Here is a 115,343-nt window from a genome sequence, read left to right as displayed (position 1 = left end):
CGCCTCGTGGCTCGCCACCTTCGACTGCGGCTCTCCGCCCCCCGACCACCAGACGTTCTCGATCATCCGCGACCCGGCCGACCGCAACCGCGTGCTGCTCCAGCTGCACCACTCGGGCAACTTCGTCGCCGTCTCCGCTCCCGGGGAGCGGGACGCCGTGGTGGCCCAGTACTCCTACCGCGCCACGCAGTTCACCCTGGAGTGGCTGGGCTAGGCCGTCTTCTGGAAGGCGTCGGACGCGCGTCTGGTCCGGCCGGCCGGGGAAGTCTCAGGCGGCCGGCCGGAGGAAGCTCTAGGGTGGCGGCCATGGCCCGCTTCGTCCTGATCCGCCGTACGCCGCTGCCGCCCGCCGAGTGCTGGGAGCGGCTGACGGCCTGGTCCCGGCACGGGGAGCGGGTGCCGTTCACCCGGGTCTCCGTGGTCCGGGGCAGCGGCCGGGAGGTGGGTGACGTCGTCCTGGCCCGGACGGCGCTCGGGCCGCTGCGCTTCGACGATCCGATGGAGATCGCCGAGCTGGTCGTCCCCGGCCCCGGATCCGCACCCGGATCCGGCCCGGTCGCCGGTCGGGACGGGCTGTGCCGGCTGGTGAAGCACGGCCGACCGGTGCGCGGCTGGGCCGAGCTGCGGGTGCGGGCGGTGGGCGGCGGCAGTGCGGCGGTCTGGACGGAGGAGCTGACGGTCGCCGGCCTGCCCGGGCTGCTCGACCCCTTCCTCGCCCGGGCGGGGCGGCTGGTCTTCGGCCGGGTGCTGGACCACCTGCTGGAGCCGTAGGGGCACTGGCGGGTGCCGGGACCACGCACGGGCCGAGTCACAGGGCCGAGTGTCAGGGCCGCGCCTCAGGGCCGAGGGCGGATGGTCATCCCCGGGCGCCGGCGGTGCACCGTCAGGTAGACGACACCCGCGGGCCCGGCGGCCACGCCCCGGGCGGCGCCGTGCGGCAGCATCCGCAGGTCACCCGGGCGCAGGTCGTATGCGACGCCCTCGCAGCGCAGCGTGCCCTCCCCCTCGATGCCCAGCACCAGGACGTCCAGGTCGGGTTCCACGTGGTCGGCCACGGAGGCGCCCGGCCGCAGCCGCACCACGTTGGCGTCGAGCTGGCGCTCGGCGCCCGTCAACCGCCACAGTGCTCCGGTGCCGGTGGCGTCCCGCAGCAGGTCGTCCAGGTGCACACCGTCACCCTGGGTGTCCGAGTCCGTCATGCGCACCATCATCGCACCGACCGGTGGGGGCCCTGTCGTCCGCACGCGCGAGTGCCTTCCGGCAGGGCTGACAAAGGCCGTACCGGCCTTGTCCTCCCCGCACGGAAGGCACATTCGCTTTCCTGTCACGATGCGGCACTGCCGCCGGTGAATCGCCCGGGCTGCGTCACGTACGGTTCCGTGAAATCCCGTGACCGAATTCCCCGGGCGCCCCGGCCACTACGCCATTTCGAGGTAGAACTTCTCGTGCCCGCCGCCGTTGGCGTTGATTTGACAGTTCACCGTTCCGCCGGGGCCGGTGGCGGTGGTCACCCCGCTGTCGGTCACCATGCGCAGGAAGATACCGGGGAAGGCCGCCGACTCGAAGGAGAACGAACCGTCCGCCTGGGCCCGGGCGTTGAACTTCTCCCAGGGGCCGATGTAGCTCTGGCAGTTGACCGTCCCGCCGCCCGCCATGGTGGTGGGGACCCCGTTGCCGTCCATGCGCAGGAACACGCTCGGGAAGGCCGCCGACTCGAAGGCGTACGAGCCGTCGGCCTGCGGCCGGACCTTGTACGCCGTCCAGGGGCCGGTGCCGTACTGACAGTTGACCTTCCCGCTTCCGTGGTCGGTGGGGGTCGTCACCCCGGTCCCGTCCATGCGCAGGTAGATGTTCGGGAAGAACGTCGACTGGATCGTGATCGGTGAGTCCCCGAGCTTTGCGAGGTCAGCTGCCGACAGGTGCATGATGGCCTTTCCTTTCGCCTGGACGGGTAGCGAACGAATCGAATTCGGCGCCACTGGAATCCTTTTGCAGCGCCGATCATCGGGCCCGGAGGGCGATATCGGGTTCAGCGCCCGCGGCATCTCAAGGCTGGAGCATTTCGGACCGGACTCCGCGCCCTCGTCAGCTCCATGTATGACTTCCCGTGCACAAGGGAAGCCCCACCGAATTGCCAGACCAGGCGGCATCGAAGCCGCCGTTTCGCGCTTTCCGCCCCCTCGGTTTTCCTGCAGTAGCAGGCCCGAAACTCACTGTATTTCGATGGGCACAGCATGTCCAGACTGCGTGCGGAAAGCGCCTTCCGGTCAGTCGCCGCCCCGGCCGCCGTAGCGCCGCCGCCACTCCCGGGCGCGGGCGTTGTGCCACTCCACGCCCTCCATGGCCTGGCGCTCGGAGAGGCCGCTCAGGCGGGCGACCACGCTCAGTGGCAGGGGTTCGTCGCACTCGGCGAGGGTGCGGCAGACCTTGGCGGCCCACTGCTCCTCGGGGACGAAGGGGCGGTGGCGGTAGTCCGCGATCAGGGTGGTCAGGTGCTCCGCGGAACAGGCCAGGACGACCCGCTTGCCGTCCAGTTCGGGTTCGGTGGAGTGCAGGGCGGAGGAGTCCGGCACCAGGGCGCCGAGCAGCTCGGTGCGGGCGACGGCGCGTCCGCACTGGTCGCACAGGTCGAGGGAGTCCGCGTCGGCGGCGGCGGGGTCCTCAGGCGGGGGTCCGATGTCCTCCATGCCGCGCGCCTACCCCGTGAGGCCGGGGCCAACCGAGCCCCCGACCGGCGGGGCCACCACTCGCGCGCGACGCCCAGGGGTCGCGGCGCCCCGTCCGGAAAGCCGCTCCGGCACAGGCCGACCGACGAACCGAGGCCGCCATGACCGCGTTCGGCTGCTTCCTGTCCTGCGAGGAGTTCTCCCCCGCCCAGCTGGTCGATCAGGCCCGGCTGGCGGAGCGGGCCGGTTTCACCCGGCTGGCGATCTCCGACCACTCCCCCCGTGGAACGACGCCCAGGGCAACGCCCCGTTCGTCTGGGGCGTGATCGGCGCGCTGTCACAGGTGGTCCGGCTGCCGGTGACCACCCTGGTCACCTGCCCCACGGTGTGGCTGCACCCAGCCGTGACGGCGCAGGCCGCGGCCACCGCGGACGTGCAGCTCGCGGGCGGGCTGCGGCTCGGCGTCGGCACCGGCGAGGCACTCAACAAGCACGTCCTGGGCGCCGCCGGCCGCCGTTCGCGGTGCGTGCGGAGATGCTGGAGGAGGCCGTCGAGGTGACGCGGGAGCTGTTCACCGGCGGCATGGTGTCCCACCGCGGCACGCACTACACGATGGAGAACGCCTGGCTCTACACTCCCCCGACCGCGGAACGGCTGCCGGTGTACGTCCCGGCCTTCGGCCCTCGCCACCGGGGGCGACCGGCTGGTGCTGGTCGCCCGGGGCCTGGCCGGACTGCGCGCCGCCTCGGCCGAGGCCCAGGCCGCCGGCTCGCCGGTGCGCACCGTACTGGCCGACGTGGCCGACCCGCAGGCCTGCGAGGCCGTCGCCGCCCGCGCCGTGCGGTTCGCCGCCGACCACCCCGGGCGGCGGGAGTACTGGGTGGGCGGCAGCACCGTCGGCACCCTGGTCGCCAACGCGCTCGCCCCCGGCCTGCTCGACCGCTACCTCGCCCGCACCGGCATCGGCGCCCAGCAGGAGGACGGCCCCCGACAGGCGGACGGCCTCGCCAACCTCCGGACGCCGTCGGACACTTCCGACGACCACGGCGCGCACGGCCGCTTCGACGACGAGGCCCGGGAGCGCAGCACCCGGCTGTGGGCCTCCCAGCACCACGGCCTGCTCGCCGTCGGCGGCGCCGCACTGCTCGGTGCGGCGGCGAGAGGGCTCGCACGCGGGTCACGGTCCGGGCCGCCGGGGCCGGGCTGACCATCGGCCCTCGGCTCGTCAGCGGCTCCGCCCTCGACCCGCCGGCGACTCAGCCCTCGGCCCGTCAGCGAGCCGTCCCCCGGCCCCGCCGCGGCTCGGCGGCGGTCCGGCGCCAGTCCAGGTACTGCTGGCGGACGTACCCGCGCGCACCGTCGCCTTCGGCGGTGACGCGGTCGTGTTCGGTCAGCTCCCCGGCCGCTATCCGCGCCCGCACCACCTGGTGCGGGTCGGCGTCGCCGCCCGCCAGGGCGATGCGGTCGGCCCGGGCGGCGGCGCGCAGCAGGTACTCGCGACGCTTGCGGGGCGGGCTCTTGACGGTGCTCCGGTGGGCGGCCAGGTCCTTCTCCTCCTCCGCGACGTCCGGGGCGTACTCGTACGCCTCCCCCGCCGTGGGCACGGGCCCGGCCGGCACCTGCCGCACCGGTTGGGGCGGCAGTGGCGGCAGGCCGTAGACGTGGAGCACGGCGTTCGCGAACTCCGGCTGGTCGACGGGTACTCCGTGCCGGCCGAAGACCGCGAACAGCTCGGCCAGGGCGCGCGGTTCGACGCCGCGTGGCCGGTCGTCCTCGGTGACGTCGATCCGGCCGAGCTGCGGGCCCCAGAACCGGCCCGGCGGGTCCACCAGGCGCAGGCGCAGGGTCACGTGGTGGCCGCTGGTCTCGATCTCCTCGCCGAACTCCATGGCCAGGCCGCTGATCTCCGACCAGGCGTAGCGGCGCGCGACCAGCAGCCGGACCAGGGTGAGGCCCTGCTCGTCCTCCCGTAGCCGGAAGGTGTGCGGCACCCCGACGGCCGCCGCGCCCCCGATCAGCACGCCGATCAGGGTGGCCGTCCCCGCGCCGGTGGCACCGGACAGGCCGAGCGCGAGCATCGTCGCCACCGCCAGGGCGCAGCCGATCCCGATGTTGCTTCCCCACTGCCGCATGACCGACAGCCGTACCGTCCGCATCCCGCCCCCTGATCGACCGTGCGTGTTCCTCCACGGTCCCGGGGATCACCGGGCCCGGGCAAGCGCCGACGGGGAGCTGTGACGGCCCCGTGACGAACCCGCCACACGGCGGCCGTCGAGCGCGCTACCGCCCGCGCAGCCGCCGCACGAGGTCGCGGGCGGCCTCCGGCCAGCTCGGGTGGTCGAAGGCGAAGCCCGCGTCGAGCAGGCGGGTCGGGACGACGCGGCGGCTCTTCAGCAGCAGCTCGGTGTCGGAGCGCAGCGCGAAGGCGCCCAGTTCGGCCATCCAGCGGGTGGCGGGCAGGGCCAGCGGCATGCCCCAGGCGGTGCGCAGCTCGCGCATGAACTCGCGCTGGGGCAGCGGGTTCGGGGCGGCGAGGTTGACCGGCCCGGTGAGGTCCTCGCGGGCGATCAGGAACTCGACGGCGCGGGCGAAGTCCCGCTCGTGGAGCCAGGAGACGTACTGGGCGCCGCCCGCGACCGGCCCGCCGACACCGAGCCGGGCCAGCCAGGAGAGCGCGTCGAGCGAGCCGCCGCGCTCGGGGCCGAGGACGGCGGCGGTGCGCAGCGCGACCCGGCGGGTGTGCGGGGTGTCGGCCTCGGCCAGGGTGCGCTCCCAGGCCTGGGCGACGTCGATGCTGTACCGCCAGGCGGGCGGGGCGTCGGGCTCGCTGCCGCCGATCAGGCCGTCCCGCTCGTCGTTGGGGGCGTCGTGGCGGTGGGCGTAGACGGTGGCGGTGCTCATCTGGAGCCAGCACGAGGGCGGGCGGCGGGCGGCTGCTACGGCCTCGCCGACGACCCGGGTGGACTGCACCCGGGAGTCCATCATCTCCTGCCGGTTCGCCTCGGTGTAGCGGCAGTTGACGCTGCGCCCGGCGAGGTTGAGCACGACGTCGGCGCCGTCGATCTCGGCTGCCCAGGCGCCGAGGGTCCGTCCGTCCCAGCCGACCTGCCGGGATCCGGCGGGCCTGCGGCTGAGCACGACGACCTGGTGCCCGGCGGCGGTCAGGCGCCGGTCGAGCAGCGTCCCGAGCTCACCGGATCCACCGGGAATGACGACCTTCATGGGTTCCCCCTCTTGCCTCGGTTCCTCGGAACCCAGCGTAGCCCAGACTTCTGAACGCGTTCAATTCTATGCCCCGATCCCCTCCGAATGTCGGCCGTGATCGTCGGTCAGCAGAAGTGGACCTTGTGTCGAAGCACTCCGGTACCTATCGTCTCGATGTATCGGTTCGATACATCGAGCCGGAATCAGACCGTCGATCAGCGGGGGCTTCAGTGACGGGAATCAACGACGACACCCGGCAGCACCAGGACGACGCGCGTGGCCGGGCGGCCGCCGGCCAGGAGTCGGCGCAGGCCGAACGGCGGCTGCACAGCTCGTCGTTCGGCCGCGCGGCGGGCGCCTACGCCGAGCACCGCCCGGACTACGCGCAGGCCGCCGTGCGCTGGGCCCTCGAGGCCGCGCCCGGCCAGCGGGTGCTCGACCTCGGCGCCGGGACGGGCAAGCTCACCGCCACCCTGGTCGCCCTGGGCCACGACGTCGTCTCGGTCGAACCCGACCCGGCGATGCTGGCCGAACTGCGCGCCGCACTGCCGACCGTCCGCGCGCTGGCGGGACGAGCGGAGGCGATCCCGCTGCCGGACGACTCCGTCGACGCCGTGGTGTCCGGCAACGCCATGCACTGGTTCGACATGGACCTCGCGGGGCCGGAGATCGCCAGGGTCCTCGCCCCCGGCGGCGTGCTGGCCGGCCTGTGGAACGTCTTCGACGACCGGGTCGACTGGGTGGCCGGCCTCGCCCGCGTCACCGGCCCCGCCGCCATCGGCCCGCGCGACGTGCCCACCAGTTGGCGCGTCGAGACGGCGCGGATGCACCTTCCCCGGTCCGGCGGGGACGCCCGGTTCGACTCGCCCGAGCAGGCGGAGTTCCCGCACGGGCAGCGGCGGACCGCCGACTCCCTCGTCGCCACCCTCTCGACGAAGGCGGGCGTCCTGGTCATGCCGGAGCAGGAACGGAAGGCCCTGCTGGACGCCACCCACGCCTACCTCACCGACCGGCCGGAGACCGGCGCCGGCACCGGCACCGGCACCGGCGAGTTCACCCTCCCGATGCTCACCAGCGTGCTGCGGGTCCGCCGGATGTGAGGCCCGCCGGCCCGTCCTTCCGGTGACCAGCGGCCCCCGCTCCCCGCTCACCCGGGGAACGAGGACCGCAGTCACTCACCGAGCCGGCGTCACTTGTCGGCCCGGAAGGCCCCGTGGACTCGCAGGTTGCCGTTGATCGCCACCAGGTCGTCGTTGGTGTGCAGGATCCAGGCACTCCCGGTGCGGACCGAGAGGTGCCTGTTGGCGTTCACCTTCCCGAAGAACGCCGACTCCCCGCCGACCCGCAGGTCGCCGGTGGCGTTCACCTTCCCGGCAAACACCGACTCCCCGCCGACCGACAGGTCGCCGTTGGCGTTCACCTTCTGCCGGAACTCCGACTCCCCGTGGACGACCAGCCGCGGCGGACCGTCCAGCGTCTCCAGCACGTTGTCGACGGTCAACCCGCCGTGCAGGGTGAGGCGTTGCTTGACCTGGGCCCGGTCGGTGACCAGGTCGTTCAGGTCCGCCTTGTCGGCGGCGACGGTCCCCCACGTACGGTTCCCCGCGCCCTGGAACACGTTCAGCCCGGACGCCGGGAACTCGATCCACCCGTCACCGGACGTACGCCCCTGCACCCAGCTGGTGTTGACGCCGTTCAGGTCCGCCTTGTCCGCGGCGACCGTCCCCCACTCGCGGTGCCCGGAGCCCTGGAACACGTTCAGCCCGGACGCCGGGAACTCGATCCAGCCGTCACTGGACGTACGCCCCTGCACCCACTTGGTGTTGACGCCGTTCAGGTCCGCCTTGTCGGCGGCGACCGTCCCCCACGTCTCCTGTCCGTCCTTGCGGACGTTCACTCCGGACTGCGGGAAGTCGAGCCAGCCCTTGCCGGAGTCGCGGTCCCCGACCCACTTGGTGTTGATGCCGTTCACGCTGATCTTCTCGGCGTGAACGGTGCCCAGGTCGTTCCCCTGGCCGTGACCGACCGTGATCCCGTCCGACGGGAACTGGATCCACCCGGAACCGCTGTCGCGGCCCCGCACCCACGCGGCGGTCACGGTGTCGACGTCCGCCTTGGCGGCGGCAACCGTACCCGGCGCGTTCGACGCGTCCCGCACCTGCACACCCTGCGCCGTGAGGGTGACCCGACCCTTCTCCGTCGTCCCCTCCACCCACGGCGTCGACACCCCGACCGACGCCGTCACACTCTCCACATCCGCCTTGCCGGCCGCAACCGTACCCGGCGCGTTCGACGCGTCCCGCACCTGCGCACCCTGCTCGGTGAAGACGATCCGGCCGCGCGGCGCCGTGCCTTCCACCCACGGGGTGTACACGCCCTTGGTCGCCGTCACACTGTCGAACTCGGGGCTGCGCAGGTGGACGGTGGTGGTCAGCAGGTAGCTCGGCTGCTGCCCGTTCGGGGAGCTGGCGATCAGGGTGTAGGTGGCGTCCCGCTTCGGCTCCTGGCCGGGCTTCGGCGACCACTGCCAGCCGGCCGCCGCCCCGCTCCTCGGCGGGACGGCCTCCGGCGGGCCGTCCGGGCCCTGGATCTGGTACGTGAGGGTGTCCGGGCCGTCCCACTGCAGGACGACGTCCTTGCCCGCGGCCACCAGGGAGTCCTTCGCACGGAAGTTCCGCGGCACCTTGGCTTCCTGCTTGATCAGGCTCAGGGTCACGAGGCTCGGGTGCACGAAGCCGCCGATGTTCGCCGCCCGCTCCGTCACCCGCAGCAGGACCAGCCCCGGCTTGCTGGAGACCGGGAAGCCCTCCATCGCCACGACCATGGAGCCGCCGCCCTTGATGAGGGTGGGGTAGCGGGGGTCCTGGGAGGAGATCTTGTAGACGGCGGTCGAGGTGTTCCAGTCGGTCGCCGGCTTGTTCGCCGGGTCCGTCGCGGTGTTCTGCGTGATCTGCGGGGTGAACGCTTTCGGATCGGTCGTCAGGTCGCCGTCCTTGTCCCCGACGGGCACCTGGATCTCGGTGGAGTACCAGAGCGCGTCGTCGCTGTTCGGGTTGGAGATGATGACGTAGACCGTCCCCCGGGACTCCTCGCCCGCGTTGGGCACCTGGAGCGGAGCCGGGTCGGTGAGGATTTCGTAGTTCAGAGTTGCCACCGTTGTAGACCCCCTGATTCTGCTGCACGGGCGCTCGCCTCCACGGGCACCGCCCCCTTGTCACAGCACTGTCCTGCCAGCGGAAATCCCGGGAGCCCGGATTCCGCACAACCGGCGCGAACCAGTCCCGCACTGGCCGAAAGATGGATGACGGAATTCCGGCTCCATCTTTTTCCTCACACGGCACTTCAGGCCCGGGAAAAGCGAATTCACCCTGCGACACCACCGGTTTTGCCGCCGATTCGATAGCGCTGACCGGCCTGCGGCAGCGGCGATCCACGTCGCCGGCGATCCACGGAAGCTTCCGGTTTCCCGGGGCGGGTCCGCTCGGCCCACGCGGCCACCGGCGGCCCTGCCGCGCCGACGACCGCGAAGAGGGCGCCGAGGAGCAGCCACCCGGTATGGCCGAGCGCGAGAACCGCCCCGGTGAGGATCACCGGGGCGAGGGCCTGGCCCGCTCCGAAGCCGATGCCGGCCAGGCCCTGGTACTGCCCCTGGGCGTGGTCGGGTGCGAGGCCGAAACCGAACGCGAAGCCGGCCTTCGCACGACCGGCAGTCGTGGATGTAGCCCATTCCGTACCGCCCAACGGAACGCGCACTGCGGGCATGCACCGGTTCTCACCCGATCGTTCCGGGCGGTGCCGGGCGGGCGATGGCCACCCACGTCCGTCGCGATCTCCGGATCGCGCTTTCGGTGTCCCGGATCTCGTCCTGGCGCATGCCCGGACGAGATCCGGGACACCGTCGATCGCGGGGGCATTGCGGTGTTGTCCGTCGAATGTTCGGCTGATTCGGCTGTCCGCTCAGCCGGTCTCGGCCACGCAGGCGAGATCCGGCACCGGTCGCTCCCCAGTGGTCAGGAACGTGGTCACCGCGTTGTCGCCGCACTTGTTCTTGGCGAACCCAGATCAGCGCCGCGTCCCAGCCCGCGATCGTCGCCCTGATGCTCGAACAGCTCGGCGCCCGGCCCGGCCAGCGCGTCTTCGAGGCCGGAGCCGGGACCGGAGTCAACGCCGCCTACCTGGTCACCATCGTCGGCTTGGCGGTCGCCCTGGCCGACGCTGCCGCCGTGTTCGAGGAGTCCGCGTTCGACCTGGGTACGTCCGGAGGCGACCGCTTGAGTCCCATACTCGAACAGCGCCGCCATCGGACGCCGGCAACCTCATCGCCGGCCCCAACTGGACTTTCCAGGCGAACACTTGGGAAGGCGACTGTCTTCGAGGTCGAGCAGCGCGGCCGGTGGGGTACGCGCGAGGCGGGTCAGAACTCGCGGCCGATCAGCGGGACCTGCTGGCGGCGAGCTGGTGGCCGCGCGGGCGGCGGCCGCCTCCAAGCCCCGGGTGCCGAGGGCCCACCGCTTCCAGCAGGGCCCGAGCGCCCGGGGCTTTCGCCGCACGGGGCGCCCGCGTCCCGCCCCGCACGGGACGCCACCGGCGAGGCTGAGTAGCGCTCCGCGACCACCGCGGGGACGGAGGACCGGCACGCCTTCCGCTACGCCCACGCGGGCTGAGTTCAGGGGTCGTGGCGATCGCAGTGGTCATGACCCCCGTCGTGCCCGTCGCCGTCGTGCCCGTCACCGTGGTGCTCGTGGTGCTCGTAGTGCTTGATCGTGGTGAGGTCGTTGGCGGTGTGGATGGTGGCGTCACCGCCTCCGGTGACGGTAGCGGTGTTGGTGACCTGCGCAGGGGCGTCGCAGGAGACGTCGACCTTCAGGGTGATGGGCGGGTAGCTCTGCCCGGCAGGCAGGACGTCGCTGCGGGTACAGGTGAGGGTGGCCAGAATGCAGTGCCATCCCTTCCCGGTGATCCGGTCGGCCCGAAGACCTGCGGGGAGGGTGTCGTGAACGGTGACCGTGGTGCCATCGGTCGGGCCGACCGCTGTGGCGTTACCCACAGTAATGGTGTAAACGCCGTCCTCGCCCCGGACGAAGTGGTCCGCGTGACTCTTGGCGATGGTCAGGGAGGGGCCGAGTACCGTGAATGTGAGGCCGGTACTGCCGGTGCCGGCAGCGCTCTCGGTGCCGCCGCGGTCAGTGGTGGCGCTGCCACTGGATTCGGTGAGGCCGGTGGCGGCGGTGTCGATCACCGGCACCGTGCGGCCGTTGACCTGGGCGACGGAGGCGCGCTGAGCCGTGGCCGTCCAGACTGTGGCCAGGACGATCGCCAGGACGGCCAACCCGGCCATCATGACCGCCGCCGGCTTGCGGACCCGTACCCTCAGCCACCGTCGAAACATGCCGCCCATTCCTCCCGGGCCGCGGCTTGCTTCAGCCCGCCCTCTCCCATGCCTGAACACCGACATCTCCGCTTCCAAATCGCCGACAACAAGCCGTTACTGTTCGTGACCCGAATATCACTTTGCGCTTCGGTGAGTGCGCTCGCACATACAACACGGTGGTGATCGCGGCGAGCACACGAGACCCGACGGACAACCCGCCGAACACAGCGGGTGGGCCAGTGGTGCGCCGCAGAGCGCCGGCGAGGATGACGCCGGCGCGAAAGGAGCGGTGGCGCGCTCGATGACGACCCTCATGCGTCACCCACGGAGCGGATCAGCCGGACGCGGGGGCGGGGCTCGGTCGGAGTGGTCACCGGCGGCGCCGGAGGAACTTGAAGAGCAGAAGGCACAGGGCAGCGACGAGGGCCGAAAGCCCGGCGACCACAGGGGACGGGAAGTGCCCTTGCTGGGCGACCGACGCGGCGACCGCTCCAGTGCTACCGGGAGTCGTCGGGAAGGTGACGGTGGCGCGCGCGGTGTGCTCGACCAGGCCGCTCTTGAGCGTGAGCTCCACCGTCGACGAGCCGTCCGACAGCTGTGCGTCCAACGGGACGACCATCTCCGCAGCGTCACCCGGAGCCAGTGTGGTGCCCGTCCTGGCCGGGAACGGTCCGGCGCGCAGTCCGCCCGACCCGTCGAAGACGGAGAGTGCCCCGCCGATGTCCAGGGCGCGGCCCCCCGTGTTGTGGATCCGGGCGCGAACCTCCCCCCGCCCGTCGCGGGCTCGGGCCGGATGGAGCCGCTCGATCTCGAAGTCCGAGGGTGGCTCACCACCGGGACCGACGTCGATGTACATGCGGACGCCCACCCGGCCCTGGAACGTCACATTGTGCGAGCGGTCCGTGGGGGTGTCCGTCTGTGCCCAGATGACGCCGTATCGCTCCCCGGCGGCGGCGTCCCCGGGCACCCGGATGGTGGCGCGTACTCGCACCGTTTCGGAGGCCGCCAGCTCAAGGTCCGCCGTGTCGAGTGACGTCCAGCCGGTCAGCTCGTTGGGGGTGCGCTCCGGCGCGAAGGTGAACTCACCCTTCGCGATGGTGGCCGCCGCGGCGTAGACGTTGACGTGCATCGGCGTGGACGACTCGTTGGTGACCTCCACCCGCCGCTCGATGGTCGAGCCGGGCGCGACGTGGTCGACGATGTAGGCGTGCGCCCTGGGATCCGCACGGCGGCTTTCCGGAGCGTCGAGCAGCTTGATACCGATGGTCTTCCCCGCGGCCGGGTCCCGGGGGGAGGACAACCCGGGTGCCGCATGCCCCGCTGCCGGCATCACCCCGGCCGCCTGTACGAGGGCCAGCGCCAGCAGCAGAACCCCGCACCGGCGCGCGCCCTTCATTCCATCAGGCAACGGACTGGGTCAGCGTTCCGGTGTAGATCCCGCCGACGGCGCTGGGGGGCACGTTGACGGAGATTGTCGGGTTCCAGGACGCGGTGTTGTCTCCGACACCAGCGCTCCCGGTGAGCACCGTCTGCGCGCTGTTGCTCAGCGTCACGTTCGTTGGAGTGGCGGTAATGGTACCGGTCGTCGTCACCGTCCCGACCGTGTAGGTGGCGTCGGTGGCGGCGATCGTCGTCACACCGTTTGTGAAGTCCGTCTCCGCTGCGGTCACCGTCCAGGAGGCCGAGACGAGGGCGCGATCGTCGGTGACGGTACAGGGCCCGATCGGCGCGCTGATGACGGTGCCGGGCGCTCCCGAGCCGAGGTTGGCACTGGCCGGTACCGTCAGCGTCAACGCGCCGGACGTGACGGCGAACGTGACTGTGGTGCTGGGGTCGGCCGCCGCGACGGCGAGGCCCGGCTGGACCGCGACGAGAGTCACGGCTGCGGCCGCGATGGACATGATTCGTGCAAGCACAATTGCTCCCGAAGTAGCTGCCCGCCAACGGACACTGGCAGACGTGGCGTCAGGGAATCGGGCGCGGCCCTGTTCACGCAAGCCGACGCGCGCCACACTCCGCCACACGAATGACCCCGTTTCAGCCGGATCGAAGCCCAGCCCGCGACACGCGGGGTGCGGTGCGGGCCGTTCCGTACGGTCTCCTTCGACGGCCGCGGCTCGGCACGCCGGGACCGCCGCGCCCTCACCCCCCACCAAAGCCGGGAGCGCACGGCCGGCCGGGCCCGCTCGGTGGCGCAGGATCGGCGGGCCTCAGGGCGGGCACAACGCGCAGACGGCGCCCTCTGGACTTACTAGGACGTCCAACTATATGGTCGACGGCAGGTCCGCGGTGTCAGGGAAGCCGGTGTGAGTCCGGCACGGTCCCGCCACTGTGACCGGGGAGTTCGTCCTCGTGAGGGACGGCCACTGGCAGCCAGCCGGGAAGGCCTGAGGGCGTGCGGTGATCCGGGAGTCAGGATACCGGCCGCGGGTGATCCGTGTTTTCCACGAGGATGGAGACGACACGCATGACTCCGGGCTGCTCCCGTTCCACTGCTCCTGGCTGTCCTGTGCCGACGACTGCCGGGGCCCAACCGCTCTGACGGTTCGTCATGCCACCGCCACCGTGACGTCGCGCGGCCGCATCACCGTGCGCCCGCCCGTCGGCGGCGGCCTCCATTCCTCCTCTCCCCGACCCTGTCGAGAGTAGGAACCGATGGTCCGTGAACTGACCCACTTCGTCGGCGGCAAGCGCGTCGCCGGGACGTCCGGCCGCTTCGGCGACGTGTACGACCCCAACACCGGCCGGGTGCAGGCCCGGGTGCCGCTGGCCGACCGCGCCGAGGTCGAGGCGGTGATCGCCGACGCCGCGCAGGCCCAGCCCGCGTGGGCGGCCTGGAACCCGCAGCGGCGGGCGCGGGTGCTGCTGCGCTTCCTGCAACTGGTCGAGCAGGAGAAGGAGGAACTGGCCCGGCTGCTGTCCGCCGAGCACGGCAAGACCGTGGCCGACGCCCACGGCGACATCCAACGCGGCCTGGAGGTCGTGGAGTTCGCCGCCGGGATCCCGCACCTGCTGAAGGGCGAGTTCAGCGACAACGCCGGCACCGGCATCGACGTCTACTCGATGCGCCAGCCGCTCGGCGTCGTCGCCGGCATCACGCCGTTCAACTTCCCCGCGATGATCCCACTCTGGAAGGCCGCACCCGCGCTGGCCTGCGGCAACGCCTTCGTCCTCAAGCCCTCCGAGCGCGACCCCTCGGTGCCGCTGCGGCTGGCCGAGCTGTTCCTGGAGGCCGGGCTGCCGCCGGGCGTGCTCAACGTGGTCAACGGCGGCAAGGAGGCCGTGGACACCCTGCTGGAGGACCCGCGGGTCGAGGCGCTCGGTTTCGTCGGCTCCACGCCGATCGCCCAGTACGTGTACGCGACCGCCGCTGCGCACGGGAAGCGGGCGCAGTGCTTCGGCGGCGCCAAGAACCACATGATCGTGATGCCGGACGCCGACCTCGACCAGGCCGCCGACGCGCTGGTCGGCGCCGGCTACGGCTCGGCCGGGGAACGCTGCATGGCGATCTCGGTCGCCGTACCGGTGGGCGAGGAGACCGCGGACGCCCTGGTGGCGAAGCTGGTCGAGCGGATCGCCGGGCTCAAGATCGGCCGCTCGGACGACCCGGCGGCGGACTTCGGCCCGCTGGTGGGCCGCGACGCGCTGGACCGCGTCCGCGACCACCTGGACCTCGGCGTCCGGGAGGGCGCCGAACTCGTCGTGGACGGAAGGGACTTCCGCCTCCCCGGCCACGAGGACGGCTACTTCCTCGGCGCCTCCCTGTTCGACCGGGTCACCCCGGACATGCGGATCTACCAGGAGGAGATCTTCGGCCCGGTGCTCACCGTCGTCCGCGCCGCCGACTACGAGGAGGCGCTGCGGCTGCCCAGCGAGCACCAGTACGGCAACGGCGTGGCCATCTACACCCGGGACGGCGACACCGCCCGTGACTTCACCCGCCGGGTGAACACCGGCATGGTCGGCGTCAACGTGCCCATCCCGGTCCCGATCGCCTACCACACCTTCGGCGGCTGGAAGCGCTCCGCCTTCGGCGACCTCAACCAGCACGGGCCGGACTCGATCCGCTTCTACACCCGCACCCGCACCGTCACCTCGCGCTGGCCCTCCGGGGTCAAGGAGGGCGCGAGCTTCACCATGCCGACGATGGGCTGAGGCGGGCCGTGCACACGCAACTGACCGACGATCAACTCGCCATCGTCGAGACGACCCGGACCTTCGCCCGCGAGCACCTCGCACCGAACGCCGTCGAGTGGGACCAGGCCAAGCACTTCCCGGTGGACGTGCTGCGCAAGGCGGCGGAGGTCGGCCTGGCCGGCGTCTACGTCGGCGAGGAGTCCGGCGGATCCGGGCTCACCCGCGCCGACGGCGTGCTCGTCTTCGAGGCGCTGGCGACCGGCTGCCCCTCGATCGCCGCCTACCTGTCCATCCACAACATGGTCGCCTGGATGATCGACCGCTACGGCGACGACGCCCAGCGCGCCCGGTGGCTGGCTGGTCTCTGCACGATGGAGACCCCCGCCAGCTACTGCCTCACCGAGCCGGGCGCCGGCTCGGACGCCGCCGCGCTCACCACCCGGGCCCGCCGGGACGGGGACGCCTGGGTGCTCGACGGCGTCAAGCAGTTCATCTCCGGCGCCGGCGCCTCCGAGGTCTACCTGGTGATGGCCCGCACCGGCGGCCCGGGGGCCGACGGGGTGTCCGCCTTCGTCGTCCAACGGGACGACCCCGGCGTCTCGTTCGGGCCGAACGAGCGGAAGATGGGCTGGAACGCCCAGCCCACCCGGCAGGTGCTCCTCGACGGGGTGCGCCTGCCCGCCGACCGCCTGCTCGGCGCGGAGGGCGAGGGCTTCCGGATCGCCATGAGCGGGCTGAACGGGGGCCGGCTCGGCATCGCCGCCTGCTCGCTCGGCGGCGCGCAGGACGCCCTGGAGCGCGCCACCGGCTACCTGGCGGACCGCGAGGCGTTCGGCGCCCGGCTCCTGCACTCCCAGGCCCTGCAGTTCCGACTCGCCGACATGGCGACGGAGTTGGAGGCGGCCAGGGCGCTGGTATGGCGGGCGGCGGCCGCCCTGGACCGGGGCGATCCCCGGGCGCCCCAGCTGTGCGCGATGGCCAAGCGCTACGCCACCGACACCGGCTTCGAGGTCGCCAACCAGGCCCTCCAACTGCACGGCGGCTACGGCTACCTGGCCGAGTACGGCATCGAGAAGATCGTCCGCGACCTGCGGGTGCACCAGATCCTGGAAGGGACCAACGAGATCATGCGCGTCATCGTCGCCCGCGGCCTGACCGGAGCCGCGTGATGACCCCGAACGACACCGCGGAGGTCCTCGTCCAGCGGGAGGGCCGGGCCGGGCTGATCGTCCTCAACCGGCCGGCGGCCCTGAACGCCCTCACCCACGGCATGGTGCGGCGGATCGCGCAGGCCCTGGACACCTGGGAGGAGGACGACCGGGTCGACACCGTCGTCGTCACCGGCGCCGGTGAACGGGCCTTCTGCGCGGGCGGCGACATCGTCGCCATCCACCGCGCCGCCACCGGCGGGGACCGGGGCGCCGTCGAGGAGTTCTGGCGCGACGAGTACCGCCTCAACGCCCGGATCGCCCGCTACCCCAAGCCCTACGTGGCGCTCATGAGCGGCATCGTGATGGGCGGCGGCGTCGGCGTCTCCGCCCACGGCAGCGTCCGCATCGTCACCGGGACGACCCGCGTGGCCATGCCGGAGGCGGGCATCGGCTTCGTCCCCGATGTCGGCGGCACGTACCTGCTCGCCCTCGCTCCGGGCGAGTTGGGCACCCACCTGGCCCTGACCGCCGGTTCCGTCGGTGCCGCGGACGCGCTGCTCTGTGGGCTCGCCGACCACTTCGTTCCCACGGAGAAGGTCCCGGCGCTGCTCGACGACCTCGCCGAGCTGCCCGTGCACGACGCCCTCGAACGGCACGTCGGACCGGCGCCGGCCGGTGTGCTGGACGGACAGCGCGGATGGATCGACCGGTGCTACGCGGCCGGCACCGTCGAGGAGATCCTCGACCGGCTGCGGGACAGCGGTGAACCGGAGGCGAAGAAGGCCGTCGACCGGATCACCGCCAACTCGCCCACCGCCGTGAAGGCCACGCTGGCCGCGTTGCGACGGGCCCGCGCCCTCGGCCCGCTGGAGGCCGTCCTGGACCAGGAGTACCGCACCTCCTGCGCGGCCCTGGCCACCGGCGACCTCGCCGAGGGCATCCGGGCCCAGGTGATCGACAAGGACCGTTCGCCGCGGTGGAGCCCGGCGGCGCTGGGCGCCGTCGAACCCGCCGCTGTGGCCCGCTACTTCGCCCCGCTCGGCGAGCGCGAACTCGGCCTCGCCGCCACCACACCCCTGGAGCGCTGGTGACCCTCGACATCGGATTCATCGGACTGGGCAACATGGGCGGCCCGATGGCCGCCAACCTCGTCAAGGCCGGCCACCGGGTGACCGGCTACGACCTCGCGGCGGACGCCCGTGAGCGGGCGGCGGGCCACGGGATCGCCGTCGCCGAGTCGGCGGAGCGGGCGGTGGCCGGGGCCGAGGTGGTCATCACCATGCTGCCGACCGGCCGGCACGTGCTGGAGGCCTACGAGGGCCTGACCGCCGCCGCGCGCGAGGCGCTGTTCGTGGACTGCTCCACCATCGCCGTCGGGGACGCCCGGATCGCCGCCGACCTGGCCCGCACGACCGGGCACCGGGCCGTCGACGCGCCGGTGTCCGGTGGTGTGCCCGGCGCCGAGGCCGCGAGCCTGACCTTCATGGTCGGCGCGGAGGACGCCGACTTCGGCGAGGCCGAACCGTTGCTGGCCGCGATGGGCCGCCGGGTCGTGCACTGCGGCGCCTCCGGGGCGGGGCAGGCCGCGAAGATCTGCAACAACATGATCCTCGGCGTCTCGATGATCGCGGTCAGCGAGGCCTTCGTCCTCGGGGAGAGCCTCGGGCTCAGCCACGAGGCGCTGTTCGACGTGGCCTCCGCCGCCTCCGGGCAGTGCTGGGCGCTCACGTCCAACTGCCCCGTCCCCGGGCCCGTCCCCACCAGCCCGGCGAACCGCGACTACGCGGCCGGGTTCGCCGCCGCCCTGATGGCCAAGGACCTCGGACTGGCCGCCGGGGCGGCCGATTCCGCCGGCCTGCCCACCGAACTCGGGCGCAGGGCAGCGCAGTTGTACGCCGACTTCGCGGCGGCCGACGGCGCCGGGCTGGACTTCTCCGCCATCATCACCACCCTCGGGAAGGGCACCGCATGACCTACGAGACGATCCTGGTCGAGCGCAAGGGCCGGGTCGGGCTGATCACCCTCGACCGCCCGAAGGCGCTCAACGCGCTCAACACCCTCCTGATGAACGAAGTCGTCGCCGCGGCAACGGACTTCGACCGTGACCCGGACATCGGCTGTCTGGTGGTCACCGGTTCGGAGAAGGCGTTCGCGGCCGGCGCCGACATCAAGGAGATGCAGTCCCTGGAGTTCGTCGACGCCTACCTCGGCGACTGGTTCGCGGCCTGGGACCGGTTCGCCGCGCTGCGCAAGCCCGTCGTGGCGGCCGTCGCCGGCTACGCGCTGGGCGGCGGCTGCGAGCTGGCGATGCTGTGCGACGTCCTGCTCGCGGCGGACACCGCGAAGTTCGGGCAGCCGGAGATCAAGCTCGGCGTCATCCCCGGCATCGGCGGCTCGCAGCGACTGACCCGCGCGGTCGGCAAGGCCAAGGCCATGGAACTGTGCCTGACCGGCCGGGTGATGGGCGCCGAGGAGGCCGAGCGGGCCGGCCTGGTCTCCCGGATCGTCCCGGCCGACCAGCTGCTCACCGAGGCGCTGGCCACCGCCGAAACCATCGCGGCGATGTCCGCCCCGGCGGCGATCATGCTCAAGGAAAGCGTCAACCGCTCGTACGAGACCACCCTCGCCGAAGGCGTCCGCTTCGAGCGCCGGCTCTTCCACGCCACCTTCGCCACGGCGGACCAGAAGGAGGGCATGGCCGCCTTCACCGAGAAGCGCCCGCCGGAGTTCCGCAACCGCTGACGGCCCGCGCGGTGCGCCCCCTCGACGGGGTGGCGCACCGCCCGTCGGCTCAGGACCTACCGGAGCAGCGTCACGGGAGGCTTCGAACACCGTGCTGTGACGCACGATCCCTTGACCGGATCTTTCCCGTTTCGCCATGATGAGCCGTCATGTTCTGACTCCGCCGATGGGGGAAGTCCGGTCCGAATCCGGCGCTGACCCGCAACGGTAGGCCGTCGACGCCATGTCGGCGGCGAGCCCGATTACCCGTCGGCGGAGGTGTGTCGTCCCCTCCTCCCGTCGTGGTCTGCGGGCCGGAGCTCCGAGGGCTGCCCCGGCACCGTGCCGCTGTCCTCCGGGCCCCTGCGTCCAGGCCCGGAAAGGCACCCATGCCCACGCTCCGCCGCACTCTCGGTCTGCTCGCGATACCCGCCCTGGCGCTCGCCACCGCGCTCCCCGCCACCGCCACCGCTGCCACCGCCGCCCACGCCGACACGGCCTCGTCCAGGACCGTCCTTCCCGACGCCGCGGCGGCCGGCTGGCTGGCCCGCCAGCTCGTCGACGGGGACCACTTCGAGTCCGTCTTCAACGGCACCGCCTACCCCGACCAGGGCCTGACCATCGACGCCGTGCTGGCCTTCGCGGCCTCGCGCAGCTCCGACGAGGCCGCCGCCAAGGCGACCGCCTGGCTGGCGAAGCCCGAGATCCTCTCCGGCTACCTCGGCGACGGCACGACCGAGGCGTACGCGGGCGCGACCGCCAAGCTGCTGCTCGCCGTCGAGGTGCGCGGCGCGAACCCCGCGAGCTTCGGCGGCGTCGACCTGCCCTCGCGGCTGCGCTCCCTCCAGACCACGGAGGGGCGCTTCTCCGACCGCTCCCAGTGGGGCGACTACAGCAACGCCTTCGGCCAGTCACTGGCCCTGATCGCCCTGCACCGCACCCCCGGTGACGCCCCGACGGCGGCCGTGGACTTCCTCGCGAACAGCCAGTGCGCGGACGGCGGCTTCCCCCTCTCCTTCGGCCAACCCACCTGCGCCGGTGACCCGGACGCCACCGCCCTCGCCGTGCAGGCCCTCGCCGCCACCGGCCGCACCGCCAAGGCGAACACCGGCCTCGACTGGCTGGCCGCCCACCAGAACGCCGACGGCGGCTTCGCGGCCGCGGGGGCCACCACCTCCAACGCCAACACCACCGGCCTGGCCACCCAGGCGCTGCTCTCCGGCGGGCGCTTCGGCACCGGCCTCAAGGGCTGGAGCCGGCTGGTCAAGTTCCAGCAGGGCTGCTCCGCCGATCCGGCGGTGCGGGGCGCGGTCGCCTACGACGCGACCGGTTTCAACGCGGCCAGCGGCACCCGGGCCACCGCGCAGGCCGTCCTCGGCCTCGCCGGCACCCCGCTGTCGACGCTCTCCGCCGCCGGCGCGCGTCCCGACTCCCCCACCCTGGCCTGCCCGGCACCGGCCACCCGCTGAACGAGCCCGAGACTGCGAGGAGTTCACCGATGACCGACACCGTAACCGCATCCCGCCCCGCCCGCCGCACGCTCGGCTCGATCGCCGCCGCCGCGGCCCTCACCGCCGGCCTGCTCGGCGTCTCCGCCGCCCAGGCCCCGCAGGCCCGGGCCGCCGCCTGCAGCGGCACCACCGGCGTCACCGTCGTGGTCGACTTCACCGCCGTCGGCGGCGGCATCCAGACCGGCTGCGCGCCGGGGGACCCCGCCAGCGGCCTGGCCGCGCTGACCGGCGCCGGGTTCTCGTACGCCTTCCACCCGCGCTACCCGGGCTTCGTCTGCACGATCAACGCGCTGCCGACGACCTGCACCAACCCGACCGGCAGCGCCTACTGGTCGTACTGGCACGCCCAGCACGGCGGCCCCTGGTCGTACAGCAGCCTGGGCGCGGGCAGCTACAACCCGGCGCCGGGTGACGTCGAGGGCTGGTCCTTCGGCGCCGGCGCCCAGCCGGGCATCACGGCGCCCTGACGTCCGACGCGACGCCGGTGCCCCGGCCCCTGCCACGTGGGGGCCGGGGCACCGCGTGCCCGGGTTCACCTGCCGTGCGCCACCCTCCGGCGGCGGACGAAGCGCTCGACCAGCAACACGGTGGCGACGGCCGCCACGGTGAACAGCAGCGTGTTGGCCACGATGCCGGCCGTGGTCAGCCAGCCGGGTTCCTCGCCGTTCGGCAGTGTGGTCTCGGTGAACAGTCCGCCGATGCCGGTCAGCACCCCTCGTGCGAGGTAGACGGCGGCCAGCGCGACGAGGCCGACGGGAAGGGTGAGGACGATCGACGCGAGGTAGTAGCGCCCGTTCTCCGTCAGCCCGCCCAGGACGGCCAGCCCGCCGACCAAGGCCACGTAGCCGCCTGCCACCCATCCGGAAACACCCGTCGGCATCCGTTCCCCCTGTCCTGTGGTCCGGCGGCGGATCCGTCGGGCCGTCGTGGTTCTGCCCCGCCGGAGGGGAGGCGACCCGTGGTCGGCTCCCCTCCGGCGCCGTGCGGTCAGCTGCCGTAGCGCAGCGAGACGGTGTCGCCGAGGTGGACCGTGGTGGCCCGGGTGGCGCCGGTCACGGCGCCGCCGTCCAGGCTGACCTGCCAGGTGGACGAGCCGCTGTTGGCCGTGCCGTTGAGCGCGGTGACGGTGCCGCCGCCGGTGGACGGCGTGACGGAGGTGACGCAGCCGCCCGGGGTGGCGCTGCCTGCCGCGTCGAGGACGTCACCGAGGGTCGCGGTGGTGCCGGTCGGGGTGAGGGTGACGGCGCAGACCTTGGGCGTGCCGGTGCCGTCGTCGACGACCAGGGCGAGCCTGGCGGCGGTGCCGGCGGTGAAGCCGGTGGTGGCGGCCCAGGTGGGTTCGCCCGCGATGGTCGGGGCCGGCGGCGTGGCGGTGAACCCGGCCCCGGCGACGGCGCGCAGCCCGTCCACGGAGGCGTAGGGGGACGGGGTGGTGTCGGTGGGCAGGTACTTGAAGCCGCCGCCGGGCTTGAACTGCTGGGCGATGAGGAAGTCGACCGGGGTCTTGCCGGTGCCGCTGGTGAAGTCGGCGCCCTGGGGGTTGATGCCGCAGGCGTTGAGGCCGGACACGGCCCAGCCGTTGGAGTCGGTGTTCACGCCGAACATGGCGTTGAACGCCCCGGACGAGGCGAGCTTGCCCTTGAGGAAGTTCTTGGCGGCGACGATCGCGGGATCGGTGTTGGGCACGCCGCCGGCGCACAGCGAGGCCATCGCGGCACCGGTCATGTCGATGTCGCTGCCCTGGGCGAGCGCGGTCGGGTCGCCCGCGGCCTTGCTGTAGTTCCAGCCGCCGTCGTTGTGCTGGTTGGCGCGCACGGCGGTGACGGAGGCGTTCAGCAGGGCCTGCGGGGCGCGCTGGGCGCCGGCCTGGGTCTTCGCCCCGGCCAGGGCGAGCAGGCCGAAGACGGTGCCGTTGAAGTTGGCGGACGGGCCGTAGTAGCCGGGCTCGGCGCTCTGCCAGTAGGCGACCGCGTCGGCGATCAGGTTGCGGCCGGGGCCGACCCGGGCCGGGTCGATGCCGGCCGCGTAGGAGTTGAGGATGCCGCGCTCGTAGTCGGTGACCACCGGCGAGCCGCCGGGCCAGCCGGCGGCGGCGAGCTGGTTGCGGTACACCAGGCGGGCGTTCTTGGTGGTGTCACCGCCGGGGGTGACGTCCGCCGCGGCGGTGCCGGCGGCCGCCAGCGCGCTGAAGGCCCACTCGTTGGAGAGCCCGCCGGTGGCGTAGCTGCCGTCGGCGGCCTGGAGGGACTTCAGGTAGGTGACGCCGGTGCTCTTGGAGGTGGCTATCTGGGCCGGGGTGGCCGTCGCGTGGGCGGGGACGGCGGTCAGCAGCAGGGCTCCGGCCGTCAGGGCGACGGTGGCCGCGGAGGCGGCACGGGCCGTGGTGGTCCGCTTCGGGGTGGGGAGGGGCACGGGTCAGGCTCCTTGGGGTGGCGGGCGCCGACCCTGCCCCGGAGGCCCGGCGTCCGTTCGGGAGCGCGCGACTGCCGGAGCGGTCGCCGCCCGGATCGCGTGGGCCGGCATTCGCCGTGGTGCGCGGCCGGGCGGGCATTCGGGCTCGGGACGGCTCGACCGCCACCCCACACCGCTGCGCGTCAGCCCCGGAGTCGCACCGGGTTCCCCCACTCGGCCACCGCGGACGCTACCGCACGGCGGACCGGCCGACGAGGTGGTGTGACCTACCTGACGACCCGTTGACTCGCCGTCGGACGCCGTGGTCTGATGAATCGGTTTTTCGCCCTCGGCATTCAGGGGAAGCCGGTCCAACTCCGGCGCTGACCCGCAACCGTAGACCCACCACCGGTGGGTGAGCCGGAATGCCTGGACCGGGGGTCTGTTCACACAGCACTTGCGTCGTCGCGGACTACGACGCAGCTCTTGACGGCCCCGTGTTCACGTCCACGGGCGGCCGTAGGCTGCGCCGTGGTCTCCCGCGTCGACCGACCGGGGAGTCGTCGTGAGGGTCAGCAGCAGTCGCGCACGTCACAGAAACCGGGACCTCGGGTCCCTGGTGGTCGCAGGCACCGTCGCGGCCGCCGCCTGCGGCACGGTCCTGCTCGGGCTCCCGGGCACCGCCGCCGCCGACCCGGTCGAGCAGTGCACGGCGACGACCGGCGCGATCGTCGCCGTGGACTTCACGCACTGGGGCGGCGGTGTCGTCCGGGGCTGCGACGCCCACCCCACGACCGGGATGAACCTGCTGCACAGCGCGGGCTTCACCACCGCCGGGACCGAGCACGACGGGCCCGCCTTCATCTGCCGGCTCGGCACCGGAACCTTCAACGGCGGCGTCCAGTACCCGACGCCCGCCGAGGAGCCCTGCGTCAACACCCCGCAGGCCACCGCCTACTGGTCGTACTGGATCGCCGAACCCGGCCAACAGACCTGGTCCTACAGCCGGTTCGGCGCCGGGACGCAGCAGCCCAAGCCCGGCGAGGTCGAGGCCTGGGTGTACGGCGGCACCGACATCGGCGGCACCAGCGGGGCGCCGAGCTTCACCCCGGACTCCGTGCGGGCCAAGAACGGCGGCCCCTCGCCCTCCACCTCGCCCTCGGCGACCCCGACCCCGACCGCCACCCCGACCGGGCCCTCCGCCACCGGTGACCCGGCGGCCGCCGCCGCGTGGCTGGCCGGTCAGCTCGTCGGCGGCGACCACATGGAGAACTGGGCCGCCCCCGGGCCGGACTACCCCCGGACCGCCCTCACCGCCGTCGCGCTCGCCGCCTCCGGCAGCCAGGACCCGGCCCTGCGCAAGGTACTCGCCTTCCTCACCGCCCGCACCGACGCGTTCCTGTACCCCGACGGCCCGAGCGCCCAGCCCGACACCAGGGCCGCCGCGCTGCTGGCCCTCGTGGCCGAGAGCACCGGCGGCGACCCCCGCTCCTTCGGCGGCCGGGACCTGATCGCCGCGCTCACCGACCACGTCTGCACCGCGGCCGGCGAGAACGGCAGGTGCACCGCCGCCGGCGACTTCCTCGGCGCGGCCTCGCCCTGGGTCCAGTCCCTCGGCGTCATCGCCCTCCAGCGCGCCGGCGTCACGCCGCCCGCCGCGGCACTGGCCCGCTTCACCGCCCTCCAGTGCGCCGACGGCGGAATCGCCGGATCGATGATCGTCGCCGGTGAGCACTGCGAATCCGACCCGCTCACCACCGCCATGGCCGTCCTCGCCCTGCGCACGGCCCCCGGGTACGAGGCGGCCGCGCGGAAGGCCGCCGACCAGCTCGCGGCGAGCCAGCAGCCCGACGGCTCCCTCCTCCCGTACGCCGGCGCCCCCGGCGACACCCTCAGCACCGCGAGCGCCGCCCAGGCGTTCAAGGCCACCGGCCAGGGCGCCCACCGGGCCACCGCCACCGCCTGGCTCGCCGCCCTTCAGAACAAGGACGGCGGCTTCGGCCCCGACGCCTCCACCACCGACCCCGACGCCGCCGCCACCGAGCAGGCGATCCTGGCCCTGACCGGCACCGACCTCACCAGCGTCCGGCACAACCCCGACGGCACCGGCACGACGCCGACCCCGCCCGCCGGACGGAAGCCCGACGCCGCCAGGGGCAGCGCCTACCTCACCGATCCGGCCCGGCTGATCGACGGCCACTACTACGAGGGCTTCCCGGCCTTCGCCGACTTCGGCCTCACCATCGACGGCGCCTACGCCCTCGCCGCCACCGGCACCGACGACGCCGCGCTGCGCGGGATCGTCGACTTCCTGGACCAGCAGGGCAAGGACGCGAGCGAGCGCACCGTCAACACCTGGACGGGCATCGGCACCGAGTACGCCGGCGGCGGCTCGATCGGCAAGGAGGCGCTGCTCGCCGAGGTGGTCGGACGCGACCCGCGCGCCTTCGGCGGCCACGACCTGATCGCCGCCCTCGCCGCCCTGGTGTGCACGAAGGCCGATCCGAGCACCGGCTGCGACGCCCCGGGCAACTACGGCTACGCGACGTCGGTGTTCTCCCAGGCCCTCGGAATCATGGCCCAGCTCCGGGCGGGGGACGCCGCCAACGCCGCCCCCGCCATCGCCTACCTGAAGGGCCTCCAGCACCAGGACGGCTCCTGGCCGAGCCTGATCCCCGCCACCGGCGACTCCGACGTGGACAGCACGGCGATGGCCGTCATGGCCCTCGCCCTCGTCCCCGGCGACGACGCCGCAGCCCGGGCCGTCGACCAGGGGCTCGGCTGGCTCGCCGCCCAGCAGCTGCCCGACGGCGGCTTCCCCGGTGCGGCCGGCCACTCGACCAACTCGGCGGCCCTCGCCGTCCAGGGCATGACGCTGCGCAAGGCCGCCTACGAGGGCCAGATCGCCAAGGCGCTCGATTTCCTGGCCGGCCAGCAGAACAGCGACGGCGGGTTCAACGTCGCCTCCGCCGGGCAGCCGGGCTCGGACGTCCGCGCCTCGACGCAGGTGCTGGGCGGTGCCACCGGGATCTCCTTCGGCACGCTGGCCCGCAGCCTCCAGGGCACGCCGACACCCACGCCCACGCCGACCGGGACGGGCACCCCGACCGGGACGCCGACCGGCACTCCCCCGGCGACGCCCACCGGCACGGCGAGCCCGACCGGTCCCGCCACGACGACCACGCCGGCCGTGGCCGTGGACGGCGGCTCCCAGGCCGGGAGCGGCTCCGGCGGCCTGGCCCGTACCGGCACCCAGGCGCTGGCGCTGACGGCGGGTGCCGGCGCGCTGACCGCGCTCGGCGCCGCGGCCGTCCTGATCGCCCGTCGCCGTACCGCGGCCGCCCCGGGGCGGCACCGGTGAGCCGGGCACTCGGCGGGCGCCTCGCGCGACTCTCCGGGGCGGCGGCCCTGACCTTCGCCCTCGCGTGCGGCGGCGTCGCCGCGGGCACGGCCCCGGCGTCCGCGACATCGCTGCCGATCGACCAGTGCACCACCACCTCCGGCGTGGTGCTCGCCGTGGACTTCGGCAAGTGGGGCGGTCCGCTGCTGCGGTCCTGCGGAACCACCCCGACCACCGGCTACACCCTGCTCAACCAGGGCGGTTGGAAGACCACCGGGACCGGGCACGACGGTCCGGCGTTCATCTGCCGGATCGGCTACAGCGGCTTCCAGGGCGGCAAGCAGTACCCGACCCCGGACCAGGAGAAGTGTGTCCTGACGCCCCCGGCAACCGCCTACTGGTCGTACTGGCACGCCGACCCCGGGCAGAACACGTGGTCCTACAGCCAGCTCGGCGCGATGCTCTACCAGCCGAAGCCCGGCAGCGTCGACCTGTGGATCTTCGGCGGCACCAACATCGAGGGCACCGAAGGCCGCCCGACCTTCTCACCGGACAGTGTCCGGGCCCACAACACCACCCCGGGCGGTTCGGGTACCGACCCTCAGCCGCCCCAGCCGCCGGCCGGGGGCTCCTCGGGCGGCACGAACGGCGGCACGAACGGCGGCTCCGGCGGCTCCGGCGGCGGGACATCGGGCGGCGCCGGTTCCTCCGGCGGCTCGGGCACCTCCGCGGGATCCGGTTCCTCCGGCGGGAGCGCCAACGGTGCGTCCGGCGGCGTGAAGCAGCCGCCCGCGGGCGGCGCCGCGGGCGGTCGCCCCGCGCCAGGGAGCCCGTCGGCCGAGGCCCCCGCACCGTCCGCCGCGGACCCGGGCGGCGTTCCCACCGAGCCGACCGCCCCCGCCGAGACGCCCGCCGCCCAGCCGACCGACACGCCGTCGGCGACCGCCACCGACACCGCCGTCGCGGCCACCGGGGCCCCGACCTCCACGAACGCGGCCGGTCCCGCCGTGGTGGACGCCGCCCCGGCGGCCGACGCACCGCACAAGACCGGGTCGATGCTCCCCGCCCTGATCGGCGCCGTCCTCCTCGCGGTGGTCGGCGTGGCCACCCTGGTCGCCGCGCGGCAGCGGCGCCGACGGGCCGAGTGATCCGGTGACCATGCTCGACAAGCACGATTCCCCACGGCACGGCACCACCGCGCGCGCCGCGGGGGGCCGGCGCGTCCCACGGAACCTGCACCCGCTGGCCTGGTGGGCCTGGGCGCTGGCCCTGGCGACGGCCGCCAGCCGCACCACCAACCCGCTGCTGCTCCTGCTCGTCCTCGCCGTGCTCGGCTACGTGGTCACCGCCCGCCGCAGCGAGGCCCCGTGGGCACGCGGATTCGGCTACTACCTGTGGGTGGCGCTGACCGTGGTCGCGATCCGGGTGCTCTTCCGGTGCGTCTTCGCCACCGGCATCACCCCGAACGACCACCTGCTCTTCTCCCTGCCGCACATCCCCACCCCCGACTGGTACGCGGGGATCCGGATCGGCGGACCGGTCTCCCTGGAGGCGACGCTCTCCGCGGCCTTCGACGGCCTGCGGCTGGCCTGCCTGATCTGCTGCATCGGCGCCGCCAACACCCTCGCCAACCCCAAGCGGGCCCTGCGGGTGCTGCCCGGCGCGCTGTACGAGCTGGGCGTCGCCGTGACGGTGTCGCTCAGCGTCGCGCCCCAGCTGGTGCAGAGCGTCCAACGCGTCGCCCGGGCACGGCGGTTGCGCGCCGGTCGGCGCAAGGGCGTCCGGGCGCTGCGCAGCATCGTGGTGCCGGTCCTGGAGGACGCGCTGGAGCGCTCGCTGCACCTGGCCGCCGCGATGGACTCCCGCGGCTACGGACGCTCCGGCACGGCCTCCCGGCGCTCCCGCCGGCTCACCGGCGCGCTGATGCTGCTCGGCATGTGCGGCCTGTGCGCCGGGGTGTACGGGCTCCTCGACGGCACGGCTCCCGCCGCACTCGGACTGCCGGCCTTCCTCGCGGGCGCCGTGCTCTGCGTGGCGGGCCTGCTGCTCGGCGGCCGGCGGGTGCGGCGCACCACCTACCGCCCGGACCGCTGGCGGGCCGCCGAATGGGCGGTCGCCGGCTGCGGGGTGACCGCCGCCGTCCTGCTGTTCGCCACCGTCGGCTACGACGCCACCGACCTCAACCCCTCCCTCTACCCGCTGACCTGGCCTGCGCTGCCGCTCGTCCCGGTGCTGGCCCTGCTGCTGGCGGGCGCTGCCGGGATCGTCTCGCCGCCGCCCGGCCGTACGCCGGTGGCCGCCGGCGCACCCCGCGGGGCCGGCGACACACGCACCGACCGCACACGTACCGACCGCACGACCTCCGAGGTGAGCACGTGATCCGATTCGACCAGGTCAGTGTGGTGTACGACGGCGAGGGCACGCCCGTCCTGCGCGACGTCGACCTGCACGTCCCGGAGGGCGAGCTCTGCCTGGTGGTCGGCCGCACCGGCGCCGGCAAGTCCACCCTGCTCAGCGCCGTCAACGGCCTGGTGCCGCACTTCACCGGCGGCACCCTCCGCGGCCGGGTCACCGTGGACGGCCGCGACACGGCCCACCACCCGCCGCGCGAACTCGCCGACGTGGTCGGTGTGGTGGGCCAGGATCCGCTGGCCGGCTTCACCACCGACACGGTGGAGGAGGAACTGGCCTACGTCATGGAGCAGTTGGCGATCCCGCCGGACGTCATGCGCAAGCGCGTCGAGGAGACCCTCGACCTGCTCGGCCTGGCCGACCTGCGCCACCGCGCCCTGCACGAGCTCTCCGGCGGGCAGCAGCAGCGCGTCGCCATCGGCTCCGTGCTCACCGCCCACCCGCGCGTCCTGGTCCTCGACGAACCGACCTCCGCGCTCGACCCGACCGCCGCCGAGGAGGTGCTGGCCGCGATCACCCGGCTGGTGCACGACCTCGGCGTGACCGTCCTGCTGGCCGAACACCGCCTGGAGCGGGTCGTCCAGTACGCCGACCGGGTCGCCTACCTGCCCGGCGACGGGACGGTCGTGCACGGGCCCCCGGCGGAGGTCTTCCGGCACACCGCGATCGCGCCGCCCGTCGTCGACCTCGGCCGCCTGGCCGGCTGGCGGCCGCTGCCGCTGTCCGTCCGGGACGCCCGCCGCGCCGCCGGGCCGCTGCGCGAACGGCTCACGAACGTGCCGGTTCCCCCGCCGCGCCGGGCAGCGGTGGCGGGGGAACCGGTGCTGGACGCCCGGGGCGTGGTCGTCCGGTACGGGCCGGTGGCCGCCGTCCGCGACGTCGACCTGGTGCTGCGCACGGGCGAGGTCACCGCGCTGATGGGCCGCAACGGCTCCGGCAAGTCCTCGCTGCTGTGGGCCCTGCAGGGCTCCGGACCCCGGCAGGGCGGCAGCGTGAAGATCACCGGCGCCGAAGGAGGGAAGGCCGAGGACCCCAAGCGCCTTCCCGCGGCCAGGGCCCGGCAGTTGGTCGGGCTCGTCCCGCAGACCCCCACCGACCTGCTCTACCTGGAGACGGTCGCCCAGGAGCTCGCCCAGAGCGACCAGGAGGCCGACCGCGCGGACGGGCCGACCGCACGGCGGATCCTGGACCGGCTGGCCCCCGGGATCCCGGACGACACCCACCCCCGGGACCTCTCCGAAGGCCAGAAACTGGCCCTCGTCCTGGCCATCCAACTGGCCGCCGCACCAACGGTCGTACTGCTGGACGAGCCCACCCGCGGGCTCGACTACCAGGCCAAGAAGGCGCTCACCGGCATCGTCGACGCCCTCGCCGCCGAAGGCCGTACCGTCGTGGTCTCCACCCACGACGTCGAGTTCGTCGCCTCCGCCGCCGACCGGGTGGTCGTGATGGCCGAGGGCGAGATCGTCGCCGACGGCCCGACCGCCGAGGTCATCGTCGCCTCGCCCACCTTCGCCCCGCAGACCGCCAAGATCCTCGCCCCGCTGCCCTACCTGACCACCCGGCAGGTCGCCGAGGCCCTCGAACCGGCGGAGGCCACCCGGTGACCGCCGTCCGGATCCCCGGCCGGGCCCGCGTCGTCGTCGCCCTGGCCGCCTTCATCGGCCTGGTCGCCTTCACCTGGCCCTTCGTCGTCGCCCCCGGCACGTTCGGCTCCAACTACGCCCCGCCACTGATCTTCGGCGCCCTGCTCGTCCTGGTCCTCGCCGTCGTCATCGCCGAGATCTCCGCCGGCGGCATCGACGCCAAGGCCCTCGCCATGCTCGGCGTCCTCTCCGCCGTCAACGCCGGACTCCGCCCCCTCGGCGCCGGAACCGCCGGGGTGGAGACCGTCTTCTTCATCCTCGTCCTGGCCGGCCGGATCTTCGGCCCCGGCTTCGGATTCACCCTCGGCTGCACCTCGCTCTTCGCCTCCGCCCTGCTCACCGGCGGCGTCGGCCCCTGGATGCCGTACCAGATGTTCGGCTGCGCCTTCGTCGGCATGCTCGCCGGACTGCTGCCGAAGGCCCGGCCCCGTCTGGAGGTGCCGATGCTGGCCGCCTACGGCGCGTTCTCCGGCTACCTGTTCGGCTTCCTGCTCAACCTCTCCTTCTGGCCGTTCGCCACCGACCCGAACAGCTCCATCGCCTACCTGCCGGGCCTGCCCTTCACCGAACAGTGGCACCGCTACCTGCTCTTCGACCTCGCCACCTCGCTCGGCTGGGACACCGGCCGCGCCGTCACCACCTTCACCGCCGTCCTCGTCGTCGGGCCGGCCGTCCTCACCGTCTTCCGCCGCGCCGCCCGCCGCGCCAACTTCGAGCCCACGGTGCGCTTCGAGGCAGCGGACGCGCCCGGAGCACCGACGGACCCGGGAACCGCCGCACGGCCCGCCGACGCGGCGTCCACCTGAACCGAGAGGTCAGCACGTGACCAAGCGCGAGAAGCCCCGCACGGCGACGGTGGACGGCGTCGACGTCATCCTCCTCACCCCCGGCCAGCATGCCGGACTGGAGTCGGCCCGCCGCCAGCTGGGCGGAGCACAGGCACACGTCGCGAGACTCCGGCTCGACCTGCGACGCAGTCAGGAACTGCTGGGCGAGGTCGAGCGGGTGCTGGCGCACCTGCCCGTCGGCCAGGTCGAACCGGCGGGCGGCCCCCTGGCCGAAGGACGCGGGATCGCCGACCTGCTCGCGGACATCCGCGCGCTCCTGCCGCACACTCCGGCCTCCGAGAAGAGGCCCTGACGGCTGCCGTGGCGGGCGCCGCTGCGGGTGACGGTCGGGTTCGACGGCTCCACCCTGCTACGGCCGGGGGCTGGCCTCCTCGAAGGCCACTGCCGCACCAGCGCGGACACCGTGGAGGACATGGACCAGGACCTCGGCGCGGCGGACGACCCTTGGGCCGGGACGGTTGAAGCAGGACGGGCATTCGAGGACCCATACCCGGCCGTTGCGGACCGCGGGGAGTATTCGAGCCTGCCCGCAGGACGGCCGGTGATCCAGCATGCCAATCTGTGGAATCCGTACACGCCCGGCCTGTGGATCCGCGGATTCCGCGGACCGCTAGGATCCGCACGAGCCCGCCGGTCGGTGATCACCGGAGGCCCCGGGAGGGCCGGAGGGACCGCATCCCCGACGTTCCGAGGTGAGGACAACGGAAAGCTTCGTGCCGGACGCCCGGCGACCCGTGGTCCTGCGACGTGCCCGGTCGGAGGACGGATCGTGCCGCCACCAGCTGGTGTGGAAGGCCGGCCCGGGCTGGCGGATGGTCAGCAGCGCGGTCCTGGGCGGCGGGATCGGCGAGCGCGGCTGGGTGCTGAACGCCCAGGTCCGGGCGGGCTACGACCGGATGGACCCCGACCGGCATCTGGCGGAACTCGCGGAGGCCGAAGGCCTGCGCGGGCCCGGCGTCGGGCTGATGACCGCGGCGGAGGTCGACGACTCCACCTGGGCCGAGGACAACGGTGCCGTCGCCCTGGTGACGACCGGCATCGGTGTCCCGACCTGGGCCGCCGCCTCCCCCACCGCCGCCCCGGTCCCCGCCGTCCCGGCGCCCGCCCGGTACGTTCCCGGCACGATCAACATCCTCGCGGTCGTTCCGGCGCCGGTGTCCGATGCGGGCCTGGTGAACCTGCTGGCGACCGCCACCGAGGCCAAGGTGCAGGCTCTCCTGGACGCCGGCTACGCCTGTTCGGGCACGCCGTCCGACGCGGTGTGCGTGGCGGTCCGGGCACCGGACGCGCGTGGGGAGGTCGATCCGTTCGGCGGCCCGCGGTCGCTCTGGGGCGCCCGGCTGGCCCGGGCGGTGCACCGCGCTGTCCTCGACGGGGCGGAACGCGATCGCGGCCGACGGGCGCGCGGACCCGCTGCACCTCACCAGGGTCCACGGCCGGAGTGCTGCCGCGGGAACGTCCGGCCGGCCCGGTACGTCACCGGGTGAGTGGTTCGAGGGCGGCCGGGTCCCAGGACGACGCCGTCTCGACGAGTCGGACCGACAGCACAAGGCCTCGCCGGTGCCCGGCCTTCCGCGACAGGGGCCGGGCACCGGCGAGGCGCGCGCCCTTCGCTACACCGCTCGGTGCGAGTGGAACCCGCGTCCGCTCTTGCGGCCGAGCAGCCCGGCCTCGACCATCCGGGAGAGCAGCGGCGGCGGGGCGTACAGCGGCTCCTTGTACTCGTCGTACATCGAGCGGGCGATCGCCTCGACGGTGTCCAGGCCGATCAGGTCGGCGAGCCGGAGCGGCCCCATGGGGTGGGCGCAGCCGTGGACCATGCCCGCGTCGATGTCCTCGGGGCTGGCGTGGCCTGCCTCGGCCATCCGGATCGCGGACAGCAGGTACGGCACCAGCAGGGCGTTGACGACGAAGCCGGCCCGGTCCCGGGACCGGATGACGTGCTTGCCGAGCACCTCGGCCGCGAAGGTCTCCACCCGGTCGAGGACGGCCCGTGCCGTGTGCAGGGAGGAGACCAGCTCGACCAGCGGCATCACCGGGGCCGGGTTGAAGAAGTGCAGGCCCAGCACGTGGGAGGCCCGGCCGGTGGTGATGCCCAGGCGGGTGACGGGGATGGCCGAGGTGTTGGTGGCCAGGACTGCGTCCTCGGCGAACAACACCTTGTCCAGGGTGCCGAGGACCTCCCTCTTGACTCCCTCGTCCTCGACGACGGCCTCGACGACGAGCTGACGGTCGGCCAGCGCCTCCAGGTCGTCGGCGAACAGCAGGTGGGCCCAGGCGTCGGTGCGCTGCTCCTCGCTGATCCGGCCCCGGTCGACGGCGCGGTGCAGGGAGCGGTCGATCCGGCTGCGGGCGGCCCTCAGTGCGGTCGCCCCGTTCTCGCAGACGATGGTGTCCAGGCCGGCACGGGCGAAGACCTCGGCGATGCCGGAGCCCATCTGCCCGGCGCCGACGACGGCCACACGGCGGATGTCGTTCATGCGGTTGCCCCCTTCGGGGTGGATGCGGACGGGGGTGGGTCAGGCTGCCGGGGCGGTGGTGCGCACCAGGTGGCGGGCGTAGGCCTCGGTGGTGAGGAATGCGGGCAGGTCGGCGCCGAGGGCGGTGTCCTCCAGGACGCGCACCGCGTCGTCCACCAGCGCCGGGTCGGCGCCCTCGGCGAGCAGCGTGGCGCGTTCCCGGTCGATGTGCCGGCGCACCAGGTCGGGGGTGGCGAGCGAGCCACCGGTGAGGCGGGTGCAGTGGTGCTGCCACTGCCAGAGCTGGCAGCGGGCGATCTCGGCGGTGGCGACGTCCTCCATCAGCCCGAAGACGGCGACCGCGCCGGCACCGCCCAGCCAGGCCGTCAGGTAGCGCAGGGCGACCGCGACGTTGGCGCGCACGCCCTGCTCGGTGGGCAGGCCGGTCGAGAGCCGCTGGACGCCCAGCAGGTCGGCGGCGGTGACCTCGACGTCCTCGCGGGTGCGGTCGAGCTGGTTCGGGTGCTCTCCGAGGACGGAGTCGAAGGCGGTGCGGCAGGTGGCCACCAGGCCGGGGTGGGCGACCCAGGAGCCGTCGAAGCCGTCACCGGCCTCCCGCTCCTTGTCGGCGCGGACCTTGGTCGACGCGACGGCGTTGGCCTCCGGGTCACGCTGCGGGATCGCGGCGGCCATGCCCCCGATGGCGTGGGCGCCGCGCCGGTGGCAGGTGCGCACCAGCAGATCGGTGTAGGCGCGCAGGAACGGCTGGGTCATGGTCAGGGAGGCCCGGTCGGGCAGGACGTACCGGGGGCCGTGCTGGGCGAAGTTCTTGATCAGGCTGAACAGGTAGTCCCAGCGGCCCGCGTTGAGGCCGGCGGCGTGCTCGCGCAGCTCGTACAGGATCTCGTCCATCTCGAAGGCGGCGGTGATGGTCTCGATCAGGACGGTGGCACGGATCGTGCCGTGCTGGATACCGAGGTCGGCCTGGGCGAACGTGAAGACCTCGTTCCAGAGCCGGGCTTCGAGGTGGTTCTCCAGCTTGGGCAGGTAGAAGTACGGGCCTGAGCCGGCCGCGATCTGTGGTCGGCCGCAGTGGAAGAGGTAGAGGCCGAAGTCGACCAGGGCTCCGACGGTGGGACGGCCGTCGATCAGCAGGTGCCGTTCGTCCAGGTGCCAGCCGCGGGGGCGGACGACGATGGTGGCCGGGTCGTTCCCGATGTAGTACCGCTTGCCCTCCGGGGTGGTGTCGTCGATCTGCCGCTCGATCGCGTCGACCAGGTTGAGCTGCCCGGTGACGAGGTTGTGCCAGGTCGGGGCGGTGGCGTCCTCGAAGTCCGCCAGCCAGACCTTCGCGCCGGAGTTCAGGGCGTTGACGGTCATCCGGCGCTCGGGCGGGCCGGTGATCTCCACCCGACGGTCGTGCAGGCCGGGACCGGCACCGGCCACCCGCCAGGTGGGGTCCTCGCGGATGGTGCGGGTCTCCGGGAGGAAGTCCAGCGTGCCGCCGGCGGCCAGCGCGGAGGCACGACGGCCGCGTTCGGCGAGCAGCTCGGTGCGGCGGTCCGCGAACCGGTCGTGCAGACGGGTGAGGAAGGCGAGCGCCTCGGGGGTGAGGATCTCGTCGAAGCGGTCCTCGTGTGCGCCGAGGATCTCGATGCGGCTGGGCTGGCTCATCCGGCTCTCCATGGGGCGGGCGGAAGGCGCCCTGGGCCTCGTCCCTCAACGAGGCCCAGGGCGGCGGGGTGGACGGCGGCTCGTCCCCAACGAGGCCGCCAGGGTGGCTCGGTAGCGGTTCAGGTCTCCCCGGGTCGCTCAGTGGAACTGCTCGGCCTCGGTGGAGCCGGTGAGCGCCAGCGTCTCGGCGTTCGGGTTGAGCGCGGTGGAGACGAGGTCGAAGTACCCGGTGCCGACCTCGCGCTGGTGCTTCACGGCGGTGTAGCCGTCCGGCACCGCGGCGAACTCGGCCTCCTGGAGGTCGACGTAGGCCGTCATGCCGTGCTCGGCGTAGCCGCGGGCGAGCTGGAACATCGAGTGGTTGAGCGCGTGGAATCCGGCCAGCGTGATGAACTGGAAGCGATAGCCCATGGCGCCCAACTCGCGCTGGAACTTGGCGATCTGGTCGTCGTCCAGGGCGGCCTTCCAGTTGAAGGACGGCGAGCAGTTGTAGGCGAGCATCTTGTCCGGGTGCTCGACCTTGATCGCCTCCGCGAACTCACGGGCCTGGGCGAGGTCCGGGGTGCCGGTCTCCACCCAGAGCAGGTCGGCGTACGGGGCGAAGGCGAGGCCGCGCGAGATCACCGGGGCCATGCCGGGCTCGACCCGGTAGAAGCCCTCGGCGGTGCGCTCGCCGGTGCAGAAGCGGGCGTCGCGCTCGTCCACGTCGGTGGTCAGCAGGTTGGCGGCGAGCGCGTCGGTGCGGGCCACGATCAGGGTGGGCACGTCGGCGATGTCGGCCGCCAGGCGGGCCGAGTTGAGGGTGCGGACGTGCTGGGCGGTGGGCACGAGCACCTTGCCGCCGAGGTGGCCGCACTTCTTCTCGGAGGCGAGCTGGTCCTCGTAGTGGATGCCCGCCGCGCCGGCCGCGATCATGCCCTTGGTGAGCTCGAAGGCGTTCAGCGGGCCGCCGAAGCCGGCCTCGGCGTCGGCGACGATCGGCACCAGCCAGTCCGGGCCGTCGTTGCCCTCCGCCGCGTCGATCCCGTCGGCGCGCAGCAGCGCGTTGTTGATCCGGCGCACCACCTGCGGCACGGAGTTGGCGGGGTAGAGGCTCTGGTCGGGGTAGGTCTGCCCGGCCTGGTTGGCGTCGGCCGCGACCTGCCAGCCCGAGAGGTAGATCGCCTGGAGCCCGGCCTTCACCATCTGCACGGCCTGGCCGCCGGTCAGCGCGCCGAGCGCGTGGACGTAGTCCTGCTCGTGCAACTGGGTCCACAGCCGCTCGGCACCGCGCCGGGCCAGCGTGTGCTCCTCGCGCACGGTGCCCGACAGGCGCACCACCTCGGCCGCCGTGTAGGTGCGCTCGATGCCCGCCCAGCGCGGGTCGGAGGCCCACCGGGCGGCGAGCGCCGCCGCGCGCTGCTCCTGCTGCTGCCGAACCGACATCGTCATGGTCTGCTCCCGGGGATGCTCGTTGCGAAGGGTGTGAGGCACTTCACCGCTCGGGCGAGTGGGCGGCCGGACGGTGCCGGGCTGCGGTGGTACACCGCGGGACGTGGACGCCCGGACAACCCACCAGACCGCGACCGACCTGGTGTTTCACTGTTGTCCTGCGCACCTCCCGGCCGCACCACCGACTCTGGCAGCTTGTCCGGCCGCCGTCACCGGTGGACCAATGCCAACTTCTGCGAACGATCATCAGCAAATCTGCGAAGGTTGCGACGATCCGGCCCCGACCCCGACGGCTAAGCTGCCTCCACCGCATCCGCCCAGGGCGGGCGCAGTGGAGGGAGCGACATGGGAAAGGCCTTCGCCGGTGCCCGGCTGCGCCGCCTGCGCGAGGAGCGCGGCCTCAGCCAGGCCGCCCTCGCCCGGCTGATCGACCTCTCGCCCAGCTACGTCAACCAGCTGGAGCACGACGCCCGGCCGCTGACCGTGCCCGTGCTGCTTCGGCTCACCGAGGCCTTCGGGGTGGAGGCCGGCTACTTCGCCCCGCCGGACAGCGCCCGGCTCAGCGCCGAACTACGGGACACGCTCGGCGAGGAGATCACCGTCGGACAAGTCACCGCAGGCGACCTCGACGAGCTGGCTGCCCGACTGCCTGCCGTGGCACGGCTGCTGACGGATCTCGCCCGCGGCCGCCGCGACGCGGCCGAACGACTTGCCGTCCTCGCCGGGGACCGTGGCCCCGAGGCCAACGCCCGCACTCCGCACGAACAGGTCCGGGAGTTCTTCTACAGCCGCCGCAACTACCTCCACGAACTCGACACGGCCGCAGAGGAGTTGGCGGATTCCATCAAGCTGAGGCGCGGCGGGGTCAGGGAGGCGCTGAGTGAACGGCTCGCCACCACGCACCAGGTCCGGATCGCCACCGGAAACGGACAACTGCACCGGTACGACGAGCAGACCCGGACCCTGCACCTGTCGGATCGGCTGCGCCCCGGCCAGCAGGCCTTCCGGATGGCCACCCAGCTCGCCTACCTGGAACACGACTCCCTGCTGTCCGAACTCGCCGTCCAGGAAAGCCCGGAAGGCTCCACCGCGTTCTCGCTCACCCGGATCGGCCTGGCGAACTACTTCGCCGCCGCCCTCGTCCTGCCGTACACCGCCTTCCACGCGCAGGCGGAGGCCGCCCGCTACGACATCGAGCACCTCGCCGACCACTTCGGCGTCGGCTACGAGACCGTCTGCCACCGGCTCAGTACCCTCCAGCGCCCACGGCTGCGCGGCGTCCCGTTCTCCTTCGTGCGCGTCGACCGGGCCGGCAACGTCTCCAAGCGGCAGTCCGCCACGCCTTTCCACTTCTCCCGCACCGGCGGCACCTGCCCGCTCTGGAACGTCTACGACGCCTTCGCCTCACCGGGACGGGTCCACGTCCAGGTCGCCGCCATGCCCGACGGCCGCCGCTACCTGTGGACCGCCCGCGCCGTCACCCGCTCCCCCGGCGGCTGGGGCCGCCCCGGCAAGACCTTCGCCATCGGCCTCGGCTGCGAGATCCGCCACGCCGGACGGCTGGTGTACTCGGCCGGCCTCGACCTCGGCGACGAGAGCGCCGCCACCCCGATCGGCCTCGGCTGCAAGGTCTGCGAACGCCCCACGTGCCCGCAGCGCTCCGCCCCGGCCATCGGCCGCCCACTGGCCGTCGACGAACGCACCAGCACCTTCGTCCCCTACTCCGCGGTACCCGGCCCCCGAAGCTGAAGGCCGGGATCGGCGTGCCAGCGGCGCGGGCTGACACCCCCGCCCGGTGCGCCGGCGAGGCCGCGCACCGGGCGGGCAGGGGGCTACTGCTCCGGGGCGGCGTCCCAGGCGCCGTAGCCGCCGATCAGGGTCGTAGGTCCCGGGTGGCCTTGGCGGCGCAGCAGGCCGGCGGCGATGGAGGAGCGGCTGCCGCCGGCGCAGTGGAGGACGACGCGGCGGTCGGTGGGCAGTTCGCCGTGGCGGGCGGGGAGTTCGGCGAGCGGGAGGTGGAGCGAACCGGGGATGGCGCCGGCCTCGCGCTCGCCGGCGCCGCGGACGTCGACCACCAGCGGGGGCCGGGGGCCGGCGAGTTCCTCGCGCAGGGTGTGCACCGTGAGCCGGGCGCCCTGGCGCATCAGCTCGGGGTGGGCTGGGAAGAGGCCCTCCGGGTCGGCGAGGTAGCCGGGCGACCTTGTCGAAGCCGATCCGGGCGAGCCGGGTGACGAGTTCCGCGCCGCGCTCCTCGGGGGCGATGACCAGCAGTTCGCTCTGCGGCGCCAGCACGGTGCCGGCCTGCTCGGCAAAGCGGCCGTCGGCGGGGATGTTCAGCGACTGCGCGAGGTGTCCGGCGGCGAAGGCCGCCGGGTCCACGGCCGTCCACCACCACGGCGCCCTCGGCCCGGCGGCGCAGGAAGTCGGCGCCGCTCAGGGCGCGGACTGCGGCCGGGTCGAAGAGCTCGCGCTCGCGGCGGTTGAGGTCGGCGTCGTAGCCGAAGTAGCCGGAGGCGGTGGGCTGGCCGTCGGTGACCAGGGCGACGAAGGCCGCCTCGTCCATCGGGGCGCAGGCGTAGTGGGTGGCGCGCTCGCGGCCGATGGTGGACTGGCGGTCGGTGGAGAGGTTCTTGCCGCAGTCGGAGCCGGCGCCGTGGGCGGGGAAGACCAGGGTCTCGTCGGGCAGGGCCATCAGCTTGCGGTGGACGCTGTCGTAGAGCATGGCGCCGAGTTCCTCGGCGGTGACGCCGGCGGAGGCGAGCAGGTCGGGGCGGCCGACGTCGCCGATGAACAGCGCGTCTCCGGTCAGGACGCCGTACGGGACGGTGTCGTCGGGCTGCTCGAAGACCAGGATGCTGATCGACTCGGGTGTGTGGCCGGGGGTCTCCATGATCTGCAGGGTGACGTCGCCGAGTTCGATCCGCCCGCCGTCGGCAAGCTTGCGGATGGGGTAGTCGGTCTCCGCGCGGCGCCCGTAGCCGATCCAGGCGCCGGTGCGGTCAGCCAGTTCGAGGTGGCCGGCCAGGAAGTCGGCGTGGAAGTGGGTGTTGATGACCGCCTCGACGGTGAACCCGTGGGCCTCGGCGTCGGCGACGTACTCGTCCACGTCACGGCGCGGGTCGACCACGACGGCCCGGCCGGTGCGCTCGTCGGCGATCAGGTACGAGGCCTGGGAGAGACAGTCGAGGTAGAACTGGGCGGACTACATCGGCCGATCCGATAGGCAGATCGTACAGGCGAGGGAAAGACAACCGGACCAATGCTGACTCAATGCTGACTTTGCTGACATGCCGTCAGGGTCGCGGTTCGGAATCCTGCGATCCAGTGGGCGCGAGCTACGGCGTCGCGCGCTCCCGCAGGTGCTGGACGGCATCCTCTTCCGCGAGCCCCAAGACCGAGGTCGGCCGGACCTGGATCAGCCTCTCCCCCAGAGTCATGGCCGCCCTCCATCGCCAGGCCGCCATCCAGATGGCCGCCCACCCCGAAGGGCGTTTGGAGGGTCTGGTCTTCGCCAAACCGGACGGCTCACCACTGCGACCCCAGTGGGTCCTCGACCAGTTCCGCAAGCGCACCGCCGAACTCGGCCTCCCAGGATCGGCCTGCACGACCTGCGGCACACCGCGGCCAGCATGCCCAGCCGCACGGACATCGCACTTGCGGCGAACTCCGGTGACTACAAACGCCGGTATCGCGGTGGGCGCCGCGCTCAAAAGGGCTGGTCCTGCCGCTCTCCGACGTGCGGGGCGCCTTCCTTGCCGGCGGACTGCTGACCACCGGGGCTTGCGTGGTGCTGTTCGGCGGACGGCTGCTGCCTGGGACAGTGTCGTTAAAGCCAGACGATTGCCGACCGCTGATCGTACGGTGACGCCCTGGGCAACGCGAACAACTCTACTCTTGCCCTGACCAGCACAATTCCGCACTCGTGGCCTGACAGACGATCTCACTCAGGAAGACCCGCACCCTTTGAGATTCTGCGCAAGGCCCCACAGCCTGGGCTGGTCCTGACGGGCCCGCCGAGAATCTCGGTGGGCCCGCCCGTTACGGTGGTGTCGGACAGCGTTGGAAGGAAGTCAGCGACCGTCGGCACTCAGGGGGCGCCGGAACATCAGGGCGTGGACCGTGAAACGTGACCCGTCGAACTCCGCCCGGCCCGTTGCCCGCCGTTCCTTCAGCAGAGCCAGCATGGTCTCCATGTGCTCGGCGTACGCCAGGAGCGGGATGTCCATCTCGAAGATCGCGAGCGTCTCGGTCGCATAGCCCCGTGCGGTGAGTTGCGTGACGGTCCGGGGGACGTCGGCGAGCGAGGAGTGTGCCATGAGCAGGGTGCCGCCCGGCGCGAGGAGCGTGTCCATGCGGTCGACCACGGTGTCGTACACTGCGCGGCCGCCCCTGTGGGCGACGAGCGCTGTCTCCAGCCCGTCCCCTCTTGCATAGCTCGGGTCGTACGGCAGGTGTGGCGGGTTGGTGACCACCAGGTCGAACCGCTCGTCCGGTGTGTACTCCTCCAGCGGCGACGTGACACAGGTCAGCCGCGCGGCGTCGAGACCGTTGGCCCTCACGTTCGCCGCGGTCTGGGCGGCCGAGGCGGGGTTGATGTCCAGGGCGGTCACCCGCTCGGCGCCGGCCGCGAGCAGTGCAACGCTGTAGAGCCCGGAACCGCTGCCGATGTCCAGGGCGTTGATGCCGTTCAGGCCGGGAGCGTCGTCATCGTCGAGGGCGGCGAGCAGACTCAGCCCGCAGTCGGTCGGGAACAGGACCTCCGTGGGGTCCTCCACCGTGAGCCGTAGACGGGTGCCACGGAACGCGACGATCCCGCACGAGGGCCGTGTCGCCCACAGCGAGCCGTTCTCACCCGTGGGAAGGACACGGCGCCGAGTCAGCGGCTGGGGCGGGGCATCGGTCATCGGGGCCGAACCTTTCGGTGAGAGGTGAAGAAGGGAGTGGTCACTCGGCGAGGGCGGACAGCACGGTGCGAACCGAGTCGTCAGCGATGCGCCGTGCGCGTAGCTCCGGGATCAGTTCCTCGACGTAGCCGAAATTCCAGGCGAGCCGGTCATGGCTGGTGGTCGCCGTCGCCACGACGGCACCCATCACCGAGATACCTGTGACGAACTGGGCGTCGCCGATCCGCCATGGGCCCACCCTGTCGGGGAACTCGTAGCATCCGACGTTGGACAGGCATAGGTTGATCGGCCCCTTCTCGTCCATGAATCGCATGAACGGCTCGCTGTCTGCCAGCGTTTTCGGGCCTGCCCAGCGTGGCAGGCTGATCGTGGCCAGGTGCTCCTGGCGGTTGCGGCGTCGTACCAGGTCCTGGGTGATCGCCCGGGCCATCGGCCACAACGGGCGGCCGGGCTCGTAGCGGACGCGGGAGGGAACCGTGGCCACATAGGTGCCGGCCTCGTCGTGGGCGACGGGTGGTTCGAGATCCCCGCGGAAGTCGACGGGCGAGCCGATCGAGAAGTGTGCGGTCGCCATGGTTCCCGCGTCGAGGGCGATCGCCGTCACCATCGCGGCGGCCAGAACCCCGTGGACCGTGGTGCCGTGGCGCTTGGCCGCCCGCACCAGGAGATCCAGCTGGTCGGCGGTGAGGCAGCGGTGCACCATCCGGGTACGCCGCTGCCCGAACGGGACTTGGCGGCTGGGGACGACCCGCTGTGCGGGATGGCGCCGGGCCGCCTGCTGTTCCCGCCCCATCATCGCTTTAAATCCAGCGACACCTGCCGCGCCTCGGTGGCGGGCCGGGAGCAGGTCGTCCGTCGCGGGCAGTACCCGTCGCGGGGTGGACCTGGGCAGCGTGCCGCGGTCTAGTTGTGCGGCGAGTTCGATCCACTCCCGAAGCAGGGAGAGGCACGTCTTGCCGTCGGCGATGATGTGCGAGGCCGTCAGCAGCAGGTCGTGGACATCTCCTTCGTCCTCGCCGCCCGTCCCTCCGGAAGTGATCACCACGGCGCGCAGCAGTGGTCCGGTGCGCCAGTCCATGTTCTGCGCGAGTTCACGGTCGTTGACCTCCTGCTCCCAGCGGGTGCCGGTCGTGGGGTCGTCCGGTGGCGCGTGGACGTGGCGAATCGGGATCTGCGGGCCGTCCAGCGGGACGAAGGCGGGGTGTGCTCCGGTGCCGTCGTCGGTGATCGCGACCCGCAGCAGGGGGTGGCGGAGCTGGAGAATGTCCAGAGAGCGGCGGTGCAGCGCTGGGGGCAGGGGGCCGTGGATGCGGGCGCGGGCGATGACGTTTAGCGGTGAGGTCCGGTCTGCGATCCAGTACAGGCGCTCCACAGGGCTCAGCTCGCGCTGGACACCGGAGGGCTCGATGGTCCGTTCGCCCGGGAAGGTGAGGGCCTGAGCCGTCTGTCGGACGAGAACCCGGCGGGGTACGAGCCGGAAGTAGGCGTCGCGGACCAGGCGCCGGCGGCGGCGGGCCCCCTGGGTCAGGTCGCTCATCCTGCGGGACTCGGCCACCATCGCCCTGGTGCGGTCGCGACGGCGCTCCTCGTAGACGCGCAGCGCCCGCACCAGGGCGTCGTCGGTCGTCGGCTCGGCCAGCGTTCGTGCCAGTACGACGGCGTCCTCCAAGGCCGTCCCCGCCCCTTGGGCGAGCGTGGTCAGCATGGGGTGGGCGGCATCACCGAGGAGGGTGACGGGGCCGTCGCCCCACTGTTCCAGGAAAGGCCGGTCATGCGAGGCCACGGTGAGGATGTCGGCCTGCGGGGTGGCCTCGATCACCGCCCCGACCTCGTCGGCCCAGTCTTCGTACGCCCGTCTCACGGTGTCCTTGACGTGGTCGGGGGCGCATGTCGCGTCGGGCGTGCTCATGGCCGCCCACCAGTAGCAGCGCCCGTGCCCGATGTCGATCAGGCCGAAGCGCTGTCCGCTGCCCCAGTAGTGGCGCACCGCGCCCATGGTCAGGCACGGGTGTCGGAAGCGGACGATCGCGAGCCGGAGAAGGTAGCCGCTGTCCCGTGCCTGTTCGGGGCCCGCGAGTTGGCGTCGTACGGCCGAGTTGAAGCCGTCCGCGCCGATCAGGATGTCCCCGCTCGCCGAGCGGCCGTCCGTGAAGCGGGCGGTGACCCCCGTCCCGTCGGCCTCGAAGCCGGCGAGGGTCGCGCCCAGGTGGACCGGGCAGTCCCCGATCTCCGCGAGCAGGGCCTCCTGGAGGTCCGCGCGGCTGAGACAGAAACTGGGTGCGCCCGCCTGGTCGCAGGCCTCCCCGAACGGCAGGTCCCTGATCCGGCGGCCCCGCCGGTCCATGATCCTGAACGACTTCACGGCCTGGCCGCGTCTGTCCAGGCCGAGGTCGAGGCCGAAACCGGCGAGCGCGGTGACGGCGTTGCTCATGACCGACAGACCGGAGCCGACTTCGCCGAGCGCGGCGGCACGCTCGTACACCTCGGCCTCGATGCCGACGCGCCGCAGTGCGACCGCGCACGTCAGACCACCGATACCGGCACCGATGACAAGGGCCTTCGTGGGCCGTGCCGAGGGCATGACGTCAGCTCTCCCGGCCGGTTCGGGCGGAGTCGGTGCCGGTCGGTCCCGCCACGGTGCCGGTCAGCTTCGCCACGGTGCCGGCCAGGTTTGCCACGTGTGGTTCCTCCATCATCGTCAGGTGGTCGCCGGGGACGTTGACGACGTCGATCCGGCCGCCGGTCATGGCACTCCAGCCGTTGCGGGGGTTCTGATGACAGGTGCGGGCGGCGCCGTGCATGGCGGCCAGGACGACGGGGAGCGGCTCCGTGGCCCGGATCAGCGTGAGGTCCTGGTCCTCGCGCGGCGGCCGGTAGGCAAGCGTGGCCTGCCAGTGTGCCCGGTATACGTCGAACAGGCGGCGGATGACGACCCCGGAGCTGCCCTCCGGCAGGATTCCCAGCTCGCCGGCGACGCGTGCCATGTGGGCGAACTTCTCCTCCGGTGAGTCGAGTCCGTCCGGGATGAGACGCGGGGTTGACACGCTGCCGTCCCGTGGCCAGAGCAGCTCGTGGAAGAACCACTCCAGCATGGCCTCCTCGTCGTGCGGGGCGCGCGGTCCCTGCTCCAGGGCGGTGGTGTCCAGCACCAGCAGGGTCGTCCGCTCGCCCGATGCCCGCAGTCGACGGGTGATCTCGAAGGCGACGAGGCCGCCGAACGACCATCCGCCAATGGTGTAGGGGCCGTGCGGCTGTACCGTCCGCAGCGCGGTGAGGTAGCTGTCCGCCAGGTCCTCCACGCTGTCCAGTGGGGTGGTGCCGGGGTCGGCTCCGGCTGCCTGGAGCGCGTACAGCGGCTGGTCGTCCGGGAGATGCCGGGCGAGGCCGATGTAGCACAGCACGTTGCCGCCCATCGGGTGGACCATGAACAGCGGCGCGCGGGTGCCTTGTGGGCGGATCGGCACCAGGGGGTCGAACGCGGCGACCGCCCCGCCGTCGCGCAGCCGTGCCGCGATCCCGGCGGGGGTGGGGGTCGCGATGAACTCAGCCAGGGGGATGTGCATCCGGTAGCGCTGTTCGATCCGGACCACCAGCCGCATCGCGGCCAGGGAGGTGCCGCCGAGGTCGAAGAAGCTGTCGTGCACCCCCACTCGGTCCAGGTGCAGCACGTCCGCCAGCATCTCGGCCAGCGCCCGCTCGTAGACGTCGCGGGGCCCCGGGTCGGGGGCGCGGTCAGGGACGGTCAGTGGCGCGCGGCGCAGTGCCGCGTCGTCGCGTTTGCCGCTGGGGGTCAGCGGCCACTCACCGACCCACTGCAGGTGCGAGGGGACCATGTAGTCGGGCAAGGCGGCACGCAATCGCTCACGGATGTCGGCCACGTCCTCGTCCGTGCCCTCACCAAGGAGGAAGGCGGCGAGGAAGGTCTCGCCGTCCGCCCCCCGGCGGGCCACCACTGCGGCATCGCGCAGACCCGGATACCGCTTCGCCAGGCCGGTGACGGCCAGTTCGACCTCGGCGGGTTCCACGCGGAAGCCCCGTACCTTGACCTGAGCGTCGTCGCGTCCGAGGAAGACGACGTCTCCGCCGGGCAGCATCATGCCGAGGTCGCCCGTGTAGTAGAGCCTTCGGTACCCGTCCGCGAAGGGATGCGGGAGGAAACGCTCCTTGGTCAGGTCCGGGCGTCCCTCGTAGCCGTCGGCCAGGAAGCTGCCGCCCAGGTAGATGTTGCCCCGCGCGCCGGCCGGCACCGGGCGCATCTGTTCGTCCAGGACGTGCACCTCGGCCCCGTCGATGGCGGCACCGATCGGCGGCAGTGCCGGGAAGACCGCCGGGTCTCCGGCCATGGTGAACGCGGTCACCACGTGGGTCTCGGTCGGGCCGTACTGGTTCTCCAGCACGGCCTCGGGGATCGCGGCGCACAGCGCTCGGATCTCCGGGGTGACGCGCAGCTGCTCACCGCACGTGATCATCACTCGCAGGGTCCGCGGGGTGATGCCGAGCGTGCCAGCGGCTTCGGCCAGTTGCTGGAGGGCCACCGGGGGAAGGAAGACCTGTTCGACGCGCTCGCGGTCGAGCAGGCGCAGCAGTGCGGGCATGTCGCGCCGCTCGGCGTCGTCGGCCAGGCACAGGGTGCCGCCGGAGCAGAGCGTAGCGAAGATCTCCTGGAAGGAGATGTCGAAGCTCAGCGGCGCGTACTGCAGGGTCACGCCACCAGCGACCGCGCTGGGCGCCCCGCTCTGCCAGGCCACCAGGGCGGCCAGCGTGCGGTGGGGCATGGCGACGCCCTTGGGGGTCCCGGTGGAGCCCGAGGTGAACAGGACGTACGCGGTGCTCGCGGCGGTCACCCTCGCGGCCCGGCAGGCCGGCGCGGGCGCGGCCACCGACTCGGCGGGCAGCAGCAGCCCCGGGTCCTGGGCGAGGTGGGCGTACGGGGCCTCGGCCACGACGCGGAAGGGCCGGGCCTGCTCCACCATCATCGCCAGCCTGGAGACGGGGTATCCGACGTCCATCGGTACGACCGCGCATCCGGCCCGCATGACACCCAGGAGCACGGCCATGGTCAGCGGGGATCGGTTCATGGCGATCCCGATGCGGGCGTTCGCCGGGGCGCCGAGCTCACCCAGCCGTCCGGCCACGTTCTCGGCGGCCTCGGCCAGCCGGGCGTAGCTCCACCGTTCCTCGCCCATCACCACGGCGGTCGCGTCCGGGGTGCGCGTGGCGTGTTCGGCGAAGCGCGTCAGGACCGTGGGGTGCTCCGCGGGGGTGGCGAGGACGGGCCGGACGGCGAGGGAGGTGAAGTCGGGCCGGGCGTGTGGCTGTTCCACCATGCACCGCAGGATGTCCAGGTAGCTGGCCGCGAAGAGATCCCCCTGCTCGGCCGGGAACGTCGCGCCGTCGCAGTCGACCCGCAACCACATGCCGGTGCCGTCCGGTTCGGTGACGGCGTGCACGAGAAGCCGCAGGTCGTTCTCCTCCCAGCTGCGGAACTCCCTGAGCCGCAGTCCGGGCAGGCCGAGGACATGCGAAAGCTGGTGGAAGTGAACATAGTTGAAGGCGATGTCCAGGACGGGTCCACCGCGGTCCTCCTGGATGGCGCTCAGCGGGTAGTGACGGTGGGGATGGCTCTCCTGTTCCTGACGGAAGCTCTCGCGGGCCACCTCCAGCCAGCTGTCCTGCGCGGTGTCCAGGCGCACCGGCACGGTGTTCAGGAAGAGCCCGGCGGTACGCTCCGCCCCAGCCAGCCCGGGCCGACCGTGCATGATCAGACCGGTGGTCACGTCCCGTGTGCCGGCGAGCATTGCCAGCGTCAGTCCGTGTGCCGCGAAGAGTACGGACTTCACGGGCAGGGTGTGTTCGGCGGCGAAACGGCGCACCCGCTCGACCAGGGCGCCGGGCAGATCGACGCATCGTGCGGCCGGCCGGTGGCCGGCGGCGGGCAGGTGGGGCGAGAACGCCTCGATCGGTAGGAGCTCGCAGCTGGCCAGCTTCTCCCGCCAGTAGCGCTGGGTTTCCTCGGAACGCAGGGCGTTCCGCTCCAGCCGTACATGGGCCGCCGCTGAGGGCGGTGCGGTGCCGTCGGCGGGGCCGGTGTCGAGGCCAAGCCCATGGGCGTAGTCCTGTAGCAGTTCCTGGAGCAGGGTGGCGACGCTGCCACCGTCGAGGAGCGCGTGGTGGAAACTGACGACCAGGTCGACGGCGGCGAACCGCACATGGGCGCGGAACAGGTACAACGGCGCCCGGTCGAACACGTAGGGGTGGTGACGGCGTGCCTCGATGTGCGCGCACACCTCGGTCTCGGCCGCCACGGCGTCGAGTGGACGCAGGTCCGTGATCTCCAGGCCGCCGCGCACCCGCGGGTGGACGACCTGCAGCGGTTCGGCGCCGGCCAGGTCGAACGACGAGCGCAGCGCCTGATGCCGTGCTGTCAGCCGGTCGAAGGCGCGACGAAATCGCTCCTCGTTCCACGGCATCTCCAGGGTGTACCGGAAGACGTCCCGATACCTGGCCGAGGTTTCGTGCCTGCGGCCGTGGTAGAGCATGCCGAGCTGGAGCCGGGTCAGCGGGTAGGCGTCCTCCGCGTCCTGGATCCGGACCCGGTCGACGTCGGCCACCAGGGCGAACGGCGCCGGAACGGCTTCCGTCTCGCCCGGCTCGCAGTGCGCCGTGCGCTCGGCGAGGCCGGCGACCGTCGGGTTCAGCAGAACGTCGGTGAGCGAGAAGCGCAGGCCCCGGGCCTCCGCCTCGGCACGCACCCTGAGCATGGTGATCGAGTCGCCGCCGAGAGCGAAGTAATCGTCGTGGACGCCGACCGTCTCGTGCCCGAGGACGCGGGCCCAGACATCTGTGAGCACGGCCTCGACACGGTTGCGCGGCCGTCCATCGGTGGTAATCTGCGGGGCGCCTGACGGCGCAGGGAGCGCGTCATGGTCGGCCTTGCCGTTGAGGGTCAACGGAATGCGGCCGATCCGGGTGAAGGACGCCGGGACCATGAACCCGGGCAGCGCCAGCCCGAGCCTCTCGCGCAGCAGGGCCGTCTCGATCGCGACGTCGGCGACGTAGTAGCCAGCCAACACGGTGCCCCGGTCGGAGGTGGTACGGCCGACCACGACGGCCTCCCGTACACCGGGGACCCCACGCAGGGCGGCGGCCACCTCATCCGGCTCAACGCGGTGGCCCCGGATCTTGACCTGGTTGTCGATTCGTCCCAGGTACTCCAGGGTGCCGTCCGCCAGCCACCGGGCCAGGTCCCCGCTGCGGTAGATGCGGCCGTCCGGCACGAACGGGTCGTCGCCGAACTTCGCGGCGGTCAGTTCGGGGCGGTCGAGGTATCCCCGGGCGACGCCGGGCCCGCCGATGCACAGCTCACCGGCGACCCCGACGGGCTGCAGCAGGTCGTCGGCGCCCAGCACGTACAGACTGGTGTTGTCGATCGGCCTGCCGATGGGCACCCGCGTGATGCGGTGGGCGGGTTCGGCCGGGCAGTCGTGGAAGGAGACGTCGACCGTGGCCTCGGTCGGGCCGTACAGGTTCACGAGCCGTACCGGCTGCCCGGTGTCGCTCTCGCCACGGCAACGTCGGACCAGGCGGTTGAACTGCTCGACCCGTGGGGTCGGCAGGACCTCGCCGCTGCAGAAGACGTAGCGCAGGGTCCGGATGCCCTCGCGGGCCACCGCCGACTCCTCCAGCAGGTCGAGGAACGGGCCGAGCATCGAGGGCACGAAGTGCACGGCGGTGACCCGGTGTTCGCGGATCGCCGACAGGACCTCGCGCGGGTCCCGCTGACCGCCGGGCGGCAGCAGGGCCACGGCCGCGCCCTCGACGGCCCACCAGAACAGCTCCCACACCGAGACGTCGAAGGAGACCGGCGTCTTCTGCAGCAGGACGTCCTGCTCCCCGAGCGGATAGCGGCGCTGCATCCAGGCGAGCCGGTTGACCACGCTGCGATGCTCGACCATGACGCCCTTGGGCTGCCCGGTCGAACCGGAGGTGTAGATGACGTAGGCAAGATGCCGGGAGGTGGCGAGCGGTTCGACCGGTGTGCCGCTACCGGTCAGCAGGCCGTCGATGCGTCGCACCGCCGTGCTTCCGGCCGGAGCGGCGGGCGCATCGTCGTCGACGATCAACACCTTGGCACGGCTGTCACGCAGCAACTGGTTCACCCGCTCGGCCGGGTGACCGGGGTCCGCCGGCACGTAGGCGCCGCCGGACTTCAGGATGCCGAGCAGCGCGACCAACAGCCGTGGCCCCCGATCCATCATCACCGCGACCCGGTCGTCCGGTCCGACGCCCTCCGCGCGCAGGGCACGTGCGACCCGGTTGGCACGCTCGTCGAGCTCGGCGTAGGTCAGTGTCTCCCCGGACGCCCCGATGACCGCGGTCCGCTCCGGCCGGCGGGCGGCCTGGGCCTCGAACAGTCCGTGCAGGGTGGCCCGGTCCGCGTAGGGCACCTGCTCGCCGTGGGCGCGCCCGGCGGTGAGGTCCCGGTGTTCGGTGGGCGTCAGCATGGGTACGTCGGACAGCGGCCGGTCCGCGAGGTCCAGACCGTGTTCCAGGAGCGTGGCGAGGTGACCGGCCACCGAGTCGATGGGGAAGTCCTCGTCGAAGACGTCGCGGGCATAGTCCAGGGCGACATGAAGGTCAGCCGTGTCGTCGAAGGCGCACACCACGACCCCGAGCGCGTCCTGGTCGTGCGAGGGAGCCATCAGGGTCGGCCGTCGTTCGACGCCGGGAACCGGGTTCAGCCAGGGCCAGTGCATGTAGGAGAGCGTCACGTCAAAGAGCTGCCGCGGTCCCGGGGACGGTGCGGGCCCGGCACGCAGGATGTCGCCGAGCGCGAGCCGTTCGTGACGCCGCAGGGTGCGGGTTGCATCCTGGATCTCGCCGAGCAGTTCCCGTACGGTCCGCGCGCCGCGCGCCGCGACCCTCACCGGCAGGGTGTTGGCGAACTGGCCCACGATGTCCTTGTGGTGCTCGTCCGGGCGGTTGAGGAAGGGGACTCCGAGGACGACCTCCTCGCTGCGGTGCAACCGCGTCAGGTACGTACCGAGCATGGCCGCGACGTACGCGAACGGGGAAAAGCCCGCGGCGCGGATCCGGCCGACCAGGGCGCCGTCGATCACGAACGAGTGGCGGCCGCGTTCATGGGAACTGCTCTGCTTGGTACGCGTGAAAAGTGCCGGTGTCACGCCGGAGAGATAGTCCCGGTAGAAGGCGCGGTCCCGGTCGCCGTCCGGGCCGTCGCGATAGGCGGCTTCCTCTGGCACGAAGGCCAGGTAGGAGGACGTCTCAGGGGCGGCGTGGTGCGGATCACCGCCCTGCGCACGGCCGTATTCCTCGAAGATCTCGTGGCTCAGCCTGCCGAGGGCCCAGCCGTCAGCGACGATGTGATGCGTCTTGACGTGCAGGTGCGTGACGCCCGCACGCTCCAGGATGAGAGTGGCTTCGACCAGGGAACCGCCGGTGAGAGGTAAGGCCCTCGCCATCGATCGTCGCATCCACTCGGCACAGGCGGCGTTCGGTTCGGGTTCCCGCGAGAGGTCGACCACGGTGACCGGGACGGTGTCGGGCGCCACCCGCTGGACGGGGACGCCCGCGCTGTCGTCGAACCGCAGCCGGAACGTGTCATGGCGACGCAGCACGCGCCCGACGCAGGCGGCGAGCTCGTCGTGGTCGACCTCGCCGTGCAGACGCTCGTGGAGGACGCAGTTGAACTGCGGTGAATCCGGAGCCTGGGACCCGAGGAACCACAGGTCGAGCTGGTATGCCGTCAGTTGGTGTGGCGTCTGATCGTTCATTCCCACCTATTCGGGGTTTCCTTGGAGTCGCACGGGAATCTCCTGGTGCCCGTTGGAGATGAGGGAGGGCAGCGGAGTGAGACGTTCGCGTGCGACGGCGATCTTGAGACCGGGGTAGCGGGAGAAGAGGGCCGGGAGCGCGATGCGCCCTTCGAGCCGGGCGAGTTCCGCGCCCAGGCAGTAGTGGGCACCGTGACCGAAGGCGACGTGCTCGCGGGCGGTCCGGCGGGTGATGTCGAACCGGTCGGCGTCGGCCCCGTGCGCCCCGGGGTCACGGCAGGCCGCCGCATAGTTGATCACCAGGGCGTCGCCCCGCGCGAAGGTGAGCCCGGTCGGCTCGTCGTACAGGTCCTCGGTGGGAAAGCGCATCATGAAGTTGGCTACCGGCGCCTGGTGCCGCAGGGTCTCCTCGACCACCTGGTCCCAGCCCACCCGATCCGACACGGCCAGATCCAGCTGGGCCGGATGCGTGAGCAGGTTGACCACGGCGTGTCCCAGCAGGCCCGCCGTGGTCCCGTAGCCGGCGCCGAGCATCATCCAGATGCTGTCCGCCAGCTCCCGCTCGCTGAGTACGCCCTCGCGGTGGGCGAGGAGCAGAGCGCTGGCGACGTCGTCGCCGGGGTGCTCGGTCTTGAGTCTGAGCAGGTCCGCGAGGAGCCGCGCCGCCTCAGCGGCGTTGGCGGCGGCCCGCTCGGCGGTCAGATCCGTGGTGAACACGGTGTCGTTGACCGCCTGGAAACCGTCGTACATGTTCTCCGGCAGGCCGACCAGCGCGGTCACCGTCAGCCACGGCAGCCGAGCGGTGAAGTACGTCCGCAGGTCCACGACCCCGTCCAGGGCGGCAGCCGCCGCCGCACCGAGGCCGTCGAGCAGCCCGGCGGCGGTCTCCTCGATCCACGGAGCGAGTGCCCGTACCCGGCGGGCGGCGAACGCGGGAACCAGCGGCCGGCGCAACCGACCGTGGTCCGCCCCGTACGAGGTCTGCACGGTACGGATGTCGACCCAGATGCGCAGCGGCCAGTCGGCGGGGACATCTCCGTTGACGAAGGCCGGCCAGTGCCGGTGGGCGTCCTTGGAGACTCGGGGGTGGACCAGTAGCCGCCGGACGAGGTCCGGGTCGGTCACCGACCAGGCGAGCACACCACCGGGCAGCTCGACCCGGGCGGCTGGCCCCAGAGCACGCAGCGCCGCGCCTTCGCCGTGGATGTCCGTGGCGCTGCCGTCCAGACGGTAGGGGCAGCAGCTGTGGGAAGGCACGGCGGACATGACTGACGACCTCGACGGCACTAGTCGGGACTCAGAGACGGACGGCGGTCGTGAACCCGTAACGGAGCTGCGGGACATCGAGGAAGAACCACCCGCCCAGGTCAGCGGCTGTCTCCCATTCGCGCGCCCGCTCGCCGTCGGAGGTCCGCGCGGCGTCATGCCAGCCGCGGATCATGCTGTCGTAGCAGCGCTGGACGTTCTCGGTGGCATCAGTGTGGTCCACCACCTTCAGCCCCGCCTCCCGCAACAGCGTCTCGTACCTGTCGTCACTCAGCGAGAACTTGAAGAACGCGTACGCGTCCGCCATGCGGGCGGCATCGGGGATGTCGAGTTCGCCTTCCAGATGATGCTCGGCGATGACCAGCCGTCCACCGGGACGCAGGACCCGGGCGATGTGACCGAGTGCCGCCTCCTTGTCCTTCATGTGCATGAGCGACTCGATGGCGTACGCACCGTCGAAGGACTCGTCCGGAAAGGGATTCTCCACGGCGTCGACCAGTTGGAACGTGGCACGCCCGGGGAAGTCCGGCGGCTGCGGGCGGCTGTTGGCCAGCTCGACCTGGTAGGCGCTGACACTGATGCCGGTGATCCGCACGGCGTGGCGCTCGATGATGCGCGCCGCGGAGCGTCCGTGACCGCATCCCACGTCGAACAGGTGCTGCCCGTCGGTCGGGGCGAGACGCTCGGTGACGAGGTCCGTCAGCCGGTCGGTGGCCGCCTGCATCGGGGTGCCGTCCGCTTCGTCGTCCCAGTAGCCGACGTGGAGGTTGCCGCCCAGCGCACGGTCGTACACATCCGTGAAACGGTTGTAGAAGTTCCCCACTTCGCGGGACGTGTGTTCGTGTTGCCTCAGCATGAGGTGGCCTTTCGTGGTTCGTCGAACCGCTTGCCTGGGTTGCGGACAGGATGGATTAAGCGCGTGTTCACCGCCTCAACCGCACTGCAACCGCACTCGGAAGGCCACTGCCGATCGGGCAGAGCGTATGCCGGGAATGCGGTTGCAGTGCAGCTCGTGCGGGTCCGCTCAGAGGGCGTGCGATAGGGGTCCCCCAACTGCCCGGCTTTGATCTACGAGGAACTGCCGGATCGGTCACGCTCGATGATCCAGTGAGCCATGGTGAATTCCATGGCAAGTCGCCTGACCGCCAATCCGGACAGAATTGGGCAATACCTCCACCCGAACCTCTCTGCGGCAGCCTGAATCGGTATCGAACAGCCTCTCAGACGTGCCCGAAGAACAGGCTGCCCGGCGCGTCCGGGTCGTTCGAGAGGAAGTGCTCGCGCACCGCGCGGATAAACTCCTGGCGCGAGATCGCACCGTCGCCGTCGGTGTCCAGCTTGACGAACATGTCCATCGCGTCGGGGGCGTCACTCTTCCACACGTCTCGCAGGAAGCGGGCGAACTCGTCCTTGCTGATCTCGTTGTCGCCGTTGACGTCGATGACATCGAAGATCGCGTGGCCGCCGCCTTCGGTGACGTTGAGGCGGCTGGTGTCGACGACCGCGAGACGGTTGGCCATGACGAACTGGTCCTTCGTGAGCCGGTCGCCGTCCACGCCCGCGTGACGCAGCAGTTCCAGCCAGTAGATCTGGCAGAAGGTCTGGAGTGCCCTGGCCCGGCGGTCGTTCTTGTCGAGCTTGTACGCCTGGATGTAGCGGTCGGCGAGCTTCTGGTAGTCCGTCCAGTCCAGGAAGCCGTCGTGATTGGCATCCATCGTGTCGAACGTGCGTTCCAGCTTTGTCGTGATGATGTCCTGCACCGCAGCGGTCATGTGTCCTCCTTTGGAGGCGAAGTGGAGCATGTTATGAACAACAGTTACTTGACCGATCACGGGGTGCAACTTGCCGAGGTGCGCCCGACTCGCGTTTCACCCCATCAGACGTACTCTCACAGCTTGTGGAGTGCACCCTTCGGGAGTCGGCGAATCTCCCACGCGAGTTCATCCCGAACCTCTTCGGCGACACCCTCTACTGTGAAGGCGGCCAATTATCGGCTATAGGCGGATGAATCGGAAGGCGTGCCTGTCCGCCCCAAGTCCTGAACTGGAGTGATCGAGTGTCGAGAGCACTGGGGCCGATGCCACCCGCAGGCCGAGCCGTACTGATCACCGGAGCCTCCTCCGGCCTCGGGGAAGCCTGCGCGCTCCACCTGTCCCGGGTGGGCTTCCACACCGTCGCCGGAGTCCGCCGGCCCGAGGATGGAGAGCGACTGCGGGCGGCCGCCGCCGGACGGCTGACCCCGGTGATCATCGACGTGACAGGCGAGAAGTCGGTCCAGGCGGCCGTGCACGAGGTGGCCGAGCTGACCGGCGAGGCCGGGCTGTGGGGGCTGGTCAACAACGCCGGCATCGCGGTCACGGCTCCACTGGAATGCCTTCCGGCGGAGCTGATGCGCCGACAGCTCGACATCAACGTGATCGGTCAGCTGCAGGTGATTCAGGGATTCCTGCCGCTGCTACGAGTCGGCGCAGGGCGCATCGTCAACGTTTCCTCGGGCCTTGGGAACGTCGCCCTTCCCTACCTCGGTGCCTATGCCGCCTCCCAGTTCGCCAAAGAGGCACTCAGCGACACGCTGCGCCGGGAACTCGCCCCGCAGCGGGTTCCGGTCGTGGTGATCCAGCCGGGCGCTGTCCTGACTCCGCTCTGGGGCAAGATGTCGGAGGAGGGCAACCGGACGCTGGAGAGCGCCCCGGCGCCGGTCCAGGAGCTGTACCGGCAGCCGTTCCTGCAGTTCATGGCCGACAACGAGACCTCGGCCCGCAGCAGCCACACCACCCCCGACGACGTGGCGCGCGTGGTTTTCCGCGCACTGGTCAGCCGACGGCCCAAGACTCGGTACACCATCGGCCGGGACGCGACCGGCAGCCGCGTGCTGGCCCGGCTGATGCCCGACCGCGCGCTGGACCGGATCTTCGGTGGAACGTCGACGTGGACACACCTCAGGAACTGATGGACCTTTTCGCCCCGGACGGCTACCGAAAGATGCTGGACTGGTTGCACTCACGGGGTGAGATTCTCGCTCTCAGAATCGAGGGACGCTCCTACCCTGGAAGGGCTTGCCGCAGTTTCGCCTCCCCCGCCGTGCGGTCGGCCGAGCCCGTAAAGGGCGAGTGCGTAGCGGGCGCGGAACCGGAGGACGCCGAGGGCATCCGGTTTCTTTACGGTCATCGACTGGCCGTCCACCTGCTGTACGAGTGGGCAGGCCGGGCGAAGCCGCCACGCTGCAGGGCGGTTTCAGCCTGGCGCCTGCCGCCGCCGGGGGTCTGGGGGCTTGTGCGGTCATAGTCCGGATTTCTTTCCGCGATTTGCGGAAGCGCTGGAACAGGGTGGATCGCCGGTGGTGAAACCTCAGAGGCAGAGGCGAAGCAGGAGATCGTGGCGGCTCGCTCGGATGCTTCACCAGCCAGGAAGTCGGACAGCCCGAAGCAGCGAGGTAACGTCATGCGCGCCGCGAGGCAAGGAATCCCACTGGGAGTCAATCTTCTGCCATCGGAGCATGTCTGAGCTGGTGTTATTGATCCGAAACGGTAGGGGTCTGGGTCGTTGAACACCGCGTGAGCGAACTGGTGGAGGACACACGACACTTGTCGCCGTCGACACAGGAAGCGTTGCGGCTGCGGGCGGTGGCCGCGTTGCTGGAAGGCCGGGGACGGCGAGGACGTGGCGGCGGTGTTCCAGGTCTCGCTGACGGCGGTTGACGGCTGGTGGGCGAAGTGGCTGGACGGCGGGCGAGAGGCGCTGATCGGGCGTCCGCGCGGGCGGCGGGTCGGAGAGCATCAGGAGCTGTCCGAGGCCGAGAAAGCGGCAATCCGGCAGGCCGTCCTCGACCACCATCCCTGTGACCTGGGACTTTCGGGGCAGTTGTGGACACGTTCCCAGGTAGGTGCGCTGATCGCGAAGCTGTACCGGGTCCGGTTGACCGAGCCGGGGGTGGGCAAGTACCTGCACCGCTGGGGGCTGTCGTTCCGGCCTCCGGACAAGCGCGCCGTCGAGCAGGATCCCGAGGCGGTGCGCGGCTGGCTGGAGGAGACCTGGCCGGCGATCCGCACACAGGCGAAGGCCGAGGGCGCCGAGGTGCTGTTCGCCGGTCAGGTCGGCATCCGCTCCGACCAGGTCACCGGCCGGACCTGGGGCGCCAAGGGGCGAACCCCGATCGTGCGCCAGACCGGGAACCGCTTCTCGGTCAACGCCATGTCCGCGATCAGCACCAAGGGCCGCAGGCACTTCATAGTCTTCACCGGCACCTTCGACGCGATCGACCTCACCCGAATCCCCGACCCGGCCATCGCCGCACTCGGCCTGGCCAACACCTTCTCCGCCCCACCGGCATCCGTGGCGTTCATCCTCAGCCTCACCCTCAGCGCGAGCGGCCTGCTGCTGGCCTTCGACGACATCCACGAGAGTGGCCTGCGCCGGGACACACTGGTCGTCGCCCATCTCGCCATGACGTCCGACGGCGCCCGTCCGCCAGATCGGCAGGGACCTCGGCCTGCGGGACCGCACGGTCGCCAGATCGCTCGACCGCCTGTCCTCCGACGGTCTCGTGGTGCTCGACGCCGAGGGCGAAGCGCTGCCGATGCGCTCCTACCGCCTCACCGACTGATCCACCAGCCCCGGGCCCGACAGCCCCGGAGAACCCATCGGCCCCAAGGAGACAGCACGAGCACTCATCACATCGACTTCCACCCAGGCGTCGCCACCGCCACCACCGAGCACCGCGCGAGCCGCTACGCCCTCGCCAGCCCCCGCCTGCGGATCGTCCCAGACGACTTGATCGTCTGCGCCTTCCAACCTGCAGCGACTCCCTCGCGACCTGGTTCCTGCCCGCGCTCACCCGGGTGCCACAGGACCCGCCGATCTGCTTCGAGCTGCACCGGGAGGACGAGGCCCACACCACCGCCCTGCTGCGCGAGGGCCAGGTGATGGCGGCCGTCACCTCCTCGCCCGACCCGGTGGCCGGCTGCACCGCGCGGCGGCTCGGGCTGGCCCGCTACCTGGCCGTGGCCACACCGGAGTTCGCGGCCCGGCAGCTCACCGGGGACCTGGCCGAGGACCTGTGTCACGCCCCCACCGTGGTCTTCGACCGGCGCGACGAGCTCCAGGACGAGTTCGTCCGGTCCCTCACCGGAGGGCGGTCGGGCGCCGGGCGGATCCGCCACCTGGTGCCCGCCTCGGACGGGTTCCGGGACGCGGTGGCCGCCGGTTTCGGCTGGGGCCTCGTGCCCGAACCGCAGGCCGAGCCGCTCCTGCGGTCCGGCCGACTGGTGGAACTGGCGCCCGCCCGGCCCATGGACGTCGCCCTGTACTGGCAGCAGTGGAAGCTGGATTCGCCCGCCCTGTCCACGGTCGCCGAGGTCGTCGCGAAGGCCGCCGCCGAGGCCCTGCTGGCCGAACCCACCCGCCGCCGGCCACAGGCCGGCCCGGGTGCGCCCGGGACCTCGTCCAGCGTGGGTCGAGGGGGCTGCTCACTGCCGGGTGGTGGTGGCCGGTTGCTGTCGGCCGTACCGGTCGGCGTCGCGGCGGTGGGTGCCACGGATACCGGCGCCGTGTCGAAGGACGGGTGAACGCATGCGGACCGGGCATCATGAAGGCGGCCGCTTGTCGCCCGGGGTGGAGGGGTGGGCTGTGCGGAGGAGGTTTCGGGTGCCACTCACGCTCTTGCTCGTCTTGTTGACGGTGGTCGTCACCGCCCTCGTTCTCCGCTTGCCTGCCGGCCATGGGGACCGATCGGACGATCCGGGCGGTCACCACGACCCGCCCGTCTACCAGCCCCCGCAGTTCCCGCCGCCGCCCTACCCGGGGTGGCCGGGGCCGCCCCCAGGGGCACCCGTCTTCCCCCTCCGGTAGCACCGACCGGATTCGCACCGGACTCGGCCCGCCCGGAGCCCGGCGGAGGCGAAGACGCCCGGAACCGTGAAGTCCCGGGCGCCTCACCGGGGTTACCGCTTGGACAGCGCCCCCCGGGCGGCCGGGGGGCGGGTTCGATCGAACGCCTCCGGGATCAGGACGACTTGGTGATGGTGTAAACGACGTAGACGCCGCACTGGGCACCCGACCCCTGCTTGGTGACGACCCAGCCGGCCGGGATCGGGGACGGCCCGCAGACCTGCATGCCGGTCTGGTCAGTGACCCTGACGATGGTGTACGTCCCGTAGGTGCCACAGGCGGCGGAGGTGGTCTGGATCGCGGTGATCACCCAGCCGGCCGGGACGGCGGACTGTCCGCAGTCCTGGAGGGTGCTCTGGGTGGTGACCTTCAACAGCGAATACAGCGGGTAGCTGCCACAGCCCGCGCCGTTCTGCATCGCCGTGATCACCCAGCCCGCCGGAACCGGGGAGTTGCCGCAGGCCTGGACGGAGGTCCGGTCGCCCAGCGGCACGAGGGTGTAGGTGCCGTAGGTGCCGCAGGCCGGGGAGACGGTCTGGATCGCCGTGATCACCCAGCCCGGCGGGATCGGGGACTGCCCGCAGTCCTGGAGGACGGTCTGGTCGGTGACCTTCAGCAGCGAGTACAGCGGGTAGCTCCCGCAGGTGCCGGCGCCGCTCTGCATCGCGGTGATCACCCAGCCGACGGGTATCGGCCCGTTCGAGCAGGCCTGGACCGAGGTCAGGGCCGAGGCGTCGGCGATGGTGAAGAGCCCGTAGCCGCTGCAGCCGGACCACTGCTCGCTGACGATCACCCAGCCGGTGGGAACCGGGGTGTAGCCACAGATCGTCGTCGTCCCGCCGGCCTGCGGCGCGGTCCGCACGGCCTGCACCGCCCCGGCCGTCCGCGCGGCCGGCGAACCGACCGTCTGCGCGGCCGCCTGCGCGACCGGCGCACCGGCCAGGGTCAGACCTCCCAGCAGCAGCGCGGCCACCGCCAGTCGGCGGGACAAAAACCGTCTCAGTCCGGGCATGCGCATCCTTGATCCTCCCGATCGTTCCGGCCTGTTGGCGCCTGAGATCTTGTCAGGCCCACACCCTCGTGACCAGACCTGCGGGGACGGGGGACGGTGTGCTGCGGGCCCCGGCGGACCGCGATGTCCGACCCGCTGCCTACTCTGGGTCCGAGTCGACGATCAAGGGGGCAGGACCGTGCGGATCGAACGTCACCAGGTGGACGGGGAGCGGCTGGCGCAGGCCCGCGAGGACTTCGTGAACCGGATCGGCAGGCAGGTCCACTCCTACTCCCGCGCCGGCCTGATGACCACGACGGAGTGGCAGCTGATCGCCGACTCCTTCCTCGACTACCTCGGAGCGCTCTCCACCACCCGGCCGGACCTGGACTCCGCCGAGGCCAAGGCCGTCCTCGCGGACGCCGCCGAGGCCGCCGCCGGCGCCGTCTCCTTCGCCGCCTACTACCCACACGACCGCTTCAGCGTCTTCCTCGACTACCCGAACTTCGGGATGGGTTACGACCCGGAGTACGGGCAGGAGCGCGACCCCCGCCACCGGGTCACCGCCCGGGAGTGGCTCGACGCCTTCTGCCTGGCGATCGTCGCCGACAAGGACTCCGTCCACGGCGAGGCCTTCAGCTGGGCACGGCAGTTGATGCCGGACGAGCCGGTCACCCCCGCCCTCGAACTCGTCGACGGCTTCGTCGCGCACTTCTTCGAGGAGGCCGGCCTCCCCGCCGCGTCCACCGAACCGCAGCCTGGTCTGCGCGCGCTGCGCGCCCTGACCGACGGGGACCGCGACGCCTTCGACGCCGCCCTCCTCGCGCTCGTCCAGGACGGCCCGCACGGCACCGGACCGGCGAGCCTCCTGCCGCTCGTCCCGATCGCCCTCGCCGCTCTCGCGTACCGCACCCACGGCTGGACCCCGGCGGTCGACACCGACTACCTCCCCCACGCCCTGGTCACCGGCTTCGAGGCCCCCGGCCCGCGTGTCCGGGCCCTGGGCCGCGACCCACGCCCCGACGCCGTGGCCCGGCTCGCCGCCGGGCCCGTCGACCTCGACCGGCCGTTCCCGGCCCGGCCGCTCAGCCCGGACGGCGCGGCGCGGTTCGAGCGGCGCACCCTGGAGGCCATCACCCCGAAGGAGGGCGAACCGCTGGACGCGTGGGAGCTCACGGGCGCCCTGCGCTACCAGAGCCACCTCCTGTCGGCGCGCGCCTCGGAGTCCGCCGACGCCACCGATGCCCTGCTCGCCGACCTGCGGCTCGGCTCCCAGCTGGGGGCCGCCGTGTTCCGGGTCGCCCTCGCCGAGCCGGGCACCGAGGCCGAGGTGACGATCGACGGGCGGACGCTGCGCTTCCCCGCCCGCCGGGACAGGGACTTCGGCCCGACCTTCTGGGAGAGGGCCCTGTCCTTCGCCCTGATCACCGGCAGCTACGAGGACCTCGAACCGCTCGTGCTGGCCGGTCCGGCGATCGCCGCCGAGGACCGCTACCCGTTCGCCTCGTACCGCACCGCCCTGCACGACCACCTGCGCGGAGCCGACCCGCTCCCGGCCACCGAGCGGGCCTTGGAGGAACTGGAGCGAACCGGGGGCCACGGCTTCCTCCCGCCCCCGGTCGTCCTCTTCTCACAGCTGGTCCGGGGTGACGAGACCAGCTTCAACCTCGCCCTGCTGGACGCCCTGGAAGCCCACCGTGACCACCACTCCGTCGCCGACCGCGCCACCTACCCGGGTGCCGCGCTCAGCCTCGACGTCCTCGGTCTCGCCTGCCACGCGCGCCGCAGCCGCGGCTGGGCCGTCCACGTCCGGTCGCCCTACCTCCCGTCGCGCCTGCTCCAGGCGGCCGGGCGCGCCCGAGGGGGTGTTCGGGAGCCGAAGGCCGCACTCTGACCGCCCGACGGTCCGGCAGGTGTCGACGGCGCCCGGGGGCAGGTGTCGACGGCACCCGGGCCGTCAGCCGTGAGGACCGGGAGAACGTGGTGGTCGGCCAGGCGGTTCCGGCTGGTGGCTTCGGAGCGTCGGTCACACCCCCGGGCAGCCCGGCCGCCCGCCCGGCTGTCAGTGGCGAGCGCTATGTTCACGAACGTCGATCAGACCTGATGGAGGGGCATCGTGACGGATCCCAAGAGCGGGACGATCAGCTGGGAGGAGGTGCGCGCGCTCATCGCCGCGCGGGTTCCGCAGGGGGTGATCGAACGGCTCTCCCCCGTGCCCGCCGCCGAGCTGGGCCATCTGCGCGCTCCGCTGCGCAAGCTTCGCGCCGAGCTCTCGCGCGAGCTCTCCTCGGGCGACACGACCCGGTATTGCGCCGCCTACGATCAGCTCGCCGCGCTCCAGTTCGCCGGAATCCACTCCGCCGCCACTGCCGCCCAGGCCCTCGAGTGGCTGACGACCCGCCCGCTCCTCGACATCACCTGGCCCCTGCCCGGCGGCGGTTCCACCAACCCGGACCACCACGTCCTGCTGACCGCCCTGCTCTCACCGCACCGGGATCAGGCGTTCCACCGCGAACTCGCGGTCCGGCTCGCCGAGTGGATGCCCGCGCGGGGCCGCCACGACCGGTGGCTGATCACCCACGGCCTCGCCGTCTGGTCGGGCGCCGAAGTCCCCGTCACCGACGGCTACGTGATCGGCTGGTTGCGCGAAGGTGACTCGATCCGCTACCCGTACCACCGCGAGATCGGCGAGTGGTTCGCCCTGCGGGGCCTGCGCGAGCCGGTGCCGCACCACGACACCCTGCTCTCCTGGCTGCGCGCCCAGCCCAGGCTGGCCGAGTTCGTCCGCCGCCTGTTCGAAGTCCCGGACGTGGGCACCGAGTTCACCGATCCCTACGCCGCCCGCTTCGGGCCGGACAACGAATGGCCCAAGGCGCTCACCGCTCTGGCGGGCGAGGGCGTGCTCGACCGCGCCGAGCTGATCGACCTCTGCCTCGGAAAACTCCTGCGCGGCGACCGGCCCGGCAACCTGCGAGGTTTCCTCCAGCTGTACGCCGCGCTGGCGCTCGACTCCGAGGAGGTCCTCGCCCGGGCCCGCGATCACGTCCGGCTGGCCGCCGACGGCGCACCGACCGCCGCCAAGGCCGCCCAGGCGGCGCTGGTGCCCGTCGACGACCGGCTCTCCGCCGGAGTGTTCACCGAGTTGACGGCCACCGTCCTGGCCCGCCCGGAGAAGACCCTCGCCACCACCCAGCTGAGCCGCGCCGCCGCCGCCCTGCGCCGCGACCCCGCCACGGCGGACGGCCTGCTGCCCGCCGTCGGCGTGGCCTTCGCCCACCCGGCTCCGGCCGTCCAGGAGCGCGCCCTGCGTCTCGCCGCCCAGCACCTGTCCGGCGTCGCACCGGCCACCGCCGAGGCCGTGCGCAGCGCCGCCGCCGCCCTCGGCCCGGCCCTGCGGCCCGAGTCCCACCGTTTGCTGGCCATCCGGGCCCCAGGGATGGCGGAAGCCGCCGAACCGCACGCCGCCGAACCGCTCGTGAGCCAGGTCGCGCTGCCTGCCGCACCCGCCGGCCCGCTCGACCTCGCCGAGCGGCTGGCGGCCCTGACGGCCGACCGGGTGCCGGACCCGGGCGAGTTCGAGGTGGTCCTCGCCGCCCTCGTCACCGAGCACCACCGTGACGCCGCGGCTCTCCACGCCGCCCTCGCTCCGCTCACCGCGGGCCGACGCGACGAGCCGATCACGGTCTGGCAGGCCCACCGCCTCGAGGAAGCGCTCGGCTGTCTGCTCGACGCCCTGACCGGCCGCGGCCACCCGGCAGCGCGGCACGCCGCCGAGATGCTCGAGTGGCCCGCTCACCTCCGCAGTCCGGGGACCATCCCGGTGCTGCGCGTGCTGGAGGCGGCGGCCCGGATCGGGCAGGCACCGGTGCCGCTGCTGCTCGCCACCCCGACCGCCGCCGACGGCGCCGTCGATCCGGCGGTGTTCACCGAGCGGTTGGCGGCGCACCGGGACGCCGGGGCCGTGCCCTGGCCCGCCGACCTGGCCCAGTCCCTGCTCCGGCTGCCCCCGCACGCGTCGGCGGCGGCCCGTTCGGCCGCCGCCGAACTCGGCTGCGAGCTGCCGGCCGACACCCCGCCGCCCACGCCGGACGCCTTCCACATCCAGGTGCCGGGCCAGGTCGAGCGGGCCGCCCCGTACGGGGTGCTCGACACGATCGTCCGTATCGCGCCGTTCGTCCGCACCCCCGAACCCGCTCCCGAAGGCGTCACCGGTCTGCTCCACGCCCTCCCCGACCCGGCCGAAGCCGGTCTGTTCGTCGGCATGATGGGACCGCGTCCCGGCCTGCTCGCCCAGCTGCCCTGGGTGGCGCCCTGGCATCCGGAGACCGTCGCCGCACACGGCCTGCCCTCCCTGGTGTCCCAGACGAACTCCTCCGGCCACCACGTCCTCAACCCCTGGCTGCCCCGGCTCGCCGAGGTCCCGGGTGAGCCCGCGGCGGTCTACCACCTGGCGCTCGTTTACGGGCTGACGGCCGCCCGTGCGGAGAACCGCACCGTGGCGCTGGACGCCCTGCTGGTCCTGAACGCGCGCGGGCGGTTCCGTCCCGAGGTGCTCGGCCAGTGGATCGCGGCGCTGTGGCGGCTGACGGCGGCCAAGCCGAACCGGTTCCTGCCCGTTCTGGCCGACGCCGCGCGCAGCGGTGCGGGCCGGCCGGTCTGGGAGGTGCTCGCTGCCCTGATCTCCGTGCTCGCCACCGAGGAACCGGGCGTGCGCGGACTGGCGGACGCCCTCGCACTGGCCGCCGAATGCGCGGCGGCGGACGGCATCCGGACCGCTCTGCCCGCCCTCGACGCCCTCACGGTCTCGACCGCGCCCCGCCGCGTGCGGACGGAGGCCGCCCGGCTGGCCCGAATACTCGCCTCGTGACGCGCCCGCGGCCCGGGCGGAAGGTCGGCGGGTGGGCGGGCCGGCTGGTCGGCGCCGGGGAGCGTGTGCGGTTGCTGTCGGGGACGCGGTGCCCTGTTCGGCGTGTCGCCGGCGGTCATGGGGACTGCGGGGAAGGCGCGGCGGTGGGTCCGTCGGCGGACAACCGCTGGGCCAGGTGGATCGGGACGACGGAGATCAGGACCAGGACGGCGGCCACGACGTTGACGACCGGGGCCTGGTTGGGCCGGGCCAGGTTCGCGTAGATCCAGACGGGCAGGGTCTGGAGGCCTGGTCCGGCGGTGAACGTGGTCACCACGATCTCGTCGAAGGACAGCGCGAAGGCCAGGATTCCGCCCGCCAGGAGTGCGGGCCGCAGGGCCGGGAAGGTGACGTGTCGGAAGGTCTGGAAGGTGTGTGCGCCCAGATCGGCCGAGGCCTCCTCGGCCGAGGGCGAGGTCCGGCGAAGCCTGGCGACGACGTTGTTGAAGACGACGACGACGCAGAAGGTGGCGTGCCCGATGACGACGGTGAGCATGCCGAACCCGATGCCGGCCGGACCGAGCACCGCACGGAAGGCTGCGTTGAGGGCGATGCCGGTGACGATGCCGGGCAGCGCGATCGGGAGGATCACGAGAAAGGAGACTGCTCGCCGGCCGAAGAACCGGTACCGCTGGACGGCGAGGGCGGTCATGGTTCCCAGGACCAGTGCCACCAGGGTGGCCCCGGCTCCCGCCTGCAGTGAGGCGACGAGTGCGTGGCGGACGCCGTCGGACTGCCAGGCGCGCACCCACCACTCGGTGGTGATTCCGGCCGGGGGCCAGGCGAAGGAGCGGTTTCGGTTGAACGAGTTGAGGAGGACCAGCAGCAGTGGCAGGTAGATGACGGCGAGGCCGCCGATCATGGCCACGCGCAGCACGATCCGGGTGCGGCGGGAGAGGATCACGGCTGTCCGGTTCCCTCACAGCGAGTCCAGGGCGCCCGAGCGACGCACGGCGAGCAGGTAGCCGACGATGATCACCACCGGTACGCAGGACAGGGCGGCGGCCAGCGGCAGGTTGAGCGTGACGTTGTCGGCGATCGCCGTGCCCAGCATCTGGGTCCTGCCGCCGACGATCCGCACGGCGATGTAGTCCCCCAGGCTCAGGGAGAACGTGAGGACGGATCCGGCGAGCACCGAGGGCTTGACCAGTGGGAGGACCACCGAGCGGAAGGTCCTCCCGGCGGAGGCGCCGAGGTCGGCCGAGGCGTCGAGGAGGCCGGGAGGCAGGTTCTCCAGACCGGCGAGGATCGGCAGGATCATGTAGGGCAGCCACAGGTAGGAGAGGACGACGACGATCGCCGCCGTGCCGTACCCCGGGCTGGTCAGTCCGAAGGGGCTGCCGAGCCAGTCGAGGATGCCGCCCCGGCTGAAGACGACCCGCCAGGCGTACGCCTTGACCAGGTAGCCGGCCCAGAGCGGGGTCAGCACGGCGACCACCAGGAGCCTGCGGGTGCGCGGCCGGACGACCAGGGCCATGGCGAAGGCCATGGGGAACGCCACCGCGGTATCGATCGCCGTGACCGCGGCGGCGATGGCGAGCGTGCGCAGTGCGATGGTGCGGTAGACCGGGTCGGTGAGGACGGTGGTGAAGTTGGTGGTGTCCCAGACCCGGACGACGTTGTAGGTGAAGCTGTCGACCGTCCAGAACGCAGAGAGGAGCAGGACGGCGAGCGAGCCGAGGTAGGCGAGCACCAGCCAGGCCATCGGCGCCGCCAGCAGCAGTGTCAGCCGCAGCCCGGCGTGCCGGTGCAGGACGGAGGCCGTCCGCCGCAGGCCTCCCCGCCGCGGTGGCGGGGCGGTCACGTCGTTCGCCACCGGTCAACCCTTGATCCCGGTCCAGGCGGCGGTCCAGGCGGCGTAGTCGGTGCAGGACGCCCCGCGGCCGTCCAGGCAGTTCTTGACGGGTGTGGTCCAGGAGTGGACGTTCCTCCAGTAGGCGTCGTCGGAGGCGTGGAAGACGGTGCAGAAGGCCTTGTCGGATGTGTGGTCGCAGGCCTTGGCGTTGGCGGGGGCCTCGCCGAACCATTCGGCGACCTGGGCGTTGGCCTCCGGCGAGACGATCCAGTCCATCCACCGGTAGGCGCAGTTGGGGTGTGCGGCCTTCGCCGACACCATCCAGGTGTCGGACCAGCCGGTCGCGCCTTCCTTGGGGAGCACCGCCCGGACGGGCACCTGGTCGGCCTGTGCCATGTTGGCGATCACCTGCCAGGTGGTTCCGATCACCGTGTCGCCGGTCTTGAAGGAGTTCTCGGCCTTCTGGTAGTCGCTCCAGTACTCGCCGATCGCCTTGTGCTGGGCCTTCAACAGGTCGACGGCGGCCTTGAGTTGGGCATCGTCCAGGGCGTAGGGGTTCTTGATGCCCAGGTCCGGTTCGGTCTTCATGAGGTACAGCGCCGCGTCGGCGATGGAGATCGGGGAGTCGTAGGCGGTGACGTGCCCGGCGTAGGCCGGGGCGTCCTCGAAGACCGCGCGCCACGAGTCCGGTGCGGGTGAGACCTTGTCGGTCCGGTACATCAGCAGGTTGGCACCGCGGCCGTGCGGAATGCCGTACATCCGGCCGTTCACGGAGTTCCACGGCTGGTTCTTCAGGTTCTCGAAGACGTCCGCGTAGTTGGGCACCAGGCCGGTGTTGACGGGCGCGACGTCGCCGGCCGCGATCAGCCGGAGCGTCGCGTCGCCGGACGCCGAGACGGTGTCGTACTGGCCGGTTTTCATCAGGGAGACCATCTCGTCCGAGGTACCGGCGATCTTCGTGTGGACCTTGCAGCCGGTCTGCTGCTCGAAGGGGTGGACCCAGTCGACGTTGCGGTCGTCCGAACCGTCTTCGGCGTAACCGGCCCAGGCGATCAGGTTCACCTGGCCCTCGCCGGCGCCGAGGGATCGGAGCGCGGGCAGTTCGGGTGGGTTCGGGCCCTGGGCGGAGTTCGTTCCGGTGGTGCCGGCGCACCCTGCGATCAGGAGGAGGGCGGCCGCGGCCGCGGTCACCGTGCGGGCGAAGGTGCGTTTCGGGGCGGGGACGGGCATGCGCAAGGTCCGATCTTCGGGGGGGGGGGAGGGTTGGGAAGCGGTTCTCCGCGGGCTACTCGGCGACGCGGACCATGTGCCGGCGCTGCCAGGCCAGTACGACGTCGGTGCCGCTGTGACGCAGGACGGCGGCCGCGCCGTCCTCGGCGTTCTGCCGTACGGCGGTCAGCCGACCGCCGGCCTCCAGGTCGATCAGGAATCTGGTGTGGCCGCCCGCGTAGAGGACGTCGGCCACGCGCCCGGTCGTCGACAGCTCGTCGGGGGCGACGGGGTCGTCCGGGCGCGTCAGGCGGATCTTCTCCGGTCGGATGCTGAACGGCCCGGCCTCCCCCACGACCTGTTCGGCCACCGGGCCGTCCAGGAGGTTGGAGGTGCCGACGAAGCCGGCGACGAAGGCCGTGGCGGGACGCTCGTACACCTCGGCCGGAGACCCGACCTGCTCGATCCTTCCCGCGTTGACCACCGCGAGGCGGTCGCTCATCGTCAGGGCCTCCTCCTGGTCGTGGGTGACGAGGACGAAGGTGATCCCGACCTCGCGCTGGAGTTGTTTGAGTTCCAGTTGCACGTCGTGGCGGAGCTTCAGGTCGAGGGCGCCGAGCGGTTCGTCGAGCAGCAGCACCTTTGGGCGGTTGACCAGCGCTCTGGCCAGCGCCACCCGCTGACGCTGCCCGCCGGAGAGCTGGGAGGGCCGGCGCGGCTCGAAGCCTTCGAGCCGGACCCCGGCGAGCGCGGCACGCACCCGCCGGGCCCGCTCGGCCCTGGGCACCCGGCGGACCATCAAGCCGTAGCCCACGTTCTGCGCGACCGTCATGTGCGGGAAGAGCGCGTAGTCCTGGAACACGGTGTTGACGTCCCGGTCGAACGGCGGCAGGCGGGTGACATCGGTTCCGCCCAGCAGGACCCGGCCGGAGGTGGGGGCCTCGAAGCCCGCGATCATGCGCAGCACCGTGGTCTTCCCGGACCCCGACGGGCCGAGGAGTGCGAAGAACTCGCCCTCGCCGACCTCCAGGTCCACGCCGTCGACCGCACGGACGCCGCCGTCGAAGGTCTTCGTCAGCCTTTCGAGCCGGACCGCCGCAGGGGCGGCGGGCGCCGGTCGCGGCGGTCGGTCGTCGTTCGTCATGTCGTGCGGCCCTCTGCTCGGCGTCGCCTGCCCCCTCCGGAGAGCGGGCCGTGCGGCCCGGCCCGCGGAAACCCGGGAGCATTCACTCGGTCCGGCCACGAACGCCCGCGGGCCGTACGGCGGTTGGGGCCGGTCTCCTTCGAGTTCCCCGACAGGCTCGCCGCGCCGGGCTCGCGCAGCCCACGGAAGCACCGCGGTTCCAGCCGACGATGCGGGTCCAAGACCACTTCTGCCGCCCTCCGTCTACGGACCGGACAGCAGCAGAGTGCCGGGCACCGGCCCTCGGCACCCCAGGAACCGGGCACATGTCACCCGTACGTGGCTGGGCGCCGACGACTACCGGGTCCGTCGACCGACCCGGGCCCGGATCAGCCGCTACACGACACGGGGCCGCGGCCCCGGAGCTGATGCCTCGTCGCGGTGAGCACCGTTGCGGTACCGGGGCCGCGCCTCGGCGCGAGGGAGCACCGCCGTGCCGCAACCGGCGGCGGGGACGGGTGCCGGCCGTGTGCGGATCCGGGACCGCGGCCGTGGGGGAACGGCCGCCACTCGTGCGGTCCGCTCCGTCGTATCGGTTCCCGGCGTTGGAGTGTGGAACGTGCTCTGGCCGTTCGTTTGACCGGGGTTGGGGCGGACAGCCGGTTTCCGCCGCCTGTCGGTGGTTCAGGGGGTCGAGGCGGGGAGGCGGGTGGTCGGCCGGGTCCGTTCGTGGGCGTGGGCGACGCGCAGGAGGGTGGGTTCGGCGAGCGGGCGGGCGAGGAGTTGGAGGCCGATCGGCAGGCCGGCGGCGTCGTGGCCGGCGGGGACGGTGAGGGCGGGGACTCCGGTGATGTTGGCGGGGGCGTTGAGGCGTACGTAGGCGTCGGAGACGGACTCGACGGTGCCGTCGGGCCAGGTGACGTCGGCTTGGCCCGCGGGGGCAGCGGTGAGCGGGACGCTCGGGGCGGCGATCACGTCGACGTCCTGGAACAGCCGGTCCCATGCGGCGCGCATGAGGGTGCGGGAGCGCTGGGCGCGCAGGTAGTCGCCGGCGCCGAGGAGTTCACCGGCTTCCAGGAGGACGCGCACGTCGTCCTGGTAGAGCTCGGGGACGGTGCGCAGGGCGCGTTCGTGGTAGGCGCCGGCCTCGGGGACCATCAGGCCCCACTGGGTGGCCTGGATGTAGCGGGTCATCGGGATGTCGACCTCGACGAGCCGTGCCCCGAGGCTCTCCAGGGCGGCGATGGCGTCGCGGACGGCGGTCTCCACCTCCGGGTGGACGTGGTCGAAGTAGTAGGTGCGCGGCACGCCGACCCGCAGCCCGGTCAGGTCCGTCGAGGCGTCGGGCCGGTAGCCGGTGACGGGGACGTACAGCGAGGCGGGGTCGCGCGGGTCGTGCCCGGCCAGCGCGGTCAGGACCAGGGCCGCGTCCTCGACGGTGCGGGTGATGGGGCCGACGTGGTCCAGCGACCAGGACAGCGAGGTGACGCCGTGCCGGGGGACGAGACCGTAGGTGGGCTTGAGGCCGACGACCCCGTTGAGGGCGGCGGGGACCCGGATGGATCCGCCGGTGTCGGTGCCCAGGGCGAAGGTCGCGGCGCCCGAGGCGACGGCGACCGCGGAGCCGCCACTGGAGCCGCCGGCGACCCGGTCGCGGTCCCAGGCGTTGCGGGTCTGCGGGGTGGTCAGGCCGAAGGCGAACTCGTGGGTGTGGGTCTTGCCGAGCAGGATCGCGCCGGCGGCGTCCAGGCGTGCGGCGACCGTGCTGTCGGCGCTCGCCCGGTGGCCGGCGCGGACCCGGGAACTGGCCGTGGTGGGCGTGCCGTTGACGTCGATCAGGTCCTTGACGCCCATCGGGATGCCGTGCAGGGGCCCGCGGTGGCGGCCGTGCGCGATGTCGTGTTCGGCTTCGCGCGCGGCCCGCCGGGCCCGTTCGGCGGTGACGGTGACGTAGGCGCCCAGGTGCCCGTCGACCGTCTCCAGGCGTTCGAGGACGGAGTCGACCAGTTCGACGGGCGACAGCCGGCGGGCGTGGATCGCCTCTGCGGCCGCGGTGAGGGTCAGTTCATACGGCTGCATCGGGCTTCTCCTGGACGGGGTGGTAGGCGGCGGCGGGCGGAACGTCCGCGAAGTCCAGCTCACGCAGGACCGACACGACGCGGTGGATGTGTTCGGCGACGGCGGCGACCACGGCATGGCGTTCAGCGGGCAGGACGAGTCCGGCGCGGACGGCCCAGCGGGCGGCTTCCGGTGGTGTGAGGTCGGCTGGTGTGAGGTCGGCGGGCACGGAGGTGCTCCTTCTCGGTCGAGGGGGTGCGGCGGCGGGGTCCGGGTGTGGTCAGGCCGGCAGGCGGGTGCCGGGCTCGGCGTGCAGCCGGTAGCGGCCGTCCTCGCGGCGGACGGTGCCGGCCGTGGGGTGCGGGAAGTGGGTGCCCAGCAGCAGCGTGTCGGTGTCGGCCAGGGAGTCGAGCAGCCGGGCGCGGGTGCGGATCGCCTGAGCCGGGTCGAGGTCGACGCAGCTGTGGACGTGGGGGTGGGACAGCTGCACGGGGTGGTGGATGCTGTCGCCGGTGATCAGCGCCCGGCGGTCGCTGCCGCGCAGTTCGACGGCGACCTGGCCCGGGGTGTGGCCGGGGGCGGGGACCAGGAGGACGCCCGGGGCGACCTCGTGTCCCCACTCGGGCACGGTCACCGGGTCGTACTGTCCGGCGTCGCGCACGGGGTGGACGGAATCGCGGAACATCTGGGTGCGGGCCTCGTCGAGGTCGGCGGCGGCCCAGTGGTCCCATCCGGTGCGGCTGGTGAGGTAGCGGGCGTTGGGGAAGGTGGGGGTCCAGTCCCGGCCGGTGCGGCGGGTGTTCCAGCCGACGTGGTCGGTGTGCAGGTGGGTGGTGATGACCAGGTCGACGGACTCCGGCGGGAAGCCGGCCTCGGTCAGGCGCTCCGGGAAGTCGGTGTCCAGGCCGTTCCAGGCCGGGTTGGCACGCGGCTTGGCGTTCCCGATGCCGGTGTCCACGACGATCCGCAGCCCGCCCGCCCGTACCGCGAAGCTGTGGCTGGCCAGGCGGGGCACCTCGGCGTCGGCGAAGGCGGGGCGCAGCCAGGGGGCCTGGTCGAGGACCTCCTTGGTGGCGTCGGGCAGCAGCCAGGGGCCGGTCTGGCGCGGGAGTTCGATCTCGTCGACCCGGTGGACGGTGATGTCGCCGAGACTCCATGCCGTGCCGGTGGCGGGGGTGGTGGTACTCATCGACGGGTCCTTTCGACGGGGCGGTGCGGGAGGAGCTGTGCGGTCGGGTGACCGGGGGCCGGGTGTCGGGTGTCGGGTGGCCGGGGGTCAGGCGGTGTAGCCGGCCAGGCCCGCCGCGGCCGTCAGCGTGAAGAAGACCAGGCCACCGGTGACCTGAGGGGCGTGCGGGGCGATGAGCCGGGCGAGGGAGGGGCCGAGGGAGGAGTAGAAGCCGCCGAGCGCCCAGGCGGCGACGATGCCGGGCGCGGCAAGGGCCATGACCGGACGGGAAGCGGGAGCGAGGGCGATCGCAGGGCGCAGCGAGCGCCAGGCGCCGGGGTGGCGGCGAGCGGTCTCGGGGGTGCGCGGAAGGACGGCGGCCTGGGCGGCGAAGAGCAGGAACAGCAGGACGTAGACGGTGTGGGTGGGGGCGGGGGCGTACCGGGCGAGGGCGGTGGCGGCGAGCACGCCGACGGCCATACCGGCCACGGGGGCGATGCCGTTGACGGCGGCCGCCCGGCCCGGGCGGCGGGGATCCTCCACGTCGAGGAGCGCGGCCCCGGCGGCGCTGGTGGCGACACCGGTGGCCAGGCCCTGCAGAACGCGGGCGGCGATCAGCGCCGGGACGTCCCGGGCGGTGGCGAAAACCAGCATCGCGGCGGCCTCGGCCAGCAACGCTCCGGCGAGGACCGGGCGCCGCCCCACATGGTCGGAGAGGGTCCCCGCACTCAACAGGGCCGCCAGCAGAGCGAGAGCGTAGGCGCTGAACACGACCGTGAGCGTCAGGGGCGAGAAGTGCCAGGCGCTCTGGTACAGCCCGTAGAGCGGAGTCGGCGCGCTGGACGCAGCCAGCAAGGCGACCAGGACCGAGGCGTACAGCCGGAGAGCCCCACGGCGACCCAGTACACGCCGACGGGCCGGTTCCGGCCGACGGGCACCGCGGTGGCCCGGAGCGGGCAGCCGGAAGGCACCGTCCGGGCCGGGGGTGCCGTGGGGGTGTGACGGGAAGGTGACACAGGACATGGAAGCACCTCGAAGCCTTAAGGCGAATGCTTTGCGTTAAGCACTCTAGGCATCCGGGGCACCGAATCGCAAATATTTAGCTTTTAGGTGTCGGGGAAGGCGCGGTACGGCCCAGCGCCGCCGCGACCAGGTGGTCCGTGTAGTCCCTGGACAGGTCCGAGGGGCGGAAGAGGATCCGGTACATCAGCGGGGAGACGACGACGTCCAGCAGGGTCTCCACGTCCGGCACCGCCTCCCCCCGCCCGGCCGCCCGCACGCCCACGGCCTTCAACTGCTCGGCGGCGTAGTCGGAGCAGCGCACCGCGTTGCCCTGCCCGGGATCGCCCAGCAGGGCGTCGCGGATATAGGTGCGCCCCGCCGTCGAGCCCATCTCCTCGGCGAACTGCTCCACCCACGCCTCCAGATCCGCCCGCAGGCTGCCGTGATCGGCCGGCGGGGCATCGGGACGCAGCCGCTCCACGGCCACATCGGACAGCAGCTCCCGCAGATCCCCCCAACGCCGGTACACGGTCGAAGGCGTCACCCCGGCACGCGCTGCGATCAACGGCACCGTCAACGCCTCCCGCCCCACCTCCGCCTCCAGATCACGCACCGCCTGGTGCACCGACTGCTGAACACGGGCACTGCGCCCGCCAGGACGTGTCGTCGCTCGGGAAGTCATACCCACAGCTTAATGCGAAGAAATTGCGTCCGCCCGGCCACGAACCCGCCCCGCCCCGCCCCAGCCGGGCGGGCCCGCGCACCCGGGGAGTGACGGCCACCAACCGCTTCGAGCCCCTCACGGCCACTGGCAGGAAACCGCCGCCAGGCCGGACCCGCGACGGTGGCAGGCGGCCTCGTCCTCGGTCGGCTGACGGCCCGCCGCACCGTCCTCATCGGCACCGTGGGCGTGCTGCTGGGCACCGCCGTGATCGAGGCCGGAGTCGCCGCCGGGCTGCTCCCGCTGCTGTGGGTGGGTGGCATCATCGGCGGCGTGGGCTTCGGTGCCTCCTTCTCCGGCGCCCTCCGCGCCATCACCCCGCTTGCCCGTCCCCAACAGCGGGCCGGACTCTTCGCGGCCGTGTACGTCGCCGCCTACCTGAGCTTCGGAGTCCCGGCCATCATCGCGGGGCTGCTGATCGCCCCCGTCGGCCTGCTTGGCACCGTCCTCGGCCACGGCGTCGCCGTCCTCGCCGTGGCGGCCCTCGGACTGATTGTCCAATACCGCCTCGACGCCGATGCACGGCCCTGATGGGAAGGCCGCGGTGGACTACTCCGGTCGCGCCGTGGCCACCAGGTCAGTCACCCTGGTTTCCAGTCATGAACACGCCTTGGAGGACACTGTGCAACCGATTCTGGTGACGGGGGCCGCCGGCCGCGTGGGCGCGGTCGGACGGTCCGTGGTCGAGGACCTGCGGCAGCGAGGCCTCCCGGTCCGCGCCATGGTACGCAGCGACGACGAGCGCGCCGAGGCGCTACGGGCGACGGGCGCCGAGGTCGTCCTCGGGGACCTGACCCGCGTCGACGACGTTGCCGAGGCGCTGGCCGGCTGCCGGCGGGTGTACTTCGGCATGGGCGTCTCCGCCCAGTACCTGCAAGCCGCCCTCACGACGGCGGCCGTGGCGCGGGCGGCGGGCCGACTGGAGGTGTTCGTGAACATGTCGCAGCTGACCGTCTCCGAGCTGGGCCTGAGAGACACGGGCGAGTCGCACCAGCACCGGCAGCAGTGGCTGGTCGAGCAGGTCCTCGCCTGGTCGGGGCTGCCCGTGGTCGAGCTCAGGCCCACCGTGTTCCTGGAGAACCCACTCTTCCGCGTCGGTCTGTCCTCGATCCCGGTGGACGGCACCATCAGGCTGCCCCTCGGACGGGCCCGGACCTCCCCCGTCGCCGCCGCGGACGTCGCCGCGGTCGTGGCGCAGGTGCTGGCCGAGCCGCAGCCGCACCTCGGCCGGGTGTACGAGCTGACCGGCCCGCGCTCACTGGACGGCCCGGGCCTCGCCGCCGAGGTCTCCGCGGCCCTCGGCCGGCCGGTCCGCTACACCGACGTACCGCTGGAGGAGTGGATCGACCACGACCTCAGGCCGCTGGAGCTGCCGGCTCACGTGTTCCAGCACATCTCCACCATGGCCCGCCTGCACGCGGAGAACCGCTACGACCGCCGGGCCGACGGTGTGGAGCAGGTCACCGGCCGCCCTGCCACCGGCGTCGGCGACTTCGTCCGGCGCAACGCCGACCGCCTCGCGATCTGACCGACGCCCCCGACGACGGCCCCGGCCTCCCGGCGCGGAGTTCCCTTCTCGGCAGCCCACTCGGGCCCTGCGTTCGAACCGTACGCGTTACGCCTTGACGGTCCTGAAAGTGCCCCGGTAGTCCGCGGGGGACGTGCCGACGTGGCGGTGGAAGGCCGCCCGGAAGGCGGCAGGGCTGCCCAGGCCGCTGAGCCGGGCGACCTGCTCGACGGGTGTCGTGGTCGTCTCCAGGAGTTCGCGGGCCCAGTCGATGCGGGCCGCGGTGAGCCAGGCCATCGGGGAGGTGCCCGTCTCCTGCCGGAAGCGGCGGATGAACGTCCGGCGGGACATGTGCGCGCGGAGGGCCAAGTCGTCCACTGTCTGTCGGCGGGCGAGGTTGTCGAGCATCCAGGTGCGGACCGGTCCGAGGCCGTCGCCACGTGCCACCGGCCGGAATCGGTCGATGAACTGCGCCTGTCCGCCCTGGCGTTGGGGTGGGGCGACGAGCACCCGGGCGCGGGCGTTGGCGGCCGCGGCGCCGAAGTCCCGTCGGATGACGTGCAGGCAGAGGTCGATGCCCGCGGTCACGCCCGCCGAGGTGAGGACGTCGCCGTCGTCGACGTAGAGCTGGTTGGGCCGCACGTCGATCCGGGGGTATCGGCGTTGCAGCGCGGCGGCGTCCCGCCAGTGGGTCGTCGCGGGGCGCCCGTCCAGCAGCCCGGCGGCCGCCAGGACGAACGCGCCTGTGCAGATCGACACGAGGCGGGCTCCGCTCGCGTGCGCCGAGCGGATCGCCGTCAGCGCCGCGGCGGAAGGCCGGCTGTCCGGGTCCTGGTACCCGGGGACGACGACGGTGCCGGCGTCCCGCAGCGCCTCCAGCCCGGCGGACGCGGCGACGGTGAATCCGCCGCTGTCGACCGGCCCGGCGGCGGGATCCGTGCAGACGGTGACCCGGTAGTGCGGGTCCGACCCGAAGGTCTGCACCGGGATGCCGAGGTCCAGCGGGAGCACCCCCGGAAGTGCCAGCACCGCGACGCGGTGCCCTTCGGTGACCGGCGTGCTCAGGATGGTCGCGCTCGGCGTGCTCGGCATGGCACGATCCTAGCGACCCATGGCCCCCGTGCCACTGTCGCGGGCAGGACGCCGGTTCCTAGCCTTGAGCCATGGACCTCTCACTCGATCTCCCCACCGGCCCCCTGGCCGAAGCCGTCCTCTCCGCCGTGCGGACCACCGAGACCCCGGCGGTGGCCAACCACAGCGTGCGCAGCTTCCTCTTCGCCCAGCTCCTCGCCGCCCACGAGGGCTGCCTGGACGACGCCGCCTACGACCGCGACCTGCTGTTCGCCGCGACCGTCCTGCACGACCTCGGCACCGGCACCCTGGCGAAGGGCCAGGCCCGCTTCGAGGTGGAGGGCGCGGACCTGGCAGCCGACCTGCTGCGCCGGCACCACGTCCCCGAGACGGACGTCGACCGCGTGTGGGAGGCGATCGCCCTGCACGCCTCCACCGGCATCGCCGAGCGCCGCGGCCTGCTGTCCTACCTCACCCACGAGGGCGTGGGCACCGACTTCGGCCGCAACGCGGACGTCGTCGCCCCGCACGCGCAGCGGATCCACGCCGCCTACCCCCGGCTGGCCATGGTCCGCTCGCTCGTCGACGCGATCGTGGAGCGGGCCGCCCACTCGGCGGCCGCGGCACCCCGCTACTCGCTCGGCGGTGAACTGCTCCGCGAACGCCGGGCCGACGGCATCACCGGCCTGGAGCTCGCCGCCGCCACGTCCCCCTGGGGGGAGTAGCCGCCCGACCGCCGAGGCCGGTCGGACCGCCACGACTGGAGGGCCCCGGTCGCACCGCGCAGACCGAACGACGAACGCGCGAGCGGCGTTCGGACTCGTGACGGAACGACGAGGGAGGTTTCCCCCCGATCCCGCCGTTTCCACAGACGAACCCGAGCGGTTCCAGGACAGCGGCGGTCCGGGTACGGGACGCTGAGGAACCGGCCAGGGCCGTGCGGCGAGACCGCCGCGACCGGCCGGAGCGACCCGAGACCGGGATGGTGGGATGACCGTTCAGGACACCTCGACCGCCGGTACCGCCCGGCACGGCGACTTCACCGAGCTGCACCGGCGCGTCTCGGCCGCCGGTCTGCTGCGCCGGCGCCCGCTGTACTACGCCTGCCGGAGCGCGGCGCTGTTCGCCGCGCTGGCGGCGCTCCTGACCTGGTTCACCGTGCTCGGCGCCAGCTGGTGGCAGCTGGCCCTCGCGCCCCTGTTCGCCCTGGTGCTCGGCCAGTTGGCACTGCTCGGCCACGACGTCGCGCACCGTGCGGTGTTCACCGGCCGGCGGGCGACCGACCTGGCGGGCATCCTGCTGGGCAACCTCGTGGTCGGGATGAGTTACGGGTGGTGGGTCGACGACCACAACCGGCACCACGCACACCCGAACCGCGAGGGCCACGACCCGGCCGCAGACTCCATCCTCTTCGCCCGGACCACCGAACAGGCCCTCCGGACCAGGGGGTTGCGGCGGTTCGCGGCCAGACACCAGGCCGCGCTGTTCTTCCCGCTGCTCTCCCTCCAGGGACTCGGCCTGCTCGTCGCCACCTGCCTGGCCCTCACCCGCGGGACGGTCCGTCACCCGACCCTCGAACGTGTCCTCGTCGCGCTGCACTACGCCCTGGCCACGGCCCTGCTCGCGGTCGTCCTCTCCCCGCTCCAGGCGCTGGCCTTCACCGTGCTGTGCACAGCGGTGCTCGGCGTGTACCTGGGCTGCGTCTTCGCGCCCAACCACAAGGGCATGCCACTGACCGGCCCGGAGACGGAGCGCGAGGACTTCCTCCGTCGACAGGTCCTGCCCTCCCGCAACCTGCGGGCCGGCCGGTTCGTCCACGGCGTCTTCGGAGGTCTGGGCCACCAGATCGAGCACCACCTGTTCCCGGGCATGCCCGTGGTGGCGCTGCGCCCCGCCTCGCGCATCGTCCGTGCGTACTGCGCCGAGATCGGCCTGCCGTACCGCGAGGCGAACCTCGCCGACTCCTTCCGGGAGATCCTGCGGGACCTGCGGGCCGTCGGCCGTTCCCTCGCGGCGGCGCAGGCCCCGGCGAAGTCGCGGGGCGCCCGGTGATCGGCGTCCCGGACGGCCCGACGCCGCCGTCGGCCGCCGGGTGGCCGGCCGGAAGCGAACGGCTCCGGGTCCTGATCGTCACGGAGTCCTTCGCCCCGCGGATCGACGGGGTCGCCCACAGCGTTCTCCGGACGGCCGAGCACCTCGCGGCCCGGGGCCACACCCCGGTCGTCGTCGCGCCGGCCGAGCGGGCCACCCGGCGGTACGCGGGCGGGCGCCGTGAGCGGGCGTACGGCTACGAGGTGGTCCGCGTCCCATCCCTGCCGCTGCCGGGCTACCCGGAGGTGCGGGTCGCCCTCCCGGGACGGCAGGTGGCCGACGCCGTCGGACGGTTCGGTCCGCACGTGGTCCACCTGGCCGGCCCGTTCGTGCTCGGGGCCGCCGGGGCTGCCGCGGCCGCCCGGGCCGGCCGCCCCTGCGTCGCGGTCTACCAGACCGATCTGGCCGCGTACGCCCGGACCTACCTGCCGGTGCTCGGCGCGGCCGGACCCCGACTCGCCTGGCGGCGGCTGCGGCACATCCACGCCTCGGCCACGCGGACGCTCGCGCCCTCCCGGGCTTCGCTGCACGCCCTGGCCGCGCACGGCATCCCCAGGATCCACCTGTGGCCACGCGGCGTCGACTGCGCACGCTTCCACCCCCGGCATCGCGACGAGGCCCTGCGGCAGCGACTGGGCCGCCCCGGCGAGATCCTGATCGGGTACGTCGGGCGCCTGGCCCAGGAGAAGCAGCTCGACCGGCTCGCGGAGGTGTCCCGGATCCCCCGCGCGCGGCTGGTCGTGGTCGGCGACGGCCCCTGCCGCGCCCGGCTGCAGGCCGCACTGCCGGACGCCGTCTTCCTGGGCCGCCGCACCGGCCACGAACTCGCCCGGCTCTACGCCTCGTTCGACGTGTTCGCCCACACCGGACCGTTCGAGACCTTCGGCCAGACCCTCCAGGAGGCGATGGCGAGCGGCCTGCCCGTGGTCGCCCCGGCAGCCGGCGGCCCGTTGGACCTCGTCCGGCCCGGACGCACCGGCTTCCTCATCCCGCCCGGTACGACCGGAGGGTTCCGGGATGCCGTCGAGCGGCTCGCCCGTGACCACGACCTGCGGCGTGCGTTCGGACAGGCCGGCCGCACCGTCGTCACGGACCGCAGCTGGGAGACGGTGGGCGACCGACTCGTCGAGCACTACCGGCTCGCCGTCGCGGAGACCGCCGGCTCCTTGCGGTGCTGAGCCGGCCGACGGGGCGCGACGACCGACCGCAACGAACGAACGGACCACCATGCACCAGCACCTCGCGGCCGAGTACCTGCGCAGCAGCGCCCCCGCCGCCGGCACCGCCGTCTTCCTGCACGGGCTCGGCGGGTGGACCCACAACTGGGCGGCGCTGATGGACCTCCTGCGGACCTCGGTGCACTGCCTGGCCCTCGACCTCCCGGGCTTCGGGCGGTCCGCTCCCCCGCCCGACGGCATCGTCACCGTCGGACGTCAGGCGGCGGCCGTCGCCCGTCACCTCGAGCGCACCGGGCACCGCCGCGTCCACCTGGTCGGCAACTCCCTCGGCGGCCTCACCGCCCTCCACCTCGCCGCCCGCCGGCCGGACCTGGTCGCGACGCTGACCCTCGTCTCCCCGGTCCTGCCCGCCTTCCCACCGCCCCAGGCCCTCCGCGTGGCCCTGCTCGGTCTGCCCGGAGCCTCCCGACTGTACGCCCGACGCGTCTCCACGCAGAGCCCCGAACGGCAGCTGGACGACCTCTACCGGCTGATCTACGCGGACCCGGCCCGGGTCGGCCGCGAGCAGCGCGCGACCGAGGCGCGGGAACGACTGCGCCGGTCCGAACTGCCCCACACCCACGCCATGCTGGCCGAAGGAGTACGGGCCGTGGTCCGCTCACAGCTGCACCGAGGCCGGTCGTCGGCCTGGTCCCAGGCAGGCCGGGTCCAGGCGCCCACCCTGCTCGTCTACGGCCGGGAGGACCGCCTCGTCCCCTTCCGTACGGCACCCCGGACCCATGCGGCCTTCCGCGACGCACGTCTTCTCTCGCTGCCGGACGTCGGACACGTCGCGATGCAGGAGCGCCCCGCCCAGGTGGCCACCGCGCTCCGCGCCCTGATCGCCGATTCGGAGCGCGCCCCGGCACAGGTCGGCACCGGGCCCGCGACGGCCCCGGGCGCTCCGGCCGCCCGGCAGTGTGCCCGGTACCCGCCCGGCAGGAGTCAGCGGGTGCGTTCGTAGTGGCGGCGCGCCTTCTCGTGGTTGCCGCAGACCGCCATCGAGCACCAGCGGGCGCGGTTGGCACGGCTGCGGTCGCGCGGGAACAGCCGGCACCCGGCGTTGGCACAGGGACGCAGTCGGCCGGGCAGCCGCTCCTCGGTGGCGGCCCCGGTAGCCGCTGACCGGGTGGCACGGCAGGGGCCCGCCCTGCCGCGCCGTCCGGTGGTCGGTCAGCGGCCGGCGGCCCGCGCGATCAACTCCGCGACCGCGTCCGGACGGGAGACGTAGACGGCGTGACTGCCCGACACCTCCTCGGCCCGGGCGCCGCCCCGATCGGCCACGAGGTCCCCGACAAGGTCAAGACCGTCACCCGGCAGCGCTACGCGGTTGCGCACTTGAACGGGTTCCAACTCGTGGTCGCGGGCGTCGACACCGGCACGGTCGACCGCGCCGTCAAGCCGCAGCGTCGCCGGGTCGACCGCCGACATCGTCGCCGGCAAGGTGCTGGTCGACCGGACCACCGCCGATGCCGACCATCTCGCCATCGGCTCGCAGGTCGAACTGCACTTCCTCAACGGCAACGTGGGCACGCTCACGACCGGCGCGATCAGCAAGCCCCCGGCGGGCGCGGGCAAGGACGGCAGCAGCTGGGAGGTTCCCGCGACACGCTCGGCCGGTTCGCCCCCGAGGCCAAGGACTTCACCCTCTACCTCAACACCACCCCGGCGCCGACAAACAGCACGTACAGAACGCCCTGGCCGCCGCCCTCGCCGGCTACCCGCACATGACCGTGCAGAGCCAGGCCGACTACAAGAAGCAGATCACCGGCCAGGTCGACACCGTCCTCTACTTGGTCTACGCCCTGCTCGCCTTCGCGATTGTCATCGCCGTCCTCGGCGTCGCCAACACCCTTGCCCTGTCGGTGATTCAACGCCCCCGCGAGATCGGCCTGCTACGCGCGATCGGCACCTCTCGGAGTCAGGTCGGCCGGATGGTCCTCCTGGAATCCGTCCTCATCGCCGTACACGGCGCGCTGCTTGGCCTCGGCCTGGGCCTCGCCTTGGGGCCTCGCTGGACAAAAGGTCCTCACCCTCTACGGGATCACCGCCCTCAGCATCCCGTGGACCACCGTCCTGACCGTGCTCGCCGGAGCGGCCCTGGCGGGCCTCGTCGCCGCGATCCTGCCCGCGGCGATGGCGGCCCGCACCCGCATCCTGTCCGCCATCGCCACCTCCTGAGACCACCGGCCGGCCCCGCCCTCCCGGATGAGGCCGGCCGGCCGCCCGCGACCACGCCTGTGCCGGGGTCGCGGGGCTGGTGATCACTCGTCTGCGGCGACCCGTAGCCGGAGGGTGAGGATCTGGAACGGCCGCAGTGTCAGCTCCACCCGGCGGTCGCCCGCCCACACCGCAGGGGTGTGATCGGGTCCGGCAAGAGGACGTTCCAGCAGATCGGTAGCGACCGCGGTCTCCAGGGGGAAGCCGGTCGTCAGGGTGGCCTGCGCCCGTCCGCCGTGGGCCTCGTAGAGGCGCACCACGACGTCGCCGGATCGGTCGTCGGCGAGCTTGACGGCTTCGATGACGACGGCGTCGTCGTCCGCCCCGACCAGCGGCTTCACCGCCACCGAACCGGGGATTGCCTGATCCGGCAGGTTGAGGTGGTAGCCCTCGCGTACGGCGTCGGCGATGTCGGCGCCGATGACGAGGCCGCAGCGGAGCCGGTGGTGGCCCTGGTCGGCGTCCGGGTCGGGGAAACGCGGGGCGCGCAGCAGAGTGAGCCGGACGGTGGTGGTGGTGCCGCCGTCGGGACGGACGTCGCGGGTGACCTCATGGCCGTAGGTGGAGTCGTTGACCAGTGCGGCGCCCCAGTCGTTCTCGCCGACGTGCAGGTAGCGGTGGGCGCAGATCTCGAACTTGGCGGCGTCCCAGCTGGTGTTGGTGTGGGTGGGGCGTTTGACGTGGCCGAAGGGGATCTCTGCGCTGGAATGATCGGCGCGCAGGTCGAGCGGGAAAGCCGCCTTGAGCAACTTCTCCTTCTCGTGCCAGTCGATCTCGGTGTCGATGTCGAGCCGGCGGGAGCCCACGCGCAGTGAGAGCAGCTGCTCGATCCGCGAGTCTCCGAAGAGCCGGACGATCCTGACCCCGCCGGGCGCGGCGGTCACCGTCTCGGCCTCGGTGAGGTCGTGGACGGTGTTGCGGTAGAACTCGTCGATGTCCCAGGCGTCGTACTCGTTCGGGAAGTCCTGGTGCAACTGCAGCAGGTTCGCCGCCGCACCGGGGGCGATGGCTTCGCGGCCGGCCGCGAGATCGATCGCGGAAGTGACCAGGCCGCGGGCGTCGATCTCGATCCGCACCAGGCCGTTGTCGAGGACGAAACCGTCGCCGCACGCGACGGGAGCGACGGCCGGGTCGGCGAGGGCGGGGCGGATGGCCGCGCCGAAGGCGGGGATGCCGCTACGGTCGTACGGGGAGGCGTTGAAGACGACGGTCTTCTCACCGCCGCCGGCCAGCGCGCGCTGGGCCGTGTAGACGATCCCGTGAAGCTCATCGAGGACCTCGGCGTAGGTCTGCTCGGCCTCCCGGTGCACCCAGGCGATGGAGGAGCCGGGGAGGATGTCGTGGAACTGGTGCAGCAGCACCGTCTTCCACAGTCGGTCGAGCGCCTCGTACGGATAGGAGAAGCCTGCACGAACGGTCGCCGTGGCCGACCAGAGTTCGGCCTCGCGCAGCAGGTGTTCGCTGCGCCGGTTGCCCTGTTTGGTGCGCAGCTGGCTGGTGAGGGTGCCGCGGTGGAACTCCAGGTAGAGTTCGCCCGCCCAGACGGGTGCCTCGGGGTACTCGGCTTCGGCACGGGTGAAGAAGTCGGCGGGGGGCTCGATGACCACCCGGGGGGATCCCTCCAGGTCGGCGAGTCGGGCGGCACGGGCGAGCATCTCGCGGGTGGGGCCGCCGCCGCCGTCGCCGTAGCCGAACGGGAGCAGGGAGCTGTTGGCCGCACCCTTGTCCTGGAAGTTGGCGACGGCGTGGGCGAGTTCGGCGCCGGTGATCTCGGCGTTGTAAGTGTCGACGGGCGGGAAGTGGCTGAAGATCCGGGTGCCGTCGATGCCCTCCCAGCGGAAGGTGTGGTGCGGGAACTTGTTGGTGGTGTTCCACGAGATCTTCTGGGTGAGGAACCACCGCACTCCGGCGAGCTTCATCAGCTGCGGCATGGCCGCGTTGTAGCCGAAGGTGTCGGGCAGCCACATCTCCTGGGTCTCGGTGCCGAACTCGTCGAGGTAGAAGCGTTTGCCGTGGATGAGCTGCCGGGCGAGGGCCTCGCCGCCGGTGATGTTGGTGTCCGGCTCCACCCAGAGGCTGCCGACCGGCAGGAATTGCCCGCTCTTCGCCTTCTCCTGGACGCGGGCGTACACCTCGGGGCGCTTGTCCTTCAGCCAGGCCAGTTGCTGAGCCTGGGACATGGCGAAGCGGAACTCCGGATGCTCGTCCATCAGTTGGGTGACATTGGAGACGGTCCGGGCGACTTTGCGGACGGTCTCGCGCAGCGGCCACAGCCAGGCGGTGTCGATGTGCGCGTGCCCGACGGCGGAGATCCGGTGGGCGCTGGGCGCCGCGGGCGTGAGCAGCGAGGGCCGCAGCACCTCGCGCGCGGCGGCGGCGCTCCCACTGACGTCCTGCAGGTCGACGGCGTCCAGGGCGCGTTCGATGGTCTGCAGGAGCTGCCAGCGGCGGGGCTCGGCCTCGGACAGCTGGTGCATCAACTCGCCCAGCACGTCCAGGTCCTGGGCGAGTTCCCAGACCTGGGTGTCGAACACGGCGAGGTCCAGGCGGAGCAGCTGGTAGAGCGTCTCGCCGGACTGCCCCGAGCCGGTCGTCCAGGACGGCTTGCTCCCGAGCGTGGTCGGCGTGTGGCTGTCGCACAGGGCCGGGTTGGCGGCGGCCTCGATGTAGTAGGTGAACTCCTCGCCTCCGGCGGCCGGGCCGGCGATCGGCAGCCAGGCGTTGCGCGGGTTGATCGCCTTCACCACGTTGCCGTCGGCCCGGTACACCAGGCCCTCGCTGGAGAAGCCCGCGCCGGTGACGTTGAAGCCGAGGTCGAGGACGGCCTCGACCCGTTGCCCGGCCCACTCCTCCGGGACCTTGCCGGTGATCTCGAACCAACTGGTGGACCACGCCGGCCCCCAGCGGTGGCCGACCGACACCGGCCGGTACGGCGCGGCGAGGCCTTCGGCAACCGGCACCGGCTCCCCAGGGGCGTTCCAGACCCCCACCCGCAGCGGGACGGTACGGCCGTACACGGCGGGCCGGATCCGCTCGGTGAGCACCCGCTTCAGGCGCTGTTCGATGAGGCGTTGCTTGCTGTGCATGATCGGCCTCCGTGGCTTCGTCAGTCCTGGGTGGGGCCCAGGTCGGGCAGGTTCCGCAGTTCGACGGTGCGGGTGACGGCGGCGTGGAGTTCGAGGACGGTGATCTCGTTGCGGCCGGGACGCAGGACCGGCGCGGGCACGAAAAGGGTGGTCTGCGGGCCGCGGGACCAGTAGCGGCCGAGTGGGAAGCCGTTGATCCAGGCGTGCCCCTTGGTCCAGCCGGTGAGGGCGAGGTAGCCGTCGGCCGGCCGGCCGAGCACGAACGAGCCGCGGTGGAAGGCCGGCCCGACCGCGGGCCGGGCGGTGTCCGCGAGGGTGAAGGCGAGGTCGTCGAGGCGGGTCAGGGGCAGCGGGCGACTCTCCCAGTGGGCGAGCTCGGCGCCGTTGACCGTGACCTCGCCGAGGAGTCCCTTGCGGTCGTGGATGCCGGGCCCGTAGTTGACCCGGCCCTGGTTCTCCACCAGCACCGACAGCTGCGCACCGTGCCGCGGCGAGAGGAACGCGAGGGCGTGCTCGCGCGTCTCGCGCTCCAGGACGCCGACCGGCTGCCCGTCGACGAAGACCTGCGCCCGGTCGCGGACCTCGCCGACCCGCAGCACGGCCGGTCCCGCCATCGGGACGATCGTCTCGTAGAGCACGAACCCGAAGTCCTGGCCGAGCTGCTCCATGCTCAGCGGACGGCCCGACGGCACGGCCCGGCCGAGGGCGTGGACCTGGTCCAGCAGGCCGGCGCACTCGGTGAGCTCGACCGTCCCGGGGGCGAGCTTCGGAGCGGGGGCGGGCACCGGTTCGGCGGGGACGGGCGCGTGTCTGGCGATGACCTCGCGGAAGGCCTCGTACTTGGGGGTGGGGTCGCCGGCCTCGTCGAGGAGTGAGTCGTAGTCGTAGGAGGTGACGGTGGGCCGGTAGGTGCCCTTGTCGTTGGCACCGTTGGTGAAGCCGAAGTTGGTGCCGCCGTGGAACATGTAGATGTTGACGGACGCGCCGGCTGCGAGCAGCCGTTCCAGGTCGGCGGCCGCGTCGGCGGCGTCCCGGGTGGTGTGGACGCCACCCCAGCGGTCGAACCAGCCGATCCAGAACTCCGAGCACATCAATGGCCCGGTCGGTTGGTGCCGACGCAGTTCGGCGAGGCCGGCGTCGACGCGGCTGCCGAAGTTCACGGTGCGCAGCACGCCGTCGAGGCCGCCACGGGCGAGGTCGGCGGGCTGGTCGCAGGTGAACAGGGGCACGTCGACGCCGTGGGTGTGCAGCAGGTCGGCGAGCTCCGCGAGGTAGACGGTGTCGGAGCCGTACGCACCGTACTCGTTCTCCAGCTGGACGGCGATGACCGGCCCGCCGCTGGTGGACAGGTATGGCTTGACGGCTGCCATCAGGTTGGCGAGGTAGTCGTCGACGGCTTCGAGGAAGCGGGGGTCGCGGCTGCGCAGTTCGATGCCGTCCTCGGCGAGCAGCCAGGAGGGCAGGCCGCCGCACTCCCACTCGGCGCAGATGTAGGGGCCGGGGCGGAGCAGCACGTGCAGGCCCTCGTCGGTGGCCGCGTCGAGGAAGCGGGGGAGGTCGAGACCTCCGTCCAGCCGGAATTCACCGGGCCGGGGGGCGTGGAGGTTCCAGGGGACGTAGGTCTCGACCGTGTTGAGTCCCAGCAGGCGCGCCTTGTGGAGCCGGTCGGCCCACTGCTCCGGGTGGACGCGGAAGTAGTGCAGTCCGCCGGAGATGATGCGGAACGGTCGGTTGTCGAGACGGAAGCCGTCTGCGGCGATCTCCAGCTGCGGCATGCCTTGGTACTCCTCGGGGGGTGGGGCTGAGATCAGGGGTGGGTCAGCTCAGCGGGCGGCAGAGCAGGGCGTCGGGGACGTAGTGGTCCTGCCAGCCTCCGTGAGCGATGCCGGCGACGTACTCGTTGTCGGCGCACTGGCCCTTGTAGTCACCGGAAGCCCAGTCTCCGTGTATCGAGCCGGCGTTGGAGGGGTTGTCGCCCCAGTCGAACCACACGGTGCCGCGGCCGGCGGTCGGCAGCGTGGTGGCTGCGGGTGCGCAGAGCAGGCCGGAGAGCGAGTTCCCGTCGACGCTGTAACCGACCGCGAAGTGGTTGTCCGGGCACTGCAGTTTGAGGTAACCGGAGGCCCAGTCGCCGTGGGTGACGAAGCGCTCGTCGGTGACGGTGACCCAGGGTCCGCTGGACTTCGCGGGCTGGGAGGCGTCGGTGCACAGGCCGCGGCTCTTGGAGCGGCTGACGCCGAGCAGGCGCTGGGAATCGGGGCAGTTGCCCTTGTGGTTGCCGGGCCTCCAGTCTCCCTGGGCGAGCATCCTGGCGGAGAGGTTCTGGTCGCCGTGATCGAGGTTGATCATGTTCCAGTGATCGGCCTGCGGCACGGGGCCGGTCCTGGCGGGCGCGTTGACCAGCTTGTTCCAGTCGCCGGCCCGCCAGTCTCCGGGGTCGTTGACGCTGAGCTTCCTGCCGGTGGCGTCGTAGTTGATCAGCGCCCAGTTGTCGTTCGGCTTACCGGTGGCGTCCATCCAGCCGATCAGTGGCCACTGGGCGAAGTCGGTGTCGTTTTGTACCAGGATGTCGGTGAAGTTCTTGAACCAGACCCTCTCCTTGGCGTCGGCCTCCCTCTTGTCGGGGTTGTCGCCGTTGCCTCGGCCGCCGTCGCCGAACTCGCTGATCCACACCGGGGCGGTGAAGTGCTGCCCCTCCTGGGTGACGAACAGCGCCTCGTCGTTGACGGCCTGGACCAGTTGCTGCGGGGTGAGGTCCCGGTAGCGGGGGTCGTTGGTTTCGCCGTTCTGCCAGCCGCCGTCCGAACCGGTGTGGTTGGGTCCGGTGAAGCCGTAGAAGTGCGCGGAGTAGACCAGCTTGCCGGATCCGATCAGGGTGTTGGACAGGGTGCGCACCGGCGTGAGCATCGGTCGGCCGTGGCTGAACAGCCCGGAGGGGATGCCCTGCCAGTTGATGCCCTCCATGATGATCAGCATGTCGGGGTCGGCCTGGAGGATCTTGTTGCCGGCCTCTTCGAAGGCGGCGTATTCGTCATGGGAGTCGCCCCAGCCCCAGTTGGGGTCGTCCCAGGTGTCGCGGCGGACCTCATTGCGCAGGTCCGCGCCGACCACGCGCTTGTTCGCCTTGTACCGGTTGGCCAGGAACACCCAGTCGTCGACCCACTGCTCGGTGGACTGGCCGCTGTTCCACCGCTCGTTGCCGTCCAGGCCGCAGCAGAACCGGTAAGTGGTGGTGTGGTTGTTGAGGATGACGGCGAACCCGTCGGCGGTGAGGGCGGCGACCACCGCGTCGTACACCTGCAACGGGGTCTTGCCCTTGAGCTGCGGGTTGGCGGTGACGGCGGAGTCCGGGACGACGGTGCTGTCGTGGATCATCGCGTTGGCGAACGGCAGCCGGATGCTGTTGATCCCGAGGGCGTGGAAGTCGGCCGTGATCTGGCTGAGCGGCGTGCGGTCCAGGCCGAGCGGGATGTTGTTCGACATCTGCTTCGCCTGGTGGTTGACCACGTCGTTGACGTCGCCGCTGCCCTCGTACGTGCCCTGGGCGCCGGCCCAGTTGCCGGCCTTGAGCTTGAAGCGGTTGCCGCCCGCGTCGACGATGTACCGGCCCCGGGTGGAGAGCGGGCCGGTCCAGGAGGCGGCGAGCTGGGCACCCGTCATCGCGACGGGATCGGCGGTGGTGGCGGCCGAGGTTGGGGTCGCGGCGGCACCGGGGGCGGCACCGACGAGCAGGGCGGCCGCGGCGAGGAGGGCGGGAAGGCTGCGGGTGGTGGGTCTCGCGCGGCCGTACGCGGTTCTGGCAGATCTCATGGCGAATCTCCAGGAGAGCGGGGCGGGAGGAAGGGGTGGTGCGGGCCCCCGGGCCCGAGATCAGGTCTCGTGTTCGGGTCCGGGGCATCAGGGGAGACGGCCCGGGCGGCTCAGCCCTTGAGACCGCTGGTGGCGATTCCTTCGACGATGTAGCGCTGGGCGATGAGGAACATCGCGACCAGCGGGGCGACGGTCACGACCGCACCGGCGAACAGGCCGGGCAGGTTGATGGTCTGTGAGGTGAGGAAGGTGGACAGGGCGATCTGTGCGGTCCAGGCGGACGGGTCCTGTCCGATGACCAGCGGCCACAGGAAGGCGTTCCAGCTGTCGATGAAGGCGAGCGCGCCGAGCGAGGCGAGCATCGCACCGGAGGAGGGCAGGGCGATCCGGCGGTAGAGGCCGAGCCAGCCGAGGCCGTCCAGGCGCCCGGCCTCCTCGATCTCGGCCGGGAACTGCAGGTAGAAGTTGCGGAACAGCAGGACGGCGAAGGGATTGAACAGCCCGGGCGCGATGACGCCCCACAGCGTGTTGACCCCGCCCATCGAGCCGACCACGACGAAGGACGGGACGAAGGTCACCGACCCGGGGATCATCAGGGTGGCCACCACCAGCGCCAGCAGGAAGCCGCGTCCCGGCACCGGGATCCGCGCGAAGGCGTAGCCGGCGGCCGAGGCGAGCAGGGTCGACAGTGGAGCGGTGATCCCGGCGATCAGCAGGGAGTTGCCGAGTGCCTGCCCCATGTGGAGGGTGGGGTCCTCGAAGAGCGCGGTGAAGTTCTCCCAGTGCATCTGCGAGGACCACCAGGTCCACCGCGGCGAGGTCAGTCCCTGGGAGTCCATCAGCGCGTTGCGCAGCATCAGGTAGAACGGCGTCAGGAAGACCACCGTCAGCAGGCCCACCAACAGGCCGCGCACGCCGGGGCGCACCCGCCTCAGCAGGGTCGACGTCATGGTCGGCTCACTCCTCGCCCTTGCCGAAGCCGGTGAACCGGCCCTGAATCAGAGTCACTCCCACGATCAGCGCGGTGAGTACGAAGGCCCCGGCCGATCCGAGGCCGTAGTTCTGGGCACCCATCGCGGTGTTGTACAGGTAGACCAGCGGGGTTTGCACCGGGGCCGTGCCCGTCCCGGAGAGGCCGCTGCTGAACAGGTTGTAGAACTCGTCGAAGGCCTGGAAGGCGGCGATGAACTGGAGCATCAGCACGGCGACCGAGGTGTTGCGCAGCATCGGGAGGGTGATGCGGCGCAGCATCCGCCGTCCGGTGGCGCCGTCCAGGGCGGCGGCCTCGTACACGTCCCTGGGGATGGCCTGAAGACCGGCCAGGAAGAGCACCATGTAGAAGCCGACCTGGAGCCAGAGGCGGACGGTGACCAGGACGATCCAGTACAGCGGCGGGTCGGTGGTCTGCAGCCAGGGCACGGCGTCCATGCCGAACCAGCCGCCGACCATGTTGGCGATGCCGGCGGGCAGGCCGTTGAACAGGCACATCTTCCACAACAGCGAGGCCGCGACGTAGGAGACGGCGGTGGGGATCAGGAAGGCGGTCCGCACCAGCGCCCGGCCGCGTCTGACCCGGTGCACCAGCAGCGCGAGGCCGAGCGAGACCCCGAACGTGATCGGGACGATGACCGCGGTGAACAGCAGGATCTGGACCAACGAGGAGCGGAAGGCCGGGTCTCCCAGCAGCTGTCGGTAGTTGTCCAGACCGACCCAGTGGCCGAGCGCGATGGTGCCGTGGGCATCACTGAGACTGAGCAGCAGGCTCCAGCCGATCGCGACGTACTTGAAGACACCGAGACCGATCAGCATCGGGGCGGTGAGCAGGGCGAACGCTCCCCAGGCGCGCCGGTCGGCGCGCCGCCCGCGGGCCGGAGCCAAGCCCCTCGGCCGAGCCGAAGGGCGCCTGGCCCGCTCGGGGCGCACGGTGGTGTCCGGGCTGGCGGCCATCAGGATCGCTGCTTGTCCACGGCGGTCTGGGCCTGCTTGGCCGCGTCGGCCAGGAGTGCGGCGGGATCGCCCTGCCCACCGACGATCTTCGCGGCGGCCGCGGCGAGCGGGGTGGAGACCGCGGTGTCCCAGGTGTTGGGGTTGTGCCTGCCGTACTTGGCGGCGAGTTCGGCGGTCTCCTTGGCGGTGCCCTGGGCGAGCTTGTCGGCGGCGGCGGCCACGGAGGTGCGGGGCGGAATGTGGAAGCCGTAGCTCTCCGCGAAGTCCTTCTGGAGGTCGGTCTGTTCCACCCACAGCCACTGGACGAACTTCTTGGCCGCGTCCGTGTGCTTGCCCTTGGCGTTGACGCAGCTCGTCCAGCCACCGACGTGCAGGACCGGGGTGCCACCGGGTTTGAAGGCGGGCCAGGGCAGGACGCCGAAGTCGTCGCCGAGCGCGGTCCTGATCGCGGGCATCGCCCACAGGCCGCACCACTGCATCGGAACGACGCCCTGGGTGAAGGCGGACGGGTCCCACCAGTCGGTGGTGAAGCCGAGCAGTAGGGACTGGTCGTCGTGCAGGCGCTTGAGGCCGGCCACCGCTTCGACGGCCTGCGGGGACGCGTAGGCCACGGTGCCGTCGGTGACCAGGTCGCCGCCGTTGGAGAACACGGCCAGGGACGGGGTGTCGCCGATCCCGTCGTTGCCGACGAACAGGCCCTTGCCGTTCTTGGTGGTCAGCGCCTTGGCGGCGGCGGCGAGTTGGTCGAAGGTGGTGGGCGGGGTGATGCCCGCCTTGGCGAGGGCGCTCTTGCGGTAGTAGAGCATCATGACGTCGTCGACCATCTTGACGCCGTAGAGCTTGCCGTCGACCGTCACGTAGTCGATGTCGCCCGGGTTGAAGTCGGCCTCGGCAGCGCCGTACAGGTCGTCGAGGACGGCGATCTGGCCCCGCCGGGCCATGCCCGCGCTGAGGTCGCCGATCTCGAAGACGTCCGGGGCGCCGTCGGTGAGCAGGGTGGCGTTGAGCTTGCTGGTGTAGTCGCCGGGCACCCAGGTGACCTTGACCGCGATGTCCGGGTGGGCCTTGGTGAAGCTCTCCGCGTAGCGGGTGGCGGCCTGCTGGGTGCCCGCCTCGCCGTAGGCGTGGAACCAGACGTTCAGCGTGGTCTCGGCGCCGGACGAGCCGCCGCCGAGGGGGCTGGTGCTGCAGCCGACCGCCGCGCCGGCGACGAAGAGGAGGGAGCCGCCGAGGAAACCGCGTCGGCTAAGCTGCGGCCTGTATGCGCTCATGTCGCATCCTTGAGGGTGGGGGTGTGGGTGTGTCCGTCCCGGTCGGTGTCCGACGTCAGTTGCTGCCAGGCATTGACGGACACCGACCGGGTGTGCGGTGTGATGCGGTTGTCGTGACGGTGGTGCGGCGGCTCCCGTGCGTCCGGCGGAGCCGCGGGTTACGGGAAGAGCGCCTGGATGCCCAGGACGGCGGCTCCTCTGGCCCACTCCTCCCAGGGGAGCGGACGCAGGGTCAGTGGGCACTTCGCCGCAGCCTTGAAGCAGTGGGCGGCGTAGGCGTCCTTGATGTGCACTCCGAACAGGTCGTAGGTGTCGAGCCCCTCGCCGGTGACGACGACGCGCTCGGGGCCGAACAGGTTGACCAGGGTCGCGATGCCGGTGCCGATCGCGTGCCCGGCCCGGGCGAAGGCCTCGCGGGCGGCGGGGTCTCCGCCGCGGGCGAGCTCGACGGCGCCGTCGAAGTCGAGGTCCGGTCGGCCGGCGCCGCTGCGGATCGCGCCCAGGATGGCATCGCTGGAGGCGATCGCCTCCACGCAGCCCACCTGGCCGCAGTGGCACAGCGGTCCCGCCGGATCGATGCTGATGTGGCCCACCTCGCCGGCGACACCGTACGCGCCCGCGATCAGCCGGCCGTTGACGACCAGTCCGGACCCGATGCCCGCACCGATGGTGATCAACGCGAAGTACTCGGTGCCGATGCCCTCCCCGAACCAGTGCTCGGCGGCGGTGAGGGCCTTGACGTCGTTCTCCACGGTGACGCTCAGGCCGGTCGCCTTCGCCACCGTCTCGGCGAGCGGGACGTCCCGCCATCCGGGGAGCACCGAGTAGCGGACGGTGCCGGCGGCACGATCCACGTCGCCGGAGACCGCGATCCCGAGGTGGCGGGTGCGGGTGCGGAACGCGGGGTCGGCGTCCAGGAGCTCGTCGACCAGCTGGGTCAGCAGTACGCTCACCGCCTCTGGGCTGCGGTCGCCGAGCCCGCAGCCCGCGGTCGCCCAGGCCTTGGCCCTGAGGTCGCAGACCGCGCCGAACAGGCGATCGGCGCTGATCTTGACTCCGACGAAGAACTCCCGGTCCGGGGTGACCGCCAGCGGGTTCACCGGGCGGCCGGCCCCGGGCGCTGTGCGCTCCGGAGGGAGTTCGTGCAGATAGCCGTCCTCGATCAAGGGTCGCGCGGCCTTGGTGACCGCCGTCGACGACAGGCCCGTGCGGCGGGCCAGTTCGACCCGGCTGAGCGGGCCCTCGGCCAACAACATGCCGAGGACCGCGGTTTCGGCCGGCGCGGTGACCAAGGGCTGCGAATGGTTGGGAAACACGGCTGCAACCTACTCGTAAATAAATAACTTCGTCCAGTATTGATTCCAGCAAATTTTCAGCCTAATCTCAGCTCGCTTCCGTGCTGTCACGCACCAGGGCCCCGCCCGGACGGCTGCTCCATCGCCCGGCCCGGTCCCGCCGCCCTCCTGACCTCCGGGAACCATCCGTGCCTGCTGACACCCCTGCCGTCGCCTTCGATCCCGCACTCGGCCTCGCAGTCCTGCACACCCCGAACAGCACGTACGCGGTTCGGATCGGCGCCGACGGCAGCCCGCGCCATCTGCACTGGGGGCCGGCCCTCGACGCCGCCTCGCTCACCGACCCCCGCTCCCCCGCCGACAGCAGCTTCGAGGACGAGGCCGCCGCCGACGAACTCGCCCCACAGACCGGTGCCCGCTTCGGCCCGGCCGGCCTCCGGGTGCGCTTCGCCGACGGCACCGTCGGCGCCCAGTGGCACTTCGACGGCCACGGCATCGACGACGGCGAGCTGCGCCTGCGCCTGGTCGACCGCCGTTACCCCCTGGCCGCCGACCTCTGCTACCGCGTGCGCCCCGGCAGCGACGTGATCGAGCGCTGGACCGAGCTGACCCACACCGGTGAGACCGGGCACATCGTCATCGACCGTCTGGACTCCGCTTCCTGGACGGCGCCGCCCCTCTCCGACTACCGGCTCAGCCACCTCGTGGGCGGCTGGTTCAGCGAGTTCCAACTCCAGCGCGACCGGCTGCCGGTCGCCGAGACCGTGCTCACCAGCCGCCGCGGCATCACCGGCCACCACGCCAGCCCCTGGCTGGCCCTGGACGACGGCACTGCCACCGAGGAGCACGGCGAGGTGTGGAGCACCGCCCTGGCCTGGAGCGGCAGCTGGCGGATCACCGTGCACCGCAACCCGGTCGGCCGCGCCACGTGGACCGGCGGCTTCGGCCACGAGGGGCTCAGCTGGAACCTGCGGCCGGGCGAGACGCTCCAGACTCCGGTCTTCGCGGGCCTCTACACCCCGGACGGCTTCGGCGGGGCCAGTCGCGCCTGGCACGCCCACGTCCGCTCCCAGGTCCTTCCGGAGCCCGACCGGGACCAGCCCGTGCTCTACAACTCCTGGGAGGCCACCGGCTTCGACGTCGACACGGCCGGCCAGCTCAGGCTCGCCGAGCTGGCCGCACGGCTGGGCGTGGAACTCTTCGTCCTGGACGACGGCTGGTTCGGAGCCCGCACCGACGACCGAGCCGGCCTCGGCGACTGGACGCCCCGACCGGCGGCCTTCCCGGAGGGCCTGCGGCCGCTCGCCGACGAGGTCCATCGCCTGGGCATGGCCTTCGGGCTCTGGGTGGAGCCTGAGATGGTCAACGCCGACAGCGACCTGTTCCGCGCGCACCCCGACTGGGCGGTCCACACCCCCACCCGGGACGCCACCGAGCTGCGCAACCAACTCGTCCTCAACCTGGCCAGGCCAGAAGTCGAGGCCTGGGTCCACCGGACACTGGACCGGCTGGTCGCCGAGAACGACGTGGACTGGCTCAAGTGGGACGCCAACCGCCCCTTCACCGAGGCAGGTTGGCCAGGCCACCCGGACCCTGACCGGCTGTGGATCGATCACACCCGGGCCGTCCACCGGATCATGGACCGGCTCCGCACCGACCACCCCGGCCTGCGGATCGAGGCCTGCGCCGGCGGCGGCGGCCGCGTCGACCTCGCCATCCTCGCCCGCACCGACCAGGCCTGGACCTCCGACAACACCGACCCCGTCGACCGGATCTCCATCCAGCACGGCTTCAGCCAGCTCTTCCCGGCACAGGCCATGGCCGCCTGGGTCACCGACAGCCCGAACGGCATCACCGGCCGCACCACCCCGCTGCGCTTCCGCTTCCACGTCGCCATGGCCGGCGCGCTGGGCCTCGGCGGGGACCTCACCCACTGGACGCCGGAGGAGCTGACCGAGGCGGCCGAACTGGTCGCCCGGTACAAGGAGATCCGTCCCCTGGTCCAGCACGGCGAGCAGCACCGACTCACCGGCGCCGGCGGCACCACGGCCGTCCACTACGCGGCGGCGGACGGCACCGAGCACGCCCTACTCGCCTGGCGCCCGGCCACTCGCTTCGGCCACCAACCCGCCCCGCTGCGATTGCCCGCCCTGGACGACCAGGCCCGCTACCGGGACCTCGACACCGGGGAGGAGTACGGCGGCGCCCTCCTGCGGCACCGGGGAATCGAGCTGCGCCTGCCCGTCGGCGACCACGCCAGCCGCCTGATCCGCCTGCGCCGCCTGGGCTGAGCGGCGCCCACCGTTCCTGTGCAGCCCTCCGAACCGGCCGTCCCGGCCCTCCGCCACCGACCCCCGGAGCTCCTGACATGACCACACGACGCGTGCTGGTCGCCGCCTCTGCGGTGGCTGCCGGTGCGCGCTCGTACGCGGCCATCGGCCAGTGGTCGGCGAACGCTCCGCAGCACGCCCTGGCCCGGCTGGGCGCGCGGGTCGTGGGTGCACTGGGCGTGCGGGTCGCACCGAGTGCCGCCACGGTCCGGCGAGTGATCGGCCTGGTCTGCCCGGGCGGACTGGCCGATCTGACCGGTGCCGATCCTGCCGGCTCGGACTCGATCGCCGTCGATGGCAAGGCCGCCCGCGGCTCCCGGCACGGCACCTCACCCGCAGCCCACCTGCTCGCGGCGATGACCGGCGACGGTCGGACCGTCACTCAGCTGCGAGAGCCCGGCAAGACCAACGAGATCGCCTGCTTCGCCGCCCTGCTGGAGCCCTACGACCTGGCCGGGGTCACGGTCACGGCCGACGCCCTGCACACCCAGCGCAGTCACGCGCGCTTCCTCGTGGAGAAGAAGAAGGCCCACTACCTGCTGGTAGTCAAGGCCAACCAGCCCGAACTGCACCGCAGGCTACGGGCGTTGCCGTGGAAGGACGTCACCGCCCGCCGCTACGACCGCGAGATCGGCCACGGCCGCAGAGAGACCCGGGCGACAAGGGCACTCACCGTCACCGGCCTCGGACTTGACTTCCCCCACGCGGCCCAGGCCGTGCGCATCCTGCGCCACCGCACGGACCTCGCGACCGGCGCCGTCAGCCGCCAGACCGTTTACGCGATCACGGACCTGACCTCGCAACAGGCCTCGCCCCAGCGGCTCGGCCGACTCGCCAGGTCGCAGTGGACGATCGAGAACCGGCTCCACTTCGTCCGCGACGTTACCTTCGCCGAGGACGCCTCGAAGATCCGCACCGGCCACCGACCCGAGAACATGGCGACCCTGCGCAACCTGGCGATCAACGCTCTCCGTGCCGCCGGGCACCGCAACATGGCCGCCGGCCTCCGCCACACGTCTTACGAGCCCTTCACCCGCCCACTCGACCTTCAGGGCATCGCCTGATCAGCACATTCGAGCGATCACGAGACTTTGCAGCGCACCTGGGCCGGTACTGCGCGAGCAGTGCCTGCCGGGGGCCTTCGTGCGCACTGGGGTCACCAGCGGAGGTTGTCGCTGGTGGTAGCGAAATCGAGCCGCGACGTTCTATGGGAGAGGGACGACCGTCCGGGTGACCTACCCGGGCGAGAAAATGTTCGGTCTCGATGACACCGAGCGTCCGTCGGCCCGAGCCAGTGGAGCAGTGGGCCTTCTGGCTCCAGTCCCGCACCACGGCCCGCGCGCCAGTGCGTACACGCTCGCCACGCGCGACCAGTCGTTCCCGGCCGACCTGATCGCCGCCATGGCAGAGGAGGCCGAGAAGGTCGTCGCCGCTGACGGGTAGCTCCACAGTGGCAGATGGAACGCGGCCGTTAGCGACTCGGTCGACTGCTTCGCCGGACAGGTCGATTTCGCCGCCGTCGTCTCGCGGTCCACCTGCTTGGAAGTCGAGCAGCCCCACGCGGGCTTCTACATCGCTTAGGACGTCCGCCAGTAGGTCATCGGATGCGTGGGTTCCGGGGCCGGGTGTTCCAGCGGTAAAGGGGCCAGGCGCGGCGGATCAGGCAGCGGACGGTGATGATGGTGGCGGCCAGGGCGAGGAAGAACTCGATGGCCGCTCTGCGGCGTTCGGTGCAGCGTCGGAGCTTGCCGAAGTTGTTCATCCAGGAGTTCGTGCGCTCCACCACCCAACGGCCTCCGGTCTGGATCGGGGTCTTCGCGCCTCGTGAGGCGACGTGGGCGTCGATCCGGCGGGCGGCCGGGTCGTCGTGGACCACGCGGTAGTCGTATCCGGCGTCCAGGGCGAGGCGCGGGTGTTCCGGCAGTGGTCCGAGGGCCGGTTCCAGGGCGGTGAAGCGGTCGAGGATGGCGGGCAGCAGGGTGTGGTCGCGGGTGTTGGCCGGCGCGGGCTCGGTGATCAGCGGTATGCCTGTTCCGTCGGTCAACTGCGAGCGTCTCAAACCGAGTTTGGCCCGGTCGACCGGGTTCTTGCCGGCGCACTCGCCGCCGGAGGGCGCCTTGGTGTTGCAGCCGTCGGCGCTCAGGCGGTCGAGTTCGAGGCCGATCATGCGGTCGTAGGCGGCGAGCGCGAGCAGTCGCAGATCCTCCATCACGCCGGCGGCGATCCACTCGTCGCGGCGCCGGCGCAAGGTGGTGGCCGAGAAGTTCGCGTCCGCGGCCCGTTCGTATCCGCAGCCGAAGACCAGGACCTGCACCAAGCGGTCGAAGACGACGGTGTCGCTGATCCGCGGGTTGTGGCAGCCCAGCGGATGCCGGTCCTCACGCACGGGCAGCAGCGCGAGGAATTGGTCGCGGATCGGGTCGAGAATGCATGATGGGGCGGCAGGCACAGATCCCCCGGTGATCATGAAGCGTAGAGAACTCCATGATCGGGCGAGCCGTGCCCGCCCTGCCGCCACCACCTACTGGCGGACGCCCTAAGCCGACCCTTTACTAAGCCGACCCTTCGGCTTCCCCCTCACCCCGGGGGCCGGACAGGGACCACCGGAGTGACCCACGAGGGCCTGTGCCGCGCATCCGCGCGGGCACGGGCCCTCGTGCCGTTCCCCGGCCGCACACCCGTACGACCGGCGGTGCGGCACCCCGGGACCGGCACGATCACCTGACCTGCCGGCCCTCCGATCTCACCCCGGGGTGCGTGTCACCGAGTGCGGCCCACGGGCCGGCCCCGGGCGGCTGATCCTCGGCGAGACGTGGGCCTGGCCGGCGGTCGGCGACGGCCCGCTCCGCCCGGGTGGCGTGGCGGTCGCTCGCTTCACGCGAGGCTGGCCGACGCTTCACCCGGAAGTTCGGCCGGCAGGTAGTCGTAGCCGAATCGGCCTGGCATCGCCTGGGCGAGCGCCCGGACCAGCGCCGCCTCCGGTGTGGCCAGCTCGGCGGCCAGCCGCCGCAGCTCCGAGTGCTGATGGTCGATCACCTCGTCTGCCGCGAGGTAGGCGCCGAGGTCGTCGGTCTCCGGTTGCAGAATCATGCCATCCACGGTGTCGCGCGCACTGTCCGCCGCGGGCGGAATTCCACCCCCTGGACAGGGGCCTTGGGCCGCTGTGGTTGCCCATGCTCACCGACAAGGAGCGTATGCCCTCCAGTAGGCCTTGCGCCGTGAGCGTCACCAACGGGAGATCGCCGACCGCGACCGCGAGGCCGCCTTCCAGGCCCACTCCTGGATCCACCGGTCGCGGCTGATCGCAGCCTGTGTGAGACTTGTCCGCATCTGGTCACTGAGAGTGACTGTCTTGTATCGCGCAGCGACATCCGGGGAAAAGAGTGGGACCTTGTCCGATATCCAGGCGTTCGACGTCATCATCGTCGGCTCCGGGGCTGCCGGCGGAATGGCGGCGCACGAGCTCTGTGCGGCGGGCGCTCGCGTCCTGATGCTGGAGGCGGGCCGGGACTACGATCCCGGGACCGAGACGCCGATGTTCAACACGCCGCAGGACGCGCCGCTGCGGGCGGCCTCGACGTCGGACAAGCCGCAGGGCTTCTACGACGCCACCGTCGACGGCGGCTCGCAGATCGCCGGTGAGCCCTACAGCCAGGCGGACCCCCCGAATCCGGACAAGTCGAATCAGTTCAGCTGGTGGCGGCCGCGGATGCTGGGCGGCCGCACCAACCACTGGGGTCGGGTGGCGCTGCGCTTCGGACCGTACGACTTCAAGCCGAAGACCCGTGACGGACTGGGCTTCGACTGGCCGATCGAGTACGCCGACCTGGCGCCGTGGTACGACAAGGCCGAACGCCTCGTCGGAGTCACCGGCCTTCCCCACGGGATCGAGAACGCCCCCGACTCCCCGCCCGGCGTCCAGCTCCCACCGCCGTCCCCGCGCGCCTTCGAGATCGTCCTCGGCCGGGCGTTCGAGCACCTGGGCATGAAGGTGGCGGCGATCCGGGCGGCCGTGCTCACCCGCCCGTTGAACGGCCGCGCGGCGTGCCTGTACTCGACCCAGTGCACCCGTGGCTGCGCCAGCCGCTCCAACTTCCAGAGCACGACCGTCCTCATTCCCCCCGCCCGCGCCACCGGCAACCTCACCGTCGTGTGCAACGCCATGGTGTCCCGGGTCGACGTCGACGCGACCGAGCGGGCCACCGGGGTCACCTACAACGACCGGGTGACCGGCTCCGAGTTCTCGGTCACGGGGCGAGTGGTGGTGCTGGCGGCGGGAACCTGCTCGTCGGTGCGCATCCTGTTCAACTCGCGAAGCGCCGCGTTCCCCAACGGGATCGGAAACGGCCACGGGCTGGTCGGCAAGTACCTGATGGACTCGGTCGAGTTCTCGCGCTCGTCGCGAATTCCGATGCTCGAAAAACTCCCCGTGCTGAACGACGACGGCATCTTCACCCCGCACATCTACGTGCCGTGGTGGCTGCTGCCCGAGCAGGCCGCCGGGCAGCTCGGGTTCCCGCGCGGGTACCACATCGAGCCGCGCGGGGGCCGCAGGATGCCGACCACCGGCGTCAAGAACCTGATCGACGACGGCAGCGCGACCTACGGCGACGCCCTGCGGACGGAGGTCCGGCGGAAGTACGGCACGGACGTCACCCTCATCGGCGAAGGCGAGATGATCCCGAACGAGGACTCCTTCTGCGAGCTCGATCCGACGGGCAAGGACAAGTGGGGAGTTCCGGTCCTGCGGTTCCACTGGAAATGGGGAGATTCGGAAGTCCGGCAGGTCACGCACATGCACGACACCTTCAACAAGGTCTTCAGCCTGCTCGGCGGCGTACCGGACACCAGTCCCGTCGCGATGCCGCAGGGCGGCGGAGCGGTCCACGAGGTCGGCGGCGCGCGGATGGGGACCTCGCCGCAGAACTCCGTGCTCGACTCCTACAACCAGTGCTGGGACGTGAGGAACCTGTTCGTCGTCGACGGCGCCGCGTTCGCGTCGAGCCCGGACAAGAACCCCACGCTCACCATCCTCGCCCTGGCCGCGCGGAGTTCGGCCCGCATCCTCGAACTGCTGCGGAACGGCGGGATCTGACCGCACCAGGCGCCCAAAAGCCAAGCGAGGGCGACCGGATGACGGTACATCGGAAGCGAGAGGAAGAGATGGACCAGCACAGTGCCGCCGGGGTCGGTACCGCACCGCAGGGCTACGGCACCGACCCCAACCTCGTGACGCCGCACACACCTTGGCCGCGCACGCTCTCGGAGCGCGAGCGCGCACTCGCCGCGGCCCTCGCCGACATCGTTCTGCCGGGCACCGCCGAGTACCCGGCGCCGAGTGCGATGGGGATCGCCGACTTCCTCGACGACTGGGTGAGCGCTCCCTACCCGACGCAGCAGGGCCACAGGACCGTCATCACGACCGGCCTCGCCATGGTCGACGCGGAGGCGCGGCGCCAGTTCGGGACGGGGTTCGTCGAACTGGACGGCTCCCGGCAGCGCACGATCGTCGACCAGATCGCGTCGACCACCGCGACGGACCGGAGCTTCTTCATCAGGTTCCGGGCCCTGCTGCTCATCGGCTACTTCACCTCCGACGTCGGCTTCAAGGCGATCGGCTATCCCGGGAACGTGCCGTTGCTCGCCTTCCCGGGCGTCCCGCCGGAGGCGCAGCGCATCATCGACGACGAACTCAGGAAGTTGGGGCTGTAGCGTGAATCCGGCGACTGCGGGCACTCCGCGCATGAAGACCATCAGGGAGTACGTCGAGACGGGAGTTCTGCCGCTGGACGACCTCAAAGGCGCCTTGCACCTCGCGATGCGGCTGGAATTCGCCACCATCCCGCCGTACCTGTGTGCGCAGTGGTCGGTCAAGGTCGACCCGGACCGCACCGAGGGTGTGCTGCACAGAATCGTCAGCCAGGAGATGAACCACTTCGCGCTGGCCGGAAACCTGCTGGCCGCGATCGGCGGCCGGCCGTCGATCGCGCACCCGGACTTTCTGCCGACCTATCCGGCCGACGAGCTGCCCGGCGGCATTCCGCAGCGGCTTCCGGTCGATCTGAAGCCACTGGTCAAGGACCAGCTCGCGGTGTTCATGCAGATCGAGTACCCGGAGTTCCCCCCGATCGCCCTCCGCACCGGGCGGCCGCCGGCCACGATCGGCGCCTTCTACGACACGATCATCCAGACGTTCCAGAAGCTCGAGCCGGCGATCGACCCGAAGGCCCACGCGGTGGAGGTGCCTTTCGCGAAGCCGATCAGAACCGTCGCCGACGCGATCGACACGATCGACCGGATCAAGACCGAGGGGGAGGGGACGCAGGGCTCACCCGATCAGCCGCCGGGGGAGGGGGACAGCGGCCACGCGCACTACTACTTGTTCAAGGAGCTCTACGTCCAGAAGCGGCTGGTCAAGACCGGCGACAAGTGGAGCTTCAGCGGAGCTCCTGTCAACCTGCCGGAGGTGTACCACTTCGCGCCCTCCCAGGACCGGCCGAACCCCTCGACCGAGTTCAACCGCACCCTGTCGAAGCTGCTGGTCGACCTGGAGACGTGCTGGACGTCCGGCGCGCCGCCGAACGTGGCGGCCATGTTCCAGCTCCAGATCCTCGGGCGGGACCTGATCAAACGAGGGATCCGTCCGGAGTTCCGGTGGGATGACGCAGCGGCCTGAGCGCGCACTCCAACGGCGTGCTGACCATCGTCGTCCTCGCCCGAGAAGCCGGCGGCCCCCGCAGCGCCCGCACTAAAAGGTCCTAACAGAAGCCCCGTGACGTGTGACCGTCCGTTGATCGGCGGATCGGGGGAAGTCGCAGCGGTGCGGGCGGTACGGAAGGCGAGGTGCCGGGGCGGTGACAGTCGACACTGCTGGTCGCCCTCGACCGCCGCGCCCCCTTCGAGGACGTCCGCGACTTCGCCCACGAGCTGGCGGAGCTGCTCGCCGAGCGGCACCCGGAGCTGCTCACCACCGCGGCGCGCAAGCAGGCCCGCGAGAGACGGCTCTACCTCGACATCCAATGCAACGCCTACGGCCAGACCGCCGTCACCCCGCACGCCGTCCGAGCCCTGCCCGGCGCCCCGGTCGCCACACCGCTGAGCTGGAGCGAACTGGACGACCCCGACCTCACCCCGCAGCGCTGGACTCCCACCACCATCGACGAGCGCCTGGCGAGCGACGATCCCTGGAAGCAGGAACTGCGCCGCGGCCGCTCCCTGAAGGCGGCCGACCGGAGGCTGGAGAAGCTCTGAGCCGGGGCACTCGTGCTTCGTGGCCTTGAGGATCCGCCCTGGCTGGGGTTGCCCTCATCGACTCGCCACGTGCGGATCTGAGCAGCCATCTCCTGCGTGATCGTCGCCGGATCCATGGTGTTGTGTGTCATTCCACCGGCCATGGGGACGTTACGGAGAAGGTGGCCACCGAATGACGTCCTGGCCTGCCCACTGGACAGACCCGATGGCTTCACCTTCAGGACTCGGCAGGTGCGCGCCGTCGGGAAACTCCCAGCCCCTTGGGGCTGGGAGTTCCGCGCGCTGATTCGACAAGATCCAAAAGAGAGGGCCCAGACCGCACGGCGGGCGGGCCCTGCCGGAGTCAGGGGTTGCAGGTGGCGGGGGTGGTCGAGGTGTTGGGCTTGGTGCACAGGGGGCCCAGGCCCGTGACGGCATCGGGGCGCGTGATGAAGGCGAGCGGCCCAGCGTTGTGCTCGCCGTTGAACGGCGTGGTGCCCGTGAAGCCACAGGCCGCCGCGTCACTGGGGCTGTTGAACCAGAATCCGACGTGGAAGGTGTTGGTGGGCGGCAGGGCGGCGTCCGGGTCGAAGCCGAAGATCTGGTCGAGCAGGATGGTCTGGATCCGCGCCCGACCCTCCCCGTTGTGGTCGGTGTGGAGGTCGGACTGGTACCAGGCCAGGCCGAAGCTGCCGGTGAACCTGGGGTCCGGTTTCCCGTTCGCCAGCTGGTTGCTGCGCTGGATCGTGAACAGGTCGAAGTCGAGGTCGGGCTTGAAGCCGTGCAGCTGGATGTCCATGGTGTCGTTCAGTTCACCGCGCTGGACCTCGGCGTCGACGCGCGGCGTGCTGCCGTTGGCGGACAGGCACGGAAGGAACTTGGTGTTGGGGAACAGGTGGAACTGGGTCGTGTCGTTCAGGCTGTTGTGCGGTGTGAGAGCGGTGGCGGTGCCCGTGCCGGAGATGGTGAGGGCGGCCAGTGCCAGCGCGATCCCGAAGGCGCGGCGCGGGCGAAGCCGATGCAGCGACATGAGTCTCCTTTCAGAGAAGATTGAAACCCTGAGTCACGGAAAGTTGCATATAGTGACTTTGGCTTCAGTCTGTACCACCACATAGCCCGACAACCCGCCCGGCACGCTGCTCGCCCCTCACCTCACCTCTTCGCCCCCGCCCCGACCGGGCGCCAGGCAAGCACGCACCGAGCCGCGCCTTGCGTTTCGGGTAGTCACGGGCCTGCTGCTGCCGGATCTCCCACCACGGGTCGCGCCCGGCTCGGCCACCAGCGCGGGCGATCAGCCCGCGGTCCGCGGGCCACAGCAGGATCACCTCGAATTCACGCTGGTCACGACGTACGTCTCCCCGTTTCCCGCCTGCCCGCCCCTGGGTGTGGACAGCAGCTCGCGGCCCCGTTCCGGGGTCAGCAGGGGTCCGAGCAGGGGGTCGGCCACCCATCCCAGCGGCGCCAGGTGGTCGGGTCCCAGCGGTTGCCATACCGGCAGAGCGTCCATCAGCGTCCGCCATGCCCCGTCGGTGTTGCCCCACCGCGCCAGCTCCCGTGCCCGTTCGACCGCTTCGCCGAACGGTCCGGTCGCCGTGTACCGGTACGTGCCGTTGCGTACCTGCTCCAGCGTCGCGTAGGCCAGCGACACCACGTCGTCACCGGCTCCCCTCAAGTGGAACATCAGGGTGGCGTCGTCCCTGTACGAGTGTGCCGCGTGCTCGGCGACCAGTGCCGGCAGCAGCTCGGGCGCGTACTGCGGCTCGGTCACCACGTCCTCGAAGTACACCATGTAGGTCCGTCCGAGCAGGCGGCGTATCTGGTCACCCAGCCCGGCGGCCCGCGGTCTGCCGTACTCCTTCGCCTCGTCCAGCGTGTGCCCGGCCCGTTCCCAGTCGCCGCGCAGCGCGTCCAGCCGGGCCTGCTCCACCAGGGCGTCCAGCTCCCGCGTCGTGTCGTTGGCGAACTCCGGCTTCCCGTCGGCCGTGCGTGCCCGCAGGCTGTGGAACTCCCGGTACATGCCCCGCATGAACTCGACGAAGTTCGCGTACCGCTCAGGTGGCGCGGCCCGCCAGCCAGCCCACGTGTAGACGGCCCACTCGCCGTCCTCACCCACGTCCTCGGGATCCAAGAGGACGCAGGTGCTGTCGGACTCGACGTCGAGCTGGAGCCCACGCCGCCAGAGGTTCGCATCCCGCCACTCGGCGGGTCCGGCGTCGTCGTCCAGGTACTCCTCGAACATGTCCGCCAGCCCGGACTCGTTGTTGTGCCAGCGCGCGTCCGTGGTCCCCGCCAGCAGCCGGATGAACCCGCCGGCGTGCTGCCAACCGTCGCTGGCCTTGAGGAATTCCCGGTACGACGGGGGCATCCGTCGGCCGAGGCGCTCCTCCATGGCGGCGATCCGTTCCTCCGACGCGGGAGGTAACCCCAACCACCGAACCCGCCGGGCGGCTTCGTCCTCCTGGCTCCGCGTCTCATCATCGGGCAGGGAATCCGACCAGTCCCCGCTCCATCTGAGCAGGAACGACCGCCAGTCGAACGGTGTCGTATTCGTCATGCGCCCGATGCTGTCATCCGCCGCTGACAGTGCTTGTTGACGCCTGGCGGCATCGGGCGGCCACCGACACTTCTCGTGACCGACCCGATGACGTTCTCGCGTCCGGCGACACAGGTCAGCCGGATCCGCAGGGCGGTTGTCGGCGATGCAGCAGAGTTCGCGTCAGTACGGCCCTGAGGGATGTGGGCGCCGACGGCCTGCTCACCCGGCGCGGCCGTGGCCTGTGGGCGCGGGTCTTGCGGCCCCGGAGGACGGCCGGCGGGTGCGGTGCAGCTGTGCATCCCGGCCTGGGGCGCGCCGGGCCTCGGGTCGCCGGCAGATCCCGGACGGCCTGGACGCCCAGGCCCGGCCCGTGTGCGTTCCTGCCGCCGGGCCGGGGGTTCAGCCGGAGGCGGCTCCGGGCGGCTCCGGCAGCTCCTGCTCGGCCCAGATCACCTTGCCGTTCGGGGTGTGGCGCGTGCCCCAGCGGTGGGTGAGCTGGGCGACCAGGAACAGCCCGCGCCCGCCCTCGTCGGTGCTGCGGGCGCGGCGCAGGCGCGGCGAGGTGTTGCTGGCGTCGGAGATCTCGCAGATCAGCGCGGACTGGCGGAGCAGGCGCAGCCGGATCGGTGCCTCGGCGTACCGGATGGCGTTGGTGACCAACTCGCTGACGATCAGTTCGGTGGTCATGGTCAGCTCGTCCAGCCCCCACTCCCGCAGCCGGCGGGAGGCCGCGGCGCGGACGCCCGCGACGGCGGACGGGTCGCACGGCACGTCCCAGGACACGACCTGGTCGTCGCCGAGCGCGCGGGTCCGGGCGAGCAGCAGGGCGACGTCGTCGGGCTTCGGCCCGGGCACCAGCTGCCGGACGGCGTCCGCGCACAGCTCGTCCAGCGGCGCGCCGCGCCGCGACAGCGCCTCGGCCAGCCGGGCCATGCCGATGTCGACGTCCCGGTCGACGCCCTCGATCAGCCCGTCCGTGTACAGGCCGATCAGGCTGCCCTCGGCCAGGGTGAGCTCGGTGGACTCGAACGGCAGGCCACCCAGGCCAAGCATCGGGCAGGCCGGCAGGTCGAGGTAGCGTGCCCGGCCGTCGGGGGATACGAGCACGGGCGGCGGATGCCCGGCCCGGGCCATCGTGCAGTGCCGGTTGACGGGGTCGTAGACGGCGTACAGGCAGGTGGCGCCGAGCGCTCCGGTCTCCTCCTCGGTGCTCTCCTCGTCCAGACGCAGTACCAGGTCGTCCAGGTGGGCGAGCAGTTCGTCGGGAGGCAGGTCGATGTCGGCCAGGGTGTGCACCGCGGTGCGCAGCCGGCCCATGGTGGCGGCGGCGCTCAGGCCGTGGCCGACCACGTCGCCCACCACCAGGGCCACCCGGGCGCCGGACAGCGGGATCACGTCGAACCAGTCGCCGCCCACGCCGGTCTTGACGTCCGCGGGCAGGTAGGACGAGGCCGCCTCCACGGCGGTCCCGCCGGCCAGGATGTGCGGGAGCAGGCTCTGCTGCAGCGTCAGGGCGGCGGTGTGCTCCCGGGTGTAGCGGCGGGCGTTGTCCACGCAGACGGCGGCGCGGGCCACGAGTTCGCGTGCGAGCAGCAGGTCGTCCGCCTCGAAGGGCGCGACGTTGCGCGAACGCAGGAACGTGGCCAGACCGAGCACGGTGTCCCGGGCGCGCATCGGCGCGGTGATGAGGGAGTGCAGCCCGAACTCGCGGATGCCGGCGGTCCCGGCCGGTTCGAGGGTGCCCCGGTTCTCCTCGTCGGGGTCGAGGACGGGGATGAGCATCGGCTCGCCCCTCAGGAGCATGCCGATGTCGTGCGGCGGCGACACGAAGTCCACCGGGTCCCCGACACGGGCCACGGCTTCCGGGCAGCCCTCGTGCACCGAGCGCATCGCGACGCGGCGCATCAGCGGCCTGGTGCCCTGCGGCGACCGGCTCGGCTGGCCGGTGTGCAGGACGGACTCCAGCAGGTCGACGGTCACGAAGTCGGCGAACCGGGGCACCGCGATGTCGGCGAGTTCCTGGGCGGTGCGGGTCACGTCGAGCGTGCTGCCGATCCGTGCGCTGGCGTCATTGACCAGGGCGAGGCGTTCGCGGGCGTAGAAGCGGTCGGTGACGTCCATGACCATGTAGCAGACGCCGGCGACGGCCCCGTCCGTTTCGAGCAGTGGGAAGAAGGACGTCGAGTAGGCGCGCCGACGGCGCGGGTCGGCCCAGCTCCAGCCCTGGTACTCGTAGTCGACGACGGGGGCCGCGTTCTCCAGGACCTCGCGCATCAGGGCCTCGATCTTCTCGGCCTGCAGGCCGGGCAGCACCTCGCTCAGCCGCCGTCCGAGGCGCTGCTCGCTCGGGATGCCGCCGATGCGCTCCAGGGTCTCGTTCAGCCAGACGTAGCGCAGCTGCGGGTCCATGACCGCCATGCCGAGCGGGGAGCTGCTGATGAAGTCGTTCAGCAGCGACTCGCTGAGCGTCCAGGTCGCCCGCACGGGGTGGCCGGAGACCAGAAAGCACTCCTGCCCGTTGAGCGAGAAGGCGGGAGAGACCCGCAGGTCCAGGTCCATCCGGTGGCCGTCGCGGTGACGCAGCGGGACCGCTCCGCTCCACCCCGCGCCCGTCCGGCACCGCTCGACCACGCCGATTGCGCGGGTCCGGTCGGTGTCGTCGGCGAGCAGCCGGGCGGCGGGCTGCCCGGTGATCCGTGCGGCCGGGTAGCCGAGCAGATCCTCCGCTGCCCGGGTCCAGCCGATCACCCTTCCCCGCGCGCCGACCACCGCCGTAGCGTCCACCGCGGCGTCGAGAGGGCTCTGAGGCCTGCTGGGCGGCGGTGCGCCCGGCTGCCGGTCCGGGGATGACATGCAGCTCACCTTTCTCCACTGTAGACCTCCCCCACTGAGCCGCTTCCGGCCGCGGGGGCGGCCCGGAACGGCTGGTCGGACGGCGCCGGAACCCGCCTGCGGCCGGGTGGAAGGGGCTCTGCGTGGAGAGGAGGCCGTCGCCGTCCTCGAAACAGCACACCCGTTCCGACAGCCAGGCCCTGGCCGGCCACCTCATCGACCTCGGCCGGGTCAAGGGCGCCATCGTCGGAGCGGGTGCTGACCGCTCAGCACCCGGCCCCGACACTCCGACGAACCGTCAGGCGATCGGGCACCCGTCAACGTGACAACGCCCGTGCGCCGACTGTCGCCGGGCCGAAGCCGACCGGCGGGCGCGGAGGTGAGGCCGCCGATGGTGGTGAGCAGCACCTGCAGCGGGGCGACCACCAGGTTGGCGAGCAGGGCCGACGCGAGCAGCGGGATGTCGGTGAAGACGCTCCGCAGGCCCGCGACGGTGGTTTCGAGGCCGGCAGCGAACCCGGTGGCCGCAATGAAGATCACGGTGACGGCGTTGAACACCGGATGCGGTGTCTCCATGAGGCGATCGGGTCCGTGGAGGGCGTCGTGGCGGTGCCGGGGTGCCTCTCGCCGCACGGTCAGTCCCGCAGATCGCCGAGCCAGCGCAGGGCACGCAGACCCGGCAGGAAGCAGTACTCGCCGCCGCGGGTGACGACGAACCGCGGCAGCGGGGGCAGACGCCGGCGCACCGGCCGTCGGGGGATGGTGAAGCCGCCGCTGCCGTCGTGGGACCCGGTGACGGGGTCCTTGGCATCGCCCGCGCCGAAGGACACGCCGTCGTTCATCCACTGGGACTGGACGAACTCGAACTGCCGCCCCGGGTGGGCTCCGACGAACGCGAACATCAGGCCCCGGTCCACCCCGTCGTCCTCCAGGTCCCCGTCGGGCAGTGGCGGGCCGTAGACGGCGCCGCGTCTGATCATGCGGTGCAGGCGCATCTCGCCCGCCACCGAGGCGTCGCGGGGGTTGGCACGGCGGATGTGACAACCACCAGGGGTGATGAATCCCGTCGGGTCCTCCTGCGCGTACAGGAAGGTGTTGCGCCGGCCGGGGTCCGCACCGAGTGCGGGGTCGTCGTGCTGCGGGCTGAGCGCCAACGGGGCGCCGCTGCGCCAGCGGCCCATGATCTTGGCGGCCAGCAGCTCCTCGTCCTCGGGGCCGGTGGCGGCCTGGAGCAGGTAGCGGCGGAACGCGGCGACGTCCTGGTGGAGCTTGCGGAAGACCGCATAGCTGCCGTTGTGTCCCAGCACCTGCGGCTGCGGCAGCTGGATGCCGCCGATCTCGTCCCGGTAGCCGAGCACGAACTCGCCGGCCTTCAACGGCGCGTCCAGCCGGTTCGATCCCGCGATCCCGCTGCCTTCGACGGCCGGGTGGCTGACGCCGTCTCGGTAGCCGAAGTGTTCGCTCTCGGAGGGCAGCATGTAGCAGTCCTGCCGCCAGATCGCGCACACCCCGGTGAGCCGGTCGTAGGCGGGGCGCGCCCGGTCGATGGTCGCCTCCAGCCGCGCGGCGTCGGGTGCGACCGCCGTGAGCACCACATGGACGTCCGGCGTGCCCAGCGGTGCTTCCCAGTGCTCGGGGCTGCTCGGGCCGTCATCGCCCAGCGCTCCGGCGCGGGCGGCCATCCCCTGCCGGAACTCCCACGCGAAGGTTTCCAGCATGGCGTCGGGCACGCCGAGGGCCTCCAGCCCGTGGCAGGTGACCGCGACACTCACCCACGTTCCTCGGGGGCTGGCCGAGTCGGTGACCGAGGTCACCACCGTGCTCGCGCGCCGCATCAGCTCCCGCCCGTGCGCGCGGTCGTCGATGCGGAACACCAGATAGGTCGCCGTGTACGGGGTCGGCCGGGGGCTGAGCACTCCGCGCTGAATGTCGTCGAGCTCCAGTGCGACGCGCGTTTCGCTCACGGGAGCCACCTCCTCGCCGCTCTCTGCGGTGGCCTGCGGCGCTACTTGGTGACGAGGTTCCGCCAGAAATTGCGCAGGCTCTCATCGCCGCCGAACAGGGAGCTGAAGATCGTGGAGTCGGCGAGCAGGATGTCGCCGGCCCGCTCACCTTCGGGGGGCATCCACAGGAACATGTTGAACGCGGTGTTGCCCGCTTCGGTGAACGGATGCGGCCTGGCGGTGTCGACCGGCTGCGTGGCCAGGATGTGCACGATGTCCGGCTCGTCCGTCGTCACAGCGTAGTGCGGCAGGTGCTGGTGGAAGTTGAAGTTGGTCACTCCTTCCAGCCATCCCTTGGCGTCCAGGTCCCTGAACGCGGAGAACGGGGCAATCCTGTTCTGCTCCCGCACGGCGGGCCGCAGCCCGTAGCGGTTCTCCACCGGCACGCCGAGCCCGTGCAGCACGCCCCGGAGGTATCCGGCGAAGCGCTGCTGCCGGGGGACCAGGGGATCGCCGTGATGGTGGTACTCGATGTTGCGCACCGCCAGGTCGTCCGACGCCCCCACGTCGTGGTGGGGTCCGAGGACCAGACAGGCGTCCTCCCGGCCGAGGGATGCCCGCAGCGCCTCGACCTCGCCGGGCTCCGCCTCCTGGCCGGTGACCATGTGGTCCAGCCCGAACACGAACAAGGTGTCGGTGTCGGCCAGGACCCGCTCGTCGAGCGGGGTGTGGAAGCCGGCCTGGTCGATGCGCTGGTAGACGGGGACGGGGTGTCCTGTGGTCTCCTCGACGAACTGCTGGAACGGTACCCAGGCCCAGAAGAACAGCTCCAGGGATCCCGAGACGCCCTGCTGGAAGCGCAGCGGGTCGGACCACTTCGGGTCCTCGTAGGCGGGCCAGGCCACCCGCCGGACCTCGGTCATCGTGGAGAACCGGTTGTCCAGTTCGGCCGGGTTCCTGCCCGCTTCGGCCGGATAGCTCCACGAGACGTAGATGCTCACCCGCCGTCGGCCAGGGGTGGGGGCGCGTGGGACGTGGTTCTGGTTGTAGGTACGGGCGGTGGTGACCTCGCTCATTCCGGCTCCCTTCGGCAGTGGGCCGTTGGCGCGTCAGCCCGCCGCGGGCTCTCACTGCAACTGGTCGAGCATCTCCGACAGGGCGTTCTTGATCTCGTCGGCCGTGACGTAGGGGTATTCCCCGTACTCGATGAAGCTCGGGCAGTGGTGCTCACGCACGAACCCGACGAACGCCTCGGGGTTGGTCCTCCAGTCCTCGGGAAACCCTTCGAGGTTCTCGAAAGCCGTGCTCACCCCCGCCTTGCTGAACAACGCGACGGCGTCCTCGGTGTACTTGTCGAAATCGGTGTCGAAGATCCGACCATCGCCGACGGCGGCTATCCAGGCACCGGCCTGGTCATCCCGCACCGCCGACCGCGCGGCGGCGAGCTCACCGACTGGCAGGCCGAGCACAACCGCGAGCACAAGCAGGTCCGCGCCCGCGTCGAGCACGTCTTCGCCCGGATGAAGACCTGGAAGATCCACCCGGGATGCCGTGGCCACCATCACGGACCTCGACGGCGCTGACACCACCGAACTCGTCAAGCTCGGCAATCACATGGACCTGTGCGGCGTCCGCGTCCAGACCGTTCCATATGAGTTCGGCCAACGCGCCCACCGGGTCGGAGCGGCGTGCGACGTGCTCAACGAAGTCGGGCTTCACCTCGATCGGAATCCGCATTGCGGCAGCTTCCCACTTCGCAGTGTCAGTTGGTCAGCCCTCTGCAGGGACCAACTTCACTCATAGCCGAGCCGGAGCCACCCCATAAGTCTGGCCAGGCGTACCGCGGGAATCGGCGCAGTGACATGGTGCCGACGACGAAACCGTCCCGAGATCCCGGATCACCTGCTGGGCCGACGCCAGTTCATTCAGCGAAGCGGCGCCCGGGTGCGCTATGGGTCGCCGCAGGCGGCCGCCTCCTGGGCTGCAGGAAACCACCACCCCAGGAGGCTCCCATCCAAATCGCGTCGGCCGCCGCCGTGCCCCCGCGCCTGGACGGCGCGCCGACGGGGTGGAATCCAGGGGCACGAGGCGGGCGCGACTTCGGAAGCTGCCCGCGGCCCGAACGGGGGGGTGGGCCGGGACCGCCGAGGTTCAGGCCCGGGCGGGATGGGTGAGGGCATCCCAGGCGCCGTAGCCGCCGAGGAGGTCGGAGACGTCGGTGTGACCGTGGTGGCGCAGCAGGCTGGCGGCGATGGAGGAGCGGTGGCCGCCGGCGCAGTGGACGACCAGGGGGCGGTCGGTGGGGATCTCGCCCAGGCGGGCGGGGAGTTCGGCCAGGGCGATGTGCAGGGATCCTTCGACGGCGCCGGCTTCGCGTTCGCCGCAGGTGCGCACGTCCAGGACGGTGGGGGGCTGCTCGCCGGCGAGTGCGGTCCGGAGCCTGTCGGCGGTGAGGCGGCTGGCGGGGGTGAGGTCGTCGGCGAGGGCGGGCAGGGCGTTGCCGGGGTTGCGCAGGTAGCCGGCGATGTGGTCGAAGCCGATGCGGGCGAGGCGGGTGACGACCTCGTCCTCGCGGTCCTGCGGGGCGATGATCGCGATGGCGCTGTCCGGGGTGAGGACGGTGCCGGCCTGTTCGGCGAAGCGGCCGTCGAGGGGGACGTTGACGGCGCCGCGGACGTGTCCCGCGCCGAAGTCCTCCGGGCTGCGGGCGTCGAGGACGACGGCGCCCGCGGCGCGGGCCTCCTTGAAGCCTTCGGGGCACAGCGGACGGGCGGCGTTCGCGCGGTCGAGCAGCGGGCGCTCCTGCCGGTTGAGGGCGGCGTCGTGGCCGAAGTAGGCGGGAGCGACGGACTGGCCGGCGGTGACGATGCGGACGAAGGTGTCCTGGTCCATGGACTGGCAGGCGTAGTTGGTCCGGCGCTGCGCGCCGATCGTGGAGCGCTTCTCGCTGGAGAGGTTCTTGCCGCAGGCGGAGCCGGCGCCGTGGGCGGGGAAGACCAGGGTCTCGTCGGGCAGGCCCATCAGCTTGCGGTGCACGCTGTCGTAGAGCATCGCGCCGAGTTCCTCGGCGGTGACGCCGGCGGAGGCGAGCAGGTCGGGGCGGCCGACGTCGCCGATGAACAGCGCGTCTCCGGTCAGCACGCCGTACGGGACGGTGTCGTCGGGCTGCTCGAAGACCAGGATGCTGATCGACTCGGGCGTGTGCCCGGGGGTCTCCATGATCTCCAGGGTCACGTCGCCGAGCTCGATCCGCTCACCGTCGGCGAGCTTGCGGATGGCGTACTCGGTCTCCGCCCGCTGCCCGTACCCGATCCAGGCGCCGGTGCGGTCGGCCAGTTCGAGGTGGCCGGCCAGGAAGTCGGCGTGGAAGTGGGTGTTGATGACACCGACGACGGTCAGGCCTCGCGCCCGGGCGTCGGCGAGGTACTCGTCGACGTCCCGGCGGGGGTCGACGATCACGGCCTGGCCGCTGGTCTCGTCGGCGATCAGGTAGGACGCCTGGGAGAGACAGTCGAGGTAGTACTGGCTGAAGATCACGGGGTGTCTCCTTCGTTGAGGTCTGAGCAGCCGGCCACAGCGGCGTGGGGCGCCACAGCACCGTCTTGATACCCCCCACGGTATATCTCGGAGCATACGGCTTCGGGAGCCGATACGGGCGGGGGTATGCCGAACGATTTCGATAATACCCCCGGGGGTACTATCGTGGAGACATCGAGGGAGAACGGCCGCCGCCGCACCCGGGCATCGAGCCAGGTCGGGCGGGGCCGAGGACGCGCCGGTCACACCGCCGCACCGGGCCACCGGGCCCGTACGGACGCCCGCGCCACCCCTGATCCGCCGGACCACGCAGTCCGGTCTGCACCACTGGAGAACCACATGTCTTTGCTGCCGCACGCCCACGGGTCCGACGCCCACGGACACAGCGCCCCCGGACAGACCACCCCCGCCGAGGCCCACGACCTCGCCCGCACCGGCACCGCCGTGCTGCTCGACGTCCGGGAGGCCGCCGAGTTCACCGCCGGGCACGCCCCCGGCTCGCTGCACCAGCCGCTGATCGGGCTGGTCGCCGGTGTTCCGCTGCCGTCCGAGGCGGCCGGTCGGACCGTGCTGGCGATCTGCCGCTCCGGCAACCGCTCCCAGCGGGCGGCGGAGCTGCTCGCGCAGCGCGGCGTCCAGGTGCTGAACGTGGCCGGCGGCATGAACGCCTGGGCGCTGGCCGGGCTGCCGGTCACCACGCCCGGTGGCGGCGCCGGGCACGTGATATGACCACGCTGCTCCTGGCGCTCGCCGCCGGTGCGGTCGTCGGGCTCGCACTGGGCGGGCTGGGCGGCGGCGGCAGCATGCTCGCCGTCCCCGCCCTGGTCTACCTGCTGGGCTTCAGCCCGGCGCTGGCCACCACGGCCAGCCTGGTGATCGTCGCCGCGACCTCGCTCACCGGGCTGCTCGCCCACGCCCGGGCGGGCCGGATCCGCTGGCGCACCGGCGCGCTGTTCGCCGCCGCCGGACTACCCCTCGCCATGGCCGCCGGGGCGTTGTCCACCCATCTGCCGAGCGCGCTGCTGACCGGCGCCTTCGCGGTGCTGGCGGCGCTCGCGGCCTGGCGGATGCTGATGCCGCCCAAGGTCCAGGCGCAGGAACGTTCCGCCGCAGGAGTCGGCCGTTCCACGGCGGCGGGCGCCGGGCTCGGCGCCGTCACCGGACTGCTCGGCGTCGGCGGCGGCTTCCTCGCCGTACCGGCCCTGGTCTCGGTGCTCGCCTTCACCATGGCCGAGGCGGTCGGCACCAGCCTGCTGGTCATCAGCGCCAACTCGCTCGCCGCCCTGCTGCCCCGCCTCGGGGCGACCGGCGCCATCGACTGGGCCGTCGCCGCGCCCTTCACCGGCGCCGCGATCCTCGGCGCCTGGGACGGCAAGCGGCTGGCCGACAAGCTCAGCGGGCGCACCCTCCAGAGGGCCTTCGCCGTCGCCCTGCTCGGCGTCGCCGCACTGATGCTGATCACCACGCTGGCCTGATCACCGCGCCGACCTGATCACCACCCTGGCCTGAACACCGCGCCGAGCCGAACCACGGCGTGGCCCGCCCCCGCGCCGCGGGCCCGCCGCGGCCGGCCGCGCGGCGCCCCCCGGGGGCGGGGCCCGCCCGGGCGGGGGGCGGGGCCGCGGGCCCGCGGCG

The 115,343-nt window shown here is 72.1% G+C and carries 88 protein-coding genes, 10 pseudogenes and 4 riboswitches (1 of these 102 running past the window's edge); of the genes and pseudogenes, 44 read left to right on the top strand and 54 right to left on the bottom strand.

The genetic code is table 11. The features are described from left to right. Window positions 1-214: the end of an RICIN domain-containing protein gene (locus ACGF0D_RS20090; RefSeq protein ID WP_392918038.1), read on the top strand. The gene continues 422 nt to the left of window position 1, outside the view; the window shows 214 of its 636 coding nt (coding positions 423-636); its start codon lies beyond the left edge, outside the window; its stop codon occupies window positions 212-214. Between the two features lie 92 nt (window positions 215-306). Continuing rightward, entirely contained in the window at window positions 307-771 is a 465-nt protein-coding gene (locus ACGF0D_RS20085; RefSeq protein ID WP_392918036.1) for an SRPBCC family protein, read from the top strand. Window positions 772-836: 65 nt separating this feature from the next. Here ACGF0D_RS20085 and ACGF0D_RS20080 read toward each other — a convergent pair whose 3' ends face one another. From ACGF0D_RS20080 to ACGF0D_RS20070, 3 genes are all read right to left on the bottom strand, one after another. Continuing rightward, entirely contained in the window at window positions 837-1,199 is a 363-nt protein-coding gene (locus tag ACGF0D_RS20080; RefSeq protein ID WP_392877003.1) for a cupin domain-containing protein, read from the bottom strand. A gap of 219 nt (window positions 1,200-1,418) precedes the next feature. Then, on the bottom strand, window positions 1,419-1,925 hold the full coding sequence (locus ACGF0D_RS20075; protein WP_392918034.1) for a hypothetical protein: 507 nt from the start codon (window positions 1,923-1,925) through the stop codon (window positions 1,419-1,421). A gap of 342 nt (window positions 1,926-2,267) precedes the next feature. Next, a complete protein-coding gene (locus tag ACGF0D_RS20070; protein WP_392918031.1) occupies window positions 2,268-2,687 on the bottom strand; it encodes a hypothetical protein in 420 nt (139 codons plus the stop codon). A gap of 140 nt (window positions 2,688-2,827) precedes the next feature. On the opposite strand from ACGF0D_RS20070, the pseudogene ACGF0D_RS20065 reads away from it, so the two are divergent. Beyond that, a pseudogene (locus ACGF0D_RS20065) lies at window positions 2,828-3,380 on the top strand (TIGR03557 family F420-dependent LLM class oxidoreductase); the annotation flags it as partial. Further along, the gene (locus ACGF0D_RS20060) at window positions 3,373-3,873 is read left to right on the top strand and encodes a hypothetical protein (protein WP_392918028.1); all 501 of its coding nucleotides are present in this window, start codon (window positions 3,373-3,375) and stop codon (window positions 3,871-3,873) included. The pseudogene ACGF0D_RS20065 and the gene ACGF0D_RS20060, both read left to right, overlap by 8 nt. Before the next feature lie 64 nt (window positions 3,874-3,937). Here the strand turns inward: ACGF0D_RS20060 and ACGF0D_RS20055 are convergent, their stop codons facing one another. Both ACGF0D_RS20055 and ACGF0D_RS20050 read right to left on the bottom strand, forming a co-directional pair. Next, complete coding sequence (locus ACGF0D_RS20055; protein WP_392918025.1) at window positions 3,938-4,798, bottom strand: hypothetical protein; 861 nt, start codon at window positions 4,796-4,798, stop codon at window positions 3,938-3,940. 148 nt (window positions 4,799-4,946) lie between these two features. Then, window positions 4,947-5,888, bottom strand: coding sequence for a TIGR01777 family oxidoreductase (locus tag ACGF0D_RS20050; protein WP_392918023.1), 942 nt, complete (start codon window positions 5,886-5,888; stop codon window positions 4,947-4,949). 212 nt (window positions 5,889-6,100) lie between these two features. Between ACGF0D_RS20050 and ACGF0D_RS20045 the strand changes: the two genes are divergently transcribed. Then, window positions 6,101-6,970 carry a class I SAM-dependent methyltransferase gene (locus ACGF0D_RS20045; protein WP_392918021.1) on the top strand — a complete coding sequence of 290 codons (870 nt, stop codon included), beginning with the start codon at window positions 6,101-6,103 and terminating at the stop codon, window positions 6,968-6,970. A gap of 89 nt (window positions 6,971-7,059) precedes the next feature. Here the strand turns inward: ACGF0D_RS20045 and ACGF0D_RS20040 are convergent, their stop codons facing one another. From ACGF0D_RS20040 to ACGF0D_RS20030, 3 genes are all read right to left on the bottom strand, one after another. Continuing rightward, entirely contained in the window at window positions 7,060-9,024 is a 1,965-nt protein-coding gene (locus ACGF0D_RS20040) for a hypothetical protein (RefSeq protein WP_392918018.1), read from the bottom strand. A 209-nt stretch (window positions 9,025-9,233) separates the two neighbouring features. Beyond that, complete coding sequence (locus ACGF0D_RS20035; protein WP_392918015.1) at window positions 9,234-9,632, bottom strand: hypothetical protein; 399 nt, start codon at window positions 9,630-9,632, stop codon at window positions 9,234-9,236. Between the two features lie 195 nt (window positions 9,633-9,827). Continuing rightward, the gene (locus ACGF0D_RS20030) at window positions 9,828-9,896 is read right to left on the bottom strand and encodes a hypothetical protein (protein WP_392877580.1); all 69 of its coding nucleotides are present in this window, start codon (window positions 9,894-9,896) and stop codon (window positions 9,828-9,830) included. 29 nt (window positions 9,897-9,925) lie between these two features. On the opposite strand from ACGF0D_RS20030, the pseudogene ACGF0D_RS20025 reads away from it, so the two are divergent. Then, window positions 9,926-10,063, top strand: a pseudogene (locus ACGF0D_RS20025) (hypothetical protein); the annotation flags it as partial. Between the two features lie 473 nt (window positions 10,064-10,536). Here the strand turns inward: ACGF0D_RS20025 and ACGF0D_RS20020 are convergent. The 3 genes from ACGF0D_RS20020 to ACGF0D_RS20010 form a co-directional block, all read right to left on the bottom strand. Continuing rightward, on the bottom strand, window positions 10,537-11,259 hold the full coding sequence (locus ACGF0D_RS20020) for a hypothetical protein (protein WP_392918012.1): 723 nt from the start codon (window positions 11,257-11,259) through the stop codon (window positions 10,537-10,539). Between the two features lie 352 nt (window positions 11,260-11,611). Continuing rightward, window positions 11,612-12,637 (bottom strand): peptidase, encoded by a 1,026-nt coding sequence (locus ACGF0D_RS20015; RefSeq protein ID WP_392877023.1) that lies wholly within the window; start codon window positions 12,635-12,637, stop codon window positions 11,612-11,614. A 4-nt stretch (window positions 12,638-12,641) separates the two neighbouring features. Further along, entirely contained in the window at window positions 12,642-13,142 is a 501-nt protein-coding gene (locus tag ACGF0D_RS20010) for a hypothetical protein (protein WP_392918009.1), read from the bottom strand. Between the two features lie 351 nt (window positions 13,143-13,493). Further along, window positions 13,494-13,685, top strand: a riboswitch (cobalamin riboswitch). Between the two features lie 211 nt (window positions 13,686-13,896). On the opposite strand from ACGF0D_RS20010, the gene ACGF0D_RS20005 reads away from it, so the two are divergent. The 7 genes from ACGF0D_RS20005 to ACGF0D_RS19975 all read left to right on the top strand — a co-directional run bounded on the left by ACGF0D_RS20005 (window position 13,897) and on the right by ACGF0D_RS19975 (window position 21,228). Beyond that, window positions 13,897-15,396: a CoA-acylating methylmalonate-semialdehyde dehydrogenase gene (locus tag ACGF0D_RS20005; RefSeq protein ID WP_392918007.1), complete on the top strand. Its 1,500-nt coding sequence runs from the start codon at window positions 13,897-13,899 to the stop codon at window positions 15,394-15,396. Window positions 15,397-15,404: 8 nt separating this feature from the next. Next, the gene (locus tag ACGF0D_RS20000; RefSeq protein ID WP_392918004.1) at window positions 15,405-16,547 is read left to right on the top strand and encodes an acyl-CoA dehydrogenase family protein; all 1,143 of its coding nucleotides are present in this window, start codon (window positions 15,405-15,407) and stop codon (window positions 16,545-16,547) included. Then, entirely contained in the window at window positions 16,547-17,620 is a 1,074-nt protein-coding gene (locus ACGF0D_RS19995) for an enoyl-CoA hydratase/isomerase family protein (RefSeq protein ID WP_392918001.1), read from the top strand. The genes ACGF0D_RS20000 and ACGF0D_RS19995 overlap by 1 nt, the downstream gene beginning before the upstream one ends. Beyond that, a complete protein-coding gene (gene mmsB, locus ACGF0D_RS19990) occupies window positions 17,617-18,501 on the top strand; it encodes a 3-hydroxyisobutyrate dehydrogenase (RefSeq protein WP_392917998.1) in 885 nt (294 codons plus the stop codon). Before ACGF0D_RS19995 ends, mmsB begins: the two co-directional genes overlap by 4 nt. Next, window positions 18,498-19,271 (top strand): enoyl-CoA hydratase, encoded by a 774-nt coding sequence (locus tag ACGF0D_RS19985; protein WP_392917995.1) that lies wholly within the window; start codon window positions 18,498-18,500, stop codon window positions 19,269-19,271. Before mmsB ends, ACGF0D_RS19985 begins: the two co-directional genes overlap by 4 nt. 128 nt (window positions 19,272-19,399) lie before the next feature. Further along, window positions 19,400-19,540: riboswitch (cobalamin riboswitch) on the top strand. A 99-nt stretch (window positions 19,541-19,639) separates the two neighbouring features. Continuing rightward, window positions 19,640-20,719, top strand: coding sequence for a prenyltransferase/squalene oxidase repeat-containing protein (locus ACGF0D_RS19980; protein WP_392917992.1), 1,080 nt, complete (start codon window positions 19,640-19,642; stop codon window positions 20,717-20,719). A gap of 29 nt (window positions 20,720-20,748) precedes the next feature. Next, window positions 20,749-21,228, top strand: a complete 480-nt coding sequence (locus ACGF0D_RS19975; protein WP_392877035.1) for a flagellar hook-length control protein FliK — start codon at window positions 20,749-20,751, stop codon at window positions 21,226-21,228. A gap of 65 nt (window positions 21,229-21,293) precedes the next feature. Here the strand turns inward: ACGF0D_RS19975 and ACGF0D_RS19970 are convergent, their stop codons facing one another. Then, entirely contained in the window at window positions 21,294-21,641 is a 348-nt protein-coding gene (locus ACGF0D_RS19970) for a hypothetical protein (RefSeq protein ID WP_392917989.1), read from the bottom strand. 107 nt (window positions 21,642-21,748) lie between these two features. Next, window positions 21,749-23,110, bottom strand: a complete 1,362-nt coding sequence (locus tag ACGF0D_RS19965; RefSeq protein ID WP_392918063.1) for a hypothetical protein — start codon at window positions 23,108-23,110, stop codon at window positions 21,749-21,751. Between the two features lie 196 nt (window positions 23,111-23,306). Continuing rightward, window positions 23,307-23,383: riboswitch (cobalamin riboswitch) on the bottom strand. 90 nt (window positions 23,384-23,473) lie between these two features. Next, window positions 23,474-23,604: riboswitch (cobalamin riboswitch) on the top strand. 167 nt (window positions 23,605-23,771) lie between these two features. On the opposite strand from ACGF0D_RS19965, the gene ACGF0D_RS19960 reads away from it, so the two are divergent. The 7 genes from ACGF0D_RS19960 to ACGF0D_RS19930 all read left to right on the top strand — a co-directional run bounded on the left by ACGF0D_RS19960 (window position 23,772) and on the right by ACGF0D_RS19930 (window position 32,885). Next, window positions 23,772-26,513, top strand: a complete 2,742-nt coding sequence (locus tag ACGF0D_RS19960) for a prenyltransferase/squalene oxidase repeat-containing protein (RefSeq protein ID WP_392917986.1) — start codon at window positions 23,772-23,774, stop codon at window positions 26,511-26,513. A gap of 47 nt (window positions 26,514-26,560) precedes the next feature. Beyond that, complete coding sequence (locus ACGF0D_RS19955; protein ID WP_392918060.1) at window positions 26,561-27,640, top strand: hypothetical protein; 1,080 nt, start codon at window positions 26,561-26,563, stop codon at window positions 27,638-27,640. Window positions 27,641-27,650: 10 nt separating this feature from the next. Then, window positions 27,651-28,871 carry a CbiQ family ECF transporter T component gene (locus ACGF0D_RS19950; RefSeq protein ID WP_392918057.1) on the top strand — a complete coding sequence of 407 codons (1,221 nt, stop codon included), beginning with the start codon at window positions 27,651-27,653 and terminating at the stop codon, window positions 28,869-28,871. Beyond that, window positions 28,868-30,511 (top strand): ABC transporter ATP-binding protein, encoded by a 1,644-nt coding sequence (locus ACGF0D_RS19945; RefSeq protein WP_392917983.1) that lies wholly within the window; start codon window positions 28,868-28,870, stop codon window positions 30,509-30,511. The genes ACGF0D_RS19950 and ACGF0D_RS19945 overlap by 4 nt, the downstream gene beginning before the upstream one ends. Then, on the top strand, window positions 30,508-31,356 hold the full coding sequence (locus ACGF0D_RS19940; protein WP_392917980.1) for an ECF transporter S component: 849 nt from the start codon (window positions 30,508-30,510) through the stop codon (window positions 31,354-31,356). The genes ACGF0D_RS19945 and ACGF0D_RS19940 overlap by 4 nt, the downstream gene beginning before the upstream one ends. Window positions 31,357-31,372: 16 nt before the next feature. Further along, window positions 31,373-31,690 carry a hypothetical protein gene (locus ACGF0D_RS19935; RefSeq protein ID WP_392917977.1) on the top strand — a complete coding sequence of 106 codons (318 nt, stop codon included), beginning with the start codon at window positions 31,373-31,375 and terminating at the stop codon, window positions 31,688-31,690. Window positions 31,691-32,132: 442 nt separating this feature from the next. Beyond that, window positions 32,133-32,885: an adenosylcobinamide amidohydrolase gene (locus ACGF0D_RS19930; RefSeq protein ID WP_392917974.1), complete on the top strand. Its 753-nt coding sequence runs from the start codon at window positions 32,133-32,135 to the stop codon at window positions 32,883-32,885. A 126-nt stretch (window positions 32,886-33,011) separates the two neighbouring features. On the opposite strand, the gene ACGF0D_RS19925 is transcribed toward ACGF0D_RS19930, so the two are convergent. From ACGF0D_RS19925 to aceA, 3 genes are all read right to left on the bottom strand, one after another. Then, window positions 33,012-33,878, bottom strand: a complete 867-nt coding sequence (locus ACGF0D_RS19925) for a 3-hydroxybutyryl-CoA dehydrogenase (RefSeq protein ID WP_392917972.1) — start codon at window positions 33,876-33,878, stop codon at window positions 33,012-33,014. 39 nt (window positions 33,879-33,917) lie between these two features. Next, window positions 33,918-35,531, bottom strand: a complete 1,614-nt coding sequence (gene aceB, locus ACGF0D_RS19920; protein ID WP_392917970.1) for a malate synthase A — start codon at window positions 35,529-35,531, stop codon at window positions 33,918-33,920. 138 nt (window positions 35,532-35,669) lie between these two features. Continuing rightward, entirely contained in the window at window positions 35,670-36,956 is a 1,287-nt protein-coding gene (aceA, locus tag ACGF0D_RS19915; protein ID WP_392918054.1) for an isocitrate lyase, read from the bottom strand. Between the two features lie 351 nt (window positions 36,957-37,307). On the opposite strand from aceA, the gene ACGF0D_RS19910 reads away from it, so the two are divergent. After that, the gene (locus ACGF0D_RS19910; protein WP_392917968.1) at window positions 37,308-38,711 is read left to right on the top strand and encodes a short-chain fatty acyl-CoA regulator family protein; all 1,404 of its coding nucleotides are present in this window, start codon (window positions 37,308-37,310) and stop codon (window positions 38,709-38,711) included. An 83-nt stretch (window positions 38,712-38,794) separates the two neighbouring features. Here ACGF0D_RS19910 and ACGF0D_RS19905 read toward each other — a convergent pair. The 7 genes and pseudogenes from ACGF0D_RS19905 to ACGF0D_RS19875 form a co-directional block, all read right to left on the bottom strand. Next, a pseudogene (locus ACGF0D_RS19905) lies at window positions 38,795-40,122 on the bottom strand (rhodanese-like domain-containing protein). Between the two features lie 910 nt (window positions 40,123-41,032). Then, window positions 41,033-41,737, bottom strand: coding sequence for a methyltransferase (locus tag ACGF0D_RS19900; protein ID WP_392917966.1), 705 nt, complete (start codon window positions 41,735-41,737; stop codon window positions 41,033-41,035). Between the two features lie 169 nt (window positions 41,738-41,906). Beyond that, complete coding sequence (locus ACGF0D_RS19895; protein WP_392917964.1) at window positions 41,907-44,447, bottom strand: FAD-dependent monooxygenase; 2,541 nt, start codon at window positions 44,445-44,447, stop codon at window positions 41,907-41,909. Between the two features lie 4 nt (window positions 44,448-44,451). After that, window positions 44,452-51,660, bottom strand: a complete 7,209-nt coding sequence (locus ACGF0D_RS19890) for an amino acid adenylation domain-containing protein (protein ID WP_392917962.1) — start codon at window positions 51,658-51,660, stop codon at window positions 44,452-44,454. A 6-nt stretch (window positions 51,661-51,666) separates the two neighbouring features. Then, entirely contained in the window at window positions 51,667-52,926 is a 1,260-nt protein-coding gene (locus ACGF0D_RS19885; RefSeq protein ID WP_392917960.1) for a cytochrome P450, read from the bottom strand. Window positions 52,927-52,957: 31 nt separating this feature from the next. After that, window positions 52,958-53,719 (bottom strand): methyltransferase domain-containing protein, encoded by a 762-nt coding sequence (locus ACGF0D_RS19880; RefSeq protein ID WP_392917957.1) that lies wholly within the window; start codon window positions 53,717-53,719, stop codon window positions 52,958-52,960. A 427-nt stretch (window positions 53,720-54,146) separates the two neighbouring features. After that, on the bottom strand, window positions 54,147-54,698 hold the full coding sequence (locus ACGF0D_RS19875) for an EF-hand domain-containing protein (protein WP_392917954.1): 552 nt from the start codon (window positions 54,696-54,698) through the stop codon (window positions 54,147-54,149). Between the two features lie 305 nt (window positions 54,699-55,003). On the opposite strand from ACGF0D_RS19875, the gene ACGF0D_RS19870 reads away from it, so the two are divergent. The 3 genes and pseudogenes from ACGF0D_RS19870 to ACGF0D_RS19860 all read left to right on the top strand — a co-directional run. Then, a complete protein-coding gene (locus ACGF0D_RS19870) occupies window positions 55,004-55,876 on the top strand; it encodes an SDR family oxidoreductase (RefSeq protein WP_392918051.1) in 873 nt (290 codons plus the stop codon). 664 nt (window positions 55,877-56,540) lie between these two features. After that, window positions 56,541-57,195 (top strand): annotated as a pseudogene (locus ACGF0D_RS19865) (IS630 family transposase); the annotation flags it as partial. A gap of 527 nt (window positions 57,196-57,722) precedes the next feature. Next, window positions 57,723-58,316 (top strand): annotated as a pseudogene (locus ACGF0D_RS19860) (ArgP/LysG family DNA-binding transcriptional regulator); the annotation flags it as partial. Window positions 58,317-58,927: 611 nt separating this feature from the next. Here ACGF0D_RS19860 and ACGF0D_RS19855 read toward each other — a convergent pair. Beyond that, window positions 58,928-59,824 (bottom strand): hypothetical protein, encoded by an 897-nt coding sequence (locus tag ACGF0D_RS19855; protein ID WP_392917952.1) that lies wholly within the window; start codon window positions 59,822-59,824, stop codon window positions 58,928-58,930. A gap of 178 nt (window positions 59,825-60,002) precedes the next feature. On the opposite strand from ACGF0D_RS19855, the gene ACGF0D_RS19850 reads away from it, so the two are divergent. Next, the gene (locus ACGF0D_RS19850) at window positions 60,003-61,697 is read left to right on the top strand and encodes an immunity 49 family protein (RefSeq protein WP_392917949.1); all 1,695 of its coding nucleotides are present in this window, start codon (window positions 60,003-60,005) and stop codon (window positions 61,695-61,697) included. A gap of 222 nt (window positions 61,698-61,919) precedes the next feature. Beyond that, window positions 61,920-64,670 (top strand): DUF6493 family protein, encoded by a 2,751-nt coding sequence (locus ACGF0D_RS19845; protein WP_392917946.1) that lies wholly within the window; start codon window positions 61,920-61,922, stop codon window positions 64,668-64,670. Window positions 64,671-64,785: 115 nt separating this feature from the next. On the opposite strand, the gene ACGF0D_RS19840 is transcribed toward ACGF0D_RS19845, so the two are convergent. From ACGF0D_RS19840 to ACGF0D_RS19800, 9 genes are all read right to left on the bottom strand, one after another. Further along, the gene (locus tag ACGF0D_RS19840) at window positions 64,786-65,613 is read right to left on the bottom strand and encodes an ABC transporter permease (RefSeq protein ID WP_392917943.1); all 828 of its coding nucleotides are present in this window, start codon (window positions 65,611-65,613) and stop codon (window positions 64,786-64,788) included. A gap of 15 nt (window positions 65,614-65,628) precedes the next feature. Beyond that, entirely contained in the window at window positions 65,629-66,525 is an 897-nt protein-coding gene (locus ACGF0D_RS19835; protein ID WP_392877059.1) for an ABC transporter permease, read from the bottom strand. 3 nt (window positions 66,526-66,528) lie between these two features. Then, complete coding sequence (locus ACGF0D_RS19830; protein WP_392918048.1) at window positions 66,529-67,734, bottom strand: ABC transporter substrate-binding protein; 1,206 nt, start codon at window positions 67,732-67,734, stop codon at window positions 66,529-66,531. Between the two features lie 55 nt (window positions 67,735-67,789). Continuing rightward, window positions 67,790-68,857 carry an ABC transporter ATP-binding protein gene (locus ACGF0D_RS19825; protein ID WP_392917940.1) on the bottom strand — a complete coding sequence of 356 codons (1,068 nt, stop codon included), beginning with the start codon at window positions 68,855-68,857 and terminating at the stop codon, window positions 67,790-67,792. 663 nt (window positions 68,858-69,520) lie between these two features. After that, on the bottom strand, window positions 69,521-70,915 hold the full coding sequence (locus ACGF0D_RS19820) for an amidase (RefSeq protein WP_392917938.1): 1,395 nt from the start codon (window positions 70,913-70,915) through the stop codon (window positions 69,521-69,523). Then, window positions 70,902-71,123 (bottom strand): hypothetical protein, encoded by a 222-nt coding sequence (locus tag ACGF0D_RS19815; RefSeq protein WP_392877066.1) that lies wholly within the window; start codon window positions 71,121-71,123, stop codon window positions 70,902-70,904. Before ACGF0D_RS19815 ends, ACGF0D_RS19820 begins: the two co-directional genes overlap by 14 nt. A 51-nt stretch (window positions 71,124-71,174) precedes the next feature. After that, window positions 71,175-72,083: an MBL fold metallo-hydrolase gene (locus ACGF0D_RS19810; protein WP_392917935.1), complete on the bottom strand. Its 909-nt coding sequence runs from the start codon at window positions 72,081-72,083 to the stop codon at window positions 71,175-71,177. Window positions 72,084-72,170: 87 nt separating this feature from the next. Next, window positions 72,171-72,917, bottom strand: coding sequence for an MFS transporter (locus ACGF0D_RS19805; protein WP_392917932.1), 747 nt, complete (start codon window positions 72,915-72,917; stop codon window positions 72,171-72,173). Window positions 72,918-73,161: 244 nt separating this feature from the next. Further along, window positions 73,162-73,746: a TetR/AcrR family transcriptional regulator gene (locus ACGF0D_RS19800; RefSeq protein WP_392877071.1), complete on the bottom strand. Its 585-nt coding sequence runs from the start codon at window positions 73,744-73,746 to the stop codon at window positions 73,162-73,164. Window positions 73,747-73,908: 162 nt separating this feature from the next. Between ACGF0D_RS19800 and ACGF0D_RS19795 the strand changes: the two genes are divergently transcribed. Together ACGF0D_RS19795 and ACGF0D_RS19790 are read left to right on the top strand one after the other, a co-directional pair. Next, the gene (locus ACGF0D_RS19795; protein WP_392917929.1) at window positions 73,909-74,316 is read left to right on the top strand and encodes a hypothetical protein; all 408 of its coding nucleotides are present in this window, start codon (window positions 73,909-73,911) and stop codon (window positions 74,314-74,316) included. 91 nt (window positions 74,317-74,407) lie between these two features. Next, window positions 74,408-75,313: an NAD(P)H-binding protein gene (locus ACGF0D_RS19790; RefSeq protein ID WP_392917926.1), complete on the top strand. Its 906-nt coding sequence runs from the start codon at window positions 74,408-74,410 to the stop codon at window positions 75,311-75,313. A gap of 87 nt (window positions 75,314-75,400) precedes the next feature. On the opposite strand, the gene ACGF0D_RS19785 is transcribed toward ACGF0D_RS19790, so the two are convergent. Further along, window positions 75,401-76,384 carry a GlxA family transcriptional regulator gene (locus tag ACGF0D_RS19785; RefSeq protein ID WP_392917923.1) on the bottom strand — a complete coding sequence of 328 codons (984 nt, stop codon included), beginning with the start codon at window positions 76,382-76,384 and terminating at the stop codon, window positions 75,401-75,403. A gap of 71 nt (window positions 76,385-76,455) precedes the next feature. Here ACGF0D_RS19785 and ACGF0D_RS19780 point away from each other — a divergent pair, with 71 nt between their 5' ends. From ACGF0D_RS19780 to ACGF0D_RS19765, 4 genes are all read left to right on the top strand, one after another. Next, window positions 76,456-77,088 (top strand): HD domain-containing protein, encoded by a 633-nt coding sequence (locus ACGF0D_RS19780; protein WP_392917920.1) that lies wholly within the window; start codon window positions 76,456-76,458, stop codon window positions 77,086-77,088. A gap of 265 nt (window positions 77,089-77,353) precedes the next feature. Then, window positions 77,354-78,415: a fatty acid desaturase family protein gene (locus tag ACGF0D_RS19775; RefSeq protein ID WP_392917918.1), complete on the top strand. Its 1,062-nt coding sequence runs from the start codon at window positions 77,354-77,356 to the stop codon at window positions 78,413-78,415. A 71-nt stretch (window positions 78,416-78,486) separates the two neighbouring features. Continuing rightward, a complete protein-coding gene (locus ACGF0D_RS19770; RefSeq protein WP_392918046.1) occupies window positions 78,487-79,632 on the top strand; it encodes a glycosyltransferase family 4 protein in 1,146 nt (381 codons plus the stop codon). A gap of 49 nt (window positions 79,633-79,681) precedes the next feature. Continuing rightward, window positions 79,682-80,635: an alpha/beta fold hydrolase gene (locus ACGF0D_RS19765; RefSeq protein ID WP_392877081.1), complete on the top strand. Its 954-nt coding sequence runs from the start codon at window positions 79,682-79,684 to the stop codon at window positions 80,633-80,635. Here the strand turns inward: ACGF0D_RS19765 and ACGF0D_RS19760 are convergent. The 3 genes and pseudogenes from ACGF0D_RS19760 to ACGF0D_RS19750 form a co-directional block, all read right to left on the bottom strand. Continuing rightward, window positions 80,617-80,781, bottom strand: a pseudogene (locus ACGF0D_RS19760) (CGNR zinc finger domain-containing protein); the annotation flags it as partial. The gene ACGF0D_RS19765 and the pseudogene ACGF0D_RS19760 overlap by 19 nt on opposite strands. Before the next feature lie 63 nt (window positions 80,782-80,844). After that, window positions 80,845-81,210 (bottom strand): hypothetical protein, encoded by a 366-nt coding sequence (locus ACGF0D_RS19755; protein ID WP_392917915.1) that lies wholly within the window; start codon window positions 81,208-81,210, stop codon window positions 80,845-80,847. Between the two features lie 110 nt (window positions 81,211-81,320). Then, window positions 81,321-81,545, bottom strand: coding sequence for a hypothetical protein (locus ACGF0D_RS19750; protein WP_392918068.1), 225 nt, complete (start codon window positions 81,543-81,545; stop codon window positions 81,321-81,323). Between ACGF0D_RS19750 and ACGF0D_RS19745 the strand changes: the two are divergent. Then, window positions 81,465-81,629, top strand: a pseudogene (locus ACGF0D_RS19745) (FtsX-like permease family protein); the annotation flags it as partial. The gene ACGF0D_RS19750 and the pseudogene ACGF0D_RS19745 overlap by 81 nt on opposite strands. 22 nt (window positions 81,630-81,651) lie before the next feature. After that, complete coding sequence (locus ACGF0D_RS19740; protein WP_392918065.1) at window positions 81,652-81,852, top strand: hypothetical protein; 201 nt, start codon at window positions 81,652-81,654, stop codon at window positions 81,850-81,852. Window positions 81,853-81,935: 83 nt separating this feature from the next. Here the strand turns inward: ACGF0D_RS19740 and ACGF0D_RS19735 are convergent, their stop codons facing one another. The 7 genes from ACGF0D_RS19735 to ACGF0D_RS19705 form a co-directional block, all read right to left on the bottom strand. Then, entirely contained in the window at window positions 81,936-84,977 is a 3,042-nt protein-coding gene (locus ACGF0D_RS19735; RefSeq protein WP_392917913.1) for an alpha-mannosidase, read from the bottom strand. A gap of 20 nt (window positions 84,978-84,997) precedes the next feature. Beyond that, window positions 84,998-86,752, bottom strand: coding sequence for a beta-galactosidase (locus ACGF0D_RS19730; protein WP_392917910.1), 1,755 nt, complete (start codon window positions 86,750-86,752; stop codon window positions 84,998-85,000). A 43-nt stretch (window positions 86,753-86,795) separates the two neighbouring features. Beyond that, window positions 86,796-88,787: a glycoside hydrolase family 5 protein gene (locus ACGF0D_RS19725; protein WP_392917907.1), complete on the bottom strand. Its 1,992-nt coding sequence runs from the start codon at window positions 88,785-88,787 to the stop codon at window positions 86,796-86,798. Window positions 88,788-88,897: 110 nt separating this feature from the next. Further along, window positions 88,898-89,737 (bottom strand): carbohydrate ABC transporter permease, encoded by an 840-nt coding sequence (locus tag ACGF0D_RS19720; protein ID WP_392917904.1) that lies wholly within the window; start codon window positions 89,735-89,737, stop codon window positions 88,898-88,900. A 7-nt stretch (window positions 89,738-89,744) separates the two neighbouring features. Continuing rightward, the gene (locus ACGF0D_RS19715) at window positions 89,745-90,734 is read right to left on the bottom strand and encodes a carbohydrate ABC transporter permease (RefSeq protein ID WP_392917901.1); all 990 of its coding nucleotides are present in this window, start codon (window positions 90,732-90,734) and stop codon (window positions 89,745-89,747) included. Then, window positions 90,734-92,005 carry an ABC transporter substrate-binding protein gene (locus tag ACGF0D_RS19710; RefSeq protein WP_392917898.1) on the bottom strand — a complete coding sequence of 424 codons (1,272 nt, stop codon included), beginning with the start codon at window positions 92,003-92,005 and terminating at the stop codon, window positions 90,734-90,736. The genes ACGF0D_RS19715 and ACGF0D_RS19710 overlap by 1 nt, the downstream gene beginning before the upstream one ends. A gap of 158 nt (window positions 92,006-92,163) precedes the next feature. Beyond that, a complete protein-coding gene (locus tag ACGF0D_RS19705) occupies window positions 92,164-93,321 on the bottom strand; it encodes an ROK family protein (protein WP_392917896.1) in 1,158 nt (385 codons plus the stop codon). Between the two features lie 167 nt (window positions 93,322-93,488). Here ACGF0D_RS19705 and ACGF0D_RS19700 point away from each other — a divergent pair, with 167 nt between their 5' ends. The 3 genes from ACGF0D_RS19700 (at window position 93,489) to ACGF0D_RS19690 (ending at window position 97,073) form a co-directional block, all read left to right on the top strand. Next, entirely contained in the window at window positions 93,489-95,591 is a 2,103-nt protein-coding gene (locus tag ACGF0D_RS19700) for an alpha-galactosidase (RefSeq protein ID WP_392917893.1), read from the top strand. 77 nt (window positions 95,592-95,668) lie between these two features. Beyond that, entirely contained in the window at window positions 95,669-96,694 is a 1,026-nt protein-coding gene (locus tag ACGF0D_RS19695) for an ISAs1 family transposase (RefSeq protein WP_392917890.1), read from the top strand. A 166-nt stretch (window positions 96,695-96,860) separates the two neighbouring features. Continuing rightward, window positions 96,861-97,073 (top strand): hypothetical protein, encoded by a 213-nt coding sequence (locus tag ACGF0D_RS19690; protein WP_392917887.1) that lies wholly within the window; start codon window positions 96,861-96,863, stop codon window positions 97,071-97,073. A 154-nt stretch (window positions 97,074-97,227) separates the two neighbouring features. Here ACGF0D_RS19690 and ACGF0D_RS19685 read toward each other — a convergent pair whose 3' ends face one another. Next, window positions 97,228-98,079, bottom strand: coding sequence for an IS5 family transposase (locus ACGF0D_RS19685; protein ID WP_392917885.1), 852 nt, complete (start codon window positions 98,077-98,079; stop codon window positions 97,228-97,230). 425 nt (window positions 98,080-98,504) lie between these two features. Beyond that, the gene (locus ACGF0D_RS19680) at window positions 98,505-98,720 is read right to left on the bottom strand and encodes a hypothetical protein (RefSeq protein WP_392917882.1); all 216 of its coding nucleotides are present in this window, start codon (window positions 98,718-98,720) and stop codon (window positions 98,505-98,507) included. Between the two features lie 301 nt (window positions 98,721-99,021). On the opposite strand from ACGF0D_RS19680, the gene ACGF0D_RS19675 reads away from it, so the two are divergent. The 4 genes from ACGF0D_RS19675 to ACGF0D_RS19660 all read left to right on the top strand — a co-directional run bounded on the left by ACGF0D_RS19675 (window position 99,022) and on the right by ACGF0D_RS19660 (window position 102,881). Then, window positions 99,022-100,725 carry a GMC oxidoreductase gene (locus ACGF0D_RS19675; protein WP_392917880.1) on the top strand — a complete coding sequence of 568 codons (1,704 nt, stop codon included), beginning with the start codon at window positions 99,022-99,024 and terminating at the stop codon, window positions 100,723-100,725. Window positions 100,726-100,793: 68 nt separating this feature from the next. Continuing rightward, a complete protein-coding gene (locus tag ACGF0D_RS19670; protein ID WP_392877105.1) occupies window positions 100,794-101,342 on the top strand; it encodes a gluconate 2-dehydrogenase subunit 3 family protein in 549 nt (182 codons plus the stop codon). Between the two features lie 31 nt (window positions 101,343-101,373). Beyond that, a complete protein-coding gene (locus ACGF0D_RS19665) occupies window positions 101,374-102,306 on the top strand; it encodes a ferritin-like protein (RefSeq protein WP_392917877.1) in 933 nt (310 codons plus the stop codon). A gap of 191 nt (window positions 102,307-102,497) precedes the next feature. Continuing rightward, entirely contained in the window at window positions 102,498-102,881 is a 384-nt protein-coding gene (locus tag ACGF0D_RS19660; RefSeq protein ID WP_392918043.1) for a hypothetical protein, read from the top strand. A 343-nt stretch (window positions 102,882-103,224) separates the two neighbouring features. On the opposite strand, the gene ACGF0D_RS19655 is transcribed toward ACGF0D_RS19660, so the two are convergent. The 6 genes and pseudogenes from ACGF0D_RS19655 to ACGF0D_RS19630 form a co-directional block, all read right to left on the bottom strand. Further along, entirely contained in the window at window positions 103,225-103,890 is a 666-nt protein-coding gene (locus ACGF0D_RS19655) for a hypothetical protein (RefSeq protein ID WP_392877109.1), read from the bottom strand. Window positions 103,891-104,223: 333 nt separating this feature from the next. Next, window positions 104,224-105,414: pseudogene (locus ACGF0D_RS19650) on the bottom strand (SMI1/KNR4 family protein); the annotation flags it as partial. Window positions 105,415-105,795: 381 nt separating this feature from the next. Beyond that, window positions 105,796-108,249, bottom strand: coding sequence for a SpoIIE family protein phosphatase (locus ACGF0D_RS19645; protein WP_392917874.1), 2,454 nt, complete (start codon window positions 108,247-108,249; stop codon window positions 105,796-105,798). A gap of 210 nt (window positions 108,250-108,459) precedes the next feature. Continuing rightward, window positions 108,460-108,786, bottom strand: a complete 327-nt coding sequence (locus ACGF0D_RS19640) for a hypothetical protein (protein ID WP_392917871.1) — start codon at window positions 108,784-108,786, stop codon at window positions 108,460-108,462. Window positions 108,787-108,863: 77 nt separating this feature from the next. Then, window positions 108,864-110,192: a Dyp-type peroxidase gene (locus tag ACGF0D_RS19635; RefSeq protein WP_392917868.1), complete on the bottom strand. Its 1,329-nt coding sequence runs from the start codon at window positions 110,190-110,192 to the stop codon at window positions 108,864-108,866. A gap of 41 nt (window positions 110,193-110,233) precedes the next feature. After that, a complete protein-coding gene (locus ACGF0D_RS19630; protein WP_392917867.1) occupies window positions 110,234-111,247 on the bottom strand; it encodes a hypothetical protein in 1,014 nt (337 codons plus the stop codon). Window positions 111,248-111,547: 300 nt separating this feature from the next. On the opposite strand from ACGF0D_RS19630, the pseudogene ACGF0D_RS19625 reads away from it, so the two are divergent. Then, window positions 111,548-111,754 (top strand): annotated as a pseudogene (locus ACGF0D_RS19625) (transposase family protein); the annotation flags it as partial. 19 nt (window positions 111,755-111,773) lie between these two features. On the opposite strand, the pseudogene ACGF0D_RS19620 reads toward ACGF0D_RS19625, so the two are convergent. Together ACGF0D_RS19620 and ACGF0D_RS19615 are read right to left on the bottom strand one after the other, a co-directional pair. Then, window positions 111,774-111,908 (bottom strand): annotated as a pseudogene (locus tag ACGF0D_RS19620) (hypothetical protein); the annotation flags it as partial. Window positions 111,909-112,322: 414 nt separating this feature from the next. Then, entirely contained in the window at window positions 112,323-113,708 is a 1,386-nt protein-coding gene (locus ACGF0D_RS19615; protein ID WP_392917864.1) for a rhodanese-like domain-containing protein, read from the bottom strand. 339 nt (window positions 113,709-114,047) lie between these two features. Between ACGF0D_RS19615 and ACGF0D_RS19610 the strand changes: the two genes are divergently transcribed. Both ACGF0D_RS19610 and ACGF0D_RS19605 read left to right on the top strand, forming a co-directional pair. Beyond that, window positions 114,048-114,437, top strand: a complete 390-nt coding sequence (locus tag ACGF0D_RS19610; RefSeq protein WP_392917861.1) for a rhodanese-like domain-containing protein — start codon at window positions 114,048-114,050, stop codon at window positions 114,435-114,437. Further along, complete coding sequence (locus ACGF0D_RS19605) at window positions 114,434-115,183, top strand: sulfite exporter TauE/SafE family protein (protein ID WP_392917858.1); 750 nt, start codon at window positions 114,434-114,436, stop codon at window positions 115,181-115,183. Before ACGF0D_RS19610 ends, ACGF0D_RS19605 begins: the two co-directional genes overlap by 4 nt. Window positions 115,184-115,343 lie beyond the last annotated feature (160 nt).

The sequence above is a fragment of the Kitasatospora sp. NPDC048298 genome, assembly GCF_043201465.1.
Taxonomy (GTDB): Bacteria; Actinomycetota; Actinomycetes; order Streptomycetales; family Streptomycetaceae; genus Kitasatospora.
The sequence above is the reverse complement of the archived record's forward strand: the minus strand, read 5'-3'. Positions and strand labels throughout refer to the sequence as shown.

What these genes read in the sequence shown, in the direction of transcription:
- ACGF0D_RS20085 (WP_392918036.1), top strand. Translation starts at nt 307, where the DNA reads ATGGCCCGCTTCGTCCTGATCCGCCGTACGCCGCTGCCGCCCGCCGAG.
- ACGF0D_RS20080 (WP_392877003.1), bottom strand. Translation starts at nt 1,199, where the DNA reads ATGACGGACTCGGACACCCAGGGTGACGGTGTGCACCTGGACGACCTG.
- ACGF0D_RS20075 (WP_392918034.1), bottom strand. Translation starts at nt 1,925, where the DNA reads ATGCACCTGTCGGCAGCTGACCTCGCAAAGCTCGGGGACTCACCGATC.
- ACGF0D_RS20070 (WP_392918031.1), bottom strand. Translation starts at nt 2,687, where the DNA reads ATGGAGGACATCGGACCCCCGCCTGAGGACCCCGCCGCCGCCGACGCG.
- ACGF0D_RS20055 (WP_392918025.1), bottom strand. Translation starts at nt 4,798, where the DNA reads ATGCGGCAGTGGGGAAGCAACATCGGGATCGGCTGCGCCCTGGCGGTG.
- ACGF0D_RS20050 (WP_392918023.1), bottom strand. Translation starts at nt 5,888, where the DNA reads ATGAAGGTCGTCATTCCCGGTGGATCCGGTGAGCTCGGGACGCTGCTC.
- ACGF0D_RS20035 (WP_392918015.1), bottom strand. Translation starts at nt 9,632, where the DNA reads ATGCCCGCAGTGCGCGTTCCGTTGGGCGGTACGGAATGGGCTACATCC.
- ACGF0D_RS20020 (WP_392918012.1), bottom strand. Translation starts at nt 11,259, where the DNA reads ATGTTTCGACGGTGGCTGAGGGTACGGGTCCGCAAGCCGGCGGCGGTC.
- ACGF0D_RS20015 (WP_392877023.1), bottom strand. Translation starts at nt 12,637, where the DNA reads ATGAAGGGCGCGCGCCGGTGCGGGGTTCTGCTGCTGGCGCTGGCCCTC.
- ACGF0D_RS20010 (WP_392918009.1), bottom strand. Translation starts at nt 13,142, where the DNA reads ATGTCCATCGCGGCCGCAGCCGTGACTCTCGTCGCGGTCCAGCCGGGC.
- ACGF0D_RS20005 (WP_392918007.1), top strand. Translation starts at nt 13,897, where the DNA reads ATGGTCCGTGAACTGACCCACTTCGTCGGCGGCAAGCGCGTCGCCGGG.
- ACGF0D_RS19995 (WP_392918001.1), top strand. Translation starts at nt 16,547, where the DNA reads ATGACCCCGAACGACACCGCGGAGGTCCTCGTCCAGCGGGAGGGCCGG.
- ACGF0D_RS19985 (WP_392917995.1), top strand. Translation starts at nt 18,498, where the DNA reads ATGACCTACGAGACGATCCTGGTCGAGCGCAAGGGCCGGGTCGGGCTG.
- ACGF0D_RS19980 (WP_392917992.1), top strand. Translation starts at nt 19,640, where the DNA reads ATGCCCACGCTCCGCCGCACTCTCGGTCTGCTCGCGATACCCGCCCTG.
- ACGF0D_RS19975 (WP_392877035.1), top strand. Translation starts at nt 20,749, where the DNA reads ATGACCGACACCGTAACCGCATCCCGCCCCGCCCGCCGCACGCTCGGC.
- ACGF0D_RS19970 (WP_392917989.1), bottom strand. Translation starts at nt 21,641, where the DNA reads ATGCCGACGGGTGTTTCCGGATGGGTGGCAGGCGGCTACGTGGCCTTG.
- ACGF0D_RS19950 (WP_392918057.1), top strand. Translation starts at nt 27,651, where the DNA reads ATGCTCGACAAGCACGATTCCCCACGGCACGGCACCACCGCGCGCGCC.
- ACGF0D_RS19925 (WP_392917972.1), bottom strand. Translation starts at nt 33,878, where the DNA reads ATGAACGACATCCGCCGTGTGGCCGTCGTCGGCGCCGGGCAGATGGGC.
- aceB (WP_392917970.1), bottom strand. Translation starts at nt 35,531, where the DNA reads ATGAGCCAGCCCAGCCGCATCGAGATCCTCGGCGCACACGAGGACCGC.
- aceA (WP_392918054.1), bottom strand. Translation starts at nt 36,956, where the DNA reads ATGTCGGTTCGGCAGCAGCAGGAGCAGCGCGCGGCGGCGCTCGCCGCC.
- ACGF0D_RS19910 (WP_392917968.1), top strand. Translation starts at nt 37,308, where the DNA reads ATGGGAAAGGCCTTCGCCGGTGCCCGGCTGCGCCGCCTGCGCGAGGAG.
- ACGF0D_RS19895 (WP_392917964.1), bottom strand. Translation starts at nt 44,447, where the DNA reads ATGCCCTCGGCACGGCCCACGAAGGCCCTTGTCATCGGTGCCGGTATC.
- ACGF0D_RS19890 (WP_392917962.1), bottom strand. Translation starts at nt 51,660, where the DNA reads ATGAACGATCAGACGCCACACCAACTGACGGCATACCAGCTCGACCTG.
- ACGF0D_RS19885 (WP_392917960.1), bottom strand. Translation starts at nt 52,926, where the DNA reads ATGTCCGCCGTGCCTTCCCACAGCTGCTGCCCCTACCGTCTGGACGGC.
- ACGF0D_RS19875 (WP_392917954.1), bottom strand. Translation starts at nt 54,698, where the DNA reads ATGACCGCTGCGGTGCAGGACATCATCACGACAAAGCTGGAACGCACG.
- ACGF0D_RS19870 (WP_392918051.1), top strand. Translation starts at nt 55,004, where the DNA reads ATGCCACCCGCAGGCCGAGCCGTACTGATCACCGGAGCCTCCTCCGGC.
- ACGF0D_RS19855 (WP_392917952.1), bottom strand. Translation starts at nt 59,824, where the DNA reads ATGCCCGGACTGAGACGGTTTTTGTCCCGCCGACTGGCGGTGGCCGCG.
- ACGF0D_RS19830 (WP_392918048.1), bottom strand. Translation starts at nt 67,734, where the DNA reads ATGCCCGTCCCCGCCCCGAAACGCACCTTCGCCCGCACGGTGACCGCG.
- ACGF0D_RS19825 (WP_392917940.1), bottom strand. Translation starts at nt 68,857, where the DNA reads ATGACGAACGACGACCGACCGCCGCGACCGGCGCCCGCCGCCCCTGCG.
- ACGF0D_RS19820 (WP_392917938.1), bottom strand. Translation starts at nt 70,915, where the DNA reads ATGCAGCCGTATGAACTGACCCTCACCGCGGCCGCAGAGGCGATCCAC.
- ACGF0D_RS19810 (WP_392917935.1), bottom strand. Translation starts at nt 72,083, where the DNA reads ATGAGTACCACCACCCCCGCCACCGGCACGGCATGGAGTCTCGGCGAC.
- ACGF0D_RS19800 (WP_392877071.1), bottom strand. Translation starts at nt 73,746, where the DNA reads ATGACTTCCCGAGCGACGACACGTCCTGGCGGGCGCAGTGCCCGTGTT.
- ACGF0D_RS19785 (WP_392917923.1), bottom strand. Translation starts at nt 76,384, where the DNA reads ATGCCGAGCACGCCGAGCGCGACCATCCTGAGCACGCCGGTCACCGAA.
- ACGF0D_RS19780 (WP_392917920.1), top strand. Translation starts at nt 76,456, where the DNA reads ATGGACCTCTCACTCGATCTCCCCACCGGCCCCCTGGCCGAAGCCGTC.
- ACGF0D_RS19775 (WP_392917918.1), top strand. Translation starts at nt 77,354, where the DNA reads ATGACCGTTCAGGACACCTCGACCGCCGGTACCGCCCGGCACGGCGAC.
- ACGF0D_RS19765 (WP_392877081.1), top strand. Translation starts at nt 79,682, where the DNA reads ATGCACCAGCACCTCGCGGCCGAGTACCTGCGCAGCAGCGCCCCCGCC.
- ACGF0D_RS19735 (WP_392917913.1), bottom strand. Translation starts at nt 84,977, where the DNA reads ATGCACAGCAAGCAACGCCTCATCGAACAGCGCCTGAAGCGGGTGCTC.
- ACGF0D_RS19730 (WP_392917910.1), bottom strand. Translation starts at nt 86,752, where the DNA reads ATGCCGCAGCTGGAGATCGCCGCAGACGGCTTCCGTCTCGACAACCGA.
- ACGF0D_RS19725 (WP_392917907.1), bottom strand. Translation starts at nt 88,787, where the DNA reads ATGAGATCTGCCAGAACCGCGTACGGCCGCGCGAGACCCACCACCCGC.
- ACGF0D_RS19720 (WP_392917904.1), bottom strand. Translation starts at nt 89,737, where the DNA reads ATGACGTCGACCCTGCTGAGGCGGGTGCGCCCCGGCGTGCGCGGCCTG.
- ACGF0D_RS19715 (WP_392917901.1), bottom strand. Translation starts at nt 90,734, where the DNA reads ATGGCCGCCAGCCCGGACACCACCGTGCGCCCCGAGCGGGCCAGGCGC.
- ACGF0D_RS19710 (WP_392917898.1), bottom strand. Translation starts at nt 92,005, where the DNA reads ATGAGCGCATACAGGCCGCAGCTTAGCCGACGCGGTTTCCTCGGCGGC.
- ACGF0D_RS19695 (WP_392917890.1), top strand. Translation starts at nt 95,669, where the DNA reads ATGACCACACGACGCGTGCTGGTCGCCGCCTCTGCGGTGGCTGCCGGT.
- ACGF0D_RS19680 (WP_392917882.1), bottom strand. Translation starts at nt 98,720, where the DNA reads ATGATTCTGCAACCGGAGACCGACGACCTCGGCGCCTACCTCGCGGCA.
- ACGF0D_RS19670 (WP_392877105.1), top strand. Translation starts at nt 100,794, where the DNA reads ATGGACCAGCACAGTGCCGCCGGGGTCGGTACCGCACCGCAGGGCTAC.
- ACGF0D_RS19665 (WP_392917877.1), top strand. Translation starts at nt 101,374, where the DNA reads ATGAAGACCATCAGGGAGTACGTCGAGACGGGAGTTCTGCCGCTGGAC.
- ACGF0D_RS19655 (WP_392877109.1), bottom strand. Translation starts at nt 103,890, where the DNA reads ATGTCGCTGCATCGGCTTCGCCCGCGCCGCGCCTTCGGGATCGCGCTG.
- ACGF0D_RS19645 (WP_392917874.1), bottom strand. Translation starts at nt 108,249, where the DNA reads ATGTCATCCCCGGACCGGCAGCCGGGCGCACCGCCGCCCAGCAGGCCT.
- ACGF0D_RS19630 (WP_392917867.1), bottom strand. Translation starts at nt 111,247, where the DNA reads ATGAGCGAGGTCACCACCGCCCGTACCTACAACCAGAACCACGTCCCA.
- ACGF0D_RS19610 (WP_392917861.1), top strand. Translation starts at nt 114,048, where the DNA reads ATGTCTTTGCTGCCGCACGCCCACGGGTCCGACGCCCACGGACACAGC.
- ACGF0D_RS19605 (WP_392917858.1), top strand. Translation starts at nt 114,434, where the DNA reads ATGACCACGCTGCTCCTGGCGCTCGCCGCCGGTGCGGTCGTCGGGCTC.